General features: G+C 60.0%; 108 protein-coding genes, 1 tRNA gene, 3 pseudogenes and 1 riboswitch (2 of these 113 only partly in view). Of the genes and pseudogenes, 40 read left to right on the top strand and 72 right to left on the bottom strand.

Annotation, left to right across the window (positions count from 1 at the left end; translation table 11 throughout):
- Positions 1-531: the 3' portion of a hydroxyacid dehydrogenase gene (locus tag THALAR_RS08535; RefSeq protein WP_021101124.1), read on the top strand. It extends 384 nt beyond the left edge of the window; 531 of the gene's 915 nt are visible here — the last part of the coding sequence; the start codon falls outside the window, past its left edge; its stop codon occupies positions 529-531.
- Between the two features lie 115 nt (positions 532-646).
- Here THALAR_RS08535 and THALAR_RS08540 read toward each other — a convergent pair whose 3' ends face one another.
- From THALAR_RS08540 to THALAR_RS08550, 3 genes are read right to left on the bottom strand one after another with little or no spacing between them, the layout of a single operon-like run.
- Positions 647-979 (bottom strand): carboxymuconolactone decarboxylase family protein, encoded by a 333-nt coding sequence (locus THALAR_RS08540; RefSeq protein WP_021101125.1) that lies wholly within the window; start codon positions 977-979, stop codon positions 647-649.
- A gap of 5 nt (positions 980-984) precedes the next feature.
- Positions 985-1,743: an amino acid ABC transporter permease gene (locus THALAR_RS08545; protein WP_040818123.1), complete on the bottom strand. Its 759-nt coding sequence runs from the start codon at positions 1,741-1,743 to the stop codon at positions 985-987.
- Positions 1,743-2,483 carry an amino acid ABC transporter ATP-binding protein gene (locus THALAR_RS08550; RefSeq protein ID WP_021101127.1) on the bottom strand — a complete coding sequence of 247 codons (741 nt, stop codon included), beginning with the start codon at positions 2,481-2,483 and terminating at the stop codon, positions 1,743-1,745. Before THALAR_RS08550 ends, THALAR_RS08545 begins: the two co-directional genes overlap by 1 nt.
- A 136-nt stretch (positions 2,484-2,619) precedes the next feature.
- Here THALAR_RS08550 and THALAR_RS08555 point away from each other — a divergent pair, with 136 nt between their 5' ends.
- Positions 2,620-3,390: a transporter substrate-binding domain-containing protein gene (locus THALAR_RS08555; RefSeq protein WP_040818126.1), complete on the top strand. Its 771-nt coding sequence runs from the start codon at positions 2,620-2,622 to the stop codon at positions 3,388-3,390.
- A gap of 70 nt (positions 3,391-3,460) precedes the next feature.
- On the opposite strand, the gene gph is transcribed toward THALAR_RS08555, so the two are convergent.
- The 4 genes from gph to THALAR_RS08575 form a co-directional block, all read right to left on the bottom strand.
- The gene (gene gph / locus THALAR_RS08560; RefSeq protein ID WP_021101129.1) at positions 3,461-4,099 is read right to left on the bottom strand and encodes a phosphoglycolate phosphatase; all 639 of its coding nucleotides are present in this window, start codon (positions 4,097-4,099) and stop codon (positions 3,461-3,463) included.
- 38 nt (positions 4,100-4,137) lie between these two features.
- Positions 4,138-5,532, bottom strand: a complete 1,395-nt coding sequence (locus THALAR_RS08565; RefSeq protein ID WP_021101130.1) for a TRAP transporter large permease — start codon at positions 5,530-5,532, stop codon at positions 4,138-4,140.
- Between the two features lie 4 nt (positions 5,533-5,536).
- A complete protein-coding gene (locus THALAR_RS08570) occupies positions 5,537-6,220 on the bottom strand; it encodes a TRAP transporter small permease (RefSeq protein WP_021101131.1) in 684 nt (227 codons plus the stop codon).
- Positions 6,221-6,307: 87 nt separating this feature from the next.
- A complete protein-coding gene (locus THALAR_RS08575) occupies positions 6,308-7,309 on the bottom strand; it encodes a DctP family TRAP transporter solute-binding subunit (RefSeq protein ID WP_021101132.1) in 1,002 nt (333 codons plus the stop codon).
- Positions 7,310-7,551: 242 nt separating this feature from the next.
- Here THALAR_RS08575 and THALAR_RS08580 point away from each other — a divergent pair, with 242 nt between their 5' ends.
- On the top strand, positions 7,552-9,306 hold the full coding sequence (locus tag THALAR_RS08580; RefSeq protein ID WP_021101133.1) for an ATP-binding protein: 1,755 nt from the start codon (positions 7,552-7,554) through the stop codon (positions 9,304-9,306).
- Positions 9,303-10,535 (top strand): sigma-54-dependent transcriptional regulator, encoded by a 1,233-nt coding sequence (locus tag THALAR_RS08585; protein WP_021101134.1) that lies wholly within the window; start codon positions 9,303-9,305, stop codon positions 10,533-10,535. The genes THALAR_RS08580 and THALAR_RS08585 overlap by 4 nt, the downstream gene beginning before the upstream one ends.
- Here THALAR_RS08585 and THALAR_RS08590 read toward each other — a convergent pair.
- From THALAR_RS08590 to THALAR_RS08610, 5 genes are all read right to left on the bottom strand, one after another.
- The gene (locus THALAR_RS08590; protein ID WP_021101135.1) at positions 10,532-11,077 is read right to left on the bottom strand and encodes an NADPH-dependent FMN reductase; all 546 of its coding nucleotides are present in this window, start codon (positions 11,075-11,077) and stop codon (positions 10,532-10,534) included. The genes THALAR_RS08585 and THALAR_RS08590 overlap by 4 nt on opposite strands.
- A 146-nt stretch (positions 11,078-11,223) precedes the next feature.
- Entirely contained in the window at positions 11,224-11,655 is a 432-nt protein-coding gene (locus THALAR_RS08595; RefSeq protein ID WP_021101136.1) for a universal stress protein, read from the bottom strand.
- Entirely contained in the window at positions 11,652-14,267 is a 2,616-nt protein-coding gene (locus THALAR_RS08600; protein WP_021101137.1) for a TRAP transporter permease, read from the bottom strand. Before THALAR_RS08600 ends, THALAR_RS08595 begins: the two co-directional genes overlap by 4 nt.
- 98 nt (positions 14,268-14,365) lie before the next feature.
- Positions 14,366-15,334, bottom strand: a complete 969-nt coding sequence (locus THALAR_RS08605) for a TAXI family TRAP transporter solute-binding subunit (protein WP_021101138.1) — start codon at positions 15,332-15,334, stop codon at positions 14,366-14,368.
- A 40-nt stretch (positions 15,335-15,374) separates the two neighbouring features.
- Positions 15,375-16,238, bottom strand: coding sequence for a MurR/RpiR family transcriptional regulator (locus THALAR_RS08610; RefSeq protein ID WP_021101139.1), 864 nt, complete (start codon positions 16,236-16,238; stop codon positions 15,375-15,377).
- A 115-nt stretch (positions 16,239-16,353) separates the two neighbouring features.
- On the opposite strand from THALAR_RS08610, the gene THALAR_RS08615 reads away from it, so the two are divergent.
- The gene (locus THALAR_RS08615) at positions 16,354-17,673 is read left to right on the top strand and encodes an aspartate aminotransferase family protein (RefSeq protein ID WP_021101140.1); all 1,320 of its coding nucleotides are present in this window, start codon (positions 16,354-16,356) and stop codon (positions 17,671-17,673) included.
- The gene (locus tag THALAR_RS08620) at positions 17,670-18,434 is read left to right on the top strand and encodes a BKACE family enzyme (RefSeq protein ID WP_021101141.1); all 765 of its coding nucleotides are present in this window, start codon (positions 17,670-17,672) and stop codon (positions 18,432-18,434) included. Before THALAR_RS08615 ends, THALAR_RS08620 begins: the two co-directional genes overlap by 4 nt.
- 6 nt (positions 18,435-18,440) lie before the next feature.
- Here THALAR_RS08620 and THALAR_RS08625 read toward each other — a convergent pair whose 3' ends face one another.
- The 11 genes from THALAR_RS08625 to miaB all read right to left on the bottom strand — a co-directional run bounded on the left by THALAR_RS08625 (position 18,441) and on the right by miaB (position 32,254).
- Complete coding sequence (locus THALAR_RS08625) at positions 18,441-20,681, bottom strand: xanthine dehydrogenase family protein molybdopterin-binding subunit (RefSeq protein ID WP_021101142.1); 2,241 nt, start codon at positions 20,679-20,681, stop codon at positions 18,441-18,443.
- A 4-nt stretch (positions 20,682-20,685) separates the two neighbouring features.
- Positions 20,686-21,141, bottom strand: a complete 456-nt coding sequence (locus THALAR_RS08630) for a (2Fe-2S)-binding protein (RefSeq protein ID WP_021101143.1) — start codon at positions 21,139-21,141, stop codon at positions 20,686-20,688.
- A 130-nt stretch (positions 21,142-21,271) separates the two neighbouring features.
- A complete protein-coding gene (locus tag THALAR_RS08635; protein WP_021101144.1) occupies positions 21,272-23,317 on the bottom strand; it encodes an NADH:flavin oxidoreductase in 2,046 nt (681 codons plus the stop codon).
- 90 nt (positions 23,318-23,407) lie between these two features.
- Positions 23,408-26,254, bottom strand: a complete 2,847-nt coding sequence (gene gcvP, locus THALAR_RS08640; RefSeq protein ID WP_021101145.1) for an aminomethyl-transferring glycine dehydrogenase — start codon at positions 26,252-26,254, stop codon at positions 23,408-23,410.
- A 13-nt stretch (positions 26,255-26,267) separates the two neighbouring features.
- Positions 26,268-26,627, bottom strand: coding sequence for a glycine cleavage system protein GcvH (gene gcvH / locus THALAR_RS08645; protein WP_021101146.1), 360 nt, complete (start codon positions 26,625-26,627; stop codon positions 26,268-26,270).
- A 17-nt stretch (positions 26,628-26,644) separates the two neighbouring features.
- A complete protein-coding gene (gcvT, locus tag THALAR_RS08650; RefSeq protein ID WP_021101147.1) occupies positions 26,645-27,760 on the bottom strand; it encodes a glycine cleavage system aminomethyltransferase GcvT in 1,116 nt (371 codons plus the stop codon).
- A 157-nt stretch (positions 27,761-27,917) separates the two neighbouring features.
- Positions 27,918-28,004, bottom strand: a riboswitch (glycine riboswitch).
- Positions 28,005-28,150: 146 nt separating this feature from the next.
- Complete coding sequence (locus THALAR_RS08655) at positions 28,151-28,462, bottom strand: hypothetical protein (protein ID WP_021101148.1); 312 nt, start codon at positions 28,460-28,462, stop codon at positions 28,151-28,153.
- 134 nt (positions 28,463-28,596) lie between these two features.
- Entirely contained in the window at positions 28,597-29,604 is a 1,008-nt protein-coding gene (locus THALAR_RS08660) for a PhoH family protein (protein ID WP_021101149.1), read from the bottom strand.
- A 146-nt stretch (positions 29,605-29,750) separates the two neighbouring features.
- A complete protein-coding gene (locus THALAR_RS08665; RefSeq protein WP_021101150.1) occupies positions 29,751-30,071 on the bottom strand; it encodes a hypothetical protein in 321 nt (106 codons plus the stop codon).
- 12 nt (positions 30,072-30,083) lie between these two features.
- Positions 30,084-30,581 (bottom strand): OmpA family protein, encoded by a 498-nt coding sequence (locus THALAR_RS08670; RefSeq protein ID WP_245622403.1) that lies wholly within the window; start codon positions 30,579-30,581, stop codon positions 30,084-30,086.
- A 356-nt stretch (positions 30,582-30,937) separates the two neighbouring features.
- A complete protein-coding gene (gene miaB, locus THALAR_RS08675) occupies positions 30,938-32,254 on the bottom strand; it encodes a tRNA (N6-isopentenyl adenosine(37)-C2)-methylthiotransferase MiaB (RefSeq protein WP_021101152.1) in 1,317 nt (438 codons plus the stop codon).
- A gap of 113 nt (positions 32,255-32,367) precedes the next feature.
- Here miaB and THALAR_RS08680 point away from each other — a divergent pair, with 113 nt between their 5' ends.
- Complete coding sequence (locus THALAR_RS08680) at positions 32,368-33,228, top strand: hypothetical protein (RefSeq protein ID WP_021101153.1); 861 nt, start codon at positions 32,368-32,370, stop codon at positions 33,226-33,228.
- Positions 33,229-33,706: 478 nt separating this feature from the next.
- Here THALAR_RS08680 and THALAR_RS08685 read toward each other — a convergent pair whose 3' ends face one another.
- From THALAR_RS08685 to THALAR_RS08705, 5 genes are all read right to left on the bottom strand, one after another.
- Positions 33,707-34,156 (bottom strand): Hsp20 family protein, encoded by a 450-nt coding sequence (locus THALAR_RS08685; RefSeq protein WP_040818131.1) that lies wholly within the window; start codon positions 34,154-34,156, stop codon positions 33,707-33,709.
- A 151-nt stretch (positions 34,157-34,307) separates the two neighbouring features.
- Positions 34,308-35,114 (bottom strand): trypsin-like serine peptidase, encoded by an 807-nt coding sequence (locus THALAR_RS08690; protein WP_021101156.1) that lies wholly within the window; start codon positions 35,112-35,114, stop codon positions 34,308-34,310.
- An 84-nt stretch (positions 35,115-35,198) separates the two neighbouring features.
- Positions 35,199-36,530 (bottom strand): glycolate oxidase subunit GlcF, encoded by a 1,332-nt coding sequence (glcF, locus tag THALAR_RS08695; RefSeq protein WP_021101157.1) that lies wholly within the window; start codon positions 36,528-36,530, stop codon positions 35,199-35,201.
- 3 nt (positions 36,531-36,533) lie between these two features.
- Positions 36,534-37,628, bottom strand: coding sequence for an FAD-binding protein (locus THALAR_RS08700; RefSeq protein WP_040818226.1), 1,095 nt, complete (start codon positions 37,626-37,628; stop codon positions 36,534-36,536).
- A 66-nt stretch (positions 37,629-37,694) separates the two neighbouring features.
- On the bottom strand, positions 37,695-39,128 hold the full coding sequence (locus THALAR_RS08705; RefSeq protein ID WP_021101159.1) for an FAD-linked oxidase C-terminal domain-containing protein: 1,434 nt from the start codon (positions 39,126-39,128) through the stop codon (positions 37,695-37,697).
- A gap of 114 nt (positions 39,129-39,242) precedes the next feature.
- Here THALAR_RS08705 and THALAR_RS08710 point away from each other — a divergent pair, with 114 nt between their 5' ends.
- Together THALAR_RS08710 and THALAR_RS08715 are read left to right on the top strand one after the other, a co-directional pair.
- Entirely contained in the window at positions 39,243-39,944 is a 702-nt protein-coding gene (locus tag THALAR_RS08710; RefSeq protein ID WP_245622395.1) for a DUF599 domain-containing protein, read from the top strand.
- Complete coding sequence (locus THALAR_RS08715) at positions 39,941-40,300, top strand: hypothetical protein (RefSeq protein ID WP_021101161.1); 360 nt, start codon at positions 39,941-39,943, stop codon at positions 40,298-40,300. The genes THALAR_RS08710 and THALAR_RS08715 overlap by 4 nt, the downstream gene beginning before the upstream one ends.
- 6 nt (positions 40,301-40,306) lie before the next feature.
- Here THALAR_RS08715 and THALAR_RS08720 read toward each other — a convergent pair whose 3' ends face one another.
- Genes THALAR_RS08720 through THALAR_RS08735 form a run of 4 tightly spaced genes read right to left on the bottom strand, consistent with a single transcriptional unit; the run spans position 40,307 to position 47,022 of the window.
- Positions 40,307-42,370, bottom strand: coding sequence for a threonine dehydrogenase (locus tag THALAR_RS08720; protein WP_021101162.1), 2,064 nt, complete (start codon positions 42,368-42,370; stop codon positions 40,307-40,309).
- Between the two features lies 1 nt (position 42,371).
- On the bottom strand, positions 42,372-45,149 hold the full coding sequence (locus tag THALAR_RS08725; protein WP_245622396.1) for a DUF4159 domain-containing protein: 2,778 nt from the start codon (positions 45,147-45,149) through the stop codon (positions 42,372-42,374).
- Entirely contained in the window at positions 45,113-46,018 is a 906-nt protein-coding gene (locus tag THALAR_RS08730) for a DUF58 domain-containing protein (RefSeq protein WP_021101164.1), read from the bottom strand. Before THALAR_RS08730 ends, THALAR_RS08725 begins: the two co-directional genes overlap by 37 nt.
- On the bottom strand, positions 46,015-47,022 hold the full coding sequence (locus THALAR_RS08735; protein ID WP_021101165.1) for an AAA family ATPase: 1,008 nt from the start codon (positions 47,020-47,022) through the stop codon (positions 46,015-46,017). Before THALAR_RS08735 ends, THALAR_RS08730 begins: the two co-directional genes overlap by 4 nt.
- Before the next feature lie 66 nt (positions 47,023-47,088).
- On the opposite strand from THALAR_RS08735, the gene THALAR_RS08740 reads away from it, so the two are divergent.
- Positions 47,089-47,676, top strand: a complete 588-nt coding sequence (locus THALAR_RS08740; RefSeq protein WP_021101166.1) for a DUF1285 domain-containing protein — start codon at positions 47,089-47,091, stop codon at positions 47,674-47,676.
- Here THALAR_RS08740 and polA read toward each other — a convergent pair.
- From polA to THALAR_RS08760, 4 genes are all read right to left on the bottom strand, one after another.
- The gene (gene polA / locus THALAR_RS08745; protein ID WP_021101167.1) at positions 47,673-50,459 is read right to left on the bottom strand and encodes a DNA polymerase I; all 2,787 of its coding nucleotides are present in this window, start codon (positions 50,457-50,459) and stop codon (positions 47,673-47,675) included. The genes THALAR_RS08740 and polA overlap by 4 nt on opposite strands.
- On the bottom strand, positions 50,459-50,638 hold the full coding sequence (locus THALAR_RS08750; RefSeq protein ID WP_021101168.1) for a zinc-finger domain-containing protein: 180 nt from the start codon (positions 50,636-50,638) through the stop codon (positions 50,459-50,461). Before THALAR_RS08750 ends, polA begins: the two co-directional genes overlap by 1 nt.
- Before the next feature lie 90 nt (positions 50,639-50,728).
- Positions 50,729-51,100, bottom strand: a complete 372-nt coding sequence (locus THALAR_RS08755; RefSeq protein WP_021101169.1) for a histidine triad nucleotide-binding protein — start codon at positions 51,098-51,100, stop codon at positions 50,729-50,731.
- A 3-nt stretch (positions 51,101-51,103) separates the two neighbouring features.
- A complete protein-coding gene (locus THALAR_RS08760) occupies positions 51,104-52,681 on the bottom strand; it encodes a DUF5928 domain-containing protein (protein WP_021101170.1) in 1,578 nt (525 codons plus the stop codon).
- A 156-nt stretch (positions 52,682-52,837) separates the two neighbouring features.
- Between THALAR_RS08760 and THALAR_RS08765 the strand changes: the two genes are divergently transcribed.
- Positions 52,838-53,656, top strand: coding sequence for a sulfotransferase family protein (locus THALAR_RS08765; protein ID WP_040818134.1), 819 nt, complete (start codon positions 52,838-52,840; stop codon positions 53,654-53,656).
- 304 nt (positions 53,657-53,960) lie between these two features.
- Here THALAR_RS08765 and THALAR_RS08770 read toward each other — a convergent pair whose 3' ends face one another.
- Both THALAR_RS08770 and nth read right to left on the bottom strand, forming a co-directional pair.
- Positions 53,961-54,956: an adenosine kinase gene (locus THALAR_RS08770; protein WP_021101172.1), complete on the bottom strand. Its 996-nt coding sequence runs from the start codon at positions 54,954-54,956 to the stop codon at positions 53,961-53,963.
- Positions 54,949-55,605 carry an endonuclease III gene (gene nth / locus THALAR_RS08775; RefSeq protein ID WP_021101173.1) on the bottom strand — a complete coding sequence of 219 codons (657 nt, stop codon included), beginning with the start codon at positions 55,603-55,605 and terminating at the stop codon, positions 54,949-54,951. The genes THALAR_RS08770 and nth overlap by 8 nt, the downstream gene beginning before the upstream one ends.
- Before the next feature lie 139 nt (positions 55,606-55,744).
- On the opposite strand from nth, the gene THALAR_RS08780 reads away from it, so the two are divergent.
- The 5 genes from THALAR_RS08780 (at position 55,745) to THALAR_RS08800 (ending at position 59,780) form a co-directional block, all read left to right on the top strand.
- Positions 55,745-56,410, top strand: a complete 666-nt coding sequence (locus tag THALAR_RS08780; protein WP_051153696.1) for a Hint domain-containing protein — start codon at positions 55,745-55,747, stop codon at positions 56,408-56,410.
- 59 nt (positions 56,411-56,469) lie between these two features.
- The gene (locus THALAR_RS08785; RefSeq protein WP_407638137.1) at positions 56,470-57,357 is read left to right on the top strand and encodes a methylated-DNA--[protein]-cysteine S-methyltransferase; all 888 of its coding nucleotides are present in this window, start codon (positions 56,470-56,472) and stop codon (positions 57,355-57,357) included.
- A 140-nt stretch (positions 57,358-57,497) separates the two neighbouring features.
- A complete protein-coding gene (locus THALAR_RS08790; protein WP_021101177.1) occupies positions 57,498-58,133 on the top strand; it encodes an OmpA family protein in 636 nt (211 codons plus the stop codon).
- 128 nt (positions 58,134-58,261) lie between these two features.
- Positions 58,262-58,906: an OmpA family protein gene (locus THALAR_RS08795; protein ID WP_021101178.1), complete on the top strand. Its 645-nt coding sequence runs from the start codon at positions 58,262-58,264 to the stop codon at positions 58,904-58,906.
- A gap of 103 nt (positions 58,907-59,009) precedes the next feature.
- Positions 59,010-59,780: a FadR/GntR family transcriptional regulator gene (locus THALAR_RS08800; protein WP_021101179.1), complete on the top strand. Its 771-nt coding sequence runs from the start codon at positions 59,010-59,012 to the stop codon at positions 59,778-59,780.
- Here THALAR_RS08800 and THALAR_RS08805 read toward each other — a convergent pair.
- A complete protein-coding gene (locus THALAR_RS08805) occupies positions 59,770-60,999 on the bottom strand; it encodes a mandelate racemase/muconate lactonizing enzyme family protein (protein WP_021101180.1) in 1,230 nt (409 codons plus the stop codon). The genes THALAR_RS08800 and THALAR_RS08805 overlap by 11 nt on opposite strands.
- On the bottom strand, positions 60,996-62,084 hold the full coding sequence (locus THALAR_RS08810; protein WP_021101181.1) for an alcohol dehydrogenase catalytic domain-containing protein: 1,089 nt from the start codon (positions 62,082-62,084) through the stop codon (positions 60,996-60,998). The genes THALAR_RS08805 and THALAR_RS08810 overlap by 4 nt, the downstream gene beginning before the upstream one ends.
- Positions 62,085-62,216: 132 nt before the next feature.
- Here THALAR_RS08810 and pcaD point away from each other — a divergent pair, with 132 nt between their 5' ends.
- Complete coding sequence (pcaD, locus tag THALAR_RS08815) at positions 62,217-63,002, top strand: 3-oxoadipate enol-lactonase (protein WP_021101182.1); 786 nt, start codon at positions 62,217-62,219, stop codon at positions 63,000-63,002.
- Between the two features lie 39 nt (positions 63,003-63,041).
- Positions 63,042-64,262, top strand: coding sequence for a TCR/Tet family MFS transporter (locus tag THALAR_RS08820; RefSeq protein WP_021101183.1), 1,221 nt, complete (start codon positions 63,042-63,044; stop codon positions 64,260-64,262).
- On the opposite strand, the gene THALAR_RS08825 is transcribed toward THALAR_RS08820, so the two are convergent.
- From THALAR_RS08825 to fabA, 8 genes are all read right to left on the bottom strand, one after another.
- On the bottom strand, positions 64,231-65,421 hold the full coding sequence (locus THALAR_RS08825) for an endonuclease/exonuclease/phosphatase family protein (RefSeq protein WP_021101184.1): 1,191 nt from the start codon (positions 65,419-65,421) through the stop codon (positions 64,231-64,233). The genes THALAR_RS08820 and THALAR_RS08825 overlap by 32 nt on opposite strands.
- On the bottom strand, positions 65,418-66,398 hold the full coding sequence (locus tag THALAR_RS08830; RefSeq protein ID WP_021101185.1) for a threonine ammonia-lyase: 981 nt from the start codon (positions 66,396-66,398) through the stop codon (positions 65,418-65,420). Before THALAR_RS08830 ends, THALAR_RS08825 begins: the two co-directional genes overlap by 4 nt.
- Positions 66,395-67,216 (bottom strand): alpha/beta fold hydrolase, encoded by an 822-nt coding sequence (locus THALAR_RS08835; RefSeq protein ID WP_021101186.1) that lies wholly within the window; start codon positions 67,214-67,216, stop codon positions 66,395-66,397. Before THALAR_RS08835 ends, THALAR_RS08830 begins: the two co-directional genes overlap by 4 nt.
- The gene (locus THALAR_RS08840) at positions 67,213-67,899 is read right to left on the bottom strand and encodes a haloacid dehalogenase type II (protein WP_021101187.1); all 687 of its coding nucleotides are present in this window, start codon (positions 67,897-67,899) and stop codon (positions 67,213-67,215) included. Before THALAR_RS08840 ends, THALAR_RS08835 begins: the two co-directional genes overlap by 4 nt.
- Positions 67,900-67,953: 54 nt before the next feature.
- The gene (locus THALAR_RS08845; RefSeq protein ID WP_021101188.1) at positions 67,954-68,736 is read right to left on the bottom strand and encodes a metalloprotease; all 783 of its coding nucleotides are present in this window, start codon (positions 68,734-68,736) and stop codon (positions 67,954-67,956) included.
- 96 nt (positions 68,737-68,832) lie between these two features.
- Positions 68,833-69,621, bottom strand: coding sequence for an enoyl-ACP reductase FabI (locus THALAR_RS08850; protein ID WP_021101189.1), 789 nt, complete (start codon positions 69,619-69,621; stop codon positions 68,833-68,835).
- Positions 69,622-69,624: 3 nt separating this feature from the next.
- Positions 69,625-70,854, bottom strand: a complete 1,230-nt coding sequence (gene fabB / locus THALAR_RS08855) for a beta-ketoacyl-ACP synthase I (protein ID WP_021101190.1) — start codon at positions 70,852-70,854, stop codon at positions 69,625-69,627.
- A gap of 21 nt (positions 70,855-70,875) precedes the next feature.
- Positions 70,876-71,385 (bottom strand): bifunctional 3-hydroxydecanoyl-ACP dehydratase/trans-2-decenoyl-ACP isomerase, encoded by a 510-nt coding sequence (gene fabA / locus THALAR_RS08860; RefSeq protein WP_021101191.1) that lies wholly within the window; start codon positions 71,383-71,385, stop codon positions 70,876-70,878.
- A 159-nt stretch (positions 71,386-71,544) separates the two neighbouring features.
- On the opposite strand from fabA, the gene irrA reads away from it, so the two are divergent.
- The 4 genes and pseudogenes from irrA to THALAR_RS08880 all read left to right on the top strand — a co-directional run.
- Positions 71,545-71,961, top strand: coding sequence for an iron response transcriptional regulator IrrA (irrA, locus tag THALAR_RS08865; RefSeq protein WP_021101192.1), 417 nt, complete (start codon positions 71,545-71,547; stop codon positions 71,959-71,961).
- A 28-nt stretch (positions 71,962-71,989) separates the two neighbouring features.
- Positions 71,990-72,652, top strand: a complete 663-nt coding sequence (locus THALAR_RS08870) for a DUF1007 family protein (protein WP_245622398.1) — start codon at positions 71,990-71,992, stop codon at positions 72,650-72,652.
- A complete protein-coding gene (locus THALAR_RS08875; RefSeq protein WP_021101194.1) occupies positions 72,637-73,539 on the top strand; it encodes a nickel/cobalt transporter in 903 nt (300 codons plus the stop codon). The genes THALAR_RS08870 and THALAR_RS08875 overlap by 16 nt, the downstream gene beginning before the upstream one ends.
- A gap of 124 nt (positions 73,540-73,663) precedes the next feature.
- Positions 73,664-74,185: pseudogene (locus THALAR_RS08880) on the top strand (SDR family NAD(P)-dependent oxidoreductase); the annotation flags it as partial.
- A 30-nt stretch (positions 74,186-74,215) separates the two neighbouring features.
- Here the strand turns inward: THALAR_RS08880 and THALAR_RS18105 are convergent.
- Positions 74,216-74,920 (bottom strand): annotated as a pseudogene (locus tag THALAR_RS18105) (integrase core domain-containing protein).
- Positions 74,921-74,988: 68 nt separating this feature from the next.
- Here THALAR_RS18105 and THALAR_RS18110 point away from each other — a divergent pair.
- Positions 74,989-75,267 (top strand): annotated as a pseudogene (locus tag THALAR_RS18110) (transposase); the annotation flags it as partial.
- A 374-nt stretch (positions 75,268-75,641) separates the two neighbouring features.
- Here the strand turns inward: THALAR_RS18110 and THALAR_RS08890 are convergent.
- The 4 genes from THALAR_RS08890 to THALAR_RS08900 all read right to left on the bottom strand — a co-directional run bounded on the left by THALAR_RS08890 (position 75,642) and on the right by THALAR_RS08900 (position 81,384).
- Positions 75,642-78,971 carry an error-prone DNA polymerase gene (locus THALAR_RS08890; protein WP_021101199.1) on the bottom strand — a complete coding sequence of 1,110 codons (3,330 nt, stop codon included), beginning with the start codon at positions 78,969-78,971 and terminating at the stop codon, positions 75,642-75,644.
- Positions 78,971-80,515 carry a Y-family DNA polymerase gene (locus THALAR_RS08895; protein ID WP_040818237.1) on the bottom strand — a complete coding sequence of 515 codons (1,545 nt, stop codon included), beginning with the start codon at positions 80,513-80,515 and terminating at the stop codon, positions 78,971-78,973. Before THALAR_RS08895 ends, THALAR_RS08890 begins: the two co-directional genes overlap by 1 nt.
- A complete protein-coding gene (locus THALAR_RS18115; protein WP_083483434.1) occupies positions 80,406-81,131 on the bottom strand; it encodes an ImuA family protein in 726 nt (241 codons plus the stop codon). Before THALAR_RS18115 ends, THALAR_RS08895 begins: the two co-directional genes overlap by 110 nt.
- Positions 81,132-81,307: 176 nt before the next feature.
- Positions 81,308-81,384 (bottom strand) — tRNA-Arg (locus THALAR_RS08900).
- Positions 81,385-81,478: 94 nt separating this feature from the next.
- Here THALAR_RS08900 and THALAR_RS08905 point away from each other — a divergent pair.
- From THALAR_RS08905 to THALAR_RS08925, 5 genes are all read left to right on the top strand, one after another.
- Entirely contained in the window at positions 81,479-82,087 is a 609-nt protein-coding gene (locus tag THALAR_RS08905; RefSeq protein WP_021101202.1) for a TetR/AcrR family transcriptional regulator, read from the top strand.
- A gap of 96 nt (positions 82,088-82,183) precedes the next feature.
- Positions 82,184-82,861 (top strand): PspA/IM30 family protein, encoded by a 678-nt coding sequence (locus tag THALAR_RS08910; protein WP_021101203.1) that lies wholly within the window; start codon positions 82,184-82,186, stop codon positions 82,859-82,861.
- Between the two features lie 39 nt (positions 82,862-82,900).
- Entirely contained in the window at positions 82,901-83,188 is a 288-nt protein-coding gene (locus THALAR_RS08915) for a hypothetical protein (RefSeq protein ID WP_021101204.1), read from the top strand.
- A gap of 105 nt (positions 83,189-83,293) precedes the next feature.
- Positions 83,294-83,932 carry a lysophospholipid acyltransferase family protein gene (locus tag THALAR_RS08920; RefSeq protein ID WP_021101205.1) on the top strand — a complete coding sequence of 213 codons (639 nt, stop codon included), beginning with the start codon at positions 83,294-83,296 and terminating at the stop codon, positions 83,930-83,932.
- On the top strand, positions 83,932-84,891 hold the full coding sequence (locus THALAR_RS08925) for a phosphatidate cytidylyltransferase (protein WP_021101206.1): 960 nt from the start codon (positions 83,932-83,934) through the stop codon (positions 84,889-84,891). The genes THALAR_RS08920 and THALAR_RS08925 overlap by 1 nt, the downstream gene beginning before the upstream one ends.
- Here the strand turns inward: THALAR_RS08925 and THALAR_RS08930 are convergent.
- Entirely contained in the window at positions 84,888-85,199 is a 312-nt protein-coding gene (locus THALAR_RS08930) for an ETC complex I subunit (RefSeq protein ID WP_021101207.1), read from the bottom strand. The genes THALAR_RS08925 and THALAR_RS08930 overlap by 4 nt on opposite strands.
- 130 nt (positions 85,200-85,329) lie before the next feature.
- Between THALAR_RS08930 and uvrB the strand changes: the two genes are divergently transcribed.
- On the top strand, positions 85,330-87,537 hold the full coding sequence (gene uvrB, locus THALAR_RS08935; RefSeq protein ID WP_021101208.1) for an excinuclease ABC subunit UvrB: 2,208 nt from the start codon (positions 85,330-85,332) through the stop codon (positions 87,535-87,537).
- Between the two features lie 11 nt (positions 87,538-87,548).
- Here the strand turns inward: uvrB and THALAR_RS08940 are convergent, their stop codons facing one another.
- Positions 87,549-88,085, bottom strand: coding sequence for a T4SS efffector SepA family protein (locus tag THALAR_RS08940; RefSeq protein ID WP_040818139.1), 537 nt, complete (start codon positions 88,083-88,085; stop codon positions 87,549-87,551).
- Positions 88,086-88,311: 226 nt separating this feature from the next.
- Here THALAR_RS08940 and THALAR_RS08945 point away from each other — a divergent pair, with 226 nt between their 5' ends.
- The gene (locus THALAR_RS08945; protein WP_021101209.1) at positions 88,312-88,650 is read left to right on the top strand and encodes a hypothetical protein; all 339 of its coding nucleotides are present in this window, start codon (positions 88,312-88,314) and stop codon (positions 88,648-88,650) included.
- Between the two features lie 20 nt (positions 88,651-88,670).
- On the opposite strand, the gene THALAR_RS08950 is transcribed toward THALAR_RS08945, so the two are convergent.
- On the bottom strand, positions 88,671-88,988 hold the full coding sequence (locus tag THALAR_RS08950) for an antibiotic biosynthesis monooxygenase family protein (RefSeq protein WP_021101210.1): 318 nt from the start codon (positions 88,986-88,988) through the stop codon (positions 88,671-88,673).
- Between the two features lie 97 nt (positions 88,989-89,085).
- Between THALAR_RS08950 and THALAR_RS08955 the strand changes: the two genes are divergently transcribed.
- Positions 89,086-89,415: a hypothetical protein gene (locus THALAR_RS08955; protein ID WP_021101211.1), complete on the top strand. Its 330-nt coding sequence runs from the start codon at positions 89,086-89,088 to the stop codon at positions 89,413-89,415.
- A gap of 32 nt (positions 89,416-89,447) precedes the next feature.
- Here THALAR_RS08955 and THALAR_RS08960 read toward each other — a convergent pair whose 3' ends face one another.
- From THALAR_RS08960 to THALAR_RS08975, 4 genes are all read right to left on the bottom strand, one after another.
- Complete coding sequence (locus THALAR_RS08960; protein WP_021101212.1) at positions 89,448-89,855, bottom strand: universal stress protein; 408 nt, start codon at positions 89,853-89,855, stop codon at positions 89,448-89,450.
- Positions 89,856-89,973: 118 nt separating this feature from the next.
- Positions 89,974-92,265 (bottom strand): glycosyl hydrolase family 28-related protein, encoded by a 2,292-nt coding sequence (locus tag THALAR_RS08965; RefSeq protein WP_021101213.1) that lies wholly within the window; start codon positions 92,263-92,265, stop codon positions 89,974-89,976.
- Positions 92,266-92,463: 198 nt separating this feature from the next.
- Positions 92,464-92,868 carry a DUF4864 domain-containing protein gene (locus THALAR_RS08970; protein ID WP_021101214.1) on the bottom strand — a complete coding sequence of 135 codons (405 nt, stop codon included), beginning with the start codon at positions 92,866-92,868 and terminating at the stop codon, positions 92,464-92,466.
- Between the two features lie 63 nt (positions 92,869-92,931).
- Positions 92,932-94,509 (bottom strand): lysine--tRNA ligase, encoded by a 1,578-nt coding sequence (locus THALAR_RS08975; RefSeq protein ID WP_021101215.1) that lies wholly within the window; start codon positions 94,507-94,509, stop codon positions 92,932-92,934.
- A gap of 121 nt (positions 94,510-94,630) precedes the next feature.
- Between THALAR_RS08975 and THALAR_RS08980 the strand changes: the two genes are divergently transcribed.
- Positions 94,631-95,053 carry a tellurite resistance TerB family protein gene (locus tag THALAR_RS08980; protein ID WP_021101216.1) on the top strand — a complete coding sequence of 141 codons (423 nt, stop codon included), beginning with the start codon at positions 94,631-94,633 and terminating at the stop codon, positions 95,051-95,053.
- Between the two features lie 110 nt (positions 95,054-95,163).
- Positions 95,164-95,349 carry a PLD nuclease N-terminal domain-containing protein gene (locus tag THALAR_RS08985; protein WP_021101217.1) on the top strand — a complete coding sequence of 62 codons (186 nt, stop codon included), beginning with the start codon at positions 95,164-95,166 and terminating at the stop codon, positions 95,347-95,349.
- 56 nt (positions 95,350-95,405) lie between these two features.
- Here the strand turns inward: THALAR_RS08985 and dacB are convergent, their stop codons facing one another.
- Entirely contained in the window at positions 95,406-96,890 is a 1,485-nt protein-coding gene (dacB, locus tag THALAR_RS08990) for a D-alanyl-D-alanine carboxypeptidase/D-alanyl-D-alanine endopeptidase (protein WP_021101218.1), read from the bottom strand.
- 65 nt (positions 96,891-96,955) lie between these two features.
- On the opposite strand from dacB, the gene THALAR_RS08995 reads away from it, so the two are divergent.
- Entirely contained in the window at positions 96,956-97,813 is an 858-nt protein-coding gene (locus THALAR_RS08995; protein ID WP_021101219.1) for a DMT family transporter, read from the top strand.
- On the opposite strand, the gene THALAR_RS09000 is transcribed toward THALAR_RS08995, so the two are convergent.
- Both THALAR_RS09000 and mgrA read right to left on the bottom strand, forming a co-directional pair.
- Positions 97,785-98,387, bottom strand: coding sequence for a nicotinate-nucleotide adenylyltransferase (locus THALAR_RS09000; protein ID WP_021101220.1), 603 nt, complete (start codon positions 98,385-98,387; stop codon positions 97,785-97,787). The two genes, THALAR_RS08995 and THALAR_RS09000, sit on opposite strands and share 29 nt — an antisense overlap.
- A 4-nt stretch (positions 98,388-98,391) precedes the next feature.
- On the bottom strand, positions 98,392-99,459 hold the full coding sequence (gene mgrA, locus THALAR_RS09005; protein ID WP_055688146.1) for an L-glyceraldehyde 3-phosphate reductase: 1,068 nt from the start codon (positions 99,457-99,459) through the stop codon (positions 98,392-98,394).
- A 120-nt stretch (positions 99,460-99,579) separates the two neighbouring features.
- Here mgrA and ettA point away from each other — a divergent pair, with 120 nt between their 5' ends.
- Together ettA and THALAR_RS18405 are read left to right on the top strand one after the other, a co-directional pair.
- A complete protein-coding gene (gene ettA, locus THALAR_RS09010; protein WP_021101222.1) occupies positions 99,580-101,235 on the top strand; it encodes an energy-dependent translational throttle protein EttA in 1,656 nt (551 codons plus the stop codon).
- Positions 101,232-101,870 (top strand): hypothetical protein, encoded by a 639-nt coding sequence (locus THALAR_RS18405; protein WP_154666783.1) that lies wholly within the window; start codon positions 101,232-101,234, stop codon positions 101,868-101,870. The genes ettA and THALAR_RS18405 overlap by 4 nt, the downstream gene beginning before the upstream one ends.
- Before the next feature lie 146 nt (positions 101,871-102,016).
- On the opposite strand, the gene THALAR_RS09015 is transcribed toward THALAR_RS18405, so the two are convergent.
- Positions 102,017-102,202 carry a hypothetical protein gene (locus THALAR_RS09015; protein WP_021101223.1) on the bottom strand — a complete coding sequence of 62 codons (186 nt, stop codon included), beginning with the start codon at positions 102,200-102,202 and terminating at the stop codon, positions 102,017-102,019.
- A 383-nt stretch (positions 102,203-102,585) separates the two neighbouring features.
- Positions 102,586-102,987, bottom strand: coding sequence for a BrnA antitoxin family protein (locus THALAR_RS09020; protein WP_051153701.1), 402 nt, complete (start codon positions 102,985-102,987; stop codon positions 102,586-102,588).
- A 207-nt stretch (positions 102,988-103,194) separates the two neighbouring features.
- Here THALAR_RS09020 and THALAR_RS09025 point away from each other — a divergent pair, with 207 nt between their 5' ends.
- Together THALAR_RS09025 and THALAR_RS09030 are read left to right on the top strand one after the other, a co-directional pair.
- The gene (locus THALAR_RS09025) at positions 103,195-103,425 is read left to right on the top strand and encodes a YdcH family protein (protein ID WP_021101226.1); all 231 of its coding nucleotides are present in this window, start codon (positions 103,195-103,197) and stop codon (positions 103,423-103,425) included.
- 168 nt (positions 103,426-103,593) lie between these two features.
- The gene (locus THALAR_RS09030; protein WP_021101227.1) at positions 103,594-103,800 is read left to right on the top strand and encodes a cold-shock protein; all 207 of its coding nucleotides are present in this window, start codon (positions 103,594-103,596) and stop codon (positions 103,798-103,800) included.
- Positions 103,801-103,865: 65 nt separating this feature from the next.
- Here THALAR_RS09030 and THALAR_RS09035 read toward each other — a convergent pair whose 3' ends face one another.
- Positions 103,866-104,381, bottom strand: coding sequence for a PhnA domain-containing protein (locus tag THALAR_RS09035; protein ID WP_211264793.1), 516 nt, complete (start codon positions 104,379-104,381; stop codon positions 103,866-103,868).
- A gap of 96 nt (positions 104,382-104,477) precedes the next feature.
- Between THALAR_RS09035 and THALAR_RS09040 the strand changes: the two genes are divergently transcribed.
- Complete coding sequence (locus THALAR_RS09040) at positions 104,478-105,644, top strand: geranylgeranyl reductase family protein (protein ID WP_021101229.1); 1,167 nt, start codon at positions 104,478-104,480, stop codon at positions 105,642-105,644.
- Here the strand turns inward: THALAR_RS09040 and THALAR_RS09045 are convergent.
- On the bottom strand, positions 105,641-105,844 hold the full coding sequence (locus tag THALAR_RS09045; RefSeq protein WP_021101230.1) for a dodecin family protein: 204 nt from the start codon (positions 105,842-105,844) through the stop codon (positions 105,641-105,643). The genes THALAR_RS09040 and THALAR_RS09045 overlap by 4 nt on opposite strands.
- A gap of 95 nt (positions 105,845-105,939) precedes the next feature.
- Between THALAR_RS09045 and THALAR_RS09050 the strand changes: the two genes are divergently transcribed.
- A complete protein-coding gene (locus THALAR_RS09050) occupies positions 105,940-106,515 on the top strand; it encodes a gamma-glutamylcyclotransferase family protein (protein WP_021101231.1) in 576 nt (191 codons plus the stop codon).
- Here THALAR_RS09050 and glpK read toward each other — a convergent pair.
- The 5 genes from glpK to THALAR_RS09075 form a co-directional block, all read right to left on the bottom strand.
- Entirely contained in the window at positions 106,512-107,996 is a 1,485-nt protein-coding gene (glpK, locus tag THALAR_RS09055) for a glycerol kinase GlpK (protein WP_021101232.1), read from the bottom strand. The two genes, THALAR_RS09050 and glpK, sit on opposite strands and share 4 nt — an antisense overlap.
- Positions 107,993-109,564: a glycerol-3-phosphate dehydrogenase gene (glpD, locus tag THALAR_RS09060; protein ID WP_021101233.1), complete on the bottom strand. Its 1,572-nt coding sequence runs from the start codon at positions 109,562-109,564 to the stop codon at positions 107,993-107,995. Before glpD ends, glpK begins: the two co-directional genes overlap by 4 nt.
- Before the next feature lie 72 nt (positions 109,565-109,636).
- The gene (locus THALAR_RS09065) at positions 109,637-110,467 is read right to left on the bottom strand and encodes an NAD-dependent epimerase/dehydratase family protein (protein ID WP_021101234.1); all 831 of its coding nucleotides are present in this window, start codon (positions 110,465-110,467) and stop codon (positions 109,637-109,639) included.
- 31 nt (positions 110,468-110,498) lie between these two features.
- On the bottom strand, positions 110,499-111,902 hold the full coding sequence (locus THALAR_RS09070; RefSeq protein WP_040818145.1) for an L-serine ammonia-lyase: 1,404 nt from the start codon (positions 111,900-111,902) through the stop codon (positions 110,499-110,501).
- A gap of 81 nt (positions 111,903-111,983) precedes the next feature.
- Positions 111,984-112,357, bottom strand: partial view of an ABC transporter permease gene (locus THALAR_RS09075; RefSeq protein ID WP_021101237.1) — the end only. The gene runs 892 nt beyond the window's last position; 374 of the gene's 1,266 nt are visible here — the last part of the coding sequence; its start codon lies off the right edge, out of view; the stop codon is at positions 111,984-111,986.

The raw sequence follows: 112,357 nt of genomic DNA on the forward strand, positions 1-112,357 counted from the left end.
TGGCCCAGAGAAGACATGTGCGGCCGCGAGCTGTCCGGCAAGATCCTGGGGCTTCTCGGCTACGGCTCCGTCGCCCGCGAGACGGCCAAGCGCGCACGGCTGATGGGGACGGAGGTTCTCGCGCACGATCCTTTTGCCAGAAATTTCGACGGGGCAACGCGCGTGGATACGCTGGCCGGACTTTTGGCGACTGCAGATATCGTCAGCCTCCACGTCCCGCTTACCGACGGCACCCGCCACATTATCGACGAAAGCGCATTGGCACGAATGAAACCAACTGCGATCCTCATCAATGCGGCCCGTGGCGGAGTGGTAGACGAGACCGCGCTGACCGCCGCGCTCAAAGCTGGCACGCTCCATGGCGCAGCTCTGGATGTTTTCGAAACAGAACCCATGACCCTTGAAAGCGGCCAAGCCTTCGCGGGCATTACGAACCTGATCCTGACCCCGCATATCGCAGGCGTCACGCAGGAGGCCAATGCCAGAGTCTCCGCGCTTACAGCGGACAACATCCGCAAGGCGCTCGGCTAGTCATTTCTTTTTTCCCGAAATACCTCGGGGTGTGGGGCAGAGCCCCACTTAAATTCGGGGGTGCGGGGGCAGCGCCCCCGACGTGGCGACTGCCGAAGGCAGGCGCAAAACCTCTTCAGGAAAACTCCTCAAACGCCTTTAGTGCCTTGGCCGAATAGGCATAGGACGGCCCGCCGCCCATATAGGTTGCCATCGCCAGCGCCTCGACCAATTCGTCCCGAGTAATGCCCAGACGGATCAGGGATTTCACGTGGAAGCCGATGCAACTGTCGCACCGCGTCGCAATCGCGATGCCGAGCGCCATCAACTCCTTCGTCTTCTCGTCCAGCGCACCGGATTTCTTGGCGAAGGTTCCCATCGTCGTGAAGGCCTTAGCCGTCTCCGGCATCTCCTTGGCCAGCACGCCGATATTCTCAACGGTCTCGTCCATGAATTCAGTCCAGTTCATGTCACTTATCCTCTCTCATCCGATCCCATTTTTCGTTCCAGCCAGCGCACGCCAGCGCTGATCAGCAGCACCAGCACGAGGTATTCCACAATCAAAAGTGTGTAGATTTCCAGCGGCCGGTATTCCGTCACCACCAACTCGTTCGCGCGGCGGGTCAATTCCTGCATGCCGATCACGGAGGCAAAGGCAGACATCTTCACGATGTAGATAAACTGGTTCGCCAAAGGCGGCAGAATACGCCGGATGGCCTGAGGCAGGATCACGTAACGCATGGTTTGTATGTAGCTCAGGCCAATGGTCTTGGCGGCCTCGGTCTGGCCTTTCGCGATGCTCTGGATTCCAGCCCGGTAGATTTCGGCGGTAAAGGCACTATCCGACAAAGCCAGCGTGATGATCGCCCCCCAGAACGGGTCAATCTGGATGTTCAGCCCCATGGACTTGAACACGATGGGCAGGCCGTAAAATACCCAGAACAACATCGGCAGCAGCGGGATGGCGCGGATGAACTCGACATAGACGCGGTTGATCACACGGATGCCCCGCCGCTCCGACAGGCCGGGCAAGGCGACGATCAATCCCAACACCATCGAGATCGACGCGGCGATCAGCGAGAGCAGGATTGTCGCCCCCATGCCATTCACCAGAAACTTGATGTTGGTCCATCCGGCGGGGGTCATGGGATTGACTACATACCATCCCCAAATGTCGGAGGAGCCGCAGCCGGACAGCACCAGCAGCGCCGCTAGGGAGAAAAGGACCCGCATCAGTGTGACAATATCTGTTTGAGGAAGGTCTGTGTGCGCTGCGATTTGGGCGCGGTGAAGAACTCTTCCGGCGTGCCGGTTTCCACTATTTCGCCTTCGTCCATGAACACCATCTGATCGGCCACCTTGCGGGCAAACCCCATCTCGTGGGTGACGACCACCATGGTCATGCCTTCCACCGCCAACTCGACGATCACGTCCAGCACTTCGGAGATCATTTCGGGGTCCAGAGCCGACGTCGGTTCGTCGAACAGCATCACCTTCGGCTCCATACACAGGCTCCGCGCGATGGCGACGCGTTGCTGCTGGCCGCCTGATAGCTGGCCAGGCCGCTTGTGCGCCTGCTCTGGGATGCGGACCCGCTCAAGGTATTTCATAGCCCGCGCCTCGGCGTCCTTGCGCGACAGGCCGCGCGCCTTCATCGGGCCAAGCAATAAGTTTTCCATCACCGTCAGATGCGGGAACAGGTTGAACTGTTGGAAGACCATCCCGACCTCGGACCGGATCGCCTCCAACGCCTTGGCGCTGCCGTCCTGCACCACGCCGCCGATCCTGATCACGCCCTTTTGATGCGTCTCAAGCCGGTTGATGCATCGCACCACGGTGGATTTCCCGGAGCCCGACGGCCCGCAAATCACCACCCGGTCGCCCGGCTTCACGTTTAGATTAATGCCTTTGAGAACCTGAAAGTCGCCAAACCACTTGTCCACATCGATCATCTCGATCGCGTCTTGTGTCACACTTGCGCCCTTCCGGCCTTGCCATCTATTACCTTGAGGTTATGTGGCAAGTGATCGAAACTTCAAGTCACGATCATTCGTGATCTTGCAAACGCAACGACAAGGTCACCTGTCCAACACCGGAGAAACTTCCAAGATGAAACAATTTGCAAACGCCCTCGCGGCGCTGGCTTTCGGCGCGGTCATGAGCACCGCCGCCTTTGCCCAATCCGCCCTGAACGAAATCCTTGACGGTGGCGTGCTTAAAGTCGGCACCACCGGCGACTGGAACCCGATGTCCGTGCGCGACCCCGCCACCAACAGCTACAAGGGCTACGACATCGACATTATGACCGAGCTTGCCAAAGATCTTGGCGTCGAGGTCGAGTTCGTCCCAACCGATTGGAAAACGCTTGTGAATGGCGTGTCGGCTGGCAGCTACCACATGACCGGCTCCGCTTCCATTTCGCCTGCACGCATGAAAGTTGCAGGCTTCTCGGAGAGCTATATCGCGGTCGAAATATTCCCCTTCACCCTGAAGGAAAACGCCGACAAGTTTGACGGCTATGAGAGCATCAACAAGCCCGAAGTGACAGTGGCCACGACCCTTGGCACCACGTTTGAGGGGCTTGCCCGCGAATGGTTCCCGAATGCCACGATCAAGGTCGTCGAGGCGCCTGCACGCGGCTATCAGGAAGTGATCGCGGGCCGCGCCGATGTGTTCATTACCTCCAACATCGAAGGCTCCACGCTGGACGACAAATTCCCCGTCGTGCGTGTCCCCGGAACCGAGCCGCGCGCGCCCTCGCCTATTGCTATGCTGCTGCCGCAAGGCGACCAGATCTGGATCAACTACGTAAACAACTGGATCAAGGTGAAGCAAGCTGGCGGGTTTTTCGAAACCACCGCGGCGAACTGGGGCCTTTAAGTTCTTAGTGACATTCTTTGAAAAGGCCGCCGCACATGCAGCGGCCTTTTTTCATGGCAAAACGCTAGGTTTAAGCGTACCGCGACAGGTCAAGCCCGTGCCATGTGTCGAAACACTCCTCCGGCCGCAAGCCTTCCACCGGCGTTGGTTGGTAACCGCCAGTGAAGTAGGCGAAAGACATCTCCGCCGCGCGGGCGGTGCGGAAATCGGTGACGCTGTCCCCGACATAGAGACATTCCTCGACGGTCAACCCCAACGCGACTGTTGTATGCACTAATGGCAGCGGATCGGGCTTCTTCGCGGGTGTGCTGTCCCCACCGGTTATCACGTCGAAATAACGCGTCAGATCAAGCTGGTCGCACAGGTCGCGGGCCGGGATTTCCGGCTTGTTGGTGCAAAGCGCCATCGGCAAATCCAGCATATCGAGCGTTTCGCGCACCCCGTCGAAAAGCCGCGTCAGCGTGGTCAGGTCCCTGGCATAGGCGCGGTTCATCTGCGCGTAATGCGGGGTCAGGTCGTCCGGTACGCCGCCGGTCGCGCGAAGGCAACGCTCCACCAGTTTCTCGATGCCGTTGCCGACGAAGCCGATCACCTGTTCCAAGGTCACAGGATCGCGGCCCGCATGGGACAGCATCACATTCGCCGCCGCATGAATGTCAGGTGCGGAATGGACGAGCGTCCCGTCGAGGTCGAAAATTACAGCCTTCATCCGACCAAAGCTAAGCCCGTTCAGAGATGTCCGCCAGCCTATTTTACGATGATCTCCGGCCCCATCATCAGAGTCGGCAGCCATGTCGAGATGAACGGCACATAGGTGACGATGATCAGGAACACGAACAGCACGGCCAGGAATGGCAGCGCCGCGCGTACCACGGCCATCATCGGCATCTGCGCCACGCCCGAAGTCACGAATAGGTTGAGGCCCACGGGCGGCGTAATCATCCCGATTTCCATGTTCACCACCATGATAATGCCGAGATGGATCGGGTCGATACCCAGCTCGATCGCGATCGGGAACACCAACGGGGCCACGATGACGATCAGGCCGGACGGCTCCATGAATTGCCCACCGATGAGCAGGATGATGTTGACCATCACAAGGAACATCACCGGCCCCAGCCCCGCCGCCAGCATCGCATCCGCGATGTGTTGCGGGATTTGCTCGTCGGTGAGGACGTGTTTCAGGATCAGCGCGTTGGCGATGATGAACATGAGCATCACCGTCAGCTTGCCTGCATCAAATAACGTCGCAAACGTGTCCCGGTGGAAGAACGCCGTGACCAATGCGATGGGGCGGTCCAGCAGCGTCAGGTTGCGCTGCCCGTCAATGGTCTTGAGCGGCCCCATGTCACGGTAAATGAACGTCGCCACGAAGAACGCATAGACGGACGCGACGGCGGCCGCTTCTGTCGGCGTAAAGATCGCGCCGGTCAGGCCGGGGATGCCGTAGATGCCGACCATGATGATGATGATGAGCATCAAACCCCAGAAGGCGTCTCGGAAGCTCTCGAATATCTCGCCCCAGCCCTGCCATTCACCTTTTGGCAGGTTTTTGATGCGGGCCATGACGTAGATGGTAATCATCAGCATCGTACCGGCCAATATGCCCGGCAGCACGCCTGCCAAGAACATCCGGCCCACCGACACGTCGGTGGCGGAAGCGTAAACCACCATCACGATGGAAGGCGGGATCAGGATGCCCAGCGTGCCTGCGTTACAGATCACACCTGCGGCGAAGTCCTTGGTGTAGCCGACCTTGACCATCGCCGCGATAACGATGGAGCCGATGGCAACCACGGTGGCGGGCGACGAGCCGGAGAGGGCAGCGAAGATCATACAGGCAAGCACGCCTGCAATCGCCAAACCGCCGCGCAAGTGACCAACGCAAGCGATGGAGAACCGGATGATCCGTGCCGCCACACCACCCGTCGACATGAAACTCGACGCGAGGATGAAGAACGGGATGGCCAGCAGGGTGTAGTGGCCCGCCATGGCCTGAAACAAGGACGCTGCAATGGAGGCCAGAGATGTGTCGCTGAACATCAGCAGGAACAGCATGGACGATAGACCAAGAGAGACAGCGATCGGGACACCGATCATCAGCATGCCGACAATCAGCACAAAAAGCAGAACCACATCCATTGACTTAAGTCCCTTGCTTATGTGTCGCGGTGAGGTCCTCTATGGCCTCCTCCGCTTCATGGCTGACAATCATCGTGTGCTGCGTGCCGCGCAGCACCTTGATGAAAGCCTGCACAAAGCGCAGCAGGATAAGCGCGCAGGCGAATGGCAGCATGGTGTAGGGGACGAAATCCGGCAGCTTGGAGTAGCTGTCACCGTCGTTGATCAAGTCCGCCAGAAAATTCAGGAAGAACGGCATGGGCACCTGATCGGTTTCCATGAAAGCACGGCTACGGGTCTCGATGAAGCCTGTCGGGAACCAGCGGCCCGACGTCACATCCAGCCCCGCGAACGGTGCCCAGTAATCGTAGGCCCCTTTCATCAAAAGCACGGCATAGACGACACAGATCAGGGCAGAGACGATCAGCACGCCCTTGCGTGGCCCCTTGGGCAACACGTTGGTCAGCGCGTCGACGCCCAGATGGGTATTCTTCTTGATGCCGTAGCTGATGCCCAGAAGGACCATCCAGGCAAACAGCATCAACACCACCTCAAGGCTCCAGATCAGGGAGGCGTTGAAAACGTAGCGGCGGATCACGTTGACGAATGTCAGGATCACCATGATGCCGAGCATGAGCGCGATCGCGTTTTCCTCAAGCCGGTCGATGAAGCGCCCAACGGCGCTTGGCTCGTCTTCTTGGTGGTGCACGTGACTTCCTCCCCGAAATCAGACGTCTTCTTTTTGCAGGCAGGCGCGACCACAAAGCCGCGCCTGCCCGTTTTTGTTATAGCCCGATTAGTTCTGGGCGTTGATCTCTTGCGCGGCGGCGATGTTCTCAGCACCAACGTCGCCTTCAAACTGCGCCCAGACGGGCTTCATGGCTTCGACCCAAGCAGTCCGCTGCTCAGGGGTCAGTTCCCGCACTGTGCCACCGGCGTCGAGGATGGCCTGCTTGGCCTCTTCGTTTACCTTGGTGGAATCGGCGTTGCGTTCGACAGTGACCTCTTCGAGGATCGTCAGGAACTGTTCGCGCACGTCTGCGTCAAGGCTATCCAGCCAGTCGACGGAAGCCACGACCATGTAGTCGATGATGCCGTGGTTGGTCTCGGTGATGCCGTCCTGCACTTCGAAGAATTTCTGGCCGTAGATGTTGGACCAGGTGTTTTCCTGACCGTCGACAACACCGGTTTGCAGCGCGCCATAGACCTCTGCAAATGCCATTGGTTGCGGCGACGCGTCCAAAGCCTGCATCTGGGCGACCAGCACGTCAGAGGGCTGCACGCGGAATTTCAGTCCGGCGGCGTCGGAGGGCATCAGCAGTGGCTTGTTGGCAGAGATTTGCTTCATGCCGTTATGCCAGAATTGCAGACCTTGAAGACCACGCTTGGCCATAACGCCTTTCATGGCCTCGCCGGCTTCCGAAGTCTGGAAAGCGTCCACCGCGTTGATGTTCTTGAACATAAACGGCAGGTCGAACAGGCGGTATTGCTTGGTGAAGCTCTCGAACAGGGACAGCGACGGTGCACCCAGCTGAACGTCGCCTTGCAGAATGGCCTCAAGGACTTGCTCGTCCTTATAGAGTGTCGAGTTCGGAAACACTTCCATGCAGGCCTTGCCTTGCATCTCGTCATTCACGCGCTGCTCCAGCAGCGAGGCAGCGATGCCTTTTGGGTGTTTATCGGTGTTGGTGACGTGGCTGAACTTGATGACCACTTCGCCGTCGTCGCACGCAGCAGCAGCGACACCCGGGACAAGAGCGACAGCGGCGACGCAAGCCGCCTTAAGAATAGATTTCATGGTTTCCTCCCATTGGAATTTCAATCGGACGGGAAGCCCCGCCGGACGCTGCGAGCATTGCAAGAAGGGTGATAGCCGCGCAAGGGACTCCTTCGTCGAATGTTTTCCTTTTATATATCAAATATATACGCGTTTTTTACACTGCCGATAATCAAGAAATTCTGAAATCTCGCACTTTTTAGCAATGCCGCACCCTGAAAATTGCGGTATTTCGCACTAATCCCGCCACGATTCGAGACCTCATGATCGCCCCCCTGTTCCCCAAAACGCTGCGATATCCGGTGATCGCTTTTCTGGTTCTCAGCCTCGCGCTTGTGACCGCCAGCTATAATTTCAGCTTGAGGTCAGGGCTCGACCGACTTGCCCGCTCCGGCAGCGTTGTCGTGGCTCAGTCCGCCGATCGCCTGATCGCGCAGTTGGAAAGCTACCGCGAGCTGACGGACCTGATGTCACGACACCCGCAAGTCGCTGCACTCATCGAGAACCGCTCGACCGTGCCGCGCACCTCGGAGTTTCTGTTACGCATCGCGCTGACCACCGGAGCGAAGGAAATCCACACCTTGGACGCAGAGGGCAAAGTGCTGGCGTCATCAACGTTCGACGACAACGCGCAGATCATCGGCACGGACTGGTCGCAGCGGGCCGACGTCATGGCTGCCAAGACGCGCCGTATGGGCGTGTTTCACTCTGCGGATGTTTACGGCAGGCGCAGCTATTACTTCGCGCGCAGCGTTTTGGCGGATGACGGGCAACCGCAGGGATACGTGGTCGTCAAAGTAAACATGGACGAGTTGGAGGCGGAGTGGCGCATTGACGAGAATGTGGTGACTTTCTTCGACGACGCGGGGATCGGGTTCGTCTCAAACCGCCTTGCAGTGGCTCTGATGCGCGACGAAACCATTGCGCAAGTTCCGCCAACAGCATTCGACTATCCACTGGCCTTGGTGACGACGTTTCCGGAATACGAAATCCATCACGCCGGCGGGCACGCGCTCTGGCAGTTTCAGGACGCGGCAGAGATGCCAAAGCGTGCTTTGGTGATCTCCCAGGATGTGCCGCTGATTGAGATGACAGCGCGGGCATTCATGGACGCCGAACCGGCGCTCTCTGACGCGCGCCTCTTGGCAGCCTTGACCGCGGCGATGCTATCGCTGTTCGGGTTGGGCGTCGCCATCTTCGTGCAAAGCCGCGCAAGACTGGCTGACCGGTTGCGGCTGGAGGAAGAAGCCAACTCGCAGCTTGAAGCCCGCGTCGCCAAACGCAACGCGCAACTGCAAAAAGCGCAGGACGACCTGATCCACGCGAGCAAGCTAACGGCGTTGGGGCAAATGTCGGCGGGGATCAGCCACGAGTTGAACCAGCCCCTCTCTGCCATCCAGAACTACGCCGAGAATGCGAAGAAGCTGATAGAGCTGGGACGTGATCCCGATGCCCGCGAAAACCTGACGTTAATCTCGGAGCAGACGCAGCGTATGGGGCGCATCATCCACAACCTGCGCGGGTTTGCCCGAAAGGAAACCGAACCGCTTGAGCGCGTGAATGTGGCCGACGTGCTGGAGGCGTCTCTGGGCTTGGCCGCGCAACGGGCTGTGTCAGAAGGTATCGTGTTCAAGGTTGACACGATCACGGACGCATGGGTCGATGCAGGCCACGTCCGGTTGCAGCAGGTAATCGTTAACCTCTTATCAAACGCCATGGACGCGTTGGGCGATAGCGCGGTCAAGGAAATCTCTGTGTCGCTGACCCGGCGACGCGGGCAGGTCCAGCTTGTCATCGCCGACACCGGCCCGGGATTGGCGGACATCGACCGGGCTTTTGAGCCATTCTACACCACCAAGGAAATCGGGGCTTCGAAGGGTATGGGCCTCGGGTTGTCTATTTCCTATGGAATTATAGGCAGCTTTGGCGGCCTGATCAGCGTTGAAAATCTGGAAGGCTCGGGTGCCGCGTTCACGGTCACCCTACCAGCCCTGACCCTACAAGAGGCCGAAGAATGACGCCCAGTTTGCTTTTGATTGAGGACGACGCAGCTTTGCGGCGATCGCTTGCGCAAAGCTTCGAGTTGGCCGACTTCACGGTAATCGCCGCGTCCAGCTACGTCATGGCCAAGCCGCACATCACCCGCGACTTCGAAGGGGTGATCCTGTCCGATATCCGCATGCCGGGCAAAGACGGATTCGATGTGCTTGCCCGGGCGCGAGAGGTCGATCCCGACTTGCCGGTGGTTCTATTGACTGGGCAAGCTGACGTCCCCATGGCGGTGCGTGCCATGGCGGAGGGTGCCTATGATTTCCGCCAAAAACCCTGCCCGCCGGAGCAACTGATAGAGGTCGTAAACCGCGCAATGGAACATCGCGGCCTCGTCCTGCGATCGCGCAACATGGAGCGGCAGTTGCAAGCAGGCGATGCGGCGGCGTCGAACTTTCCGGGCAGTTGCAGGGCGGTGCAGCGACTGCGAGAAGCGCTACGGCAGGCCGCCGGACTGCCTGTTCACATCTACCTGCACGGGCCAGCAGGTGCAGGCAAACGGCTGGCTGCACACACTATCCACGCCTTGTCCACCGACAGGCAACGCTTCATTTCGCTGTCCCTGCGTGACACCAGTGCAGAGGCGCTCAGAGAGTTGGACCTGACGTCCCAACCGACCGACCTTTCGGTCAAATCGCTGGGCGTCGCCACATCCGCGCAGCAGGCCGCCTTGCTGGGATTGATGGAGCGGTTCCCCGAGCTGCGCGTAATCGCTTCATCCCCAGAGCAGCTTCAACATCTGCGCGAAAACGGACTTAGGGACGATCTGTTCTACGCCTTGGACGTTATGCAAATCGCCATACCCACCCTCGCCGACCGGCGCAAGGATCTCGCCGTGATCTTCGAAGCGCTGGTCCGTCAGACCGTGCGCGGCATGAACGGCGATATGCCGGAAATCCCCGAAAGCCTCTATGCCTCTGTGATCGCGCGAGACTGGCCGGACAACCTGCCCGAATTGCGCAACTTCGCGCGCAGCTTCGCGCTTGGCTTAAACGTCCAGAAAGCCGCATCCATCGGGGCGGAACTTACTTTGAACGATCAGATGAGCGCGTTTGAGAAACTGGTGCTGACCGATACTTTGCGTCGCCTGGGCGGCAAGACCGCCGATGTGGCCGATGCTCTCGGCCTGCCACGTAAGACATTGTATGACAAGCTTACCAAGCACGATTTGAAGGCTAAGGACTTCCGGAAGCCCTAACCTGTCTTCAGCCCGCCCAAGGCTTCGGACAATCCGGACACCAGGTCCGGTGCAATCAACTGGCCCTGCTCCTTGTCAAACGTCTCGCCGAAACGGCCCACGGACAAGCTGCCTTTCAGGTCTGCACCAAAGAAGCCTGCCGAAGTCTTGGCTGCGGCCATCACGCTCGCGCCACCACCCTTGCCCGGGGAAGCAGACAGGATGACCATCGGCTTGCCTTGGAACACTTCCTTGTTGATGCGCGACAGCCAGTCGAAGATGTTCTTCCACGCCGCTGTGTAATGCCCGTTATGCTCCGCGTAAGAGATCAGCAGCGCATCGGAATCGCCGATCTTAGCGTAGAACTTTCGGGCCAGATCAGGGACGCCGCCCTCTGCTTCGCGTTCCGGGCTGTAGATGGGCATCTCGTAGTCGTGGATGTCCAGCATCTCGACAGTAGCCTCGGGCAGGATGTCCCGTATAAGAACCTCGCTGGCGTGCGTCACCAGACGCTTGTTGATGGAGTTGCCGCTGTTCGAGGCGGCAAAGGCTAGTACTTTCATGTTTCAGGCTCGTTTGGTTATATCAATTTGAAAGCAATGTGACGCATTGCAAAATTACACGCAACACCGCCTCACGCGCAGGTTCTGTGCAAAAATAAAGCCCGGCGCTGTGGCCGGGCTTTTGAGAGTGCATCTATTGGCCAGTGCTATCGCACGACATAAACCGAACAGGTTGCATGTCGAACAATCCGTGCTGCGTTAGGCCCAAGCAGATAATCAGCGAAATCCGCCTTGCTGGCACCGACCACGATCAGTTCCGGGTCGGATTTCTTGGCCAGCTTCAACACCTGCTCGTAAGCCCGGCCAGTTGACACGATATGGCGCACCTTGGCGTTTTGTGTGTCGTCGAGCGCCCCGGTCACCAGTTCGTTTAGCTGCTTTTTCGCCTCTTCCACCATCTTGTCATGGTGATCCTTGCTGAAAAAGCTACCCACCGAACTCATGCCATAGTCAGGTACAACAGCGATCACATCAAGCTGCGCGCCGTCAAGCGCCGCCATGCGGGCGGCGGTCTGGATGGTTTTGACGTCGTCCTGACCGTTGCTGATGTCAACTGCGCATAGAACCGATTTCGTCATGCGGGAACTCCTTCACGAGAGGTGCGGGCACGGCCGCGTTGCAACAGTGCGACCAGCCCCAAGAGGATCAGGGCCGGAATGAAGACCCACTCTTTCGCCATCTGGTTCGACGGCGCTTTTGCCGTGACGATCTGCACCGGTTCGTCGGCGTAGAAGTCGAAGCTGCTCATCGTGTCAGAGAACGGCGTGCCAAACATCGGCTCATCCATTTTGACGACCCCGTCCTGTTCAAGCAGCATAATGCCAAACTCGTCCAGCCGCTCTTGCTCGGTGCCGTCGCCAGTGATCGGCATAACCAGAGTCGTCTCCTTGCTCTCGCCTGTGTCGAAGTCCGGTCCGGAAACGATGATCCGCAGCTCTTGCCCATCCGAGGCCTCACCAACAGCGGTTGCAAACCCAGCCGGCTCGATGATCTTGAACGGTGGCTGGATGCGGTCCATCACGAAGTCCGGTCGGAACAGCGCGAAGGCGATGAGGATCAACGCGACGCTCTCGTAGATGCGGCTTTTGGTTAAGAACCAGCCCATGGTCCCCGCAGTGAACACAAGGATCGCGATGGAGGCAGTTATGAAGACCAGAATGCCCTGCGCCCATCCGACATCAATCAACAACAAATCGGTGTTGAAGATGAACACGAACGGCAACGCCACGGTGCGCAAGCTGTAGAAAAATGCCACAAAACCGGTCTTGATCGCGTCCCCGCCCGATACAGCAGCGGCGGCAAAGCTGGCAAGGCCCACCGGCGGCGTCACATCGGCCATGATGCCGAAGTAGAACACGAACAGGTGCACCGCGATCAGCGGCACGATCAGGCCCGATTGCGCGCCCAACTCCACCACGACACCCGCCATGAGCGAGGAAACCACGATGTAGTTCGCCGTCGTCGGCAGCCCCATCCCGAGGATCAGGCTAAGCAGCCCCACCATCACCAGCATCAAGATCAGGTTCCCGCCGGACAGGAACTCGACCAGATCGGCCATCACCTGCCCCACACCCGTCAACGTAACGGTGCCGACGATCACGCCAGCGGTTGCGGTCGCAAGACCGATACCGATCATATTGCGGGCACCGTCGATCAATCCCTGGATCAGGTCCAAGACACCCGCTTTGATGGCATTGGCAGTGTCGCTCTCACCACGGAAGATCGCCTTCAGCGGGCGTTGGGTCAGCAGAATGACGAACAGCAACATCGTTGCCCAGAAAGCCGACAGGCCGGGGGACTTTTGCTCGATCATCAGGAAGTAGACCAACACGATGATCGGCAGCAGATAGTAGAGGCCGGATTTGTAGATTTCGCCCACGACGGGCAGTTCCACTTCTTCCGCGTTGGGGTCGTCCGGCTCCAGATCGGGAACACTCGACGCCAACCACAACAGCGCGACATATGTTGCGAAGATCAGCAGCGACATGACCGTGCCGGAGGCGTCCGGCATCGCGGACACGATCCACCCGACCGGATATTGAACCCCGTAGCACAAACCCGCGAACCCGAAGAAAAACAACGCCATGCCGCCGATGGTCTTGCCCATCGACACGACGCGGTTACCAAGGACCGGCATGTTGCTCTTCACCGCTTCGAGGTGAACGATATAGACCAGCGCGATGTAGGAAATCGTCGCGGGCAAGAAGGCGTGGGTGATAACTTCCACGTAGGAAATGCCCACATATTCCACCATCAGGAAGGCCGCAGCCCCCATGACGGGCGGCATGATCTGCCCGTTGACGGAGCTTGCCACTTCCACAGCGCCGGCTTTCTCGGAAGAGAAACCCACACGCTTCATCAACGGGATAGTGAACGTGCCGGTGGTGACCACGTTTGCGATGGACGAGCCGGAGATCAGGCCCGTCGCGGCAGAGCCGACAACCGCAGCCTTCGCAGGCCCACCCTTGAGGTGGCCCAAAGCGCCAAACGCCATTTTGATGAAGTAGTTGCCCGCGCCAGCCTTATCCAGCAGCGCGCCGAACAGCACGAACAGGAAGACAAACTTGGTCGACACGCCAAGCGCGATACCGAACACACCTTCGGATGTGATCCACATGTGGCTCATAGCTTTCTTAAGCGACGCGCCCTTCCAGCGGATCACGTCAGGCACCAAGTCCGACGCGCCGAAGAAGACATATGCGAGGAATATCGTGGCGATGATCGCCATGGCCGGGCCGAGCGCCCGACGCGCACCTTCGAAAAGGATCAGCAGACCAGCGAGCGCGAACCACTTGTCCACGTCGTCGGCCAGACCGCCAGCATCGACGATCTTCTGATAGAAAACGAAGCCATACATCGCGATGAACGCGCCCAGCAAGGCCAGTATCCAATCCGCGATGGGAATGTAGTGGCGCGGGCTCGACTTGAACGCGGGATAGGCCATAAACGCCAGGAATATGGCGAAAGCCAAATGAACCTGCCGCGAATTGTTGATGATGTCGCCGGGCAGGATGTAGTTCGACAAGGGCGACGCCAGAAGGACCTGAAACAGGGACCAGACGACTGCAACGACGGCGAGAAGAAGGCCAACTGCCCCGGCCGGGGATCGTGCGCCGGCGTCGGAGGAGGCCACGAGATCCTGTAGCTCTTCCTCGCTCAAGGCGCGGTTCTGAGATTGATTGTCTGTCATGTGTCCCCCGGTCGGAATGGCCGAATTTTATCGACGCTTTTTGTTCTATTGAGGTCGTGTGGGAGGGGCGTTGCCGCCCGCTCCCGTCAGGTCGATGATTACTCGATCCAACCTTGCTCTTTGTAGTATTTCGCAGCGCCGTCATGCAGCGGAGCGGACAAACCGGCGGTCGCCATTTCTTCCGGCTTCAGGTTCGCGAACGCAGGATGCAGCTTTTTGAAGTCCTCGAAGTTCTCGAAAACCGCGCTGACCACGGCATAGACCGCATCTTCAGATACCGCAGTGGATGTCACGAAGGTTGCGCCGACACCGAACGTATTCACGTCGTTGTCGTTCCCGCGGTACATTCCGCCCGGAACGGTGGCCGTCCGGTAGAACGAGTTGTCCGCGATCAGACTGTCGACCACGTCGCCGTCAACAGCCACCAGCACCGAGTCACAAGCGGTCGTCGCTTCCTGAATGGTGCCCGACGGGTGACCAACGGTGAACACCATCGCGTCAATCTGGTTGTCGCACAGAGCGGCCGACTGTTCTGCAGGCTTCAACTCGGAGGCCAGCGTGAAATCGTCGGTAGTCCAGCCCTTGGCTTCCATCAGCACTTCCATGGTGCCGCGTGCGCCCGACCCGGGGTTGCCGATATTGACGCGCTTGCCTTTCAGATCGTCGAAGTTGCTGATTCCTGAGTCAGCGCGTGCCACGACCGTGAACGGCTCCGGATGGACGGAGAACACTGCGCGCAGATCTTCGAACGGCCCTGCTTCTTCGAATTGCGAGCTGCCGTTATACGCGTGGTACTGCCAGTCGGACTGAGCCACACCAAATTCCAGCTCGCCTTCACGGATGGTGTTGATGTTGTAGACCGAGCCGCCGGTGGATTCGACCGAGCAGCGGATTCCGTGCTCTTTGCGGCCCTTGTTCACCAGACGGCAAATCGCGCCGCCGGTCGGGTAATACACGCCGGTCACACCGCCGGTGCCGATGGTGATGAACTCCTCAGCGAAAGCTGCCGGTGCCATCATGGCCCCTACGGCAAAGCCTGCGACGGAAAGTTTCAGGTTAATGGACATCAATATTCTCCTCTTTTTGATGTTCGTTTCGGCTTGGGGTCTAACGATCCCAAACCTCGTTCAATGTGCGGTTCCGGTCCTCGACCAACGCAATTCTATCCCTTGCTTCGGTTCCCCCGCGACCGGCCAACATGCCGATCATGATCTCAACAAGCACAAGAGTCGACGCATAAGACGAAAAGAAATGCGGACTCTGCGTGGGTACGATGAAACTTGCAGACGCGAAGATCAAGGCGGGGCAGGTGTGGGTGTCGGTAATCACGATGACGAAAGCGCCCGAGGCTGACGCTTCCTTGGCCGCATTAATTGTCAATTTCGCAAAGGGGGGCTTGGTGATGACGACCAGGACATCCTTGTCGGAGATGCCGACCAGCCCGCTTGCCATCGACGCCCCCATCCGGTGCGCCATCGACCAGTTGTCAGCGATGAAACTGGCCATGTAAGTCAGATATTCAGCTATACCTGTTGACCCCAACGCCCCCGCAACCAACACGCGCCGCGCAATGTGCAGGCGGTCCACACACATCTCAATCGTGGGGATGTCCAGATGGGTGCCCATCGCTTCAAGATTGGTTGAGCACGCAAGCAGATGGCTATTGAGAAAACTTTGATCGCCATGATCATGACGCTTTTGCAGATCCTCGACACGGCTTGAAAACGACCCGGCGTGCCGCTCCATGCTACGGCGGAGCACCTCGCGCAGGGCGTCGTAACCGTCATAGCCCAAGGCTGTCGACATCCGCGAAAAGGTGGCCGGAGACAGCTTTGCATCCTTGGATACCGCCCGCAAACTGCGCGTAGCGACATCGACGGGGTTCGCGACCACGAAATCCGCAGCCTCTTTCAACTTAGCGCTGAGGGTCGCGTATCTTCCCGCAAGCTGCTGTTCGAACGAATGCTGCAAAAACCGCCCTCCCAGTCGATCTTCTGACCAACATGTGTTTCATCTGTTTCATATCTAGTCAATAATTGAATCGTGTGTTTCAGTGCTTCGCGTCACCCAGCACAGGATCAATACCGTGTCACACATATTCCCACGCCATACCAAAGCCAGCCTACCCACCGTCGCGCGCGGCGAGGGCGTTTATCTTTACGATCAAAGCGGTAAGGCCTATTTCGACGGCTCCGGCGGCGCTGCTGTTTCGTGTCTTGGGCATGGTGACAAAGAGGTCACCGACGCCATCAAGACCCAGCTCGATTCGGTCGCCTTCGCCCATACCAGCTTTTTCACCTCCGATCCGGCGGAGCGACTGGCCGACAAACTGATCGAACACGCACCAGAGGGTATCGACCGCGTCTACCTCGTCTCCGGCGGATCGGAGGCAATGGAAGCCGCCCTGAAACTTGCACGTCAGTATTTCGTCGAAACCGGCCAGCCCCAGCGGCGGCATGTCATTGCACGACGGCAAAGCTATCACGGGAACACCCTTGGCGCCTTGGCGACGGGCGGCAACGAGTGGCGCCGCGCGCCCTTCGCGCCGATGCTGGTTGAGACCACGCACATCTCACCGTGCTTCGAATATCGCGGCAAGCGCGATGAAGAAACGACCGTCGAATACGGCCTACGCGTCGCGAACGAGCTGGAGACAGAAATCCAGCGGCTTGGCGAGGATAGCGTCATCGCATTTGTCGCGGAGCCTGTCGTGGGGGCCACCGCCGGGGCCGTGCCCGCCGTGGAAGGGTATTTCAAGCGCATACGCGAGATTTGTGACCAATACGGCGTCCTGCTGATCCTTGATGAAGTCATGTGCGGCATGGGCCGAACCGGCACGCTGTTCGCCTCAGAACAGGAAGGCATCACCCCCGACATCGTCGCAATCGCCAAGGGGCTTGGCGCGGGATATCAGCCGATTGGCGCTATGCTATGCTCGGCCAAGATTTACGAGGCTATCGAATCTGGCAGTGGCTTTTTCCAACACGGGCACACCTATGTAGGCCACCCGACCGCCAGCGCGGCCGCGTTGGCGGTGCTGACCAAGCTGACCGATGGCGGCTTGGTGGATCGCTGCGCGGTGATGGGCGACAAGTTGCAAGACGCGTTGCAACAGGCCTTCGGACAACACCCGAATATCGGCGATATTCGCGGGCGCGGGCTGTTCAGGGCGCTGGAGTTCGTCGAGGATCGTGAGACGAAAGCCCCCTTTGCCCCCGACCAGGCGCTCCACAAGACATTGAAGAAAGAGGCGTTTGAGGCTGGCCTGATCTGCTATCCTATGGGTGGCACGATAGACGGCAAACGGGGCGATCATATCCTGCTCGCCCCGCCGTTCATCATGGAAGACGCCCATCTGGACGAAATCGTCACCAAGTTGCAAACAGCGATCGACCGCACATTATGACGCCCCTGCCCCGCCTCATGGTGGCACCGACGGGCGCACGCCGAACCAAGGCGGACCATCCGGCGCTGCCGATCACCCTGCCGGAAATCATCGCTACTGCCAAAGCCTGCCACGCCGCTGGCGCGGACGGGCTACATCTGCATGTGCGGGATGCCGAGGGGCGCCATAGTTTGGATGCGGGCCTGTATAGCGAGGCGTTAGCAGCCCTCGCGGAGATCGTGCCTGAGATGTCGGTGCAGATCACGACCGAGGCGGTCGGCATCTATTCACCGGCGGAGCAACGCGCGGTGGTCGAGACTGTGCAACCAAGCCTCGTCTCGGTTTCCCTGGCAGAGATAACAGGAGACGGCGATCTGGACACCGCGTTAGAATTCTACACCAACTGCCGGACCTCCGGCATCGCTGTGCAGCATATCCTCTACAGCGAGGGCGACCTGCGCCTCATGTCGCAGTTGCTGGACAGCGGGAAACTGCACGCAAGCGACTTGCAACTGATCTTTGTCCTTGGCCGCTACACCAAAGGCCAGACCAGCGCGCCCGAAGACCTTCAGCCGTTCACCGACTGGCTGGCGGCAAGTGACCTTGACGCCGATTGGGCGGTCTGCGCCTTCGGCCCGCGCGAAACAGATTGCCTCGTCGCGGCCCATCGCCAAGGTGGCAAGCTGCGCGTCGGGTTCGAAAACTCACTTTGGAACAGCGACGGCTCGCTGGCGAAAGACAACGCCGAGCGCGTGGCCGAGGTTGTCCGGGCCATCGCCTGAATATGGCTAGACGAAGTCGATATGTTTGTTGAAAGGCATCTCGCGAATGCGCTGCCCCGTCGCCGCGAAAATCGCATTCGCCAAGGCCGGTGCAGCGGGTGGCACGGGCGGCTCCCCGATGCCTTTGACGGCGCTGCCGTTCTCCAGACCCTTCACGAAAATCTCGGGGCACTGAGCAAGCCGCATCCCCTCGTGGGTATAAAAATTCGACTGCTCCGCCATGCCGTCCGAGTAGGTGATCTCGCTGTTCATCGCGTGGCCCAGCCCCCAGATCACGCCACCTTTCATCAGATTGTCAAAGTTGATGGGGTCGATCACACGACCCACATCGGCGGCGACCCATACCTTGTCAATCTTGATGCCACTGTCGGTATTGGTGACCTCCACGACCTCCGCCACGGGCACGCCAAAGGACAAGACAAACGCCACACCACGACCCCGATTTGGTCCGAGGTCACTGCCCCAGCCCGACATCTCGCCCACCGCCTCCAGAACCTTGCGCGAAACATCGTGGTTCATTAGCCGAAGCCGTTCCTCCAAGGGGTCAGCTCCTGCGGCGTGGATCAACTCGTCCAAAGCGCAATCCGAGAAGAACCCGCCGCTTGACGCCCCGACCGCCCGCCAAGATGAGGTCGGCGCAAGCTCCGGCACCGCATAGCCACGCACGCGGAAGTTGGGGATCGCGTAAGGTTGCTCCCAAGCGCCCGCGACGATCTGGCTGTCGGCGCCGGGGACCGATTGACCAAGCCGCCCCATCTGGGAGCGGGACGAGGACACGGTCGCGATCTGCAAGTCATGCGCGACCACCTTGCCGTCTTTCACAGCACCCTTGCTGCGGCTCATACCGATCTGACGGGTGAAGTCCTGCGCGAAATCCTCTTCGCGGCTGAAGGTGATCTTGACCGGCGTCCCGCGCATCTGGTTCGCGGCCTCGACCGTTGCCGTGATGTTCAAGAACTCCAGACGGTGGCCGAAACTGCCGCCGCCATACTGGCTATGGAAGTGGATTTGCGCCGTCTTGTGGCCTGTTATCGCGGCAATTTTATCGACGGCGAAGCGCGGCATTTGGTGCGTCGCCCAGACGTCCACGCGATCATCGGTAACCTTAGCGACAGCGCTCAACGGCTCCAGCGGTTGGTGCGCAACATAAGGCGCGCGGTATTCGAGTTCGAGCGTTTCGGCTCCCTCCATCACTGCGTCCACGTCGCCCTCATTGCGCCACTCGGAATCCAAGCGCTCCTCGGTGAACGAGGCCGCGACCTCCGCCCAATGCCCGTCCTGCTCTGCCGGATAGGGGGCAGCGGCCCAGTCGTATTCAATCGCATCGGCAGCCTGGAACGCAGTCCACGTATTGTCAGCCAGAACCGCCACCCCGTTGGTGATTGGCACTACCTTGCGGACGCCTTTCATGGCCTCCGCCGCGCTGGCGTCATAGCTGTTGAGTGCCGCACCCTTGCGCGGGTTCATGCGCACGGTGCCGTTGACCATCCCGTCCAGATACAGGTCGATGCCGTAGGTCATCGTGCCAGTGGACTTGGCGACCACATCCAGCCGCTGCATGTTACGTCCCACCATCCGCCATGTGCTGGGGTCACGCAGAGGGACGTCGGTGACGGGATCAAGTGTAGCGGCATCCGCCGCCAGTTCAGTGTATTTTAACTCAGTGCCGTCAGGCAATTGCACCGCGCCACCCGCCGTTTTCAGCTGCTCCACCGGAACGCCCGTTCTTTGTGACGCGGCCAGCTTCAGCGTTTCACGCGCCGATGCACCCGCCGCGCGCAGCTTCTCGTAACTGTCAGGCGTGGAGCTTGAACCGCCCGTCACCTGAGCGCCAAGAACCTTGATCGCCGCCCCCATGGCCGAGCGCATTGTCTCTGCCGCGAACCCCTTGTCGGTGGGCATGAACGGCACAGCTTCACTCGCCATAGCGGTGTTGTAATAGGCAGCACTCGGGACGCCGAAACTGGTCTCGAACTGGCCGAATTCAATGTCCAATTCTTCCGCGATCAACGCGGCTTGCATGGACGCGACCCCCTGCCCCGTATCCGCGTGCGGCACGATCAGGGTTACCGCGTCGCTGCTGACTAGGACCCACGGGTTGAACGTGGCCTCGCCCTCCGAAGCCTGTTCGGCCAGCGGGTTGTCATGCGGCTTGTGCACCACATAAGTGCCGAAGGCCACGCCCCCCGCCAGCGCGACGGAGCCCACTAGAAACGACCGGCGTGCGATTGTGCGTGCTTTGCCCATATCGCTAAGCCCCCATCTTCGCGGCGGCACTTTTCACCGCGGCGCGGATGCGGGGATAGGTGCCGCAGCGGCACAGGTTGCCGGACATGGCGTCGTCTATGTCCGCATCACTTGGCGCCGGATTGTCAGCCAGTAGCGACGCCGCCTGCGTCATCTGCCCTGACTGGCAGTAACCACATTGCGCGACCTGAAGCTCGATCCACGCTTCTTGAACGGCATGCAGGGCGTCGGGCGTTCCAAGCCCTTCGATGGTCGTGACCTCGCCCTCCAAATCACCCACGGGTATCTGGCAGGACCGCACCGCCTCGCCATCAACATGCACGGTGCAAGCCCCGCACTGCGCGATGCCGCAACCATATTTGACGCCCGTGATCTGCAACTCGTCGCGGAGTACCCAGAGCAAAGGCATGTCCGGCGGGACATCTACATCATGGGTCTGTCCGTTAACGGTGAGTTTCATGCGGCTCTCCAAAGCGTGGCTGAGCCTTACAAATTGAGACCGGACCCCGTTTTGTCAAGCTGACGCGAAGTTAACTCTGCGGCACGGCGAACCGTCAAACGGTCGCATCAGCCCTGCTGTCCAGATGTCCTCAAACCGCCCGAACCAAGCGCAACGCATCATAGATTGCCGCGTGCGTGTTCCGTGCCGACACGGCATCCCCGATCCGGAACAACTGAAATTTGCCGTCGGGGTTCCGCAAGGTCGTTTGCGGCACGCAGGCGATGAGCGCCTCATGATCCACCGCCCCGCCGTTGGAACTATCAGGTTTCAACGCGTGATACAGATCATCCATCGGCAGCGTGCCGTAATTGACCACCACCTGATCGTAATCCGCCTTGTGGGTGTGATCGCTATAATCCGTGCCGATTGTGGCAGTCAGCTTGTTGCCCGACCGCTCCACCCCCAACAGGCGGCGGGTCACTGTGAAGGTGACCTCCTTGTCTTGCAGCGAGCGCATATACGGCACGAGGTTCATCGCCATGATTTCCGGCGCGAAGACGCGGTCCGGTGTCATGACCTCGACTTTCGATCCGGCATTGGCGGCAACCTCGGCGGCTTGCAGACCGGGATGGTCGCCGCTTTCGTCGTAGATCAGGATATTCTCGGCCGGCTTCACATCGCCGGAAATGATGTCCCACGCCGTGACGACGTGCTCTGCCTCTTTGCCGGTCTCGAACAGTTCGGTATTCGGCATGCCACCTGTCGCGACGATTACCACGTCAGGCTCCAAAGCCAACACGTCCTCAGCCTCGGCCCATGTATTGAAGCGGAAATCAACGCCGCGGGCAGCGCATTGCGCCATGCGCCAGTCGATGATCGAGATCATCTCGCGGCGGCGCGGGCTCTGCGCGGTCAGCCTGATCTGCCCACCGGGATCGGGCTGCGCCTCGAACACCATGACGTCGTGGCCGCGCTCAGCGGCAACCCGTGCGGCCTCCAGACCAGCGGGACCAGCGCCGACGATCACAACCTTGCGCCGCGTTTTCGCGGGCTCGATCTTATGCGGCATCGTCAGCTCGCGCCCGGTGGAGGGGTTGTGGATGCACAGCGCCTCCCCCGCCTGATAGATGCGGTCAAGGCAGTAGGTAGCACCGACGCAGGGGCGAATATCCTCCTCCCGCCCTTCCATTATTTTCTGCACGATATGCGGGTCGGCCATGTGGGCGCGGGTCATGCCGACCATGTCCAGCAGCCCCGACGCGATCGCGTGGCGCGCGGTTGCCACGTCCGGAATACGCGCCGCGTGGAAGGTGGGCATACCGGTCGCCTTGCGCACCTCGCCCGCGAAATCCAGATGCGGGGCGCTCTTCATACCTTGCACGGGGATCACGTCGGTCATCGCCGGATCAGTTTGGATGCGCCCGCGAATGACGTTCAGGAAATCCAACTGGCCGGAGGCGGCCAGCTTCTTGGATATCTCGATCCCCTCCTCCGCCGTGATGCCACCTTTCTGCGCCTCGTCGGCGGTGTAGCGGAAGCCCACGATAAAGTCGTCGCCCACGCGCTTGCGCACGGCGGCCAGCACGTCCATCGGAAACCGCATCCGGTTTTCCAGTGTGTCGGCACCGTATGGCCCCACCAGATCGTTGGTCAGCGGCGACCAGAACTGGTCCAGCAGGTGGCCGTAAACCTGCAACTCGATCCCGTCCATGCCACCTGCCTTCATCCGCTCAGCGGCGTCGGCGAAGTCGGTTATGATCCGCTCGATGTCCCAATCCTCGATCAGTTTCGGGAAGGCCCTGTGCGCGGGCTCGCGGTGTTTGGAGGACGACACAGACGGCAGCCAGTCGCCCTTGTTCCACGTTGTGCGCCGCCCCAGATGCGTAAGCTGGATCATCATCGCGCAGCCGTGTTCATGGCAGCTGTCGGTCAGCTCCTTGATCCAAGGGACCACTTCGTCCTTGTAAACCAACACGTTGTTGAACACTGGCGGGCTGTCCTTGGAGACCGCCGCAGACCCCGCCGTCATCGCCATCGCGACGCCAGCCTTTGCACGTTCCTCGTGATAGGCGCGGTAGCGTTCCTTGGGCATGCCATCTTCGGGATAGGCCGGCTCGTGACTGGTCGTCATGATCCGGTTTTTCAGCGTCAAATGCTTGAGCTGATAGGGCTGCAACAGCGGGTCGGTGGACATGGCGTCATCCTTTGCACAAACAGGCTTTTGCCGACGCTGGCCAAAAACAAACCCGCTGTCAATTTTCACGGTGACAGCGGGTTCTTGTGCTTACTCTGCCGCTTCGGCGTAGTCTTCCATAGGCGGACAGGTGCAAGTCAGGTTACGGTCGCCCCAGACGTTGTCCACGCGGTTGACCGGAGGCCAGTATTTGTCCACGCGGAACGCTCCACGCGGGAAGCAACCGACCTCACGCGTGTAGGGACGATCCCAGTCCTTCACCAAGTCTTCCATGGTGTGGGGCGCGTGCCTGAGAGGACTTTTTTCGATCTCCATTTCGCCCTTCTCGATCGCGGCAATCTCCTCGCGGATAGCGAGCATGGCGTCGCAGAAGCGGTCCAGCTCGGCTTTGGTCTCGGACTCGGTCGGCTCGATCATCAACGTTCCAGCCACTGGCCAACTCATCGTCGGCGCGTGGAAGCCGCAGTCGATCAAACGCTTCGCGATATCGTCCACCGTCACGTGGGCGCTGTCCGCAAAGGGGCGTGTGTCGATGATGCACTCATGCGCAACGCGACCAGTTGGTCCTTTATAGAGCACGTCAAACGCGCCCTCCAACCGTTTGGCGATGTAGTTGGCGTTCAGGATCGCCACACGTGTCGCCTGCGTAAGCCCTTCGCCGCCCATCATCAGGCAGTAGGCCCAAGAGATCGGCAGCAGGGAAGGCGAACCGTAAGCAGCAGCGGAAACAGCGCCACCTTCACCGGTAGCGGGATCAGACGGCAGATGCTTGATCAGGTGTTCTTTCACCCCTATCGGCCCCATTCCTGGCCCGCCGCCACCATGCGGAATGCAGAACGTCTTGTGCAGATTGAGGTGGCTGACATCGCCGCCCAGATCGCCAGGCCGCGACAGCCCGACCATCGCGTTCATGTTGGCCCCGTCGATGTAGACCTGACCGCCATTGTCATGGGTGATCTGGCAAATCTCGATCACGGTTTCCTCGAACACGCCATGCGTGGACGGATAAGTGATCATGCAGCCCGCCAGATTGTCGGCGTGCTTTTCGACCTTGGCGCGGAAATCGTCGAGGTCGATATCGCCGTTTGCCGCTGATTTGACCGGCACGACCTTCCAGCCGACCATCTGGGCCGAGGCCGGGTTGGTGCCATGCGCCGACATCGGGATCAGGCAGATGTTACGATGCTCTTGCCCGTTGGCGCGGTGGTAGCCAGCAATGCTCAACAGGCCCGCCAACTCGCCTTGCGCGCCGGAGTTCGGCTGCATGGAGATCGCGTCATAGCCGGTGATCTCGCACAGCTTGGCGGACAGATCGTCGATCATTTCGCGGTACCCTTCGGCCTGATCGACCGGAACATACGGGTGCAGAAGCGAGAATTCGTCCCACGTCACCGGCATCATTTCCGCGGCCGAATTCAGCTTCATCGTGCACGATCCCAGCGGGATCATGGCGCGGTCCAGAGCGAGGTCACGATCCGCCAGACGGCGCATGTAGCGCATCATTTCCGTCTCGGCGCGGTTCATGTGAAATACGGGGTGGGTCAGGTAATCCGAAGTGCGCAGCAACGCTTCGGGGATGCGGTATTCGGCATCCAGATCGGTGTCACGATCCGCGATCCCGAACGCACGCCAGACGGCGCGGATGGTGTCGGGGCGGGTGCGCTCGTCGATCGTGATCCCCACACGGGTGTCCCCGACGCGGCGCAGGTTGATGCCCTCGTCCACGGCCGACTTCAGCACTGCCTCTTGCAGCGATCCGACATCGACCGTGATCGTGTCAAAGAATGTCTCCGGCTCGATCTTGAAACCTTTTTCCTCCAGCCCGCGCGCCAGACGCACGGTCTTGCGATGGATGCGCTGTGCGATCGCTTTCAGTCCTTCAGGCCCGTGGAACACCGCATAAAACCCCGCCATAACGGCCAGCAGTGCCTGCGCGGTGCATACGTTGGAGGTCGCCTTCTCGCGACGGATATGCTGCTCGCGGGTTTGCAAGGATAGGCGGTAGGCGCGGTTGCCGTGGCTGTCGATAGACACGCCGATGATGCGCCCCGGCATGGCGCGGACATGCACCTGCTTGGTCGCCATATAGGCCGCGTGCGGGCCACCATAGCCGACAGGCACACCAAAGCGCTGCGTGCTGCCGACAGCGATGTCCGCGCCCATAGCGCCGGGTTCCTTGAGCAAGGTCAGCGACAGCGGGTCAGCTGAGACGATACCGATGGCGGATTGCTCATGAAGTTTCGCGATCTCGTCCGTGAAGTCGCGCAGGGTGCCGTAAGTACCGGGGTACTGGAACACCGCCCCGAACACGGCACTTGGGTCCAGATCATCGGGATTGCCGACGATGATCTCAATGCCCAAAGGTTCCGCGCGGGTTTTCATCACGGCGATATTCTGCGGGTGGCAATTCTCGTCGATGAAGAATCCCTTGGCCTTCGACTTCGCAACCCGTTGCGCCATGGTCATGGCTTCGGCGCAGGCGGTGGCCTCATCCAACAGGGAGCCGTTGGCGATTTCCAGCCCCGTCAGGTCGGACACCATCGTCTGGAAGTTCAACAACGCCTCCAGTCGCCCTTGGCTGATTTCCGGCTGATAGGGCGTGTAAGCCGTATACCACGCAGGATTTTCCAGAATGTTGCGCTGGATGGCAGGCGGCGTCACAGTGCCGTGGTAGCCCTGCCCGATCAGAGAGGTCAGCACCTTGTTCTTGCCGGCCACCTGTTTCATGTGGTGCAGCAATTCACGCTCGGATTTGGGCTTGCCGAAGTCCAGAGGAGCCTTCTGTCTGATCTCGGGCGGAAGCGTGTCGTCAATCAGCGCGTCCAAGTCTTTCGCCCCCACGACCTTTAACATCTGCTCCATCTCAGCCGGTGACGGGCCGATATGGCGGCGGTTCGCAAAATCGTAAGGCAGGTAATCGGTGGGGGTGAAAGTCATGATAGCGCTCCGCTCAATCAATCATTGCTTTGTAGGCGTCTTCGTCCATGTAGTCGTCCATCTGGGACGCGTCGGACGGCTTGATCTTGAAAAACCAGCCTTCGCCAGTGGCATCCTCATTCGCGAGGCTCGGGTTGTCAGCCAGCGCGTCGTTGACCGCGACAATCTCCCCGTCCAGCGGGGCCGAAATGTCGGATGCCGCCTTGACGGACTCGATCACGACGACCTCGTCATCTTTGCTAACCTCGGCACCCACTTCGGGCAGTTCGACGAAAACAATGTCGCCCAGCTGTGTCGTTGCGTGTTCGGTGATGCCGACAACGACCACATCGCCTTCGCTGCGCAGCCATTCGTGTTCTTCGGTGTATTTCATGAGGGTTTCTCCGTGGGTTAGCGTTTGAAATTGGCCGGTGTGAACGGCATCTTGGTGACGGTCAGAGGCAGCCTTTTGCCGCGCAACTCGCCGTAGACCTTGGTGCCGACAGCCGCATGTTCGCTTGGAACGTAGCCCATCGCAACAGGTCCTTCGACGGTCGGGCCAAATCCACCCGACGTGATCTGGCCGATCTGTTCGCCGCCTTCAGCCTCTGCGAACAACGGCACACCCTCGCGCATCGGCGCACGGCCTTCGGGAAGCAGGCCGGCGCGTTTACGCGAGGCACCATTCTCAAGCTCCGCAAAAATCGTATCTGCGCCGGGGAAGCCTCCTGCGCGATCGCCGCCGGGACGGCGCACTTTCTGGATGGCCCATATCAGTCCCGCTTGCACGGGAGTCGTATCGGTGTCGACGTCATGGCCGTAAAGGCACAGACCGGCCTCCAAACGCAGCGAGTCCCGTGCGCCCAGCCCGATGGCTTCCACGTCGTCATGATCCAGCAAAACCTGTGCCAAAGCCTCGGCCTCTGCGTTTGGCACCGAAATCTCATACCCGTCTTCGCCAGTGTAGCCGGAGCGCGACACCCAACATTCCGCGCCGTTCAGCGTCAGCGTGGCGACGTCCATAAAGCTCATCTCGGCGGCGGCGGGGTTCAAGGCACTCAGCACCGCCTCGGCAGACGGCCCCTGCAACGCCAGCAAACCGCGATCTGTAACCGGGGTTACACTTACATCGGGTTCCAGATTGGCCTTCATGTGGGCGATGTCGGCATCTTTGCAGGCCGCATTTACCACCACAAAAATGTGGTCGCCGCGATTGGCCAGCATCAGGTCGTCAGTAATGCCGCCCGCGTCATTTGTGAAAAACCCGTAGCGCTGGCGGTTCTCTTCCAGCCCAACAATGTCGACGGGGATCAGGCGCTCCAGCGCCAGCGCCGCGTCGTCGCCGGTCACGATCACCTGCCCCATATGGCTGACGTCGAAGAGGCCCGCTTTGGCCCGCGTATGCAGGTGTTCTTTCATCACGCCCAGCCCGTACTGGACTGGCATCGAATAGCCCGCGAACGGCACCATCTTCGCACCGAGGCGCACATGGAGATCATGGAGTGGTGTCTGCAACAGATCTGACATCTTCCGGCCCTTCTACAATCGAGCCGATGGTTCAGAAGGAACGACATGCGGCATCAAGAAGCGCGTGGCTTGCCACACGCACGATGCCCGCTCTGTCCTTTTGCCTGAGATCGCTATCCCTTCGGCGGGTGATTTAACACCTCTCTCCAGATCCGTGTCAGCAACGTCGGTCCGTTTGGCCTGAGAGTTTCCGGGGCGGTTGCTCCTTCGGCACCAGCCTAGCTGGTTCTCCCGACGTGGCGTCGTCGGACGAAGACCAAACGACCCTGCCCGACGGAAGTAGATGATAGCCGAACCGGCTCAGAGTCAAGAGGAACAGCACAAGACCGACGCCCGGGGCCGAAACAAGGTGCGGGGCATCGAAAGTCAGAAAACTGTTCTAAACTCTCGTCAGCGCCCGATCAGTCGGCCCAGAAACGAACGGGGAGCTTCGATGGCCTGCTCATTAGGCTCCACGTCCGAAGGAGAGGCTTCTTCCTGCGGCGCAACGGCCTCGACCGGCGCTGTATTTTCAACGGGTGCCGCCCGCGGTGCCGGTTCCTCAGCTGCTTGAGCCGGTGATGTGTCGCCGACTGGTTTCGCTTCGGCGTTTTTAGCGCTCTCGGTTTCCTCGGCGAGAAGCTCTTTGATCGTTTTCATCGTAAAAGCGGTTTTCTCACGGGCCGAGGCGCCTTTGAGTGGCTGAAGATTTTTATGATCCATTTCTCTGACCTCCGTATTCCTAGGTTAAATCGCTGGTGATGGCACGAATCCTGCGCCACGTGACGGACAGCCTGCCTGTGGAATATGGCAGTTTTACGGAACCGGAGCGGCAACTTGGTGCCTGCGTCCCTCGCCTAGCTTTTGGCTTCGGCAGCCTCGTAAGCCTCGATAATGCGCGCGACCAATGGGTGACGAACGACATCCTTGGCGGTGAAATAGCTGAAAGACACACCCTTCACGCCCTTGATCAGCGTCTCCGCGTCGCGCAGGCCGGACTGGACGCCGCGTGGCAGATCGACCTGCGAACGATCACCCGTCACCACCATGCGCGAGCCTTGGCCCAGACGGGTCAGAAACATCTTCATCTGCATCGTCGTCGCATTCTGCGCCTCATCCAGCACCACAAAAGCGTTGGACAGCGTCCGGCCCCGCATGAAGGCCAGAGGGGCGATTTCGATGCGTTTCTCCTCGATCAGCTTGGCGGTCTGCTTGCCAGGCAGAAAATCGTTCAATGCGTCGTAGAGCGGTTGCATATAGGGGTCGACCTTGTCCTTCATGTCGCCGGGCAGGAAGCCCAGACGCTCCCCCGCCTCGACAGCCGGGCGCGACAGGATGATCTTGTCCACCTTGCCCGTGATGAATAGCGACACCCCGACAGCTACGGCCAGATAGGTCTTGCCGGTGCCCGCCGGGCCGATTCCGAAAGCCAGCTCGTTTTTGAAAAGCGAGGCCACGTAATCCTTCTGCGCCTGGGTGCGTGGCTCCACGGTTTTCTTGCGGGTCTTGATTTCGACCCCGGCGTTGAACATCTCGATCTGGTCGCCATCGCGGGTGCCGGTGTCGTCAGCTGAGCGGCCCATGCGGATTTCCGCCTCGATATCCGCCATCTCGACGGAGCGACCGCCTTCAAGCCGCACATAAAGCGCCTCCAGCACCTCAGCGGCCTTCTCGGCTGCCTCTCCCATCACCGCAAGTTGGTTGCCGCGGCGCACGATCTGTACGCCAAGCACCTGTTCTATCTGGGCCAGATTGCGGTCGAACTCTCCGCAAAGGTCAATCAGCAATCGGTTATCAGGAAACTCCAACAGGGTTTCAGACGAGACGGCATCCGTGGGGTCCACGGTCAGATCACTGATAGTCAACGAGCTCTCCTGCGTTGGGTCATGGGGTCAGGGTGCATGAGGGGGATGGGGCGTGCAATAGGCGGCTTGCATGTTTCATGGAATTGATACGAAAAAAGGCCGCCCGCAAAGGCAGCCTTTCTCGAACCTGGATATTTGCGGAACACTTAGATCGGATCTCTTACGTCGTCCGATCCACGATAATTCCCTGTCGCATAGCCGGGAGGTGCCGCGCCGGAACATACCGGCTTGCCGTTGCGGTCCAGACGTGCAGACAGGTAGCCCTCGATGCCGTCGTCGATGATCCAGTGGTCGCACCCGCGCGGGTCGACCCAAATACCGGCCTGAAGCTGGCTCAGATCTTTGGTGCCACGGCCGAACAGCCCGCTGCCATAGTCGCGGGTCTTGTCGCCGCCATTATTCTCGCCTGTGCAGGCTGTTAGTGCGCCCAAGGCAGCGACTGCGATGATAGCTTTGATCGGTCTCATGTCATTGTCCTCTTAGCGGATACACTGGATTTCAACACGGCGGTTGGCCGCCATGCCACGCGCGGTGCGGTTGGATGCCTTTGGCACCCGTTCGCCATAACCTCGTGTCGACGAGACCCGAGCCCCTACAGAGCGCGCGACCTGCGCGACCGCATTCGCGCGGCGCTGTGACAGGTTCAGGTTATACGCATCGCTGGCACGGCTGTCTGTGTGGCCCTCGATAATGTAGGCGGTCGCACCGGCCGACTTGAAGAACTGCTGCAAGCGCCGCTTGTTGGCAGCGTTGATGCTGTACTGGTTGGTGGCGAACAACTGGTCCGAGTTCATCACCGCGCAGGTGTTGCCACGGCGGCAGACCGGAATGCCTTGGCGGGTGACATGGGGGGTCATGTAGCCCTCAAAACCATCATCCATGACCCAGTGCTCGCATCCGTCAGGATCGACCCAGATGGTTGGAACATAGCGTTCGGCGCGAATTTTGGTGCGGTGAACGACCTTGCCGTTGGACACTGTTCCTTGGCTGAGGCCATCCTCGGTATAGACCTGTTGTTGCTGCGCCAAAGCGCCCGCGACCGGCAGCGCCAAGGCACACACTAGAACGGCACATCCGCCCAACGCGCTTCGCAGGATTTTTGAGATCTCGAGTTTCACTGCCCTAGTCCTTCGCATGTTGATCTTGAACCCGTAGCATCGGACAATTGACTAACGTCGGATGCGCACATCTATATGTGCCAGAGCCTAGCGAAATTGTGTATAAATCAAAGCACTTTTTACTAGATATAGTCGCCCGACCGGCCGCAGCGCCGCAGGCTTTACGGAATTGTTACCAGAAAATTTGGGGTGAGATCACGTCGGTCGAACGCGATTCAGGTCAACACGCCTTTCAACGAATTCGTGACACTGGCCTCAATACGAACGCGTTGCACTGTACCGATCATATGCTCGGGCGCATCGCAGTGAACCGCATGAAGGTAGTCGGATTTACCGACCAGTTGCCCATCGAGACGACCCTTCTTCTCGAACAGTACACCGACCTCCCGACCGACCATACTGCGCTGCGCCTCGTATTGTTGCTCGCTCAGCAAGGCTTGGAGGCGTTGCAAACGCTCGGAGGCGACATCGTCTGGCACGAGGTCTTTTTCGGCTGCCGGAGTCCCCGGACGAGCCGAATATTTGAACGAATAGGCCTGCCCGTAATTCACCGTGCGGACCAGCTCCAACGTCGCCTCGAAATCTTCTTCGGTCTCACCCGGGAAGCCGACGATGAAGTCGCCAGACAACAGCAGGTCGGGCCGCGCGGCGCGGATGCGGTCGATCAACTCGATGTAGCTGGCGGCGGTGTGTTTGCGGTTCATCGCCTTGAGGATCTTGTCCGACCCGCTTTGCACCGGCAAATGCAAGTAGGGCATCAGCTTGTCGCAGGTGCCATGCGCCTCGATCAGCGCGTCTTCCATGTCGTTGGGATGCGAGGTGGTAAAGCGAACGCGCTTCAGCCCTTCGATGTCGTTCATGGCCCAGATCAGGCGGGCCAGGCCCCATGTGCCATCCTCGCCCTCGCCGTGATAGGCGTTTACGTTCTGACCCAGCAGAGTGATTTCGCGCACGCCGCGCTCCACCAGATTGCGGGCCTCGGCGATCAGGCGTTCGGGCGGGCGGGACACCTCTGCGCCGCGGGTATAGGGCACCACGCAGAAGGCGCAGAACTTGTCGCAGCCCTCCTGAACGGTCAGAAACGCTGACGGGCGGGCCTTGCTGATCCGTTTTGGCAGGTGTTCGAACTTGTCTTCCTCGGGAAAGTCGGTGTCGACCGCCTGCTCGCCCCTGTTCACCTTCTCCATCAGGTCCGGCAGTCTGTGATAGGTCTGGGGGCCGACGACCAGATCGACCATCGGCTGACGGCGCATGATCTCCGCGCCTTCGGCTTGTGCCACGCAGCCCGCCACACCGATTTTCAGGTCTGGCTTTTCCTGCTTCAAAGGCTTCATGCGACCGAGGTCGGAATAGAGCTTCTCCCCTGCCTTCTCACGAATGTGGCAGGTGTTGAGCAGGATCATATCCGCGTCGGCCATCACGTCCGTGGCCTCGTAGCCTTCGGCACCCAAGGCTTCGGCCATGCGCTCGCTGTCATAGACGTTCATCTGGCAGCCATAGGTCTTGATAAAGAGCTTCTTAGCGTCGGACATGATAAACCTGCTGAATAAGGGTTGAGGCGGGGCATACCGCAGCCTGTGCGATCTTGCAATTCGCAGCGCGATGACAGAGTTTGGCCGCGAGCAAAAAGGAAAGAACAGCAGGCATGCGGCACAGCTCCCTCAGTGCGTTTCTGGACGTCGCCCCGACGCAGTTATCCCCGAAAGGCCCGTTCGCGTTGGTGTTTGTCGAAGATGCCGCCGAGGTCGACAGCACGATAGCCCATGTGCGCAAGGCAGGCTTTCGCGAGGTATTGGTGTTTGGCGCCGCCGACCTGTTACCGCGCAAGCATGAGGGGCTGCATGTCGTGGTGACCAACGTGCATGAGGAAGACGCCTTCGCAAAGATCACCAACGCCGTGATCAAGTTGTTTCCCGGGGTGTGGATGCATTATTGTTTCAACGCCGAATACCTGTTTTTCCCTTTCTGCGAGACCCGCAACATACGGGAATTGATCGCCTTCAACGTCGAAGAACGGCGGCACTCGGTCCTGACCTACGTGGTCGATCTGTATTCCAACGATCTTGGCAAGCATGCCAACGCCGTGTCGCTGGAGCAGGCCCATATGGACAAGTCAGGCTACTACGCGCTGGCGCGGTTTACCGAGGATGGCGAGGCGCTGGACCGGCAACTGGATTTCTTCGGTGGCCTGCGTTGGCGCTTCGAAGAACATATCCCCTGGACCCGCCGCCGTATTGACCGCGTAGGGCTGTTTCAAGCCGCCAAAGGGCTTGAGCTGCGCGGCGACCACACTTTTAATGTTCAGGAGTACAACACCTATTCCTGCCCGTGGCACCACAACATCTCGGCCACGGTCTGCTCATTCCGCACAGCCAAGGCATTGGTGTCCAATCCGGGTTCCATGTACGAGATCCCGCATTTCTGGTGGAAGAATTCGGTGAAGTTCGAATGGAACTCCAACCAGTTGCTGGAGCTTGGTTTGATGGAGCCGGGGCAGTGGTTTTAGGTAAACGCTTGATGGTTGCCTCCACATGTCTCGCACTCACCGCCTGCAACGATGACATAAGCTACCCGGACTGTAACGGGGCGAGGTGATAGTCATGCGATTTCACCGTCTCGTCGTGGAACCTAGGCTCAGCCTACTACTGGATATACGGCTCTAACCCTCGGGCATATTACTTCTTTGACGGATCAGAGATCGGGCGCGAATACGTTTCTATCCCTCGGGCAAAGGCCGATATCTGTGCCGCGTTCGACCGTCACGATGTGCTGACATGGAACACTTGTGACGATGCCTTGGAGTTCAACTGCGCGTTTAGCGACATGGCCAAGGAAACCTACAACCGCTACTCATCAGAGACTGCGCGAAAAGACGACAGATACCCGCCGTTGGCCGGCGGCCCAACCCGCTATTCGTGCGATCTGTAGATAGAAAACGGCCCCCACGGGGGACCATGGGGGCCGTTTCCGTCAGGCGAGAGGTGTTAGGCCTCGATCGCCTTTGGCTCAGATGTTTTGGTGATCTGGATTTGACGCGGTTTCAGCGCCTCTGGCACCTCGCGGACCAGTTCGATATGCAGCATCCCATCGGCATGGTTTGCCTCCGTCACACGGACGTGGTCGGCCAGATGGAAGCGCTTTTCGAACGCGCGGGTGGCGATACCACGGTGCAGATAGGTCTTTTCTTCACCCTCATCCGCTTTCCTGGCCGAGACGATCAGCGCGTTCTCGCGTTGCTCGACAGTCAGATCGGCCTCGGAGAAGCCTGCGACTGCAACCGAGATACGGTAGGAGTCGTCGCCGGTTTTCTCGATATTGTAGGGCGGATAGGTGGAATTCGTGACCTCTGCAGACATCACGCGGTCCATCAGATCTGCGACACGGTCAAACCCGACTGTGGCGCGGTGAAGGGGGGCGAAATCATAAGCTCGCATGGTTTTCATCCTTTTCAAAAGCAATGTTAACGGTAGCGGGCCTTCCAAATGGACAGGCCCTGTTTCGCATTTGCCAAACCCCATTCGGGCGTCTGGTATCATTGATCTGGGAAAGGTTTTGCAGGGTTTCAAGACCCCTCGGTCACGGTGTTCACGGTTTTATGAACAACGCGCCTGAGGGCTGGATGCCCGATTGCAACGCCACCCGGGACGCGCCGGTGTCAACGCGGCGGAAGACGCCGTCATTGCGATCCATCTGGTCGAGTAGCACTGACAGGCGCTGGTCCAAGCCCACACCAAGAGCCACCTTTTGGGACCGCCATTCAGCCTTGGCGGACACGACGGACAGGATGACAGGAGCGCCGTTTTGCATAGCAAAGATCGGCGCGCCGGAGGAGCCGAAATCCACGTCGCACGATGTCACGTAAACGCCGGGATCACGGGCTAGAACACTGCAGGTTTCCTGAATGGACGGCGCGTCGGCGCGATCCTTTGCGTAGGAGACGACTTGCACCTGCTGACCGCGATCCACCTGCGTAGCCGTATCGAATGGCAAAATCGACGGGTGCTTGATCGGCTGATCCAACTGGATCAACGCCAGATCGGACGCCACCTTATCGACATTGCCACGCCCCTTGAAAACATAGTCGGGGTGGATCACCGACCGCTTCGCCTTGCGGTAGGCAGAGGCACGGCCGTTTTGCCAACCGGCCAGAAACTCGATCTCGGTATCGGCAGTGCGTTTTCCACTATTGTCGTAGAAGCAATGCGCGGCCGTCAGCACGAGGTCAGGCGCGATCAGCGTGCCGGTGCAAAATCCCGAGCGCCCCAGATTGATCCGTCCAACGCCCTGCCACGCCTTGTTGGCGTCAAGCGAGGTCAGCGGCTTCAATGCGCTCTCCGCCTGTACGGAGGTCGCGAGCAAAAGCGTCGTGATAAGTGTTGCCAGAATTCGCATCAATCGCCCCCGATATGCTCGCTTTAATCTTAAGTATAGAACAGTTGGGGCAAGAATACGGCGAGGGTTGGTTCTTTTTGGCCCCTATCTCAGTACCGGTATATCCATCGGACGAAGGCCACCATTGTCCGCCGCCAGCATGGCAGGCGGTTTCGGCCCGCCTGTGGCCCAGTCGAGCAGTTCCACCGTATGGACAATCGGCACATCGGTGCCGGAGCCTATCTGCATCATGCACCCGATATTGCCTGCCGCAATGACGTCCGGCTCCTTGGCCTCCAGCGTTTGCACCTTGCGATCCTTCAACTGCTTGGAAATCTCCGGCTGCATCAGGTTATACGTCCCTGCCGAGCCGCAGCACAAATGCGAGTCTTTCGGCTCCAATACGGTGAAGCCCGCGCGTTTGAGCAGGTCCTTGGGGTAGGTCTTGATCTGCTGGCCGTGCTGCAAGGAGCAAGCCGCGTGATAGGCGACCCTCAACTGTTGGTCGCCACCTTTGGGCAGGTCCAGTTTCATCAGCACCTCGGACACATCCATGGCGATCGTGGATACGGCAGCGGCCTCTTCGGCCAGCGGCTCGTTGCGGAACATATGGCCGTAGTCCTTCACCGTGGTGCCGCAGCCGGAGGTGTTGATGACGATAGCGTCCAGTCCCTTGCGCTTCATCTCCGCGTCCCACGCCCGGATGTTCTTGGCGGCAGTGGCGTGGCTTTCTTGGGTTTTGCCCATGTGATGGGTCAACGCCCCGCAGCAGCCCGCACCTTCAGCCACGACAACCTCGCAGCCCAGACGGGTGAGCAGGCGGATGGTCGCATCGTTGATGTCGGTGTTCAGCGCCTTCTGTGCGCAGCCGGTCATGAGAGCCACGCGCATTTTCCTCTCGGTCTGCGACGCGAAGGTCTGCGGGTCGTCATTGCGCGACACCGGCGGGATGGTTTTCGGGGCCATCTCCACCATAGCCCTCAGACGCGCGTCAGGCATGAACCGGGCAAAGGGGCGACCGATCTTGGCCCCAAGCAGCGCCAGACGAAAGCGGTTCGGGTAGGGCAAAATACGCGCCAGAATCCAACGCAACGCCCGGTCGGTCAGGGGGCGGTCGTAGTGCTGCTCGATATACTCGCGGGCGTGGTCGACAAGGTGCATGTAGTGCACGCCCGACGGGCAGGTCGTCATACAGGCAAGGCAGGACAGACAGCGGTCGATATGCTTGACCGTCTTGGCATCCGGCTTGCGGTCATTCTCCAGCATGTCCTTGATCAGGTAGATGCGGCCTCTGGGGCTGTCCAGCTCGTCGCCAAGGAGCTGATACGTAGGGCAGGTCGCGGTGCAAAACCCGCAATGCACGCAGGTGCGCAGGACCTGTTCCGAGCGGGCGGTGGCGGGGTCTTTGAGCTGCTCTGGGGTGAAGTTGGTTTGCATGGCTTACCCCATCAGTCCGGTGTTCAGAATGCCGCGCGGGTCAAACTTTTCGCGCAGGCCTTGGGAGATCGCCGCCAGCGGCGCGGACTCCGGATGGAAAGTCGCAGCATTGCCACGCAAACAGGTCGCATGACCTGCAATGCCGTTCATCGCCGCGCGAATGTCTGCGCCCCGAGGCGCAACAACCCAAATCAGCCCGCCGCCCCAATCGAGCGACAGTCTTGCGCCGTCGGGCAAGTGCTTGATCACGCCGGCCGCGTCGCTTGGCTTCACCGAAACCCGCCAGATGTCCCCCTCCACACCCGCGAAATGTGTCACGTCACGGGCGGCGACCCAGTGCTCTTTGGAGGCGTTGCCTAGCACCTCCTCCATATCGCCGAAACCGTCCAGCAGCGCACGCAGTTGCGCCATGCGATATTTCACAGAGGCCTCGAACCCCTCCAAGCGAAGCGTGGTTTTGCCTGTCTCGGGAAAATGGGCTGCGGCAGAAATTTCGAACGGCGAGCCAAGCGCCTTCGACATTGCTTCCACCGCGCGGGTCACATCCAAGCCGTGCAACACCAGCGTCGCGGTGGCCTCAATCCCCGGCAGCACCTTGAAGCCCACCTCGGTCAGCACACCCAACGTGCCGTAGGAGCCAGCGAGCAGTTTCACCAGATCATAGCCGGTGACATTCTTCATCACCCTGCCGCCGTTCTTGATCACGCCCCCCTGCCCGTCCACGTAGCGCACGCCGATCAGGCTGTCGCGACACGCCCCCGCCTGAATACGGCGCGGACCGGAGGCGTTGGTCGCCACGACCCCGCCTATTGTCGGCTCACCAGAGGTGCCGAGCAGCGCGCGATGGTCCATCGGCTCGAACGGCAAACGCTGGTTTTCCTTGGCAAGCGCCGCTTCGATCACGGCAACTGGCGTTCCTGCCTTCGCCACCAAGGTCAAAGCGCCAGGCTCGTAAAGCTCGATACCGGACAGACCCGCCGTTGAAAGCACCTCGCCTTCCGCATGTCCAATTGGCCTTGTGCCGCCGCCTTGAATACGCAACGTATCTTTCGCGCCTTCGACCGCTTCGGCCAGTGCTGCTTCACTGTCGGGTGTCATCATGTCGGATCAACTTCTTCAAAAGCGTTTCATCTTGGCAAAAATATTCCCCCCGGAGGGCTGGTTTCAGCCTGCGCGTCGGGTCTCGGTCACGCTCAGCGGGAAAACCTTGGCAGGGTTGAGCAGCCATTTCGGGTCGAACACATCCTTGACCTTCATCTGCGCCTCCATGTCTTCCGGCTTGAACTGGTCGAACATCAGGTCACGCTTTTCGATGCCAACGCCATGCTCGCCGGTCAGGCAACCGCCAACCTCGACGCACAGGCGGAGGATGTCGGCACCCATCGCCTCGCACAGCTCCAGATCACCCTCCTTGTTGGCGTCAAACAGGATCAGAGGGTGCATGTTGCCATCACCTGCATGGAACACGTTGCCAACGTCCAAACCGTATTGCCTGGAAAACTCGCCTATGCGTTTCAGCACATAGGGCAGCTCCGACACCGGGATCGTGCCATCCAGACACATGTAATCGTTGATCTGTCCCATCGCTCCAAAGGCGGATTTGCGGCCCAGCCATATCTTGGCACTTTCCTCGGCGGACGTACTTTCGCGCAATTCCACAGGGTTGTGCCTGCCGGCGATGTCCAGAATTTTGCGCAGTTGCTCGTCAATCTCTTCGGCGGAGCCTTCGACCTCCACGATCAAAAGTGCCTCGCAATCGGGGTAGCCTGCACCTGCGAACGCCTCGGTCGCGCGGATCACAGGGCGGTCCATGAATTCAATCGCGACGGGCAAAACACCTGCTTTGATAATGTCCGCCACGCAGGCACCGGCCACCTCGTTATCGTCGAACGCCATCAGCACTGGCCGCGCTCCTTCGGGCTTGCGCAGGATGCGCAGCGTCGCTTCGGTCACCACGCCAAGTTGCCCCTCGGAGCCACAGATCACGCCCAACAGATCGTAGCCTGCTGCGTCCAGATATGCGCCACCAATCTCAACCACTGTGCCGTCCATCTGCACCATGGTCACGCCCAACAGGTTGTTCGTGGTCACGCCGTATTTCAGGCAATGCGCACCGCCCGAGTTCATCGCGATGTTTCCTGCGATGGCACAAGCCAGCTGCGACGACGGGTCGGGTGCGTAGAAAAAATCATTCTCCTCTACCGCGCCGGTCACACTGAGGTTGGTGCGGCCGCTTTGGACGCGGATGTAGCGGTCGTCGTAGTTGGTCTCCAATACATCGTTCAGCTTCGCGACACCAAGGATCACACAATCCGCAGTCGGCAAAGCGCCCCCCGCGAGTGATGTGCCAGAGCCGCGCGGAACCACGGGGACGCGTTCCTCGTGGCAGATTTTCAGCACGGCGGCGACCTCTTCCGTCGACGCGGGCAGCACCGCGCAAAGTGGTGGGCATTTATAAGCGGTCAGGGCGTCGCATTCATATGCGCGGGTTTCGGCTTCGTCATGGATCACGGCATCACGCGGCAGGACCGCTTGCAAACGCTCCACCAGCCTGGCCTTTTTAGCCATAATCTTTACATCAGGGGCGGGCATCTCCATGGCGTGTCCTCCTGAACCGCGTCAATTGGTAAAAACATATTACCAGTTTGGCCATCTGGCAAGTCTCTTGAATCGCAGCTAGGTTGCAGCATGACTTTGCTTGACCACCTCTCCATGCTCACACTCCTGGACGCCGCCGCCTTCGGACTTCTGGTGTTCTGCTGGCTTGTCGTAAGCTGGTGGATAGAGCATCCCGGCGCGAGCCACCCGTCCGTGACTGTCATCATGATCAAATTTAGGCACGAATGGATGCGCCAGTTCGTGACCCGCGAACCGCGTGTATTTGACGCCGCGATTCTCGGCAACCTGCGGCAGGCGACAACCTTTTTCGCGTCGGGCTGCATGATCGCGATTGGCGGCATGCTGGCAATGATTGGCAACACCGAGCAGTTGCAAATGGTCGCCTCAGACCTGACCGTGGACGAAGTTCCGAACATCGTCTGGCAGCTAAAACTACTGGCGGTGGTCATGTTTCTGACCAACGGCTTTCTTAAATTCGTCTGGTCCAACCGCCTGTTCGGCTACTGCGCCGTGGTGATGGCTGCCGTCCCCAACGACGTGGAGGCCCCGTCCGCCTATGCGCGGGCCGCGCAAGCCGCCGAAATCAATGTGCGGGCGGCATGGAATTTCAACCGAGGGTTGCGCGCAGTATATTACGCATTGGGCACACTTGCGTGGCTGCTTGGACCGGTCCCCTTGATTTTAGCGACGTTGACCGTCACTTTCATCATCTGGCAGCGTGAATTCATGTCGCTGTCGCGCACCATTTTGAAATCAGGCCCGCCCATGCCGGCCGCCGAGGAAGACAGACTATGAAAACGATACTGGCCACTGCCGCCGCCTTCGTCCTCTGGGCGCTTCCCACGCTGGCGGATCAGGCGAAGATCGAGCGTGTTACCGCCCGCCAGAACGGCAGCGGCTGGACCTTTGATGTCACCATCAGACATGCCGACACCGGCTGGGACCATTATGCCGACGGCTGGTCCGTAAATGCGCCGGACGGGACGGAGCTGGGCTTTCGCAAGCTGGCCCACCCGCACGAAACCGAGCAGCCATTTACACGGTCGCTATCCGGCGTGGTTATCCCCGACGGGGTGAACGAGGTCATAATCCGCGCCCGCGACAGCGTGCACGGTTGGTCGGACCACACCTATTCCATCAAACTAAGGTAAGCTCTCCTAACGGCGGCCTTCGCGTAACCACGCGCCTACGCTCAACACCATTGCCAGCAGCAGGAACAGCCACGGCGACACCAGCGGGATCACGGTGACGTTGGTGGTCACATACGCATTGCGCGGGGTCAGGCCGATCCAGCCGCGACCGGCGGCGTTGCGACCCTCGCCCACCATGCGCAGGTTGGGGATGCCGTCTTCAAGGCTCATAATCCCGCCGCGGGTTGCGTCGACCAAACCCTCCAGCTTGGCACCTGACGCGATGGTCTCGATGAATTCGCGCGGCGCGGCAGGGCCAAGGGCTATAACGCTCTCCTGATCGCCTTCCTTGAGGCGGTAGAGCCCCTGCTCCTGCCCCTCAACCGTCGCCGTAAACCGGCCGGGCGAGGTTTCCTCCAACGGAACCGTGGTGACAGTGCCGTCAGGCGCGGTAATCTCGACCTCGCCCACCTCCAGCGCCAGAGTGCGGCGGGTGATCGTCATTGTCTGACCTTCCGCAACAGCGGTCAGCGCCTCTTCCTCAAGGTCGGGCTCCTTCATCATCCAATGCGCAAGCCGGCGCAGCAGTTCAAGCTGCGGCCCGCCGCCCTCGAACCCTCGATGCCAGAGCCATGCGTGGTCTGACGCCATCAACGCAATGCGCCCTTCGCCCACACGGTCGAGCGTCAGCAGCGGTCGCTCCTCGATGCCAGTCATGACGGTCTGGCCTTGCAGAGGCGAAACCTCGATCTGGCGCATCCAGCGGCCCCAGCCGGGGATGCCGTCGACGGTGGGGTTGGGGGCGAATTTCTCAAGCCCTTCGGTGACGGGGTGCCGCGCGCCCAGCTCGGAGATCAGCGGTGTGAAGCCTTGATCCAGCACCCGCGCGGTTGGCTCGGCTGGCATGATGCCCCCCAAGGGCGAGCGGTAGATGCTGTCGGCAGAGGCGAAGTCGGGGCCTGCGGCGACCAGTACCGCACCGCCCTTTTCGACATATTGACGGATGCTGTCGAAATAGAGCGCGGGTAGGATTCCGCGGCGCTTGTAGCGATCGAAGATGATCAGGTCAAATTCATCGACCTTCTCAAGGAATAATTCGCGCGTCGGGAAGGCGATCAGGGACAGTTCCGATACCGGCACGCCGTCCTGTTTTTCCGGCGGGCGCAGGATGGTGAAGTGGACGAGGTCCACCGCTGCGTCGGATTTCAACAGGTTGCGCCAAGTGCGCTCTCCCGCATGCGGCTCGCCGGAGACCAGCAACACCCTCAAACGGTCACGCACGCCGTTGATTTGCACAACCGCGGAGTTGTTCCGATCAGTCAGCTCGGTCTCGTCGGCGGCGACGTTGAATTGCAGCACGTTTATTCCACCATGAGGCAGCGTCAGAGGCAGTTGCAAATCCTCGCCGGTGGGAACTTGAAAGGTCTGAGCCTCCTCTCCGTCAATGGCAATAGACAGGCTGGCACGCGCAGGGATGTCACGCGGCACCGCGCCTTGATCCTCAATGCGTAAGGTCAGCGTGATTTCCTCGTCCAGAATGGCGAAGGCAGGAGCGTTTTTGACGATGAGGCGACGGTCCCAATCGGTGTCGCGGCCTGTGAGCAGCGTATGTAGCGGGGCCTCCAGCACGGGCGCGCGTTGGGCATCGTGCAACTGGCCATCGGTGACAAGGATCGTGCCAGCGATGCGCGATTTCGGCTCCTCGGACAGAGTGTCGCTCAGGGCGGTCATCAGCTCGGTGCCCGCGTCGCCCTGCCCGTCCGGCACGTTGACCGTGCGCAACTCCATCCCGCGCGATGTGATATCAGTGGTGAGCGCGTCCACCGCCTGCGCGGTCTGGCTTTCGCGGTCGGACAGGCGCTGCGAGGCACTTTCATCGACGACCATCACCACGATGTCGGACAGCGGATCGCGCTCCTCGTCCTGCAAGGACGGGTTTGCCAAGGCCACCAGCAGCACCGCCATTGCAGGCGCGCGAAGCCACCAGCCGCCCAAGCCGCGCCAGATGGCGAGGATGGCGAAAACTGCCGTGATCGCGGCAGCGACGTAGAGCGCGGGCCATGGCAGGAGGGGGTCGAAGATCACATCCATCTCAGTTCCCCAGCCTTTCCAACAGGGCCGGAACATGGACCTGATCAGATTTGTAGTTGCCGGTCAGCACATGCATCACCACGTTGACGCCAAAACGGATGGCAAGCTCGCGCTGACGCTCCCCTGCGAAGCCACGGCCCACCGGATAGCGAGGATTGCCGCGAGCATCCCGCGCCCACGCGGCGGCCCAATCGTTGCCGCCGATCAACACGGGCGTCACGCCGTCGTTGAGGTCACGGAACGGTAAGCCTTCGGCGGTCTCCGCATCAGCGGGGGCGGCCTCGACCCAAATATCGCGGGAGGTAAAGCGACCGGGGAAGTCCTGCAACAGATAGAACGTGCGGGTCAGGACGTGGTCCTGCGGGATCGGCTCTAGTGCGGGAATGTCCAAAGGAGCCGCCAACGCCTGCAACTTGCGTCCTTGCGGAGTAGATGTTCCGAAGCCGCCAATATTGCCGTCGCGGGTGTCGAACAGGATCATCCCGCCGGTGCGCAGGTAGCGGTTCAGCTTGGCATAGGCGTCAGAGGACGGGGTCGGCTGGCTTTCGGTGATGGGCCAATAGAGCAACGGATAGAATGCAAGCTCGTCCGTTTCCAAATCGACGGCGATGGGGTCCGCGGGCTCGACCGAGGTGCGGCGGAAGAGGCTGAGGGACAGGCCTTTGAGCCCCTCGTCAGAGAGACGGTCCAGCGCGCTATCGCCGGTTTTGACATAGGCCAGAACGACCTCCGACGTGGCTTCCAGCGCACGGGCATCGTCTTGGGCGCGGGATTGTTGTGGCAGGGCCGAGACCGCGATCAGCACCAGCGCAGCGGTGGCGGACCCACGCAGTTTTCCGGACAGCGCCAGCGACGCGATAATATCGACCAGCAGCAAGGCCAAGGCCAGCGACAGGAGCGCGCCCATCAGCGGGGTTTCCTGTGCAACGACGATGCCCTCGATCTTGGTGCCAGCGGGCCATGAGGATGGGGCCAGCGTCGCGTCGGCAGGCAGCACATTCAACGCGATGCGGCGATCCTCGCCTGCATAAAGACCGGGCGGCAATTCGGGACCGATGGGGTCTTCGGCAATAGTTTCCCCTGCGACACCTGCCAGATTGCCCGCGTCGCGGACCACGCCGAACGCGTCCAGCGTTTCTTCGGGAACCCAAGTCGTGCCTGCCAAGTCCTCGGCGGCGATTTCAGCGGGGCGAGTGGAAATCGCGAGGCGCTCCAGCATCTGCACGAACAGGCCGGACAACGGCAGGGTGGACCATTCGGCGTTGGCGGTGACGTGAAACAGAATGATCTGCCCATCGCCCAGCGGCTTTCGGGTGACTAGCGGCGTGCCGTCGGTCAGCGACGCGATAGTGCGTTCGGCCAAGTCGGGATCAGGTTGCGCCATGACTTGGGAATTGACCTGCACGTCTTCCGGGATCGTCAGACCGAAAAACGGGCTGTCACGGGTGAAGGTGCGCAGGGCTTTCGGCTCACCCCATGACATGGCCCCGCCAACACTACGGCCACCGGCACGCAGGCGCACCGGCATCAGCGGATCGGTGGCATCTATGTCTGCGGCAGCCGTGCGGGGGCCTGCGAACCGGACCAGCATGCCGCCCTCGTCGATCCAGTCCAGAAGATCGTCCCGCTCGGCAGGGGAAAACGTGGCGATATCGGCCAGCACCAGCACGTCGGGACTGGCGAGAAGCATGTCCTGCAACGCGCCCTCGATCAGATCGGCGGTCGGCACCAGCGCCTTGTTGAGATAGTAAAGCGGCGACAGGAGGTCCTGCGCCTCCTGGTCGTTGCGGCCTGAGAGCAACCCCACTTCGCGGCGCTTCAGGGCGTCATCTGTTAGTGTAACAGCGCCTGCGGAGCGGGTGCCTTGCACCTCGAACCGGTTGACCCGATTGCGCAGCTCCGTGGGCAGATCAAGCAGGATTTCCGCTTGGTCTGCGCCGATAGCGAAGGAGGCGGTGGCAGTGGCCAGTTCCTGCTCCGTCCCGTTCGGGTCGGGGCCGATGGCGGATATGGTGATGTCGCGGGCAGCGCCAGACGGGCTGCGAAGGGCTGTGACCGAGATGCGCCCGTCTTTGAATACGGCAGGCGTCAGGGCGTAGACGGGGCGAGGGGTTTCGATGACGGTCACGTCGCCTTTGTCGTTGAGCGTTGCCAGCAGATCGGCGCGGCTATCGCGGGCGAGGCCATCCGAGAACCAGATCGTCTCGAACGCCGTGTCGCCCAGACGGGTTTGCCAATCGGCGAGCGTGTCTTCGTCCGGCTCCCACGCGCGGGGCTGCACGCCTGCGAGCGTCGCGGCGACGGTGTCAGCAGATTGGAAAGTCAGCTCGCCCACGGGCGGCTCGGACAGCACGGCGATCGCGGCGGGACGGCCTTCGCGGGCGGCTTCGGCCAGCAGTTCCTCGACCCGCGCGGTGCGGGCGGGCCAGTCGCGGGCGCTGGCCCATGAGCCGTCCATAGCGATCAACAGCGGGCCGGAGCCTGCGCGGTCCTCTTCGGGGTTCAGGACGGGACCGGCAAAGCCGATGATGAAGGCCGCGACGGCCAGCATACGGAGTAACAGCAGCCACCACGGCGTGGTGTCGGTTTGGGTCTCGTCATCGTTCAGACCCAGCAGCAGCGCGATGCCCGGAAAGCGGCGCTTTATCGGTGCAGGTGGCACGGCGCGCAGCAGCCACCACAGGATCGGCAGGATCGCGAGGGCCGCCAGCAAGATAGGTGTTGTGAAGGCGAGATTGGCGATCATGATGCCCCCCGCTCCAGCGATTGATAAAGCCATAGCAGCGCCTTGGCCGCCGGATCATTTGTGTGGTGGCACATGTAGCGCCAGCCGGTTTTGCGGGCCAGATCCTGCAATTGCGCTTTGCGCGCGGCGAGCCGTTCCAGATAGGCGTCGCGCAGGGAGTTGGCTTTCAGGGTCTCGAATTTGATCGCACCCGACATGCTCTCGAACACGGTGCGCCCGTCATAGGGGAAAGCTTCCTCGTCGGGGTCGAGTACTTGCAGCAACGCGCCGCGCACGCCGCGGTCCGTGGCCGAAGTAAGGGCTTCCGCCACCTTGGACGGGTCGCCCAGAAAATCGGAAATGAACACCGCGCGGGAGCCTGCGGGCAGGATGCGGGCATTGGGCGTGCCGTAGTCAGCCTCGCCTTGCGCGTTCATCAAGTGGCCCGCGATACGGGTCAGTTGTGCTTCCCCCCTGCGCGGCGGGGTGCCGCGATCAGCAAGGCCGAAACGCTCGCCGCCCTTGTTCAGTAGAACGCAGAGCGCCATGGCAATAACGCGGGCGCGATGGCCTTTGGTGGGGCGATCCTTGCCGCCTGTGAACGACATCGACATGGCGTCATCCACCCACAGCATCACAGATTGCGCGGCCTGCCATTCCTTTTGGCGCACGAAAGTCGCGTCGGAGCGGCCGGAACGTCGCCAGTCGATATCGCGCACCCCGTCGCCGTGCTGCGAGGGGCGGTATTGCCAGAACTCGTCCCCCATGCCCGCGCGTTTGCGGCCATGCTCCCCCAGCAGAACCGTCGACGCCAAATGATCCGCCTGCGCCAGAAGCGCGGGAAACGCGCTGGCGTGTGCCTCGGCGCGATGCCTGAGGCTGGCGGGTGTGGTCGCCGGATCGTTGGGCGAAAGCTGGCTCACGCGGCGGCTTTCCGTTGACCTGTTTGGGTGGCGACATCCGCGATGACGTCGGACAGAACGCGGCCTTCGGCGCGGGCGGCGAAGCTGAGGGCCATGCGGTGCGACAGGACAGGATCGGCCAGCGCCAGCACGTCGTCAGACGATGGCGCAAGGCGGCCTTGCAGCAAAGCGCGGGCGCGAACGGTTAGCATTAACGCTTGCGCAGCACGCGGACCGGGCCCCCATGAGACGGTGTCGCGGACAAGGTCAGTGGCTTCGGCCTCGTCAGGGCGGCAGGCGCGGACGAGGTCGAGGATGTGTTCGACCACGGCGTCACCCACGGGCATACGGCGCACAAGGGTTTGCGCGGCGATTAGCTCCTCGCCCGTGAACACGGCGGTCGATTTGGCGGACACTGTGCCGGTCGTGGCCAGCAGGATATCGCGCTCGGTATCACGGTCGGGATAGTCGACGTTGATCTGCAAAAGGAACCGGTCAAGCTGGGCTTCAGGCAGCGGATAGGTGCCTTCTTGCTCCAGCGGGTTCTGGGTTGCCAAAACATGGAATGGCGCAGGCAGCGCGTGGTCGGTGCCAGCCACGGTGACGGAGCGTTCCTGCATCGCCTGCAACAGTGCGGACTGGGTACGCGGCGAGGCGCGGTTGATCTCGTCGGCCATCAGCAGTTGCGCAAAGATCGGGCCTTCGATGTAGCGAAAAGCGCGGGTGCCGTCATCGGCGGTTTCCAGCACCTCGGAGCCGATGATGTCGGCAGGCATCAGGTCCGGCGTGAACTGCACGCGGTTGGAGCTGAGACCCATCACGGTCGATAGAGTGTCAACCAGCAGCGTTTTACCCAAGCCCGGCAGCCCCATCAGCAACGCATGTCCTCCGGACAGCATCGCGACCAGAGACAGATCGACGACGTCCTGCTGGCCGATGATCTGCTGGCCAATGCTGGACCGTGCGGCACTCAGCTTGTCGCCTAGGGTTTCGATATCTTTTACCAGATCTTGCGTGTCGGCCATGTGACAACTCCCTCGGGGCGGCTATACTCTATGCAGGTATAAAGGCAGATATGGCGGGATAATAGAATGGCAAAAGGAACCGATGCACGAAAGGTTGAGGTCCCCTCGGCGGAAAACATCGCAGCCGCCGCGCAAGAGGCCGCCAAAGGCGGATTGCCGCCGGTCGATAAGTGGAATCCGCCCTTTTGCGGCGATCTGGATATGCGCATCGCGCGGGACGGGACGTGGTTCTATCTGGGTACGCCTATCGGGCGGGCCGGATTGGTAAAGCTGTTCTCGTCGATTATCCGCAAGGACGGGGACGACTATTTTCTTGTGACTCCTGTCGAAAAGGTCGGGATCACCGTGGAGGATGCGCCCTTCGTGGCGCTTGATTTTGATGCTGTCGGTGAGGGCGAGGATCAGAAACTGAGGTTCGAGACCCACGTTGGCGACCGCTTTACTGCGGGACCGGAACACCCCATCCGCGTGACTTATGACGATGATGGAGAGCCGTCGCCCTATGTGCTGGTGCGCCGCAATCTGGAGGCGCTAATTGATCGCAAGAGTTTTTACCGACTGGTGGATTTAGGCGTTCATCGTGATGGCTGGTTCGGCGTATGGTCAGACGGCGAGTTTTTCCCGATTATCCGCTCCGAAGCGCTGGAAGCTTAGTGCGCTTCCGCCCAATTGGCTCCCTGCCCTGCCTCGACCACGAGTGGGACATCGAATTTCACCGCCGGGTCGGAGGCGTTTTCCATGACTTCGCGCACCACTTCGATGGTTTGCTCTACCGCGTCTTCCGGCACCTCGAAGATCAGTTCGTCATGCACCTGTAGCAGCATTTTGCACGGCAGGTCGCGGATAGCATCCGGCATACGGATCATCGCGCGGCGGATGACGTCGGCGGCGGTGCCTTGGATCGGCGCGTTGATCGCCGCGCGTTTGGCAAAGCCCGCGCCGGGGCCTTTGGCGTTGATCTCCGGCGTGTTGATCTTGCGGCCGAACAGCGTCTGCACGTAGCCGTGGTCTTTGGCAAACTGGATGGTCTCGTCCATATAGGTGCGGATGCCGGGGAACCGCTCGAAGTAGCGGTCGATGAAGCCCTGCGCCTCGGCGCGGGGGATGCGCAGGTTGCGTGCGAGGCCGAAACCGGAGATGCCGTAAATCACCCCGAAGTTGATCGCCTTGGCTTTGCGGCGCACGTCGGGGGTCATTTCATCAAGCGGCACGTCAAACATCTCAGACGCGGTCATGGCGTGGATGTCTTGGCCGTCTTTGAAGGCCCGCTTCAGCGCGTCGATGCCCGCGACATGGGCGAGGATGCGCAATTCGATCTGGGAATAGTCGAGCGACACAAGCACGTTGCCCTGCTCGGCTACGAAGGCCTCGCGGATGCGGCGGCCTTCCTCAGATCGGACTGGGATGTTTTGCAAGTTCGGCTCTGACGATGACAGACGGCCCGTGTTGGCCCCGACGATGGAGTAGCTGGTATGCACCCGCCCCGTGTCGGCGTTGATATGGGTTTGCAGCGCATCCGTGTAGGTCGATTTCAGCTTGCTGAGTTGCCGCCAGTCCAGAACCTTGCCCGGCAGCTCATGCTCGGTCGCGAGGTCTTCAAGAACATCGACGCCGGTGGAATAGGCTCCTGTCTTACCCGTCTTGCCTCCCGGAAGTTCCAGCTTGTCGAACAGGATCTCACCAAGCTGCTTGGGTGAGCCGACGTTGAAGTCCTGCCCCGCGAGCTCGTGAATCTCCGCCTCAAGCCCCGCCATCTTCTGGGCGAAGGCGTTGGACATGCGGGACAGCGTGTCACGGTCCACCTTGATGCCGTGGCGCTCCATCTGGGCCAGCACCGGAACCAAGGGGCGTTCAAGCGTCTCGTAAACCGTTGTGACACCTTTCTGATGCAACTGCGGCTTTAGAAGCTGCCACAGGCGCAAGGTAATGTCGGCATCTTCGGCAGCGTATGGCGTGGCCTCGTCAATAGGAACGCGATCAAACGTGATCTGGCTTTTGCCCGTTCCCAGCAGTGACTTGATCGGGATCGGGCTGTGCCCAAGATAGCGCTCCGACAGGGCGTCCATACCGTGATTATGCAAGCCGGCATGCTGTGCGTAGCTGATAAGCATGGTGTCGTCGAACGGCGCCAACTCCACGCCGTAGCGGTGGAAAATCTTGGCGTCGTATTTCATGTTCTGACCGATTTTGAGGATGCTGTCATCCTCCAACATCGGCTTGAGTAGGTCGAGCGCCTCTTGCAGCGGCATCTGCCCCTCGGCAACCGCGTCGGTGCCGAACAGGTCGTCGCTTCCCTCCTTGTGCGCCAGCGGGATGTAGCAGGCGTGGCCCGCGTTGACACAAAGCGAAATGCCGACAAGATCGGCAATCATTTCGTTCAGGCCAGTGGTCTCGGTGTCCACCGCAACATGGCCGTGCTCGTAGATCAGGTCGATCCATTTTTGCAAGGCGGCCGCGTCGCGAACCGTCTCGTAAGTCGCGTCCTTGATCTCGGGCATTTCCGGTGCGTCAGCGGCAGGTGGCGGGGTGTCTTCGATGACCGGAGCTTCCGCGCCCAGCTTCTCGGCGATGCGTTTGGACAGCGTGCGGAATTCCATTTCAACAAGGAACGCCAGCAGTTTTTCGGGGTCTGGCTCGCGGACCTCCAGATCGTCGATCGAGAACGTCAGCGGCGTGTTTTCATCCAACTGCACCAAGCGCTTGGACAGCTCGATCTGGGCGCGGTGCTCGATCAGGGTTTCGCGGCGCTTGGGTTGCTTGATTTCCTCGGCACGGTCGAGCAGTTCTTCCAGAGAGCCGTATTCGTTGATCAGCAGCGCGGCAGTCTTGATGCCGATACCGGGCGCGCCGGGCACGTTGTCGACGGAATCCCCCGCAAGCGCCTGCACATCGACTACGCGGTCGGGGCCGACGCCAAACTTCTCCTCGACGCCTTCGACGTCGATCACCTTGTTCTTCATGGCGTCGAGCATCTCGACACCGCCACCGACCAACTGCATCAGGTCCTTGTCGCTGGAAATGATGGTGCAGCGCCCGCCCAATTCTCGCGCCTGAACGGCCAGCGTCGCGATGATGTCGTCGGCCTCGTAGCCCTCCATCTCTTCGCAGGCGATGTTGAACGCAATGGTCGCCTCGCGGGTCAGCGGGATCTGCGGGCGCAGATCTTCGGGCATAGCCTCGCGGTTGGCCTTGTATTGGTCGTACATCTCGTTGCGAAACGTGTGTGATCCCTTGTCAAAGATCACCGCCACATGTGTCGGCGCGTCGGAGCCGTTGTTGCCGTCCACGTAGCGCTGCAACATATTGCAAAAGCCGGACACCGCCCCGATGGGCAACCCGTCGGATTTGCGGGTCAGGGGTGGTAGGGCATGATAAGCGCGGAAGATGAAGGCGGAGCCGTCGATCAGGTGAAGATGGCAGCCTTTGCCAAAGGCCACTAGACCTTACCCTCGAAGTCCCGGTGAATGATCTTCTTGTCGCAATAGGGGCATTCCACAAACCCCTTGTCGGCGGGGATTTGCAGCCAGACCCGCGGGTGACCCAAGGCCCCCTCGCCGCCGTCGCATGCGATGCGCATGGTGTCCACAATTTCAACTTCCGGGGCTGCGGTGGCCATGGTGAATCGTCCCATTCCAAGAAAAATCAGTGGCCGCGATCATAGCGCCCTCACCCGCCCCCACAAGGGCCGACTGACGCGGCAATTGGATCAGGTGGCCGGCGACAGCATACGACCCAACGGACGACCGCCAATGATATGAATGTGGAGGTGTGGCACTTCCTGAACGCCATGCTCGCCGGTATTCGCAATCGCACGGAATCCTTTCTCGCTGACCCCTTCAAGGCGGCACACCTCGCCGATGGCGCGCATGAAGCCTATCAACTCAGCGTCCGACGCCTCTTGGGTAAAATGGTCCATGGAGACATAAGGCCCCTTCGGGATTACTAGCACATGGCTTGGAGCGGCTGGCGAGATATCGCGAAACGCCAAGGCATGATCGCTCTCGTAGACTGTGTCATTGGGAATCTCACCGCGCAGGATTTTGGCAAAAATGTTCTGGTCGTCGTAGGTATAGGCCATAGCTCAATCCTCAAACAGGTAGTCGATATTCAGTATCTCACGGGCCTTATCCTCGGTCACGTCGAGAAACGCCATGAGAGGCGCTATATTTTCGTCGCGCGGCACGTTCTGCGATATCTTGAAATAGTTCGGGAAGTCGGCGTCCTTGATCTGGTCGCTCTCGAACAGGAAATTCTGCCGCACGGTCGGCAAAAGCCGGTCGATTGTGTCTTGTGGTGTCATTTCGCCCGCCAAACCGACGCGCTTGGCGTGACCAAGCAGGTATTCGTCCTCGAAGCGGCACTCGATCTCCAGCAGTCGCGTGGTCGAGTTGTCAGCGAACAGGTCCGACAGCAGATCAAGGTTGGAGGGATCAAGGCAGATCACCATCCGGTTCTGCTCGTAGTGATCGTAAAGCAGCCGCATCAGCGCCCGCCGGTGACGGGTCCGCTTGTCGAGGGTGGTCTGGATACCCCCCAGATCGGGGAGCACGTTGTCTTCCTCATCAAACAGATATTCCGCCCCCTTGAGTTGTGTATGATCCAGAATACGCCCCAGCAGCCGCTTGGCGACGTGCCATTTCTTACAGGCAATTACCATCAACTCCCGTTCGCGCCCGAGCGAGCTTTCACGCTCCCAAAAGCGCGGCGCGAAACGGCGACCGATGCGGCCCCGGCCTGTCAGGAACTTGAACAGCGTCAGGCCTTCGTTTGATGTTTGGAAATCCATCCGTTCCGAAGCATAAAGATCGCCGAGCCGCTCCTTCAACTCCAACGCGTCAGGCGAAACCTTTCTGGCAAACAGAAAATCCTGACTGAGCAGCAGGTCGTAGTGGTCGTTGTAGAATGTCACGGGCATCCCGTAATCGGTAAACATTAGGAAGGTTAATGTGCGGGTCTTGATCTCGGCGCTCGGCACCAGATGGCGCACCAGGGTTTGAAAGAACGTCTCGTCCGGAATCCACGTGGTCTTGAAAAAGCGCATCACGTCGGGTCGGTCACGGGTGAAATCGAGCACCCATTCCACGGTGCGCCTGCGCAAGCACCACCATTGGGAGCCGATCATCATTTGCAGATCGGCGGGAATGTCGCGTTTGAAACCCAGCTTCTTCTGCAACTCGTAGGAGGCGTAAAACAGCCGCTTTCGGGATCGTTCGTTGAACCAGTGGCGATAGATGAGGCGGTCCGCCTTCATCCCTGTCTTGATCCAGTCGGACGCGAAGAAATCGAAGCTCTCGATATAGTCTACGTCATCAGCGTCAAGGAACTCATGGGCGTAGGTAGCTGATTTGATCGCCATGCAATCGCCCGACAACATGTAGAAATGCGTGGCCCGCGGGAAGGCGCCTACCGCGGCACGCATGGCGTGCAGTGTTGCCTGCACCAGCGACCATTCCCCCCACCCGCACTTGATCCGCTTTTTGGCGAATGCCACGTTCGGGTTGTCGTCCAGCGCGTCGCGTATCTGCTGGTAGGCGATGGGGTCAGCGCTGGCGTCGAAGTGGATCGCCATGCAGTCGCCAGCCGCCGTCAGACGCTCCGCCTGGTCGATAATCGCAGCGGGGTCTTTATGACACAGCAGAATGAAGGCGATTTTTGCCATCTGGATATTGACCCCGGCCCCGACTTAAAACTCTTTTAGGTTTACCTGCATAAACTTAGCAACTGTTGCATAGACGGTCTGTGATTGTATTTGTAGGCTCAATTGTGGCTATAGCGTAAACAATAGGCCGCTTGGTTCAAGAACGAGGACGAAAGTATGGGGTTTCCAGGAACCTGGATGACAGAAAGTGAGAGCATGGTGTACCGCGTGGTACCCAAATGCGCCTGCTCGTCCATCGGCCAGATCATGTACTATTCCGACCACGGTGAGTTCTTCGACGGCGACATTCACGACGCCACTGGCAAGATGCACAAATGGGCGATCGAGAAGAGCCAGCCTAAGATCGAAAAAAACGTCACATCCCACAAGAGCTACGCGTTCACCTGCGTGCGCAATCCGTATGGGCGCATCCTGTCGTCTTTCTTCGACAAAATCTGCGGCATCCAGCGTAACGGCAAACGCTACCGTGGGAATTTGGTGCCGTTGCTCGTGCAGAAATACGGCATCGAGGTTGGAGACCCGGATACGGGTTTCGAGTTCGACCAAATCCAGTCATTCAGACGCTTTCTGCTGTTTGCCCGCGACACCATTCGCTGGCGCAGGCCTATGGACCCGGATATTCACTGGTCGGCCATGTCAGGCCACATCTCGACCTTCATCGTCAATGGCGGGCGCTACGACAACATCTTCTTCACCGAGAAGTTCAATGACGGGATGCAGTCGGTGATGGATGCTGTCGAAACCAAACATAAAGTGGACGTGGCGAAGATCCCCAAGTTTAACGAAAGCGAAGGGCACGGGCCCAAACGCGCGCACCCGATAGAAGACTATTTCGACGATCTGTCGATGCACTTGGTCTATGAAATCTACAAACGCGACTTCAACCTGTTCAAGTATGACGTCGACAACCCCGGCAACAAGATGCCCGTGGGCGAGATCGACCTTGACGAAGTTCACGCGAAGCTGGGTGATTAGAGGCATTGCGCCCGCTCGCGCGGTCGCCAGAGCGGGGGGCCAGCCCCCCGCACCCCCCGGAATATTTTCAAAGCAATGAAAATGAGCCCGTTAACGGTTGGGAAATCACTCTTTGTCACGTTGTTATCGCGGTACAGGCAGGAATGCCGATGGCCGTAAGCGATGAAGTCGCTCTGACCTGTAGCCCGTCAAATCCGGCCGGCGCGGGTCAGGGCGCATCGCATGGCTTCATTGCTTCCCAAATATTCTCCCCGAAGGGTCGGGCCACCGCTTAGTGCAACGAGCCTGATAAACGTGCCGTTTTCTATAACAGACCTTGCTGCTTGAAGAGCTCGCCCAAATCCGTTTCCGGCCGTGCGCCAATATGGGAAATAACCTCCGAGGCAGCCACACAGCCCATGCGACCGCAGGTTTCCAAATCATATCCGTTGGTGAGTGCCCAAAGGAACGCGCCCGCGAACAGATCGCCCGCCCCCGTAGCATCTACAATTTGAACCGGCATCGCAGGCGCATGCAAGCGCTGCCCATTAGACATCACATATGCGCCATTCTCGCTGTCAGTACAGGCAACGATTTCCAGCTCGTCCGCGGCCGTCATCATTGCCGCCTCAAAATCGTCGGTCTCGTACATCGACAGTATCTCCGCACGGTTACAGAAGAGCAGGTCCACGTGATCTTTGATCAAAGTGCGGAACGCGTCGCGGTGGCGGCCGACGCAAAACGGGTCCGACAAGGTTAGCGACACCCGCCCCCCCGCGCCGGTGCAAGCGGCAATGGCCTTGTCAAACGCTGCGACGGAGTCTGGCCCGTCAAAACGATATCCCTCCAGATATATCCACTCGGCCTGCGCCATTTGCGTCTCGTCGATGTCTTCGGGGCCGAGAAATTCGGTCACGCCCAGATAGGTATTCATCGACCGCTCCCCGTCCGGCGTCACCAGAACGATGCAGCGTCCCGTTTCCGCCTCGTGAGTAGCCGGAGCCAACGGTGTCTCATAGACCGCGCCTTGTGCCCGCAGGTCATGCGCAAAAATCGCTCCCAGCTGGTCGTCTTTCACCTTCCCCACATAGGCCGTCGAGCCGCCCAAATGCGCGATACCTGCAATGGTATTGGCGGCTGAGCCACCGGAAATTTCTCTTGCCGGCCCGATAAGGTCGTACAGCTCAACACCGCGTTGCCGGTCTGTCAGTTGCATAATGCCCTTGCCGATGCCGTTCTCGGACAAAAAAGCGTCACTGGCGGAGGTCAGTACATCGACCATGGCGTTGCCGATGCCGACAACCTGAAAAGTCTTACTCATAGTTCTTGTCCTCAAAAATGCACAGATCGCGGATAATGCAGTTGGCGCATACCGGCTTGCGGGCCTTGCAGACATAGCGCCCGTGCAAGATCAGCCAGTGATGCGCGTGGTGTTGAAATTCGACGGGAATGTTGTCCTCGATGGCGCGTTCGACCACATCCACGTTCTTACCCGGACAGATACCGGTGCGGTTACCAACACGAAAGATATGCGTGTCGACCGCCTGCGCGGGGTAGTGCCACCACATGTTCAAAACGACATTGGCCGTCTTGCGACCCACGCCAGGCAGCGACACAAGCGCGGCCCGCGACGACGGCACCTGCCCGTCATAATCGTCCGCAAGGATTTGGCTGAGCTTCATCACGTTCTTGGCCTTGTTGCGATACAGGCCAATGGTTTTGATATGCTCGATCAGACCGTCTTCGCCAAGCGCCAGCATCTTTTCGGGCGTGTCCGCGATCTTGAACAGCTTTTCGGTCGCTTTGTTCACACCCACATCAGTCGCCTGCGCCGACAGCGCAACCGCAACCACCAGAGTATAGGCGTTGACGTGGTTTAACTCTCCCTTGGGTTCGGGATCAGAGGCGGCGAAGCGCGTGAAAATCTCGTGGATCGTATGATAGTCGAGTTGCTTGGCAGGTTTGGTCATATGCGCGGTATGCCCCGTAGCTTGCGGACGGGCAAGAGCGGCGAGGTTGTTTCAAGTTTTACCCATGCGGCGGAAGTCGATTCAGCGCAGGTTCACCATTTGACGCAAATTTGGCGCGGCAGTGACAAGGAAGCGCTGGATGGCAACCAATAAGATAAACAAACTGACCGAACCGCATGGCAGCCCACAAGTAGGGCAGAAATTGCCCTTATCAGGGTTTGGCAACGGGACTCTGATCACCACCGATCGTGGAGATATCCCGGTCGAATGGCTGCGCCCGGGTGACCGCGTTCTTACCTTTGCTCATGGGTTCCAGCCCGTTCTCTGGATCGGGCGTGGCTGTTTGCGCCCCGATTTGCAGGATGTCGCTGCTGTCGATCTGACGCATAACGCATCGTCTGGCTTGCCAAAAACTGTCGTCGCAGCTCGGCATCGCGTCTTACAGATCGGCTGGCGGGTAGAGCTATTGTTCGGGCTCGACACCATGCTTGCGCAAGCGTGCGATCTTGAGGTGCTGGGTGGGGATACGATCACCTGCGCGGACTGCTCGCTGGTACTGCTGGAGCGACACGAACTAATTTGCGCAAACGGGTTCTGGCTTGAAAGCTTACAGCTGACGCGGAGCGCCATGGATTGCCTGGACACCACAGCGCTAACGGACGTGGAGACCCTTAGCCTGGACCTGCAAGCGCATTCCAGACCGCTGATGGCTTGCATGCACCCTCGGGAAGCTCGTCAATTTGGTCAGGGGGCAACCGATACAGCCGCATTCACCGCACAACCTGACACCGAACAAGCCGGATAGTGCGTATAATGCGCAAAAAACGGGTCGATACAGAGCGACATGGTGCCTAGATTGAAGGCATGGAACAAATGCCGAAGCATATCACACAAAACGCTGGTCCTGCCGAAGAGCAAGGCAGCTACCACTACGGGCTTGTAAAGCGGGCGATCGAAGCAATTGACCGCCACACTGACGGCCCATTGTCCTTAAATCAGCTTGCAGGCGAAATGCAGATGAGCCCCGCACATTTCCAAAGAGTGTTCAGCAAGTGGGCAGGCGTATCACCCGGACGCCTGCAACAGTATTTGCGGCTTGGTCATGCGAAGGCCTTGCTCGACGAGCGGTTCACCATGCTGGAAACTTCCGACGCGGTTGGCCTGTCTGGAAGTGGGCGGTTGCATGACCTGTTCGTAAAATGGGAAGCCATGAGCCCCGGCGAATTCGCCCGAAAGGGCGAAGGTTTGAAGATGTATTGGGGCTGGTTTGAAAGCCCCTTTGGACCGGCGCTGGTCATGGGAACCGAAAAGGGTATTTGCGGCATAGGCTTTTCGGCAGAAACCGGTTCACATGCCGCCATGGCGGACCTGGTCGGGCGGTGGCCCAACGCAACCTTTGTTGAAGATCCCTTGTTTCTGAAGCCTTGGGTGCTCGGGGCATTCGGCGCAGATGCCGCCGGAACGGAACAAGCGCCGCTGTATCTGATCGGCGCTCCCTTCCAGATCAAGGTCTGGGAGGCGCTGCTGGCTGTCCCCACCGGTTATGTCACCACCTACTCGCAAATTGCGGACAAGGTCGGACACAAGAAAGCCGCGCGTGCGGTCGGCACAGCGGTCGGCCGCAACCCCATCAGTTGGCTGATCCCCTGCCACCGCGCATTGAGAAAATCAGGCGGGCTTGGCGGATATCACTGGGGGCTACCCGTCAAGCGGGCGATGCTGGCATACGAGGCCGCGAAAACAAGGCTATAGTCCGGCAAATGTTTCAGTGACGTGACGTGAGCGGCAGGAACCTGCCGCCGCTAATGGACCGGGACTTGAAACTAATTACCCAATTCCGACGTTATGCAGGAGAAGAGCCGCATCTGCGCGGTCTAAAGAGGACTGTAAACATGAAACCTATTCTGCTCGCCCTGCCCGCCGCCGCGATGATCCTTGCCGGTTGCGACGCATCGACCCCGAACCAACGTACCAAGAGCGGCGCCCTGATCGGCGCGGCTATCGGTGGTGCCCTTGGCGCAAACTCCACCTCCGACAACAAGCTGGAACGCGGGATCATCGGTGCTGCGATCGGTGGTGCCGTAGGTGGTGCGGTTGGCAATGAGTTGGACAAGCAGGCCGACGCGCTGCGCCGCGACATCGGCAATGACAACGTTGGCGTGGTAAACACCGGCTCCGAGTTGCGGGTCACAATGCCGCAAGACCTGTTGTTCGCGACGGATAGCACGCGTCTGCGTCCGGATCTGCAAGCTGACCTGCGGGCGGTCGCGCGAAATCTGAACGACTACCCCAATAGCCAGGTTATTGTGGTCGGCCACACCGACAGCACCGGTGACGCCGCGTATAACCAGAACCTGTCGGAGCGCCGCGCCGAGGCCGTGTCCTTCGTTCTGCGCAACGCCGGTGTATCGGGTTCGCGCCTCAGCACCATCGGCAAAGGTGAGAGCCAACCGGTGGCGTCGAACAACACCAACTCGGGCCGTGCTCAGAACCGTCGGGTTGAAATCATCATTCGCCCTTACAGCTAGGATATCAGGGGCCGGCGGCAGTTTTTCGCCGGCCCTCGCTTCCCTCTTAACACAAGCGCGGAATTCGCTTAATATCTGCCCATAACCCACGCCGCAAAGGCGGGACACATATTACCGAGGCAGGTATCATGACGAACAAATCTATCGCGGTCCTTGCGGCTGCCACCCTCGCGGTCAGCGCATGCACGACCGACAGCATTTCCACCGCAAACAAGTCACAAACCGGCGCCATGATTGGCGGCGCATTGGGCGGCATCATCGGCGCCTCCAGCGACGACGACAAGCTGCTCAAGGGCATCGTCGGCGCTGGCATCGGTGCGGCCGCTGGTGGCGTCATAGGCCATCAGCTGGACAAACAGGCCGAAGACCTACGCCGCGACATCCCGAACGAAAACATCGACATCGTGAACACCGGCGACGAATTGCGGGTCACCATGCCGCAAGACCTGCTATTCGCCGTGGACAGTTCGGACCTGCGCTATGATCTGCAAAACGACTTGCGCGCTTTGGCTGGAAACTTGCAGGATTACCCCGACACGACGGTGAATATTGTCGGCCACACCGACGACACCGGTTCGGACAGCTACAACTACGAGTTATCAGAGCGCCGCGCACAGGCTGTCGCCTTCACGCTGGAGGATGCAGGCGTCAGGCCTTCACGCATCCGCTCCTACGGGCAGGGCGAGACGCGTCCGGTGGCGTCGAATGTGACCGAAGAAGGACGTGCCCAGAACCGTCGCGTGGACATCGTTATCCGGCCCAACGCAGCTTAAATCCTCATGGAAACTACGGAAACCGGCCCCCTTAGAGGTGCCGGTTTTTTGTTGTTCAGCATTATCATTGGTCATATATTTTGACCAATTAGTGAGGTGAAAGATGCCGTTCCACAAGATCGAAGCCGAGAAGCTCTCCAGCGCTGTGGTGCGCCAGATCGAGTTGCTGATACTGCGCGGCATCCTGAAACCCGGAGAGCGCCTGCCGTCGGAGCGTGAGTTGGCAGAGAAAATGGGCGTGTCGCGCCCATCCCTGCGCGAGGCGGTTGCGGATTTGCAGGACCGCGGGCTACTTGCCACCAAAGCTGGCGCGGGCATCTACGTCGCGGAGGTCGTGGGGGCTGCCTTTTCTGACGCCTTGGTGCAACTATTCTCCGACCACGACGAAGCGGTTTTCGACTACATCTCGTTCCGACGCGATCTGGAGGGGCTAGCCGCCGCCCGAGCCGCGCGGCTCGGCTCTGACACCGATCTGGAACTTGTGGATACGATTTTTCGCAAGATGGAGTTGGCGCATACCAAACGCAATCCGGCGGAAGAAGCGCAACTGGATGCGGAATTTCACCTCGCCATTATCGAGGCCAGCCACAACGTCATCATGCTGCATATGATGCGGGCAATGTTCCAGATGCTGCGCGAAGGCGTGTTCTACAACCGCCAGATGATGTTCAAGCAACGCACCACACGCGACACATTGCTGGAGCAGCACCGCGCGATCAACGCGGCCCTATTGGCGCGGGACGAGGACGGCGCAAGGGCCGCCGTAGAGGCGCATTTGACCTATGTGGAGGACAGCCTGTCGGACAGCCGGAAGGCTGCGCACAATGAGGCTGTCGCCAAACAGCGGCTCGACTATGAGACGTCTAAGCCTTGAGCGGCGCTCCACCTGCGAACGCATTGCCGTTTTGGTAATCGCACGGCTCTTCTTGCATTTGCAGGTGTAGCCCCGTTCCAGTGAACGGGTGCGCCCGCGCCAAGTCTTCGTTCAGGGTAATTCCCAGACCGGGCGCTTCAGGCGGCGTGATAAAGCCATTTTCCACCTTGATCGCGCCGCTAATCAGGTCGTCGTGGAAGGGTGTTTCAATGGTTTCGCACATCAGCAGGTTCGGAATTGAAGCCGCCAAATGGATGTTCGCCGCCCACTCCACGGGGCCTGCGTATAGATGTGGAGCCATTTCGGCGTTGAAAACCTCGGCCAGTCCGGCAAGCTTCTTCATCTCCCAGATGCCGCCCGCGCGCCCCAAGGCCGGTTGCAGGATTTTCACCCCGCCCGTGCGCAGCAAGATTGCAAATTCTGCCTTCGTCGTCAGCCGCTCACCCGCCGCAATGGGGATGCGCACGGCCTTCGCGACCTCGGTGAACTCCAATGGATTGTCCGGTGGTATCGGTTCTTCGAACCACAGGGGAGTGTACGGCTCGATCGCGTGGCCCAAGCGGATCGCGCCCGACGTGTTGAACTGGCCGTGGGTGCCGAACAGGAGGTCGGCGCGGTCACCAACGGCCTCCCTGATCGCCTTGCAAAACGCGACGGACATAGAGATGTCGAACATTGCGGGCTGGTGGCCTGAATGGATCGTGTAAGGGCCTGCCGGGTCGAATTTGACGGCGGTGTAGCCTCTGTCAACGGCATCCAAAGCCGCCTCCGCCGCCATGTCGGGCGAGGTCCAGAATTCGGTCAGGTCATGATGCGGCAAGGGATAGAGATAGGTATAGGCCCGAATTTTCAGGTTCATCTTGCCGCCGAGCATTGCCCAAACGGGCCGGTCGCGGGCTTTGCCCAGAATGTCCCAGCACGCCATTTCCAAACCCGAAAACGCGCCCATGACTGTCGGATCAGGCCTTTGAGTGAACCCCGAAGAATAGACACGGCGGAACATCAACTCCACATTTTCAGGGTTTTCGCCTTCCATGTGCCGTGCAAAAACGTCCTCGATCACCGCGCGCATCGCATCGGGGCCCACGGCAGAGGCGTAAACTTCGCCTACGCCTTCAATCCCGCAGGCGGTCGTCAGCTTGACGAATATCCAATACTGCCCGCCCCATCCAGGAGCAGGCGGGGACGTCACGATGATTTGCAGGTTTTGAAGTCTCATTTGAACACGATCACATTGCGCCGCGCAGCCCCTGAACGGGTGTCGGCAATCGCCTCGTTGATCTGGTCAAGGTGCCAGCGGCCCGACACCAGTTCGTCCAGCTTCAGACGACCTTGGCTATAGAGGTCGACCAGCCACGGTATGTCGCGCTTCAGAACGACGTCACCCATTTTTGTCCCCTTCATGCCTTGCGCCAGTGCGCCGAAAATCACCGGCTCGTAGGTGGCAGTCGCACCGGAATGAGGCATGCCGACCAGATACATATTCCCGCCAGCGGCAAGGAAACGCGGGGCGGTCTCGAAAGCGGGGATTGCACCGACAGTGACCATAACTGCGTCCGCCATGCGACCATTGGTGATCTCGGCCACTTGCTTCCATGGCTTCGGATCGGATGCCAAAACCCCGTCCGTCGCCCCGAATTCCTTGGCCGCGTCCAACTTCTCCGGCACCATGTCCACCGCGATAATGCGGGCGGCGCCAGAAATCGCGGCACCCTGAATGGCGTTGAGCCCCACGCCCCCCGCCCCGATCACAACAACGTTCTGGCCGGGCCGTACTTTGGCCGTGTTGACGACCGCGCCGACGCCTGTGACCACCCCGCAGGACAGCAAAGAGGCCGCGTCCATTGGCATGTCATCGGGGATGCGGGCGATCTGGCTTTGATCTACAACCGCGCGTTCCGCGAAAGCACCACACGCCAAACCGTGCTCCAGCGCGCTGCCATCGGGCATCGACAAAGGCCCTGCCATGCGGTCATAGGGTGTGGCGCATTGCGTCGGCACGCCTGATGCGCAAGGGGTGCAGGTCGCGCAGGAGCGGATCAGGGTCACCAGAACCGCGTCACCGATTTGCAACCCGCTGACGCCCTCACCCAAGGCAGAGACCCGCCCCGCGGCCTCATGGCCATAAACCGCAGGAAGGTCACCACCCCAGCCGCCATCCATGAAGGAGATGTCCGAAAAGCAAATCGCACAGGCTTCAAGCTCCACCTCGACTTCGCCTGCCTGAGGCGCGCGAAGCTCTACGTCTTCGATGGTCAGGGGGGCGCCGAATTCGTGGCACACGGCGGCTTTGATTTTCGTCATGTCTTGGCCTTTGTCATCGGTTATGACCGAACAGTCCCCGCCGAGACGCGCTTTCGCAAGTGCATTTTGCGAATTAGATGTCGCACGAATAGGTTTTCGTTAATACGAAAGGCCAAAAGAGGGGGCAGCGACTTGAAACTGGACCTAGGACATATCGCGCTGAACGTCGTCGAAGATGGCGACCCTGCCGGCGCACCGGTGGTGTTTTCCAACTCGCTGGGAACCACGCTGGAGGTCTGGGACAAGGTGATCCCTCTGCTGCCGCAAAACCTGCGACTGATCCGTTACGACATGCGCGGGCATGGGGCCTCCGACGTGCCGGACGCACCCTATTCCATGGGGGCGTTAATCCGCGACGCGGAGGCGTTGCTCGACCATCTCAAAGTGCGGGATTGCGTGTTTGTCGGACTGTCCATCGGCGGGATGATTGCGCAGGGGCTGGCGACGAAACGGCTGGACCAGATACGCGCCATGGTGTTGTCCAACAGCGCCGCGAAATTAGGCAATGCCGATATGTGGCATAAGCGTATGCGGGCCATTCAGGCGGACGGGCTGGAGGCAATGGCCGACGAGGTTATGGCGAGATGGTTCTCGCCCGCATTTCGCAAAACGCCGGAGCTCACCCTCTGGCGAAAGATGCTGACCGACACGCCCGAGCAGGGCTATTTGGGCGCTTGCGCAGCAATTGCAGGGACGGATTTCTACACGACCACCGCCGCACTAACGCTTCCAACCTTGGCGATTGCAGGAAGCGAAGACAGAGCGGCCCCGCCGGACCTCGTGCGCGAAACGGCTGGGATTATCAAAGGCAGCCGGTTCGAGTTGATCCGTGGCGCGGGCCACTTACCGTGTGTCGACAAGCCCGAGGAGTTTTCGGCGTTACTATCGCAGTTCTTGCGCGACATTGGCCATACGTAACGCTTGCCTCATCTGATTGCGGTCTGCATGTAATCCGCTATGACGCGGAACCTGCCGATCACCTTCATCCTGATCACAGTGCTGATCGACGCCATGGGCATCGGGTTGATCCTGCCGGTGATGCCGCAACTCATTCAGGATGTCGGGCAAACCGACATCTCGGGTGCGGCAGTTTGGGGCGGCATCCTGTCAGCGGCATTCGCGTTCATGCAGTTTATGTGCTCCCCCACGGTCGGCTCCCTCTCCGACCGCTTCGGGCGGCGTCCTGTGCTGTTGACCTCAAACGCCGCGATGGCTTTGGACTATGTGCTGATGGCCTTGGCAGGCACGATTTGGCTGCTCCTGATCGGGCGCATTATCGGCGGTGTCACGGCCGCGACCCATGCAACGGCAAACGCCTTCATGGCTGACGTTTCCCCGCGTGAAAAGAAGTCACAGAATTTCGGGCTGATCGGCGCCGCGTTCGGCGTCGGTTTTGTTCTTGGCCCCGTCATCGGCGGACTGCTGGCAGAGCTTGGGCCACGCGCGCCCTTCTGGGCTGCGGCACTGCTCGCGGGCGGGAATTTCGTGCTAGGCTACTTCGTGCTGCCGGAAACGGTGACGCCAGAGCGACGCCGTCCGTTCAAATGGAGCCGCGCCAATCCGGTCGGGGGCTTGCAAGCCATCACTGCCCTGCCCGGCCTTGGGGCGCTGCTGTTGGTCTATTTCTTCTACCAGATCGCCAATATGGTATATCCCGCGATCTGGGCCTATTACACCGCCGCCAGCTTCGGCTGGTCGCCCGGTGTCATTGGCGCGTCGCTGGCGATCTACGGTATCTCGATGGCAGTCACGCAAGCCGTGCTGATCCGCTGGGTGATCGCCAAGCTGGGTGAGGCGAAAACCGTGTATTGGGGCTTGCTTTACAACGCAGGCACCTTGGCGATGATGGCCTTTGTCTCGGACGGGCGGGTGTTGCTGTTCCTGACACCCCTTGCCGCTTTTGGCGCAGTCGTTGGCCCCGCCTTGCAGGCGGTCATGTCGGGGCGTGCCGCAGATAACCAACAGGGCGAATTGCTAGGGGTTATGTCCTCGATCAACGCGCTTGGGATGATCTTCGCGCCGTTGGTGTTCACCCGCGTGTTTTCCTACTTCACGGGCGACGACGCTCTGTTCTTCCTGCCCGGTGCCGCGTTCCTGCTGGCGATGGGTTTGATGCTGGTCTCGTGGGCCATCGTTGCCCGCGCCTCTACCCGTCCCATAGGCGCAGATGCGCCATGATTTGCCCGTGATCAGAGGCTAGTTTGTTATACGGTGCCTCGTCGTGGGAGCCATCGGTGAGGTGATCGTTGAAGACCGAGAAATAGGACATCTCCCCGATTTGCCCCTGCCCGCCGGTGAAATGGCGCGATAGCAGGATTTGGTCGATGCTCTCGAAAACCCCACCGAAAGCCGAGGTGTAGACCATATCGCGCAGCGATTTGCGCACGAACAGCTTTTCGCAGCTTTCCAGGCGCACGGCTTCGATCTTGGCCTGAATGATCTCGTTTTCTTCGTCGGTATAGCGGTCGTTGGCCCGCTTCGCGTCATGCCGCCTGATCCATGCGTAGTTTTTGAACGGGCGTTCACCGGCGATAATCTCGGAGCTGACGGCGTTGTCGCTATCGTTGAGATCGCCCAAGACGATCACCGGATTGCCGCTGTTGATTTCCTCGACGACGAGTTGGCGCAGCACCCAAGCCTCCGCCATCCGGCGCGTCGCGGCACGCAAGGAGCCGAGCGCCCGGCCAACGGGGTCGTAGTTGACCAAGTCCGCCTCTGGAGGCGGCCCGCCGCCTTCGGGACGCATGAATTCGCCAAGTTTGGATTTCAGATGGCAGTTGAACACGGTGATAACCTGATTGCCCACCGGAATGCGGGCTTTCAGAATCGGGCGCGAGAGGCGATCCAGACGGAAAGAGCCGCCACTGCCCTCCCCCATCATGGCGAAGGGGATCACCAGATCGGGGTCAACCTCCTGGATCACCTCGGGTTTCCCGACAAACCCGTAGCGCGACAAAATCGCGAGGCCGGGGCGGCGTTCGCCCGGCTCCCCGTCGTTAAGATTGGGCGCGAAGGCCAGATGCGCCTGCGCGTAATCCGTATAGGCCAGCTTGCGAAAAATCGCCTTGCGGGCATAGCGCTTGGAGCGATCCGGCACCGCGTCCTCGTTTGATGCGGTGCCGCGCCGGTCGGCTTCGGCAATCACCTGTTGCAGCGGGGCTTTGTCGAAGATTTCCTGAAAACCTACGATATCGGCGTTCAGCGTGAACACCTGATCGGCCAACCAGTCTTCCTTCCATGCATGTTCTTCCGGTGTGTATTTCTCAAAGCGGTAATATTCCTGATCCGGCCCGATCAGGTTTTTGACGTTGAAGCTCGCAATGGTGAAATCGGTCATGCGTCTTGTCCGTACTTGGTCAGGGCCATCTGGAACACCTCCGCATCCACGTTGCCGCCAGAGGCCACAACGATCACGTCATCACCGTCGATCTGGTCGCCATGATACAGCGCGGCGGCCAATGCGACCGCGCCGCCGGGCTCCAGGACGACTTTCAGGCGGGAGAAGGCCACCGCCATGGCGCGCAGGCAGTTCTCTTCCGGCACCACAAGGCCCGGGCCACAAAGGCGCTTGAGGATCGGAAAGGTCACATTCCCCGGCTGCGGCGTGATGATCGCGTCGCAAAGCGAGCCGGAGGTGCGGGCGTTGCGCTTGATCTCGCCTGCGGCCAGCGAGCGGGTGACGTCGTCAAAATGCTCCGGTTCCACCGGTCGCACCCGCAGGCTCGGGGCTTTGGCTTCCAGCGCCAAGGCGATGCCAGACGTCAGACCGCCACCGCCACAGCACACCAGAACGTCATTCGCATCTGCGCCAAGTTCCGCCGCTTGTTCTGCAATTTCCAATCCGACCGTGCCTTGACCCGCGATCACCAAAGGCTCGTCAAACGGTTTGATGAGGGTCAGCCCACGTTCCGAGGACAGGCGGTCGCCTATTTCGTCACGGTCCTCGGTGTCGCGGTCATACAAAACAACCTCCGCGCCCAAAGCCCGCGTGTTGTCGATCTTCATCGCAGGCGCGTCGGCGGGCATGATAATAACCGCGCTGGTGCCATACTCCCGCGCCGCCAAAGCCACGCCCTGCGCGTGATTGCCGGAGGAAAACGCGATAACGCCTGCTTTCAGGGCGTCCTGTTCAAGCGCGGAGACAGCCGACCACGCCCCGCGAAACTTGAAGGAGCCGGTGTGCTGCAAGGCCTCGGTCTTCACGAAAACCCGCCGCCCCGCGATTTTGTCGATAAAGGGCGAGGTCAGCAAAGGCGTGCGCCGCGCGTGGCCTTCGATGCGCTTGGCCGCTGCTTCGATCATGTCGATGTTCATCGCATTTCCTCCAGCCATGCCTTGATCGTCAGCAGGGATTCCGGCTCGTCAAGGAAAGGAACATGGCCGCGCCCTTGCACCTCGACGGAGAGCATATCCGGTCTGCGCCGTTCCATCTCAGCAGCGGTTTCCCGGGTGAGCAGGTCCGAGTTTGCTCCACGCAGCAACGCCAATGGCAAGCCGTCCAATGCGTCGAAGAACGGCCAGAGGTCGGGGTTCAGGTTTTGCGAGCCCTCCAGCACGGCCTCGCGCAGCTTCGGGTCGTAGTTGATATCCAAACCGTCCGGCTTCTCGATGTAGTGTTTCTCGGCCTCCTCGCGCCAACGGGACTCCGGCACGCCCTCAAACCCCACCATTAGCCTCGCGCGTTGTATTGTGGCCTCGTCCATCGTGTTGAATGTCGGGCGGCGGCCCAGATATGCTTTGATCGCGTCCAGACCAACCTCGGAAATGTCTGGCCCGATGTCGTTCAGGCAAACTCCAAGCAGGCGCTCCTTCACCGCCGCAGCAAGCCCCATGGCGATGATCCCGCCGCGAGACGTCCCCAGGATCGCAGCCTTCTCAATACCCAAATGGTCCAGCAACGCCAAAGCGTCCTGCCCTTCTTGCGGCAGCGTGTAAGTGGACGGATCGGCCCAGTCCGACTGCCCGCGCCCGCGATAATCCATAAGGATCAGGCGCACATCATCAAGGTGCGGCGCGACATAGTCGAAGTCACTGCTGTTGCGGGTCAGGCCCGCAAGGCAAAGGACAGGCAGGCCCTCGCCCTCGTCGGTGTAGTGCAAGTAGATGCCGTCTGCGGTAGTAAATTTGCTCATAGCGAAGCTGCCAGTTCTGGAATGGGCGTCAGGTCACTGAGGATGTGCGCCGGTTGCCATGGCAGACGATCCAATGGCTCGCCCGCGCGGTTGACCCATGCGGTGGTGAAGCCGTAGCCCGTCGCGCAGGCGGCATCCCAACCGTTTGAGGATACGAAAAGCACCTCGTCTTTGGCGCAGCCGAAGCGCTTGCCGACCAAGTCGTAGACCGACGCGTGGGGCTTGAAAACGCCAACGCTTTGCACCGATAAAACGTCATCCAGATTTTCGGCGATGCCCGCCGAGCTGACCGCCCCGTCCAGCATATCGGGCGAGCCGTTGGACAAGATCGCCGTGTTCAAGCCCGCCGCTTTCAGATGCGCCAGCATAAACGGGACCTCCTTGTAAGCGCGCAATTCCCAGTAGAGCGCCAGAAGGCGTTCGCGCAACTCCGGGTCGTCCAGACCGTTCGCCTCCATCGCCCAGTCGAGCCCGTTTTGCGTCACATCCCAGAAATCGGCGTGGTCGCCGGTGACCGCCCGGAGCCACGTATATTGCAACTGCTTGAGACGCCAATCACTTGCCAGCTTCTGCCAACAGGCCGCGAGGTTGTCACGGCCCGGTTCCTCGGCAGCCAGCCGCGCAGCAGCGGATACGTCGAACAGCGTTCCATAGGCGTCGAAAATGCATGTAGTGATTGGCATGGGATCCTCCGGCTTTGGACGCAGACTGGCACAGCCAACGCGAGAGGAAAACGTCTAAAGGTAGCGGGCCAACATGGTGAAGCCGCCCCAGAAATGTGCGCCTGCGGTGAACAGATACGCAGCCAACGCAAGTACGCCCTGGCCTTTCGTCATGCGCTTTCGCTGCACCCAGGCGCCCGACCACGAGAATAGCGATTGCGCGCCCATGATAGCGAAGAACAACAGTGCCAAGGACTGCATCGCTACCGCCAGTGCGGCGAATGCGGCACTCATCGCCATGGTGATGAAGTTGGTCGCGCCAGGCACGAAGGTATCCGTCAGGATGCGCAGGCAGCGCCCGCCATCCAGCGGCCAGAACGGCAGCAGGTTGAAGAAGTTAAGCGCACCGGTGACGATCGCAAAGACCCAAAGGAACTCCGCCGCTTGCGGTGAATAGGGCGCGACCACATCGGATAGCGCGTAGGCCAGCGCCATTGGGGCCAGACAAATCCCCGGCCCCATCAAGGTGATAAAGAAATCATGCGCCTGGGTTTCGGGCTCGGTGTCGGAGATCGCCACGCCACCCATTAACGGGATCAACCGGAACCGCGCATCGTGATGGCCCGCGATACGGAAGGCTGCCACATGGCCGAATTCATGGATCATGACCGAGAAGACAATGGCCACGCCATAGAGCGGCCCGAAGTACCAAGCGGCTGCCACGAAGGCCAACGCGCCAAGCCCCAGGCCTTGGACGTCCATGCCAACCACCGTCAACCCGCGATCGGACACTAGTCCGCCGCGCAGGGTGTAAAGCATCAAAAAGCACAGAATACAGGCCGCCAGCAGTGTCATCATGGCCAATCCTCATTACATTTCAAACTGGGTTAAACAGGCGCATCATGGCCAAAAAAGGACTACGAGCGGGCGCTAATCTGGCTCAATACACAGGTGTTACAGGTTTTCCGGCTGCGGCATCCCCAGCACGTGGTAGCCGCCATCGACACGGATAATCTCGCCGGTGGTGCAACTTCCATGGTCGCTCGCCAGATAGACGGCGGTGCCGCCCACGGCCTCCAGCGTCGCGTTGGCGCGCATGGGGGCGTTCGCCTCGGTCTGGCGGAAGGTCTTGCGCGCACCGCCGATGGCAGCACCCGCCAGCGTTTTCATCGGGCCGGGGGAGATTGCGTTGACGCGGATGCCGTCCGGGCCAAGGTCATTGGCCAGATAGCGCACGGTCGATTCAAGCGCCGCCTTGGCCACACCCATGACGTTGTAGAACGGCGTCACACGGTTGGAGCCTTGATAGGTCAGCGTCAGCAACGTGCCGCCGTCCTTCATCAACGGGGCCGCACGGCGGGCGACGTCGATCAGGGAGTAGCAACTGATCACCAGCGAGTTTTTGAAGTTCTCGCGGGACGTATTGATGAACCGGCCCGCCAACTCGTTCTTGTCCGAAAACGCGATGGCGTGGACCACGAAATCAAGACTGCCCCACTTGTCCTCCAGCGTTTTGAAACACGCGTCGAGCGAGTCGTCGTCGGTCACGTCCACATCCACCAAGATGTCAGACCCCACGGAAGCAGCCAGTGGCTCCACCCGTTTGCCGAACGCGTCGCCTTGGTAGGAAAACGCCAGTTCCGCGCCCTGATCAGCCATTGCCTTGGCAATGCCCCACGCGATGGACCGCTCGTTGGCGACCCCCATGATCAGGCCGCGCTTGCCGTCCATCAATCCTGCCATTTCTTATTCCTTGAACTTTGAAAGCAACATGGACCCGTTGGTCCCGCCGAACCCGAAGGAGTTCGTCATTACCGTGTCCAGACCTGCGTTTTCCACCAGCTTGGTGGCAATTTCTTCCGGCTTGAGGGCCGGATCCAGCGTCTCGACATTGATCGAGGGGACGATGAAATCGTCCTTCAGCATCAACAAGCAGTAGACGGCTTCCTGCGCACCGGTTGCCCCTTGCGAGTGGCCGGTCATCGACTTGGTGGAGCTGATCGGTGGGGTGCTGCCCTCGCCAAATACGCGGCGCACGGCTTCGACCTCGCCCACGTCGCCCACGGGCGTGGAGGTGCCATGCGCGTTGATGTAGCTGACCTTGCGGCCCTCGGGGATCGAGTCCAGCGCCAGACGCATCGCCCGCTCGCCGCCTTCACCGGACGGGGCCACCATATCGGCGCCGTCGGATGTCGCGCCAAAACCGGTAACCTCGGCGTAAATTTTTGCCCCGCGCGCTTGCGCGTGTTCAAGGCTTTCCAACACCACGATGCCGCCGCCACCCGCGATGACGAAGCCGTCACGGTCCGCGTCAAACGCGCGGGAGGCTTTCGTAGGCGTGTCATTATACTTCGAGGACATCGCGCCCATCGCGTCGAACAGGCAGGACAGGGTCCAGTCCAACTCCTCGCCGCCGCCTGCGAACATGACGTCCTGCTTGCCCATCACGATCTGCTCTGACGCGGCTCCGATGCAGTGCAGCGAGGTCGAGCAGGCGGAGGTGATCGAGTAGTTGATGCCCTTGATCTGGAACGCGGTCGCCAAGTTGGCAGAGATCGTCGAGCCCATACATTTCGGCACGGCAAACGGCCCGATCCGCTTGGTTGCGCCAGTTTTCAGCACCGACTGGTGCGCTGCAAACATGGCCGACGTAGACGGCCCGCCGGAGCCTGCGATCAAGCCAGTGCGCGGGTTGATGACGTCACTTTCCTCAAGCCCCGCATCCGCTATCGCCTGCTCCATCGCGATATGTGCGTAAGCCGCTCCCGGCCCCATAAAGCGCAGGCGGCGCTTGTCGACATGATCGGTCACGTCAATTTTCAAAGTACCTGCGATCTGGCTGCGAAACCCGTGCTCCGCCATTTCCGGCGAGGCGACGATGCCGGAGGTGCCTGATTTCAAAGCTGCGGTGACTTCCTCGGCGCTATTGCCGATGGGGGATACAATCCCCAGACCTGTAACGACGACGCGACGCATGGGCGTGCTCCTCTTTGGACTTCAGCTCTCGGAAAGAGCGACTTTCATATCTTTGACTTCGTAGATGACTTCGCCGTCCGCTTCCACGATGCCGTCCGCTACGCCCATGGTCAGGCGGCGGGTCTGGATCGCCTTGGTGAAGTCGATCTTGTAGGTCAGCATCTTGCGGTCTGGCCGCACCATGCCTTTCAGCTTCACTTCACCCACGCCCAGCGCGTAGCCGCGCCCCTGCCAGCCGCGCCAGCCCAGGTTGAAGCCGGTCAGTTGCCACAAGCCGTCGAGGCCAAGGCAGCCGGGCATGATCGGGTTGCCGGGGAAGTGGCATTCGAAGAACCACAGGTCGGGCGTGATGTCGAATTCGGCAATCACATGGCCTTTGCCATGTGCGCCACCATCGCCGGAGATGTCAGTGATCCGGTCCATCATCAGCATGGGCGGCTCCGGCAACTGCGCGTTACCCGGGCCGAACAACTCGCCGCGCGCGCATTTCAGAAGTGCGTCCCTGTCAAAGCTCGTTGGGTAATCGCTCATTACACCTGCCCCATATCTCGTATTGTTTCCTTATGTTACACCTAGCATCGGCACTTAATTGCGTGCAAGGGCCGCCATCTGACCAACTGCGACTGATTTTCATTTGAAACATGGGGGTGCGGCGCCCTATATGTAAAGCAAGCAAAGGGAATATGGCTCATGACATCGGTAGAAACACAGCGCGGAACACAATGGCTGGCAGGGGCCGGATTGCGCCCGACCCGTCAGCGTGTCGCCTTGGCCGAGTTGCTGGTCGGCGACGGGAAGGACCGTCACATCACCGCCGAAAGCCTTCATGCCGCCGCAAAAAACCACTCCGAAGGCGTGTCTTTGGCGACGGTTTACAACACCCTCAAAGCGTTTTCCGACGCTGGCCTGATCCGCGAGATCATGGTCGACGGCACCAAAAGCTACTTCGACACGCGCGTGGATGATCACCCGCATTTCTTCTGGGAAGATGACGGCCATCTGACCGACGCCCCGAAAGAGCAGTTGGAAATCGCAGCCCTGCCGGACGCGCCCGAAGGCACCGAAATTGCCAAGGTTGACGTCGTCATCCGCTTGCGCCGGACCTGACCACACGGCACTTGGGGAGCTTGTTCGAATGACATTCCCACGATTTGGCCTTGTCGCTATGCTGCTGGCATCCGTTACGGTGCCCGCTAACGCTCATCCACATATCTTCGTTGATACGGGGCTTGAGATCATCTTCGACAATCAAGGCAAGCTGACCCATGTCAAGGTGACATGGAAATATGACGACCTCTATTCACTGTTTTTGGCGGAGGACTACAAGCTGGACCCCGACCATGACGGTGAGCTTACCGATCTGGAGCGCGACCATCTCACCGGCTTCGATGCCGACTGGGTGGAAGGCTACGCCGGCGATCTGGAGGTTGTGCTGGGTGGCAAGGTGCTGACCCTGTCCGGACCGCTGGAGCCGACGGCAGATATGGTGGACGGACGGATCATCTCGACACATCTGCGCGAGGTCTCGGGCACGCCTGCGATCGAAGGGGACACTGTCTCGCTGAAAGCTTTCGATCCGTCCCACTACACAGCTTATGACATGACGCTTCCGGTCAAAGTCAGCGGTCGCAGCGATTGCACATTCCAGCGCGTCGAGCCGGATATCGACGGGCAACTTGCCCAGATGCAGGCACTGCTTCTGACCTTGGACGCGGATGCCGACCTTGAAGAGAACGACATTCCCTTAATTGGCGGAGAGTTCGCCACCGACATCCGCGTAACATGCCCCGCCTTGTAGTTATTCCTGTCACCACCGCCGTGATCGCCCTGATCTGGCTGTGGAGCAGTGGCGGCTTTGACAGCGTCGCCGCATGGGCTGCGGGGGAGCAACGCGACTTCCAAAACCAGATTGCCCGCAGTTTGCGAGCGCTGCGACGCGGCGATTCCGGGGCATTGGCGCTGCTGATGACACTGTGTTTCGCTTACGGCTTCTTCCACGCGGTCGGCCCCGGCCATGGCAAGGTGCTGATCGGCGGCTACGGGCTGGGCCGTCAGGTACCATGGTTGCGGCTATCTGTGATCTCGTTGATCTCAAGCCTTGGTCAGGCGCTCACCGCTATCGGCTTGGTCTATGCCGGTGTGCTGATATTCAGCTTTAGCCGAGGTCAACTGATTGGCGCGGCAGAGGACTATATGGCCCCTGTAAGCTACGCCGCCATCGGGGCGATTGGCATGTGGTTGTCAGTGCGGGCGTTGCGAAAGTTCGCGAAACTTCACCACACCAAGCATGACGACCACACGCACCATGATCATGGCACCTGTTCGGAATGCGGGCACAAACACGGGCCGAGCATCTCTGACGTGCAGCAAGCGACCTCCCTCCGTGACGCTTTGATACTGATTGCAGGCATCGCAGTACGCCCCTGCACAGGTGCGCTTTTCGTGCTGGTTATCACTTGGCAAATGGGCATCGCGATGGCCGGCATTGCCGGAGCTTTTGCAATGGCGTTGGGCACCGCAATCGTGACCATTAGCGTCGGGATTGCGGCGGTGACGATGCGGTCAGGCATGTTGGCATCTTTCTCGTCATCCAGATTTGCCACGCACTTTGTCCCCTTGATCGAACTTGCTGCTGGACTACTGGTATTTACGATTGCTGCTGGGTTGCTGCTCCGCGCATTGTGAGGGCCGCGCGTGGACCCCCAAAAAGTGCAACAGACATTCTCTTGGTTTAGGCTTACTTTGATCCCGAAGCTCTGCCACACGCATTATACCAATGATTTTGCGAACCAGAGCATTTGGAGTGAACATGAACCGAACCTTACTTTTGACCGGGGCAAGCCGGGGCATCGGTCACGCAACCGTCAAGGTTTTCCAAGCAGCGGGATGGCGTGTTTTGACGGTGTCTCGCTCTGCCTTCGATACGCGCTGCCCTTGGCACGCGGGCGCCGAGGATCATATTCAGGGCGATCTCGCAGACCCCCTTACCCGTGACGAGATGATCGCGCAAATACGGGACCGCTTGGGCGGCGAAGGCCTTCATGCCATCGTCAACAATGCCGGAATATCCCCGAAAGGCACGGGCGGTGAGCGCATGGGCGTGGCGAACAGCGACGAACAGCTCTGGCAGCAGGTGATGGCGGTCAACCTCATCGGGCCTGCGGCGCTCATGCGTGATCTGTTGCCGGAGCTTGAGCGGGGGCAAGGAACAATTGTCAATGTCGGCTCCATCGCGGGATCGCGGGTGCATCCGTTCGCAGGTGTAGCCTATGCTTGTTCGAAAGCCGCACTGGCTGCCCTTACCCGCGAAGCGGCGACGGAACTTGGACCGAGAGTGACCTGCCCCCCGAGGCTCTCTCATTCATAAGGGGAGTTTGCGGATTTGGGTTTCATATTCTTCGTCGTCAGTTTGGGCAAGCGCGTCGGGCGCGGAGCCCTCAAATTGCTCAAGCGCTCGACGCACGTTAGCAGGTGTTTCATTTCCAAAAGATGAATGCGGCCTGACGTTTTTGCAATCGGATCGCCAGATCGCCAGTTTCCTTCGCGCGTCGTCCAAGCTGTCGAACAACTCCGCATTCAGCAGCTCATCCCGTAGGCTTCCGTTGAATGACTCGATGAAGGCATTCTGTTGCGGCTTGCCAGGATTGATGTAGTGCCAGTCAACGTCGTTGTCGTTTGCCCACTTCAGAATGCCCGGCTTGTGAACTCTGTCCCATTATCGCTGACACAGATTTTCACGGCAACAATCATCATTCACGGTCAGAATGCGGAACTTGCGAGATGCGCCGAACGTGTCGGACAGGAAGTCCAACAACCAACGCTCGCCTGGCCGCAACGCCACCGGCATTGGTGTCCGGCAGAAGACGCTTCAGCTTGGCGTTCTCAGCCTCCAGCGACTTCAAGCGGTAGGCATCAGACAGTTCATACCGCCGTATTTGGCTTTGAACTTGTAGAACGTGCCTTGGCTCAGGCCATGCCTTCGGCAAACCTCGACTGTCGGCATCCCGGCTTCCTGTTCTTTGATCATCCCAATGATCTGCGCTTCCGTGAAACGGCTCTTTCGCATCTCGTTGCTCCTTCGAAACGTTGAGCAAACTCTACATTAGAACGCGGGAGGTTTCGGGGGGCAGGTTACTGGGGCTGACCCCTCTGAATTTGTCGAGTGGCGGAAAGGAACGATTTGGACGGATCACAAAAATGGGCGATCGATACATTCGGCGTCTTTTGGTGACTGGGATGACAGCCCGATTGCGACAAATGAAAGTGAACCCTGCCCGTGTCGATCCATGGGCAATCGGCCTTCTTGATCGCAAACCTGCTCGATTGGCGACCGTCGCAATTGCAAAAAAGACCGCTCGGATTATGTGGGCGGTGCTGACCAGGAACGAATGCTACCGGCCTCACACAGTCTAAGTGAAGGAAAAGGAACACCCGAAACAGCAAGACCCATGAAATGATGGCGCACAGTCAGCCCGCCAACCAAGACAACCTGTCGAATGTCCAGGACCTAGCATTTTTCGATAAGCCGTTTTGGACTTGGTCGCGGAAACCATCAGGGCCAGCGGCAACGAGTGCCGCGCAAATAGGCCGGACACACGTCTGCTTTTGACCAGTGCGAAATCAGTTCAAAAATGTCTTGCTATGCAGGAGCTATCCACACAAGACATTCGCTGCGTTTGCGGGGTTCCTTAACCATGGAAGCGCATAGTGTGGGATAAAGGAGCTTTCGCTGCAAACCTCCCAATACCTACTTTCAGCAACATGATCGTACCGATCATATTAAGTGATTAGTGAAAATCCCGCGACTTTGGAATGACCCTTACATTGCGCGGGTGCCCTCTGATCCCGACCTGTCCAGGAATAGGATGCGTAGGATGGTCGCCGCGTGTCGTGATAGCGGCCAGTGCCGTATCGGATAGCCCTGCGAGCCTGTCACTGCGATCTTGTAGATCATCTGCGACCACATGGATCACGTGGCCATCGGTTTGTACGCGGCCCTTCACTACCAGTAGCCGAGCAGACATGATCGTTGGGCGGTAGGTTTTGAACATATTTGGCCAGATCACGAGGTTTGCCACGCCCGTCTCATCCTCAAGAGTGATAAAGCACACCCCCTTGGCACTGCCCGGTTTTTGGCGGACGAGAACCAACCCGGCGAGAGATACCTTTTGACCATGCCGCATGGATGTAAGCTCTGACGCTGAACGATAGCTCTGCGCGCGCAGGCTGGCTCGAAAGAACGCCATTGGATGCGCTTTGAGCGAGAGGCGCAGGGTTTGGTAATCTGCCACCACATGCTCGGCCTTGGGCATTTTGGGCAGGTCAACTTTGGGCTCGGTACCTTCTTGTGCGGCATCCGCATGAGCGAAGATCGGTAGTCTAGGCGCGTCTTTGATTGCCTGCGATTGCCAGAGCGCCTGCCGTCGGTCTATGCCCATGCTGCGCATTGTATCGGCCGCCGATAGGCAGCGGACAGCTTTGGCATCCAAAACCGCGCGCTCTTTGAGGTCCGCGAGGTCGACAAACGGGGCATCGCGACGGGCCATGATCCGCTCTACGGCACTGTCCTGCAGCCCATCGACCAAGCGCATCCCCAACCGCAAGGCGAAGCCATCACCACAAGGCTCCAATGTGCAATCCCAGTCAGAGTAATTCACATCGACCGGGCGCACCTCAACCCCGTGATCGCGGGCATCGCGCACGATTTGTGCAGGCGCGTAAAACCCCATTGGTTGGGAATTGAGCAAGGCACACGCAAACGCCGCCGGGTAATGGCATTTCATCCAGCTTGAGACATAAACCAGCTTGGCAAAACTAGCCGCATGGCTTTCAGGAAAGCCGTATTCGCCAAACCCTTTGATCTGGTCGAAACAGCGTTGCGCAAAGACCGGATCATAGCCCCGCGCGATCATATTGCCGACCATTTTGGACTGCAGCGTCTCGATTGTGCCACGAGACCGGAAGGTCGCCATGGCACGACGCAATTCGTTTGATTCCGCCGGCGAAAACTTCGCCGCATCCAGTGCAATCTTCATTGCCTGTTCCTGAAAGATCGGAACGCCAAGTGTGCGGCTGAGGATGTTCTCAAGCTCATCTTGTGGATGCTCCGGGCCGGGAGTTGGATAATCCACGACTTCTAGCCCTTGCCTGCGACGCAGATAGGGATGGACCATATCGCCCTGAATGGGACCGGGGCGGACAATCGCGACCTCGATCACCAGATCATAGAACCGGCGGGGTCGCAGTTTGGGCAGCATCGCCATCTGCGCGCGGCTTTCGACCTGAAACACGCCAAGACTGTCGCCACGACATAGCATATCATAGGTGGGGCGTTGATCGTCGGGCAGATCATCCTCGACAGGAACCGTCGCCAATTCCAGCCTTTGGTCATAGTGGGCATCAAGCAGATCAAAGCATTTGGCGATACAAGTCAGCATCCCGAGCGCCAAGATGTCGACCTTGAAGATACCAAGCGCGTCGATGTCATCCTTGTCCCATTCGATAAAGCTGCGGTCGGGCATGGCGCCGTTACCGATGGGGACCATTTCGGTCAGTGGGCGTTCGGTCAGTATAAATCCGCCAACATGCTGCGACAAATGGCGGGGCATTCCAATCATTTGTTTGGCCAGTTTCAAAACCATGCGCAGATAGGGGTCAGACAGGTCCAACCCCGCCTCCTTTGCGCGCTCATCGTCCATCTGGCCTTCAAAGCTGCCCCAGATAGTGCCTGCGAGCTTGCCCGTTACGTCTTCAGACAGCCCCATCGCCTTGCCGACTTCACGAATAGCGGAGCGGGGGCGGTAGTGGATCACGGTGGCACAAAGCCCTGCACGGTGGCGGCCGTATTTGCCATACATATACTGGATGACCTCTTCGCGGCGTTCATGTTCAAAATCCACGTCGATATCGGGGGGCTCGTCGCGTTCTTCGCTGAAAAAGCGTTCGAATAGGACGTTATGTTCGTTTGGGTCCACGGATGTGATGCCAAGGCAAAAGCAGACGGCGGAATTGGCCGCTGACCCGCGCCCTTGGCAGAGGATTGGAGGGTCGGCTTTTTCGCGGGCAAAAAGCACAATGTCATGGATGGTCAGGAAATACCGTGCGATCTTTTTGCTCGCAATCAGAGCGAATTCCTTGCCGATAATCTGCACCACATGATCGGGCACACCGTCTGGGTACCGCTCTGCCGCTCCCGCCCAAGTGAGGCGTTCCAGCTCCTGCATGGGTGTGGAGCCGTCTGGCACGATCTCATGGGGGTATTCATAGGCCAGGTCGGTCAGCTTGAAGGTGATCTGATCTGCCAAGGCCCGCGTGACTGCAATGGCATGGGGCCAATCGGCAAATAGACGGCACATCTCGGCAGGAGGTTTGAGGTGCCGCTCGGCATTTGCCTCTAGCAGAAAACCTGCCTTCGGCACGACAACGCCTTCGCGGATTGCCACCATGACATCCTGCAAAGGACGGCGATTAGGCGCGTGGTAGAGCACATCATTGGTCGCAAAGATCGACAGGCCATATTGATGCGCCAGACTATCAAGCCGGTTGATCCGCGCCCGGTCATCCCCGCGATATAGGAACGCCGCCCCAATATAACGCATGTCCGGCAACGCCTTGACCAAGCGCGGCAGACCAGCCGCAAATACGTCCAGATTATCGGGAGGCATCACGATCAGATGCAAACCTTTCGCATGGGCGGCCAGCATATCCAATGTCAGATGCGTTTCTCCCTTCTCCTGCCAAGCCCCATCTGCCGTTTGCATCTTGCCCTGTGACAGCAACGTAGACAGCCGGGCATAGGCATTGCAATCCTGCGGATAGGCCAGCAATTCGGTGCCGCAGAGCAGAACCAGCCGCGCTCCTATCAAGGGGCTAACGCAAGCCTTTTCGGCCTCGGTGTGAACACGCACGACCCCAGCCAAGGTATTGCGGTCCGCAATGCCGATCTTGTCATAGCCAAGCACATTGGCAGTTGATGTCAGGTCAACCGCATCGGACGCGGCACGGAGAAAGGAAAAGCAACTGGCCAGGCCAAACTCGACATATGGGCTGGGCGGATGCCAGACAAAGCCGTCATCCTCGCCTAGTGTGCGACGCTTATGTCCCTCCTGCATAGGCATCAGGCAAAGAACCCGTGCAGAAACCAGCGCGGGTCACCTCCACGCCCATCATGCAGCAGCCCTTCGCGGTAGATCCAGAACCGGCGGCCATCCTCGACCTCGACCTTGTAGTAATCCCGCAACCGTGTGCCGGGCTTATCGCGCCACCATTCGGGTGCAATCCGCTCTGGTCCGGCTTGCCTTACCGTCCGATACACAACACGCCGCCACCGGAACTGCGAAGGCGGTCCTTCGGGAACGGCGTAGATCACGTGGATTTCCTCGGCGGGTTTGAGGATGCGGATGGGACGTTCGCGGATCGCAACATCGGCTGCCGAAGGCGCACTTGTGAGAGCCGGGACACGCCCCTCGACCCGTTCGGGTTTATGCGTCTCGGTCCAAGTGGACCATGTCACCTTATCCTGCCCCAGCCGCGCGGTCAGCCGGTCAAGCAATCCTGCCACATCGGCTTTGGTATCGCGGGTACCATCCAGTCGATCTTGTGTGAGTGAAAGAGGCTCAACACGTAAAGCTTCAAGTGTCAGCAGGTCAAAGCCAAAACCAGGGTCGATCTTGTCGATTTCACCGTCGAACAAGCGCAGAATATGCGCAGGATCACGGCTTGCCTTGGCAAAATTGACCCCCACAGATCTGCATTCACTATCAATCCGATAAATTGTCAGATGCAGTTGGCGTGCGCCTTGCTCTGCCTTTGCCAGTTGCGTGCAAAGATCATCCACCAGGCTGTTCAGGTGCGGGGTCGGGTCAAGGACAGGTTCTGGAAGACGCGCCCGCGCGATAAAATGCATATGATCCGGTGGCGCGTTTAACGGACTGGGAACATGACCCGTCGCCCGGTCCAGCAGGATCAGCGGATTGCGCTCTGCCGGTAAATGCCCGAACCGCCGCATCAGGGTAATACGGGGCATCTCTGCCAGCGCCCCGATGGTTCGCAGGCCAAGTCGTGTCAGAAGGCGTGTCGTGTCTGCATCAAGACGCAAGGCCTGCACGGGTAGTGCCGATAGTTGGGCTTCGACGTTCTGGGGATCGCATATCGTGTATTGCGGAGCATATCGCGCCAATGCCTGCGCGGCCCCTTGGGTCGGGGCAAGTGCAACCTTGGCCGTCAGCCCCTGCATGGCGAAGCGTTGAACGATATCGCGCAATATCCTAGCCTCCCCACCAAAGAGATGGGCCGAGCCTGTAATGTCCAGCACCAGCCCATCGGCACCATCCTGCGCGGTCCAGGGGCACCAGCGCCGGGACCAATGCACCAGCCGATCCATCAAAATCTGATCGCCCTTCAGGTCAGCAACTTCAACATGCAGGTCAGGGTGAACTGCTTGTGCATCGACTACACGATCACCGGGTTTAACGCCCCGGATTTGGGCGGTAGCGTTTACACACTGTACCACCGGGCCGTGAGTTCCGTCACATGACAGAATAACTGGAACATCATCCTTTGGTGGAGTGCGGTACTGGCTTATCACTCTTCTCCATCGCTCCATCGTTAGAGCAGGAAGCCAAATGGAGACGATCTGCTGTGTGGCTCGCGTCCGGGTCATACCACGCCACCCACCGCCCTGGCGCACGTCCACGGGTTCGAAACAGGTCCACATCCCATTGTCCAGGACCCGGCGCGCGCGCGTCGTGTGGGTGTGGTTTTGATGGCAGGGACGTGATGCGCCAGCGTTCGCGTGCCGCGCTCAACACGCCAGGATCGCCGCTGCGTAACAAAAACACCGGCACGCCAGAGCCATCGGCCCGCAGCGCAAGCCGCTTGGTCGCGATAAAATCCAAGGCAGAAGGCGCGCCATGTATTTCGCCTATGACGGCGGATAAGCTTGGACAGGCCGCGCCTTCCTCCATTGCCCAAAGCACATCGCGGGGGTGGCTCACTCGAACCTGTAGGATCGGCTGACGGATGCCAAAGCCGGCAAGACCCGGCGCATACACATGACCATTGTCGCGGCGCGATGCATGATCCTGCACCCAAAGGATTGGATTTGTTGTGTGAGAGAGCTTTGCCGACAAAAACGCGGTCGCAGAAGGATCGGCAGGCGTTTGGGTCAGTAGATCCGTCAAAGACGGCAAGGCAGATGCATCCCGCTTGCTTTGCGACAATAATGGCCTGCGCCGTGGCAGTTGGATCACCTGCCCATATGTAGAATCGTTTTCCATGCACAAAGCATAATGTTCACTTTTTGTTCCGGCTTGCAATTGTTAGTCATCAAGTAATAGCTCTTAACCATACAGCGAACTCAGTTTAAAATTGGCACACACCAGGTCAGTATGAGGTGTGCATGGAAAAACGCCATTTCGTGCATCCTTATCCCTGCTTTACACTTTGATTTTAATGGCGATCCCTCGAGGACTCGAACCCCGAACCTGCTGATTAGAAGTCAGCTGCTCTATCCAGTTGAGCTAAGGGACCGCTGCGCGCTTTTTGCGAAAGCCTGCGACTAAAGGCAAGGGCTTTGCTTCTTTATCACGCTCCGCTAAAGATGAACGTAGTTCAAGGGGGCCGGATGACTGGTAAAGTTCAGAAGAAGCGGGATGACCTACGGGTTCGGCTCATTGATCTTGCCGAAGAGCGGATCAAGACCGGCGGCATTTCGGCGGTTCGGGCGCGTGACCTTGCAAAGGAAGCGGGCTGTGCGGTCGGCGCGATCTATAACGTCTTCGGCGACATGAACGATCTGATCATGGCCGTTAACGCACGCACGTTCAAACGTGTCGGCGCGCAGGTCTCCGCTGCGGTCGAGGCCGAGCCGCCCGGGCATCCGGTAAAAACCATGATCGCCATGTCGCACGCCTATCTGCACTTCGCTCGCGACAACACCCCCGCGTGGCGAACGCTTTTCGACTTGGAAGTCTCTACTGAAGAAGCGGTCCCTGCGTGGTATCTTGAAGAACTGCAAAAAGTGTTCTCGTTGATCGCCGACCCGCTCACGCGAATCTTCCCTGATATGCCGGCTGCGGACGTTGCCTTGATGACACGCGGGCTGTTCTCTGCGGTGCATGGAATCGTGCTTTTGGGGCTGGAAAAGCGCATTTCGGCAGTTCCAGTCGATCAACTTGAACACATGATTACCCTTGTTTTCAGCCACTTGACCTCCACGCCCTCAGAAAAGTGAACATTGTTCAAAATAATTCTTGAACGGCGTTCAGAATCGAGTATCTTGAATTCATGAACGGTGTTCAAAAAACACCTCCATGTAGGAGAGACCAAGATGTTTTTGACTTTGAAGACCCTGATGACCGGCGCAAACGCCCGAGCCGAAGAGAAGGTCCGCGACGTCTATGCCATCGAATTAATTGAACAAAAAATCCGTGAGGCAAGCAACAGCCTCACCGCTGCAAAAGCAACGCTCGCCAGCCTGATCCAGCGCCAACGTGGTGAGCAGCGCCAGGTCCGGTCGATCGAAGCTCGCGTTTCCGACCTGACTGGACGAGCAACCAAAGCTCTGGATGACGACAACGAAACCATGGCGTCCGAGGCAGCCAACGCCATTGCCCAGCTCGAAAACGAGTTGGAGGTGCGCAGACAAACCCTCGCCCGGCTGGACCAACGCATCATGCGCTTGCGTCAAAGCATCGAGACCGGCCACCGCCGCATTATCGACCTGAAGCAAGGGGCCATCACCGCCAAGGCCGTGCGCTACGAGCAGTCGATACAAGCCAAGCTGAACACAACCCTGCAAGGGCAATCCAGTGTGGCAGAAGCCGAGGAGCTGATCGCCAACGTGTTGAAAAAGGACGACCCGTTCGAACAGGCAGAAATCCTCGCCGACATCGACCGCGACCTCAGCCACGAGGCGCTTGCAGACCGCATGTCGGACGCCGGATACGGCGACGCCACGCGGGCCACAGGGGCAGATGTCCTAAAGCGCCTAAAGTCCAAAAAATAACCCAATTCCAATCAGAAATCCAAGACAAGGAATGATCCAATGAACAATGCTTTCAAATCCGACAACGCCCTTATCATGTTGGTGAACCTCGCCGGTGTTTTCATCGCCTACGGCATGCTCGCCCTGTCCCTTTACATGTCCCCCGACGTGCCCCTGGCGACCAAGGGTTACTGGGGCATCGGCATCCTGATGCTGTCACTCAGCTTGGTGAACTTCGTGAAATACCGCTTCGACGAACGTATCAGCGAAGACCGCATCCAGCAGATCGAACGCGCACGGAACGAAAAGCTTCTTGAGGACTATGTAACCGTCGACAAAGCGGCCTAAACTGTCCTCATGATCGCCGCGCCCTCCTCCCCGAGGGCGCGGTTTTTCTTGATTAAAGCGCCCAAACCTTGTCCCTTGGACGTGCTAGACAAAAAGAGAGCCACAATGCGCCGCTTTGCCGCTTCAGTCGTTGGAAAACTGCTAATTTTCTTTGCGCAATTCATCACCGCCGCGCGGGCCGAGTGGCGCGGGATCGAGCCGGTCCGGCGTCAGCGCATCTACTACGCCAACCACACATCCAACGCGGACCTACCCCTGATCTGGACGGTATTGCCTGCCGCTCTGCGCCGCGACACCCGAGCCGTCGCAGCGGCAGATTACTGGCTGAAAAACAAACTCCGCGCCTTTGTTGGGCGCGACGTGTTCCGCGCGGTTCTCATTGACCGACGCCCCGAGCACCGGACTGACGACCCTATCGCCAAGATCGTCGAGGCGCTGGATGAAGGTTCCTCCATCATCATTTTCCCCGAAGGCGGCCGGAACCGCTCCGAAGATCCCCTGATGCCGTTCAAGGCGGGGCTCTATAACATCGCAACGCAGCGGCCTGAAATCGATCTGGTCCCCTGCTGGATCGACAACATCTCCCACATCATGCCATCGGGCGAGGTCATCCCCGTGCCACTGGCCTGCACGGTCGTCTTCGGCTCAGCTATCCACGTCGAGGACGGCGAGCCCAAGGATAAATTTCTCACGCGCGCATCCGACGCGCTCCTTCAACTGATCCCCCAGCGGGGGCACGCGTGATGGAAATGACCCAAACCAATTCCGACCTGCTTCTTCTTTTCGCGGCCTGCTGCGGTCTCCTCATCCTCGCGACATTGGTGGGCGAGGTGCTACGCGCGCGCCTGCCGAAAACCCACGACGAGCTGGCAGTGGAAACCTACCTGACACGGCTGCATAGCTGGTGGGGCATGGTCTTCCTGTTTTCCATCGCCCTGCTTCTGGGTCCCGTGGGCATCATTGTCCTGTTCGCCTTCTGCTCCCTTGCCGCCTTGCGCGAATTCCTGACGCTGACCACCAAGACCAACGCGGATCACTGGTCCCTCATCGCCAGCTTCTACGTCATCCTGCCGCTGCAATACGTGCTGATCTGGTGGGGAGAGGTCGGATTGTTCTCCACCCTGATCCCGGTCTACGCCTTCCTGCTGCTCCCTATTCTAAGCGTTCTCAGGGGCGGCAAAGGCTCAAACAAAAACTTCCTCGCCCGCATCTCGGAAACCCAATGGGGCCTTATGATCTGCGTGTTCTGCGCCAGCTACATCCCCGCGCTGGTGACGCTCGATATTCCCGGTTACGGCAGTCGCACACCCCTCCTGATCGCCTATCTGGTCTTCGTGATCCAGATGGGCGACTTGATGGAGTATTTCGCGGGCCGCCGGATCGGCAAGACCAAGGTTGCACCCGCCGTATCTCCCAAAACCCGCGAAGGAATACTTTGCGGGGCGGCGCTGGCAGCGGGCTTGGGCTTTCTTCTGACATGGATGACGCCGTTCTCGCCGCTCGCCTCGATAGCGATGGCTTTGATGGCCTATCTCGTCGGCGTGGGAGGGTCCCTGGTTCTCGCGGCGATCAAGTCCGATCGCGGCATCGAGAACTGGGGTCACCTGATCCCCGGCCAAGGCGGCTTCGTGGATCAGCTTGATTCAGTTGTATTCGCCGCGCCAATCTTCTTTCACGTGACGCGGTTCTACTACGGGGCCTAATGCGTCCAGACGCCCCGGCGGTTCGTCGCGAAGTTCTCGCCATATCCACCCGGACGGATCACCGGCTTGCGGCGCTTGGGGTCGGTCACAACCGCGTCGATGCCGTTGTCCTTGGCGTAATCCAGCGCCGCTTCCTTGCTGTCGAAGGTCAGCTTGACCTGCGCCTGCGTGTCCGCCGATGAGGTCCAGCCCATCAACGGGTCCACGTCGCGGCCCGTCTCGTTCACGAACTCCAGCACCCAGTTTCGAGTCTTGGCGGTGCCTGACTGCATCGCGGTTCTGGCTGGCTGGTAAATACGTGCGCGCATGATCGTGTCTCCGGAAAACTTCGCCTATATATCGCGGTCCTGACACCCTATGGCAAGAGCGCAATATGGCACGGGTTGAAGCGGAACAAAAAAGGATCATCTTAGGGGCAACCTCAAGGAATCACGCGACATGCACAACAACTCCCCGGAATCGATGCCTCAGCAGCTTCCGATCCTGTCCAATCCGGCCCCGGACGTCAAAAGCCGTGACAAGCTGGAAGGCGGCATCAAGTTCCGGCTGGAGACCGAGTTCGAGCCCGCAGGCGACCAGCCCACCGCCATCAAGGAGCTGACCGAAGGTATCAATTCCGGCGAGCGCGATCAGGTGCTGCTGGGCGCCACCGGCACCGGCAAAACTTTCACCATGGCCAAGCTTATCGAGGAAACCCAGCGCCCCGCCATCATCCTCGCCCCGAACAAGACGCTGGCGGCGCAGCTTTACGGCGAGTTCAAAGGCTTCTTCCCCGACAACGCCGTCGAGTACTTCGTCAGCTATTACGACTACTATCAGCCCGAGGCCTATGTCGCCCGCTCCGACACGTTCATCGAGAAGGAGTCCCAGATCAACGAGCAAATCGACCGGATGCGCCACTCCGCCACCCGCGCGCTGCTGGAACGTGACGACGTCATCATCGTCGCCTCGGTGTCCTGCATCTACGGCATCGGCTCGGTGGAAACCTATGGCGCCATGACCCAAGACCTTCACGCGGGTCAGGAATATGACCAACGCAAGGTCATGGCCGACCTGATCGCACAGGCCTACAAGCGTAACGATCAAGCCTTCCAGCGCGGCACCTTCCGCGTGCGCGGTGACTCGTTGGAAATCTGGCCTGCCCACCTAGACGACCGCGCATGGCGCTTGTCCTTCTTCGGGGAGGAGCTTGAAAGCATCGTCGAATTCGACCCCCTCACCGGTAAGAAAACCGACGATTTCGACCGCGTCCGCATTTACGCGAACTCGCACTACGTGACCCCGCGCCCGACAATGCAGCAGGCCATCAAGGGCATCAAAAACGAACTGGCCCAACGGCTTCCGCAACTTGTGAACGAGGGCAAACTCCTCGAAGCACAACGCCTTGAACAGCGCACCAATTTTGACCTCGAAATGCTGGAAGCCACGGGCGTGTGCAACGGCATCGAGAACTATTCCCGCTACCTCACAGGCCGCGCGCCGGGGGAGCCGCCCCCCACCCTGTTCGAATTCATCCCCGACAACGCCATCGTGTTCGCAGACGAATCCCACGTCTCCGTCCCGCAAATCGGCGGCATGTATCGGGGCGACTACCGGCGCAAGTTCACGCTGGCCGAGCACGGCTTCCGCCTGCCCTCCTGCATGGACAACCGCCCGCTGAAGTTCGAGGAATGGGACGCCATGCGCCCGCAATCCGTCTTCGTCTCCGCCACCCCCGCCGCGTGGGAGATCGAGCAATCCGGCGGCGTCTTCGTCGAACAGGTCATTCGCCCCACCGGCCTTCTGGACCCGATGATCGAAATCCGCCCGGTCGAGACGCAAGTCGATGATGTGATGGACGAAATCCGGCGCGTCACCGCCAAGGGCATGCGCACGCTGGTCACTACCCTGACCAAACGCATGGCCGAGGATCTGACCGAATACCTGCATGAAAACGGCATCAAGGTCCGCTACATGCACTCCGATATCGACACGATCGAGCGGATCGAAATTCTGCGCGACCTGCGCCTCGGCGCCTTCGACGTCCTCATCGGCATCAACCTGCTGCGGGAGGGGTTGGATATCCCCGAATGCGGCCTCGTCGCCATTCTGGACGCGGATAAGGAGGGCTTCCTGCGCTCTGAAACCTCCCTCATCCAGACCATCGGCCGCGCCGCCCGCAATGCCGACGGCCGCGTCATCATGTATGCCGACCGCATCACCGGCAGCATGGAGCGCGCCATGGGCGAAACCGACCGCCGCCGCGCCAAACAGATCGCCTATAACGAAAAGCACGGCATCACCCCCGAGACGGTCAAAAAGAACGTCGAGGACGTGCTGGCCGGCCTCTACAAAGGCGACGTCGACATGAACCGCGTCACCGCCACCATCGACGCGCCGCTGGCGGGTGCCAACTTGCAGGCGGTTTTGGATGGCCTGCGCACCGACATGCGCAAGGCCGCCGAGAACCTGGAGTTCGAAGAGGCCGCGCGTTTACGTGACGAGGTAAAGCGGCTGGAGACCGTCGATCTGGTCATCTCCGACGACCCTCTGGCGCGACAGTATGCGGTGGAGAAGGCCGTGGCCGATGGTCAGAAAATGAGTGGGCGGTCGACGGCTGGCAGGCCGGGGCAGCGAGGTGGTGTGAAGCGGCGGGGGCGGAAGTAGTTAATTGAGAGCTAGCTAATTTCATAAGAAAGCGCCGCAACTTGACCCGGAGCAAATGCGCCATCCTTCTGCCGCCAAACAAAATCGACGCGAGCATCCTCATTTAGAAATCTTGCAGCATTTCCAATGACTTTCGCTGCATGTTTCGCCGAAACACCTTGATATGATAACTTGAGATCTGGCAAATACTTGTACCCCTCATCATCTTTGAAGCCGTCGGTGATATTTAAATCAAGGATTTTGGCCAAGCGTTCCACTGACTTTTCTTGTTTGTGTGTCAACTTGACGCTCAAATTAACCATCGAGTCCCAGTTTTGCTTTTCTGGTTGATGAAGACCAATCATCCCAGAAATGAATTTGACGTGCACAAGCGGGGGCGGTGAATCGAATCCATATACCTGTACGTTTTTTGGCTTTTCACCACCTATTGTTTGGCTTTCATGCATGTCCAATAAACCGCTAACAACGGATGCGGGTGTATCCACTAGTGGCACTGCGATGGCTTGTAGCCTTAAAAAATCGGCGTCTGAAATCTCAATATTGGGCATCACTTCAACTTTCTATAATTTCGATATTTATATCTATAACTCCTATTTCTTCTAAATCAAGCAAATTTACACCCCACACCGTCATTTCATAGCCATGGCTCGACACTCACCTCTCGCGCACCGCCCCCACCTCCCTCACACATTCCTCACGCGCCTTAATCCGGCAAACCAGCTACACTCCCCGACATATCAACAAGTCCTTTTGTCAGCCCAAGGGGGTGCCCCGATGCTCAATATTGCTCTTGGATACGGATTTTGCCTGCTCACCGCGGTGATCGTCATTACCGGTGACTACCTGCTGAAAGTCGCCGCGGACGGTGACATGGCCCTCAACTCGCGCCACGTGATTGCAGGCGGGACGCTCTACGCCACCTCCGCCCTTATGTGGTATTTCGCCATGCGGTATCTGACCTTGGCGCAGGCGGGCGTGGTGTTCTCCATGCTCACCCTGCTGGCGCTGTGCGCCATCGGCTACGTTGCCTTCGGGGAGCGGTTCCACTTGCGCGAATATGCCGGAGTCGGTTGCGCCTTGGCAGCAATGGTCCTACTGGTGCGCGTCACCTGAGAAGGCACAGCACCGCGCCGTCAAAACCCCTCCACCACGTCATACATCACCGGCTCGAAGCTCTTGCACAACCCGCTGATTACCCGGTTGCGCTTGCGCATCTCGTCGGTGCGCAGCATCGCCTGAAAATCCTCGCGCCGCTTCCATTGGGAGTAGTTCGCAATCCGCGTCTGCGCGTCGTTCACATGCAGCGCGGCAGAGATAAAGCCGTCCTGCTTCGAGATGAACTCCGCATAGGCCGCCGTCAGCTCGTCCAGCAAGTCCTGACACGTCCCCGGCGTCATCTCGAATGTGGTGATAACAGTCTGGCATTGCGTCTGTTTTGAAATCTTGGTCATTGAATGGCCCTCCTCGCATCAAGTCTAGCACATCGAATTTGAGATGGGAGCGGCGCATTTAACCAAGCGGCAACCCGAATCCCTACAACATCCGCGTATGACAGACCTACACGAAGACCCGTTGGCCCTGCGCCATGGCCCGCTGATCGCCCAGATATGGGAACAGATTACCGAGGCCCGCAACGCAGCACGACAGCCCCTGACACAGGCGCGCGCCGCCTTCTGGCTGCGCCGCATCCGCCACCTCCGGCGGCAGGTTCTCACCGCGCACAAGCTGGAAATGACCCGCCACGATGCCTCGACGCCCGCAGTCGACGGCTGGTTCCAGCCTGTGACATCCACCCTTGATCGGGCAGAGGCATATTTCGCCGCCCAGATCGCGCCCCAACCCACAGCCCAAACGAAAAGCGCCGCCGCAGTCAGATGACCGCGACGGCGCAAATTCTCACGGACTGACGCCTATCGCACCACATGCACCGAGCATTGCGCATACCGCACGACGCGGGCCGCAGTCCCGCCAAGGAAGTAGTCCTGCACCCCCGGCTTGTGCGAAGACACGATGATGCAGTCACTGTCGTGAGTCTCCGCCCATTCCAGAATGGTACGGGCAGAATGCCCCGTGACTACCATCGCTTCGCCGCCGGGAACCATATCCGCAATCTGGCTCAGCCGCGCCTTCACGTCCTCCCGGCTCTTCTCGATAAAGTCGCCGGAGACGTAGCGCGTCGCATAGCTCGGCAACTCCTCGATCACGTGCAGGATCGTCACGCGCGCATCGTCATTCGAAATGGCCTTCGCCACTTCCAAAGCGGCCTCCGGCGTGTGGTCTGGATCGAAGACGACGGGAACAAGAATTCTGGAATACATGTAAAGCTCTCCTTCATTTGGTGCGACGATACACGTTCGTCCAAGCTCCGCGCCTTGATCCACGTCAAGCACTGGTAAGGGCCGACCATTCGCATACCGGTCGGCCCATTGCACTAGTTTAGTAAGGGTTGTCCACACGTGCGGTCACGTTGATCCGCCCCCTCACCGCCGTTTCCCAGATGATGTCCACCGAGCCACCACCGGCGCCCTCCTCCGGGTCCGTGTAATGCGCCACGAACTGCTTGACGTTGTTGGCGTTGCGCAATGCGCCCACCGGCGTCACATCGGTGACGTTTCGCGCCCGCCCGCCAAACGGCAACCAGTCCGAGAAATCGCAACTCCATGTCTCAACAGGGGTGTTCTCGCTGAACGACAACATGACCGGGCTTTGGGTCCACTGGTCAATCGCGTGATAGGTGTTGTTCGACCAGTTGATGTTGCGGAAACGCCCGGTGTCCAGCGATGCGATGCTGTCATCCATCTTGTCCACGCGCCCGATATTGCCATTCGTCACCTTGAAGGTGTTGCCCGACACATTCAGCCCGTTGATGAAATGCCCGGTGCCGTAGGGCTTCACCACAATAAAGCGGAAATAGGACGCCGCCCCGATGGCAGTGAAAATGTTGCCGACGATGGACAATGCCCCGAAGCTCAACTCGCTGGAAAAGTCGGGCAAAGCGTCATGCTCGTTGTTCCACTCGATATAGTTGTTGTCGCAATAATTGCCGTTGATCACGATCTTGGATGACGGCTTGGTCAGCACCAGCCCCGCAACCCGCGGCGCGCCGTTCAAATCATCCCCGTGGAACCAGTGGTTGCCCAGGATCATATGGCCAGAGCCATGGATCACCGCAAATGCCCCCATCTTTATGCAACGATTGTCGCGGATTTTCGCGTCATTGGCGTTGATGTTGAACCCGATGGAGGTGCGCTGCGTCGCAGGCAGCGGCTGCTCGCTGGAGATGAACTGACACTTGTCGATCATCATCCCCTGACACGCCAGCCCGATGGACGTCACGGCGCGGTCCTTGGGCTTGTTGAAATAGCAGTCCCGGAAATGCCAGATCAGGCCTTGCGGCGGCAGCATCACACAGCTCGCCACCCCGTCAGCCTTCAGGTCGATATCCGCGATATTGAACTGCGTGACTTTGTCGAAGCCGCTGAAATCCAGCATGTAGCGAAAGCGCGTGAAACCATAGGTCTGCGTGCCCACCGCGTCGTAGAGCTGCTGGCTCAGGGTCAGCGTCTGCGCGCCTACGTTCTTGTCGGTCACATAGACCTCGCGGCCGACGCCGTTGCCCGTCACGAGGCTGCCCACCTCGATATTGGCAACATTGTTCACGTTGCTCAACCGATAGGGCTGCGACGTTGAATAGGTGCCGCTGGAGCTTGCCTGCCCCGTGGTCCACGCCGGATCACTGATCGCGTCAAGCTGGCCATTGCGGATCACACGACGCGACGTGAAAGACGACACGTCCGGAACCGCCGCCCGCATATCAACAGGCCCCCGCAACCCGATGGAGCGGCCACACAAATCAAGGCTGTCATGGCTCGATTGCTTCATAAGCGCCTGAAACGCCTTGCGGAACGCCAGCTCCTCGTCCCCGAACGCCGCCGCGTAGTGGTCGAAATCGAAATTCTGCGACAGCGCCAGATACTTGTCGTCCGGCATCGTGACCGTGCCTTGAAAACGCACGCGGTTCTCGAATGTGACGCTGTCCGCCAAGTGAAATACGCCGTCGGAAACCAGCACCTCACGTCCGTTTGCCGCCGCATCAGCCGCCTCGAACGCGGCGGTGTTGTCAGTGCTGCCGTCACCCACAGCGCCGAAATCCTTGACGTCCACCCAGTCCATCATGCTGCGCAAAAATGCGCCCGTGACGTCCTCGATCTGCACGTCGTCGATGCGAACGACACCGCCATTCGACCCCGTCAGGTCGATGCCGAAATGCCCGTAAAGCGCGTCGCGCCCCCAGCTCAGATCCACGCCGTTGCGTGCGCCGCCGCCCACGATCGCGGTCACCTCGACCACATCACCATAGCTGGTCAACGTGGTGGACGGCCCCTGCGTTTGCACACCCGAAACGGCGCTGCCACCCGCGCCACCGGCAAACGCGGCCACCCGAACCACCGGCAGATTGCCCGAGATTGCCTTGATCCGCACCTTGATCTGCAAATAGCAGCCCGGCAGCAACGGCGTCTCGCCCATGTAGCGCAGACGCTGCGTGTTTTCGGTTTTCAAAATCTCCAGACAGCCGCCGAAATCCTGATCCGCAGGCACGAAAGCGGCAGTCGCAAAGCCGTCATAAGTCGCGGTGCCCGGTGTGCCGTCGCCGCGCGACCACACATCCAGACCGTTCGCAAATGGGGGCGGCGTCAACACCAGCCCGTCGGTAATCGCCTTGTTCATAGGTAGCCCTTTTCAACATGTGCGGAGCGGGCGTGTCAGGCGACAAGGCGGCACCCGGCACAAGCCAAGCGCCCCCTTAGCTAAGGGGAGAGAAAGTTCGCTCGGAATGGGAAATGCCGGACACGCCGTCCTGACGGGCGGTGTCTAGCGCAAGCTCGTTAATGCAGGCTTAAATAGCACCGTTCGCAGGCTGCGCGCTCACGCCCCGACAGGCGGCGCCGCAAGGTATTGCACGCCGTCGATCAGCCAGCCGCCTTCGGTCTGCAACATGTTGTATTCCAACACATGCGGCGCGCCGTTGGCATCCATGAACAGCACTTTCTGGAACACCAGCGGTCCTTGCCTGCGCAACTCCAGAAATCTCACCTCGGAGGGCGACCACACCATCGGGTAGCCCTTCTGGACCATCATCCCGAAGCGTTCCGGCGTGCCAAACAGGCGTTTGATATTGGGCGAGGCATAGGAAAACGCGGTCGGCGCATCTTCCGCCAGAAAAGCGTCCACCTGGCTCCGGATCGTGTTCTCAATGCCCGCGATCCGCTCCTCGGCCACAGCCGATTGCGCCACGAACACCGCCACTATCGTCACCAACAAAAACCGCATACCGACCTCCCTTGAATACACCAAGGGTAGTCGCAACGCGGTTTTCGTCAAATCACGGAATGGTCAGCCGACCAATTTGCCCGCCAGCGCATCGTCGATCAGCGCGATGGTTTCGTCCACGCCATAAAGCGCGATGAACCCGCCAAAACGCGGCCCCTGAGACGCACCCAACAGCACTTCATAGAGTGCCTTGAACCAGTCCCGCAGCGGGTCGAACCGCTCGCGCCCGCAGGCAAACACCACCGATTGCAACGCCTCGGCGTCCAGCCCGCCATCCCATGCGGCCAGTTGCCCGCGCAAGTCCAGCAGCGCCTCGCGCTCCAGATCCGTCGGCAGGCGGAACACTTTGGCCGGCTTCACAAAGTCGTTGTAGTAGCGCACCGCATAGCCCGCCGCCTGATCCAGATCGCCATGTGTCTCGGGCGACGCATCCGGCGCATAGCGCTGGATAAAGCCCCAAAGCTGGTCCTTTTCTTCTGCATTCGCCACAGACGCCAGATTCAGCAACATCGAGAAGGGAACGACCATTTTGCTCACAGGCACATCCGCGCCGTGAATATGGAACACAGGGTTATTCGCCCGTGCCACCGCGTCCTGATCCACATAGGCCCGCAACTGCTGGTGGTATTCGTCCATCGCCTTCGGGATCACGTCGAAATGCATTCGTTTCGCCGTCTTGGGCTTCTGATACATAAAATAGGACAGCGATTCCGACGACGCGTATGTCAGCCATTCGTCAATCGACACGCCATTGCCCGACGACTTCGAAATCTTGTGCCCGTCCGCATCAAGAAACAGCTCGTACGTGAAATGCTCCGGCTTGCGCCCGCCCAGAATTTCGCAAATGCGGTCATAAATCGGCGTGTTTGTCGAATGGTCCTTGCCATACATCTCGAAATCCACGTCCAGCGCGGCCCAGCGGGCGCCAAAGTCCGGCTTCCATTGCAGCTTCACGTTGCCGCCCGTGACCGGCAGCGTCCATTCGCGGCCATCCTCGTCGTCAAAGGTGATCTCGCCTTTTTCAGCATCCACCTTCTTCATCGGCACATACAAAACCCGCCCCGTTTCCGGATGGATCGGCAGGAAAATCGAGTAGGTCTCCCGACGCTCCTCGCGCAGGGATTTCAGCATCACCTTCATGATGTCGTCATACTTCTCGCAGGCGCGTAGCAGCACCTCGTCGAACTGGCCCGACGCATAGAATTCCGTGGCCGAGATGAACTCGTATTCAAACCCGAACGTATCCAGAAACCGGCGCAGCATGGCGTTGTTGTGGTGCCCAAAGCTCTCATACTCGCCGAACGGGTCCGGCACTTTCGTCAGCGGCATCTGCAAATACTGCGTCAGTTGCTCGGGATTCGGCACATTCCCCGGCACCTTGCGCATCCCGTCGACATCGTCCGAGAAACAGATCAACCGCGTCGGGATGTCCGAGATCACCTCGAACGCACGGCGGATCATCGTGGTCCGCGCAACCTCGCCAAACGTGCCGATATGCGGCAGGCCGGACGGCCCGTAGCCCGTCTCGAACAGCACGTAGCCCTTCTCCGGTGCGCCCTTTTCGTACCGTTTGAGCAACGTCCGCGCCTCCACGAAGGGCCAGGCTTTCGAGGTCATTCCAGCGTCACGCATATCCGTCATCGGAGCACATCCAGTTCTATCGCGCGGCACACCATATGCCGCAGCAGTGTCGCTACCTATTGTGTGCTACCGTTCAGGTCAATATTCTGCACTGCAACAATAGACTTGGCCGGAGGCCGCGATGACCCACGACACAGCAAACCTGTCCCCGCAAGACGCGCTCGTCGCGATCATGATCTCCGTCTCCATGTCGGACGACAACGTCCGCACGTCAGAACTGGTGGCAATCCAGCAGGCCGTGAACTACCTGCCGATCTTCGCCGACTACGACGTGAGCCGGATCAAGGTGGTCTCGCGCATCACCGCCGATTTGTTCGAGGAGGAGGAAGGTCTCGACGCGCTTTTCGGCATCGTCCGTGCCGCCCTGCCCGAACATCTGTATGAGACCGCCTACGCGCTCGCCTGCGACGTGGCCGCCGCTGACGGGGCCTTGTATCAGCCGGAACTCCGCCTGCTGGAGGAAATCCGCTACGAGCTGAAAATCGACCGCCTGCACGCCGCCGCAATCGAGCGCGGGGCCCGCGCACGGCATCTGGCCGAATAACGCATATACACCCGCCGCACCGCCTTCTTGCCGCTTGTCAGAAACTTCCTCAGGAACCCGATCACCGTTTTGTGCGTTGAGAGGCCAGACAGCAGTAAAGGAGTTACTCAATGGAATATGGCGTCATCGGCCTCATCATCCTCGCGCTCGACATCTACGCGATCGTGAAAATTCTCGACAGCGGGGCGTCCGGCCTTGCAAAAATCCTGTGGATTTTGCTCGTGGCACTGCTGCCCGTGCTTGGCCTCATCATCTGGTTCTTCGCAGGGCCACGCGGCGGCTCTGTCCACACCTAGACATCCACCCCGTCAAAACCGACCCGCAGGCGGCTCTCTATCAGGGGCCGCCTGTCCTATGCGTCATACAGGGTCGCCCAGCGGTTTATCAGCTGCGATTGCAGCTTCTTGGCGCGCCCGTTCCATGACCTCGACCCCCTTGGCCGCTCACGCTCGGACTTCTTGAGCGCCTGCCTGCGCGGCACATCAGCCGCAAAAATCGCAAACGCCAAATCGCGCCCGTCGAGCGTGCGGATATAGCCCGCCAACGCGCTGACGAAATTCAACGTGCCGGTCTTGGCCATCACCGTCACGGGGCTTTTCTGAACCACCTTGTTGTCCTCATCGCGCACCGCAAACGGTTTCAGAATGGACCGCAAACGCCCCTCCGCGCCCGCGCCCACAAGCGCTTTGACCATCTCGCGGGCGCCGATCTGCGACATGCCGCCAAGCCCCGAATGGTCGACAAACCGCGCCTTGTTGATCGCATATGTCTCCGCCAGCCATTCGTTCATCGCCTGCGCCGATTCCGTCAGGCTTGGCGCCCCACTGGCGTGCAGGCCCAGAACCTCCGCCGTCAGGTTGGTCGAATATTTCAGCATGTCCCGAGCAATCACCTCAAGGCTGGCGCTCTCATGCTCGACCAAAACCGTCCCGCGAGGCTCCTCCGTAGCCACCACCGGAAACGGCAGTTTGATCCCGTGCGACCGCGCCACAGTTTGCAGAACGTCGCCCGCGTAAATCTCGGGGCGGCGCACCGGCAGCCAGCGTCCGCCGCCATTGCCCAGCGCCTTGCGCGCCACCGTCCAGTTGTCGCGCCCGTTCCGGCCCGAATACTCGAAAATGGGCAGTGCCCGCGCTGCGATGGATGTCGTGGCAAACCCGACCCCCGGCCGGATTTTCTCGGACCGCGCGTCCATGCTGACCGCATAGTCGTCGCCGCTGCGCTTCCATTCGAAATAGACGCGGTTGAAATTCAGGTTCAGCCCCGCCACCGCAGGGTTGTAGCCCACATGCTCTGGCTGGCCATCGTCGATCCGGTCGATCAGCGACATGCCCCCATATACCCGCAGCTTGCCCTTCACCGACACAACGCCCGCAGCCTTCAGGCTCGCCGCCATGTCGAACAAGTCGTCGGTGCTCAGCGTCGGGTCCCCGCCGCCTTTCAGCACCAGATCGCCCGCCAGAACGCCGTTCTGGATCGGGCCTGTCGCAATCAGTTGCGTCTTGAACCGCTTCTCCGCGCCAAGCCGGTCGAAGGCAAACAGCGTCGTCACCGCCTTCGCCACGCTCGCCGGAGGCAGCGGCAAAAGCGGGTTCATCACCTCCAGCACCTCGCCCGTCCGTGCATCGGCAACGGCAAAGCCGATCTTGCCGCCAAGCTTGGCCGCCGACACCAGCGCCTCCGCGCTTTTGACGGCGCGTTTTTGCGCGTCCGCAGGCTTCGGCAGAGGCAACAACGACACGACAGGCGCGTTCGCCAGCGCGGCATCAGCCACGCCGAACATCAGGAAGCCCAGAACGGCGCGGCGGCCAAATCTTGTCGAAAGGGGTTTGGTCATGGCAAAAGTATTCGCCCAAGCAGTTGGCAGTGGCAAGCCCAGTTGCGCCCTGCTACGCATCCGTGATGGAGCGTTCAATTCTCGTAGCCGTCGCCATGATGTCCCTTGGCATGTTGCTGATCCCCTTGGGCGACACGGCGGGAAAGCTCATGACATCGGCCGGGGTCGCCCCGTTCTTCGTGGCATGGACACGATACCTGATCGGCCTGCTGATCCTGCTGCCCTTCGCCCTGAGCCGTGACGCGCTCCGCCTTCTGTCGAACTGGCGCATCTGGCTGCGCAGCGCCATTCAGGTCGTCACCATCACCACCATCCTCACCGCCCTCCGGACCGAGCCCATCGCAAACGTCTTCGCAGCCTTCTTCCTCGGCCCCATCGTCAGCTACGCGCTCTCCGTCACGCTCCTGAAGGAGCACCCCAGCGCCATGCGGGTGGTCCTGCTGGTCATAGGCTTGGGCGGCGTCCTGCTCGTCGTCAAACCCGGCTTCGGCATGACCCCCGGTCTCGCTTGGGCGGCGTTTTCGGGCTGTTGCTACGGCATGTTCCTGACCGCGTCCCGCTGGGTGTCACCCTTGGGCAAGCCGGTCCATCTGCTCATCACGCAGTTGTTTATCGGGACGCTGTTGTTGACCCCCTTGGGCGCCCTCAACATGCCGCCCATAACGCCCGCGATAGGCGGCCTCGTAATCTGGTCCGCCGTGGCGTCAATGCTGGGAAACCTGCTTCTGATCTTCGCATATGCCCGCTCGGGCGCGTCCGTTCTGGCCCCCTTCGTCTACGTCCAGTTGGTCGGCGCAACCGCATACGGATGGCTGGTCTTCGGAAACCTGCCCGACGGGCTGTCCGCGCTTGGCCTCGTGGTCATTTTCACATCCGGCTTCGCAACCCTGTTTCTCAGGAAAGCCAGCCGCCCGATGCTCTGATCGCGCTCGATGACGCGTCGCTGAGCGGCAAATTGATGTAACACCAGCGCGGCGCATCCCCTCGGGCCAGCAGTTGCGACGCGGTCCCCGGCAGCCGCGCATCCTCGTAGCGCCGCGCCGCAACGGACCGCCGCGCCGAAATCCGGTTTCCCGGTCGCGCCAGCACGCCCACCGGCACGCTCTCCATGATCCAGTCCCAGTCCTGCCAGCGATGAAACCCGGCCAGATTGTCCGCCCCCATCAGCCAGACGAACTGCACACCTTGGTAGCGCGGGATCAGTTTTTGCAGCGTCTGTGCCGTGTAGCGTGTCCCCAACCGCGCCTCCAGATCGGTCACCTCGACGCGCGGATGCACCATAACATCACGCGCACGCTTCATACGGACGTCCAGCGGCGCAGGGCCTCGCGCTTTCAACGGATTGCCCGGCGACACCAGCCACCAGACGCGGTCCAGCCCGAACCGCTTGAGCGCCTCCCGCGTGATATGCGCATGCCCCGCATGGGCCGGATCAAACGAGCCACCCAGAAGCCCGACAGCCTGCCCCGCCTGCGCGACAGGCCAACCCGCCCGCATGTGGTCAGTCGGTCTCAGAGGACTTGGCCCAAAGGTTGATATCCTCCTCGGACGCGATGCGGTCGATCTCGGCCAACTCGTCGTCGGTGAACTCCAGATTCGCCACCGCGCCCGCGCAGTCCTCGATCTGGCTCACCTTCGACGCACCGATCAGCGCCGTCGTCACCCGCCCGCCGCGCAAAACCCACGCCAGCGCCATTTGCGCCAAGGTCTGCCCCCGCGCCTCCGCCATGTCATTGAGCGCCCGAACGCTCGCCAAAGACCGCTCGTTAATCATGCCATCCAGCAACGATTTGCCCTGCGTGGCGCGGCTCCCTTCGGGAATGCCGCCCAGATACTTCTTGGTCAGAATCCCCTGCGCCAGCGGCGTAAACGCAATCGAGCCGATGCCCAGATCGTCCAGCGTATCCAGCAGCCCGTCATGCTCCACCCAACGGTTGAGCATGTTGTAGGACGGCTGGTGGATCAGGCAGGGGGTGCCAAGTTCTTTCAGGATGGCAACCGCCTCTTTCGTCCGCTGCGAGTTATAGGACGAAATCCCCGCATAAAGCGCCCGCCCGGACCGCACGATATAGTCCAAAGCGCCCATGGTTTCCTCCAAAGGCGTGTCGGGATCAAAGCGGTGCGAGTAGAAAATATCGACATAATCCAGCCCCATCCGCTTCAGCGACTGGTCACAAGACGCCACCAGATACTTCCGGCTGCCCCACTCGCCATAAGGCCCCGGCCACATGTCATAGCCCGCCTTGCTGGAGATCATCAGCTCATCCCGATACCCCGCAAAATCGGTCTTCAATATCTCGCCAAACGCCGTCTCCGCACTGCCGGGAGGCGGGCCGTAATTGTTCGCCAAATCGAAATGCGTGATCCCGTGATCAAACGCCGTCCGGCACAGGTCACGCTTCAACTCATGCGGGGTGTCGCCCCCGAAGTTGTGCCACAGCCCAAGGCTGATGGCGGGCAGTTTCACACCGGATTTGCCGCAGCGGCGGTACACCATACGGTCATAGCGATCGTCGGCGGGACGATACGTAACGGGGCGGGGCTTTGGGGGGCGGCTGGGTTTTGTCATGCCGCGCAATCTGCGCCGTATCCGCTCCGCCGTCAAATCAAAGCGTCACGATTGCCCTTGGCCGCAAGCCCGACTAAACACAGGCCCAAAGCAAACCCATTCTAGTCCGGAGCTCATCCAATGGCAGCCAATCAATTCGTCTACTTCATGGACGGCGTCTCCAAGCAGTATCCCGGCGGCAAGAAGGTGTTCGAGAACATCCGCCTGAACTTCCTCCCCGGCGTGAAAATCGGCGTCGTCGGCGTCAACGGCTCGGGCAAGTCGTCGCTGATGCGCATCATGGCCGGTCAGGACAAGGACTTCACCGGCGAGGCATGGGCCGCCGAGGGCGCGCATGTGGGCTACCTGCCGCAGGAACCCAGCCTGGACGAAAGCCTCGACGTACGCGGCAACGTGATGCTGGGTGTGAAGGCCAAGAAGGACATCCTCGACCGCTATAACGAGCTGGCGATGAACTACTCCGACGAAACCGCCGAGGAGATGGCCAAGCTGCAAGACGAGATCGACGCGCAGAACCTGTGGGACCTAGACGCCCAGATCGACGTCGCGATGGAGGCCCTCCGCTGCCCCCCCGACGACGCAAAGGTCGACACCCTGTCCGGCGGCGAAAAACGCCGCGTTGCCCTGTGCAAGCTGCTGCTCGAAGCCCCCGACATGCTGCTCCTCGACGAGCCGACCAACCACCTTGACGCCGAAACCATCGCGTGGCTGCAAAAGCACCTGATCGAATACAAGGGCACTATCCTGATCGTCACCCACGACCGCTATTTCCTCGACGACATCACCGGCTGGATCTTGGAGCTCGACCGCGGCCGCGGCATTCCCTACGAAGGCAATTATTCCAGCTGGCTGGAGCAAAAGGCCAAACGGCTGGAGCGCGAGGCCAAAGAGGACAAATCCAAGCAAAAGACGCTGGAGAAGGAACTCGAATGGATTCGCGCCGGGGCCAAGGCCCGTCAGGCCAAATCCAAGGCCCGCATCAACGCCTATAACGAGATGGCCAACCAGTCAGAGCGCGAAAAGCTCGGCCGCGCCCAGATCATCATCCCCAACGGTCCCCGTTTGGGCAACAAGGTGATCGAGGTCGAAAACCTCACCAAAGCCTATGGCGACAAGCTGTTGGTCGAGGACCTCTCCTTTTCCCTGCCCGCAGGCGGCATAGTCGGGGTGATCGGCCCCAACGGCGCGGGTAAATCCACGCTGTTCCGTATGCTCACAGGGCAGGAACAGCCCGATTCCGGCACCGTCACTTACGGCGACACGGTGCAGCTGTCCTATGTGGACCAGTCCCGCGACGCGCTTTTGCCCGACGCGACCGTGTGGGAAGAAATCTCCGACGGTGGCGAAATCATCCAGCTGGGCGACGCCCAGATGAACTCCCGCGCCTACTGCTCCGCCTTCAACTTCAAGGGCGGCGACCAGCAGAAAAAGGTGGGGCTGCTGTCAGGTGGTGAGCGCAACCGTGTGCACATGGCGAAACTCCTCAAATCCGGCGGCAACGTGTTGCTGCTCGATGAACCTACCAACGATCTAGACGTGGAAACGTTAAGGGCGCTTGAAGACGCCATCGAAGATTTCGCCGGTTGCGCCGTCGTCATCTCCCACGACCGCTTCTTCCTCGACCGCCTCTGCACCCACATCCTCGCCTTCGAGGGCGAGGCCCATGTGGAATGGTTCGAGGGCAACTTCGAGGCCTACGAAGAAGACAAAATCCGCCGTCTGGGACCGGACGCGGTGGAGCCGAAGCGGGTGAAGTATAAGAAGTTTACGAGGTGAAACCGGGCTTAAGCGGACCAACAGTCCCATACGTCTCAGGTGGATTGCTCACTAGTTGGCAACCATGGCGCTTTGCAGGAGCCTCAGCCAATCTGCTTGCATCAAGTGACTTCGACGCCGACACGCCTTTCTGGCCCGTTTACTTTTCGGCCACCTTAAATTTCTTTGTCTCGATTGAAGAGACGCTCACAAATGGAGACAAACAAAAATTCACGGAACAAAATCATGTTTTCAAAGGATTTTTGTCACATGTGTCCCAACTTAAAACTGCTAGCAAAGCCGGTGCGGGACTCCATGTTTATACCGACTTTATTCTAAGAGAGAGACATCCACTTCATCACCGATCGTCAACTTTGACAAAACCAATGAAGATTTCTAGGCAACCCTTTTTGTGGAATGGTGATTTGGAAGAAATCTCATTTGGAACATCACTTAACTTCGCACCCGAAGGGGAAAGCCCTCTTAGATTGTTTGGATTGGCGTTTGCGTGGTTTGAAGAAGTGTTGAGAGTCATGGATCAAGCAGTTTACGCTAGGATTCGAGAAAACCCTTTTGAAAATCGAGACCTATGGAAGGCGCTCGACATCGAAAGCTATAATAGAATTGAGACGTCAGACTTAGATTACCATTATTGATAAGCGTAAGCTGGTTCCCAACCACCCTCCCCCCACAAACCAAAAACGCCCGAAGGCAATCCCCCGGGCGTTTTCTGGATGCCGGTCAAAAACAAGACCGGAAGCAGGGCGCAAATCCGTGTAGCGAGTAGCGCCCTTGGTGTGGCTTATGCGACGGCGAACAGGTTGTGCACCTTGTTTTGCGCGCGGCGGGACGTGAACATGATCCGGTCTGCATTATCATCGGCACGCGGGAAAAGCGTGACGCGGTCGGACCCCGATTTGCGAATTTGAATGGCACGCAAAGCGACAAGGCGGTTGCGGCGGGCTTTTTCGACGAGAGATACGGTCATGGCAGTCTCCTAAAAATCAATGGCCGGGGCGGCGGCGGGTAGATGTAAAACAATAAGGCGAATTACGGCCATTTTTCGCAAGTAAGTTTCTCCATACCATTGATAATAAACATATAATTTTCACAATTTGCGCACATTGAACGCATAATTTTGACATGTTTGAACGGGTTTTCGGCCCTTTACGGCAGCACAGTGGCGACCTTTGGAAAATTCTGCCGACCAAAGCCTTAATAAATTATGAATTGTGGTCGCCACATTTCCGAATTTTTACCCAGAACCCGTCTTCACCCGCTGCCTTTCAGCCCGATTCCGCAACCAGAGCCCTCTGGCGACATACCCCGCCATACCCGTAGGGCGGGTTTCAACCCGCCAGCCGCGCCCGCTCAGAACTCCCCCTCCCGCGGCCCTTCCTCGATATCGTCCGGCACCGGATCGTTATATTTGTCCATCGACAGCTGAACATACGCGTGGAAGTCCGCCTCCAGTTTCAGGAACTCCGCGATCCTCGCCTGTGCATAGGTTGCCAGTATCCGGTTGATCCGCGCCTGATAGCCGTTGCCCCACGCGCGGTAGAACTTCGCCACGCTGCGGTCGACGCGCAGGGTGATCTTCACCTTCGGCTCCTCCACGTCGATGTCATGCTCCAGCCGGTGCCAGGCCTGCGGGATGACCTCGCGGACGCCTTCAGCCAGCTCATCGTCCAGACGCGCCAGCTGCATGTAATGGGCCAGCCTCTCCTTTGCGATACGCTGGGTCTTGGAGCGGGAACTGGCGGGATACGACATGGACGGTCCTTTGGCTTTGCGATTGACCCGACCTACCGCACCAGCCGTTAACGCCCCGCGAACCCTGCGTGCGCCGCTGCCCGACACAAAGCCGACGCATGGCTGACGGTTTGCCGACGCCGATTTTCGCCCCGTTTTGACCCACGTCAAAGCAAACCGCCGCGGCTGATGCACAGTGGATCCAACCACTCAGAACAGGAGGCCCGAATGCCCAACACCCCCCACCAGCTCGCCGAGGAATTCCCCGACAAGATCGACAGGATGCACGACCTGAAAGAAAGCAACGCCCACTTCCGCAAACTGTTCGACGAGTACCACGAGGTGAACCGCGCCGTGCACCGCGCCGAGACCAATGTGGAACCCACCGACGACGCCCACGAGACCGCCCTGCGCAAGCAGCGCATGACCCTGAAGGACCAGATCGCGGCGATGCTATAGGGCGGAAAACGCTTTACTTGTGGGTCGAACCCTGTCAGACGCTGCTTTGCAACGTTTGCCTCTTTCGACCCACTGTCTTCCCTAATACGGCCGCCAGTCTATCGTTACAGACCAATCGAGCCGAGCTGCCGCATAGTGCGGGCAGCACCAATACTAAGGAATGACACGATGGCTAATGGCACCGTGAAATGGTTCAACTCTACTAAAGGCTTCGGCTTTATCGCACCGGAAGGTGGCTCCAAGGACGTGTTCGTGCACATCTCCGCACTGGAACGCTCCGGCCTGTCCACACTGGACGACAACCAAGCCGTGACGTTCGACGTCGAAGCTGGCCGTGACGGTCGCGAAAGCGCAGTCAACATCGCTCTGGCCTAAGCCTCAGCGACACTGAATTCGAAGGGCGTGCAGGGGAAACCTTGCGCGCCCTTTTTCTTGGGTACTTACTTCTTCTTGACGAACTCTGTCAGGATCACGATCCGTTGGCCTTCCACACGTCCCTCGATATGGCCCGCATTATCCGTCACCAGCGAAATGCCGCGCACCGCCGTGCCGCGTTTGGCCGTGAAGCCAGCGCCCTTCACCGGCAAGTCCTTGATCAAAACAACCGAGTCACCCGCCGCCAGCAACGCCCCGTTGGCGTCGCGATGCTCCAGCGGCACGTCAGCAGCCCAAGCCGCCAAACCGTCATCCAGAAAGACCATATCGAGCGTCTCGGCCGCCCAAGGCGCATCCAGCGCACGCAGCTTGCGCACCGCCAGCACCTGCGCCGCAGGCACCTCGGACCAGACGGCCCTTTGCAGGCAACGCCAGTGCCCCTCAACCGCGTCGCCGGACGCACAGATGTCGCAGAGCGCAACCAGATCGTCTCGCGGGGTGACGGCAACCGCGTCCACAGCCTCGGCCCCGCATAGCTCACAGGCCCCGCCGCATCGCGTCATCACAGCATTAGGTATCATCATCGGCCCTTTCCATTTGCAGCCCGCCATACCCCCATTCCGGCCCCAAGACCATCACGCATTGGCACCGCTGCGTGGATCACCTAAAAGCGCCTCATGTCGGAATATGATGTCGTCATAGTGGGCTCCGGCCCCGCAGGCTCCGCCGCTGCAATCACCGCCGCCAAGGCGGGGTTGGCCGTGGCCGTCGTCGACAAGGCCACCTTCCCCCGCGACAAGCTTTGCGGCGGGCTGTTCACCGGCCGCAGCGAGAAAGCCATGCAGGCGATTTTCGGGCTGGAGGTGACGGAGGACATGTTCGTGACCTCCAACCACATGCGTTTCCTGTCCAAAGGCCGCGTGCTGGCCGACATACGCAACGCGCCGCCCGTCCACCTGACCATGCGCCGCGAGTTCGACGCGATGCTGCATTCCGAGGCCCTGAAAGCAGGCGCGACCCCGTATCTGGGCCAGCCCATCACCGCGCTGACCGATGACACGCTAACCTTGCGCGACGGCATCAAGCTGCGTTTCAAAGCCCTCATCGGTGCGGATGGCGTCAACTCCTTCGTGGCCCGTACCCTGTTCGGACGTCCCTTCGATCCGGAGAAAATCGGCTTCGGGCTGGAAATCGAAACCCCCTTGCCACCGACACGCGACAACGCGGTCGAGGTCGATTTCGACGCCGCAAGCTGGGGCTATGGCTGGGCCTTTCCCAAGCGCAAGACCGTGACCGTGGGCGTCGGTGGGATCAACAGCCGCAACGAAGACATGAAGGCCAACATGGCGGCCTATATCGCCCAAACCGGCAGCGACGAAAGCCTGCGCTACAAAGGTCAGTATCTGCCCTTCGGCGACTACAAGAAAACGCCGGGCCGCGACCACATCCTGCTGGCAGGCGATGCCGCCGGATTGGTCGATCCGATCACGGGCGAGGGCATCGCGCTGGCAATGGAAAGCGGGCAGCACGCGGCGAATGCCGTTATCGAGGCGCTCGCGCAAGGCAAACCTCAAACGGCACTCTCCCGCTACATGAAACTGGTGAAACCCATTCAGCGCTCTCTCGATCAGGCCAAGATGTGGCGCCTGATCATGTTCCCGAAAGCAACCGAAGGCTATTTCCGCAAAGCCTTCGAGCGCGGCAGTTCCCTACAAATGAAATATCTCGAACTCCTCGCCGGAGAGGCGGAATACGCCGACCTGCGCGGGGCGCTGTTGCGGCGTATTCCAAAGCTTGGCTGGCGGTTGCTGAAGCACCGCCTTGGCTTCAAGGGGCCAGCTTAGTCTTCCAGAACGAAGGTGACTTTCAGGATCACGCGGTATTCGTCGATCTTGCCGTCCTTCACCGTGCATTTCATGTCCTGAACCCAGGCGTTCTGGACATTCTTCAACGTCTTGGCCGCCCGTTCGACACCCTTCTGGGTCGCATCTTCAAAGCTCTTCTTCGAGGACGCAATGAGTTCTGTTACGCGTGCAACTGACATTCTAAGTCTCCTTGTTGATTGGGAACCTCTACGCTACTCCTTTCACGCCAGAACTCAACTTGTGTCGGCGGGGAAAAGCCAATTACATCGCACCCATGAAAAAACAGTACTTCTTCGGCTACGGCTCTTTGGTAAACACGACGACCCACACTTACGGCTCCACACACGTGGCGACGTTGGAAGGCTGGCGCAGGGTCTGGACCCATACCGCGCTGCGCGACATCGCCTATCTCAGCGTGGCACCCGCAAGCGGCAGCAGGATCGACGGGTTGATCGCAGGGGTCCCGGATTCCGACTGGGCCGCGCTCGATATCCGCGAAACCGGCTATTCGCGCAGCTTGCTGCAATCCACGGCGCTGACCCACGCAGCGGGCGAGGTGGACGTCCAGATGTACCAAACCCACATTGAGCGCGACGCACCGTCGCCGGTCGCCCAGCCGATACTGCTCAGCTATCTGGACGTAGTGGTCCAAGGTTTCCACACCCAATTCGGCAAGGACGGCGTTGAACGCTTTTTCCAGACCACCGACGGCTGGGAGGCGCCCATCCTCAACGACCGCCTACAGCCGCGCTATCCGCGCAGCCGGACGCTCAGCGACCGCGAGACCGCGCTGGTGGATGCCCATCTCGAAAACCTCAAGACAAGCATCATCGAGCCAGAGCAGGACTAAACCGACATCGTCGCCTTCACCGCCTTCTTCCAGCCCGCGTATTTGCGGTCGCGGGTTTCGTCGTCCATGTCCGGCTCGAACCGGCGGTCCAGCGCCCAGCTTTCCGCAAACCCGTCCATATCGGGATAAATCCCCGCCCGCGACCCCGCCAGCCACGCCGCGCCCAAGGCCGTTGTTTCCAGCACCTCCGGCCGGTCCACCTGCGCGCCGATAATGTCACTAAGGAACTGCATCGCCCAGTCGCTCGCCGTCATGCCGCCATCGACGCGAAGCACATCCTCGCCATCGGCCTCCCAGTCCGCCTTCATCGCCTCCAGCAAGTCGCGCGTCTGGTAGCCGACGCTTTCCAGCGCGGCGCGGGCGAATTCCTCCGGCCCGGTGCCGCGAGTCAGCCCGAAAATAGCCCCGCGGCAATCGGCGTCCCAATAGGGCGCACCCAGTCCGGTGAAGGCGGGCACAAGAATGACGTCCTGCCCGTCATCCGCCTTCTCTGCCAAAGGCTGCGTTTCCTTGGCTTCGCGGATAATCTTGATCCCGTCGCGCAGCCATTGCACCACCGCCCCCGCAATAAAGATCGAGCCTTCCAGCGCATAAGTCGGTTTGCCGTCGAACTGGTAGGCAATCGTCGTCAGCAGCCGGTTCTGCGACGCAACCGGCGTGTCGCCCGTGTTCAACAGCGCAAAGCAACCCGTGCCATAGGTCGACTTCATCATGCCCGGCTTGAAGCATGCCTGCCCCACCGTCGCCGCCTGCTGGTCGCCCGCGACACCCAGAACGGGCAGCGCCTTGCCGAACAGGTCCGCGCGGCACGTGCCGAAATCCGCCGCGCAATCCTTGACCTCCGGCAGCATCTGCATCGGGATGCCCAGCATCTCGCAAATCGTCGTGCTCCACCGCCCTTTGCGAATGTCATAAAGCAGCGTCCGCGCGGCGTTGGTGGCGTCGGTCACATGCGAGGCGCCGCCGGTCAACTTCCAGATCAGGAAGCTGTCCACGGTGCCGAACAGCAACTCGCCCGCCTCCGCCCGCTCCCGCACGCCGTCGACGTTTTCCAGTATCCAGCGCAGCTTCGTGCCGGAAAAATACGGGTCCAGCAGCAGCCCCGTCCGCTCGGTGAACATCTCCTCATGCCCCGCGTCCCGCAACTCGCGGCAATAGTCCGAGGTCCGGCGGTCCTGCCAGACAATCGCGTTATGCACCGGCTTGCCGGTGGCCTTGTCCCACACAACCGTCGTCTCGCGCTGGTTGGTGATGCCGATGGCGGCAATGTCGTCGGCGCTGATCCTCGCCCGCTCGATCACGGAGCGGCAGGTGCCTGCGGTCGTGGACCAAAGATCGTCGGGGTCGTGCTCGACCCAGCCCGAATGAGGGAAATGTTGCGGAAATTCCTCCTGATCCGAGGCCACGATCTTCATGTCCTTGTCGAAGATAATCGCCCTGCTGGACGTGGTCCCCTGATCAATGGCCAGTATATATGTCATGTCTTCTCCCGTTCGGCCTGCATCCAGTCATCAAGCAGCTTGATCTCGTCCGCGCTCATCCGCAACCCCAGCTTCGAGCGCCGCCAGACCACATCGTCGGCCCGCCGCGCATACTCCCGCCCCATCATCCAGCGCACCTCGCGCGCGGTCAGGTTCGCCCCGAAATGCTTGCCCATATCCGATACGGCACCCGCATCGCCCAGCATCACCCGCGCGTCGGTGCCGTAAGCCCGCACCAGCCGCCGCGCCCAGACATCGTCGAGATACGGGTAGTCTACGATCAGCCCGTCAATCAAGTCCTGCACCTGATCCACCGCAAAATCGCCCCCAGGCAACGCCACGCCCGCCGTCCAGTTGCCCGGCACCCCGTCAAAGAACGGCGCGATCTTGGCCAAGGCGTTCTCCGCTAGCCGGCGATAGGTGGTGATCTTGCCGCCAAACACATTGAGCAGCGGCGGCCCGTCGTCATAGACGCTCAGCACATAATCCCGCGTCGCAGCGGTCGCGGATTTGGCGCCGTCGTCATAAAGCGGCCGCACGCCGGAATAGGTCCACACCACGTCATCCACCGTAATGTCATGCTTGAAATAGCCGTTGGCGAACGCGATCAGGTAGTCGCGTTCCTCGTCCGTGCAAACCGGCTCTTGCGACGGGTCCGGATGCTCCGCGTCGGTCGTGCCGATCAGGGTAAAATCCGTCTCGTAGGGAATGGCGAAAATGATCCGCCCGTCTTCCCCTTGGAAGAAATACGCCTTGTCATGCTTAAACAGCCGCTTGGTCACGATATGGCTGCCCCGCACCAGCCGGACGCCTTCGCTCGAATTGGTGTGGGTGACGTGCCGGATCACGTCCTCCACCCACGGCCCGCCCGCGTTCACCAGCATCCGCGCGCGCCGCTGCGACAGCTCGCCAGTTTCACTGTTTTCAAGGTCCACGACCCAGTGCTCGTCCTCCCGACGGGCCGACACCACCTTGGTGCGCACCATAATCTCCGCCCCCCGCGCCTCCGCGTCGCGGGCGTTCAGCACCACCAGCCGCGCGTCCTCGATCCAGCAGTCGGAATACTCGTAGGCCAGCTCGAACCGGTCCTCGATCCCCTGCCCCACAACATCAGTCGTCAAATCCACCTTGCTCGTGCCGGGCAAAATCTTCCGCCCGCCAAGGTTGTCATACATGAACAACCCCAGCCGGATCAGCCATGCCGGACGCCGACCCTTAAGCCACGGCATGAACACAGACAGCAGCTTGGAGGTCGGCGTTTCGCCCTCGAACCGCATATCCTTGTGGTAGGGCAGCACGAACCGCATCGGCCAGCTGATATGCGGCATTGCCCGTAGCAGGGTTTCGCGCTCGATCAGGGCCTTGCGGACAAGGCCGATCTCGAAATACTCCAGATAGCGCAGCCCGCCATGAAACAACTTGGTGGACGCGCTGGACGTCGCCCAGGCAAGGTCGTTCATCTCGGCCAGAGACACCGACAGCCCACGACCCGCCGCATCCCGCGCGATGCCCGCACCGTTGATGCCGCCGCCGATAATGAACAGATCGACGATGTCTTCTTCCGCCATATCAGCGACTCCTCCCGTGCCGTTGTCCACAGAACATAAGCTAATTCCGCCTCGTGAACAGGGCGGAGCGCGTCAGTCGTCGTCTGGAATGCCCATCAACGCCATCGGGCTGACGCCCAGCGTGGCCGACGCGAATGGCCCCCCGTGGCAGGTCATCCCCGGATCGCTCAAATCCGCAGGCGGCGTGTCTGCCAGTATCTCCGCCGCATAATCCTCCGCATTGTCCTTCGGGCGGTAGCCCAGATGCGACGCGGACGAGTTATCGACGGGCGAGCGGTCATTCTTCGACACGCCATAGATCACCGTGAACCCCACCACCGGCGTATCAATCGCCCGAGTCACGACCTGCACCAGATCGTCAGGGCTTAGCCATGACCCCAACGCCCGCGCATTGCCGGGCCGCGAGGTGGCGGACAGGATGCGGATATGGACCGACTCCAGCCCCTCCTTCTCCCAGAACATCCGCCCCAGATCCTCGGTAAAGCACTTGGCCAGCCCATAGTAAGTGTCAGGCCGGTGCGGCATGTCGGGCGTGATCGCCACGGTCTTCGGATACATCCCCATGGCATGAATGGACGACGCATAGACCACCCGGCGCACGCCATGCTCTTTCGCGGATTGCCAGATATTGTAGGAGCCGACGAAGTTCGGACCCCAGATTTCCTCGAACGGCACCTCGTCCACCAGCGCACCGAAATGCACCACCATATCCGCACCTTCCAGCAGCGGGCGGATATCGTCCATCTTCGCCAGATCGGCCTGCACGAAGGTCTCGTTCGCGGCCAGATCGCCTACGCTTTCGGCAATGTCGGTGGATAACAGTTCGTCGCACATCGCGGCCAGCGGCCCACGCAGGATTTTGCCAAGGTTTCCGGCAGCGCCGGTCAACACGATCTTCTTCATGGTGATATCTCCCAAATCAATCGGGACGACCTCAACACTCCGGAATGTTGACCGCAAGCCCCCCTTGCGAGGTTTCCTTGTATTTCGTGCTCATATCAATGCCGGTCTGGCGCATCGCTTCGATGCAATTGTCCAGCGGCATGAAATGCGTCCCGTCCCCGCGCAGGGCCAGCGAGGCGGCGGATACCGCCTTGATCGCGCCCAGCCCGTTGCGTTCGATGCACGGAACCTGAACCAGCCCCGCGACCGGATCGCAGGTCATGCCCAGATGATGCTCCAGCGCGATCTCCGCCGCGTTCTCCACCTGCTCGTTGGTGCCGCCCAAAGCCGCACACAGCCCCGCCGCCGCCATGGAGGACGCCGAGCCAACCTCCCCCTGGCACCCCACCTCGGCACCCGAGATGGAGGCGTTGTGCTTGATCAGCCCGCCCACCGCTGCCGCCGTCAGCAGGAAGTTGCGCTGCCCCTCTTCCGTCGCACCAATGCAATGCTCGCGGTAATAGCGCAGCACGGACGGCAGCACACCCGCCGCCCCGTTGGTGGGCGAGGTCACGACCTTGCCCCCCGCCGCGTTCTCCTCGTTCACGGCCATGGCGTAGACGCTCATCCAGTCGTTGATCGTATGCGGCTGGCTGCGGTTCATCCCCTGCTCCGCCAGCAGCTGGTCATGGATACGCTTGGCGCGGCGCTTCACGTTCAGCCCGCCCGGCAAGATCCCGTCCATCCGCAGCCCGCGGTCAACACAATCAAACATCGCGTCGCGGATCACCGTCAGGTTCCGGTCCAACTCCGCACGCGACATCGTCGCCAATTCGTTGGCCTCCTTCATCTGCGCAATGGTTTTGCCGTGGGCCGCGCCCATCTCCAACATCTCAACCGCCGAGCCGAACGGATACGGAAACCCCGCCTGTTCCTTCTGCACATGCAGGTCCGGCTCTTCATTCGCCAGTTCTGCCTCGGTCATCACGAAGCCGCCGCCGACCGAATAGTAGGTCTCCTGCATATACAGGTTGCCCGCCGTGTCCCACGCTTTCAGGATCATGCCGTTGGCATGTCCCGGCAGCGTCAGGTCGTAATCGAAAACTACGTCTTTCGCCGGATCAAGCGCCAGTTCAGGCAGCCCCTCGGGCCGCACGACCTTCTCTACCGCCAAGGTCTCGATCAACCCGTCCACCGCATCAGGGTCCATCGTCGCGGGCAGATATCCCATCAGCCCCAGCATCACCGCGCGGTCGGTCGCGTGGCCCTTGCCGGTAAACGCCAGCGAGCCATGCAGCGACGCCGACACGCCCGCCAACTCTCCCGCGCCGGGTTCTTTTTCACGCCCGCCCCGCAGGTCGTCCAGAAAGCGCCCCGCAGCCGTCATCGGCCCCATGGTGTGGGACGAGGACGGGCCGATGCCCACTTTGAATATGTCGAAGATACTTAGAAACATACGCGCATATACGGCCCAAACGAAAACCGCCGCCTATCGAAACAAGACAGGCGGCGGTGAATTCACGACATGGGTGAAATTTTAGCTGCGACCCTTCCAAGGCACCAGCAGACGCTCCGCCCAGCGCATCAGCACGTCGATAGAGAACCCGATCACGCCGATCAGGATAATCCCCATCAACACGATGTCCGTGTTCTGGAACTTCGACGCCACCATGATCATCATGCCCGCGCCCTTCTCCGCGGCCACAAGTTCGGCGGCCACAACGGTGCCCCAACATACGCCCATCGCCACCCGCGCGCCGGTGAATATCTCCGGCAGCGAATTCGGGATGATGACGTGCCGCATGATCTGCCACTTGGACGCGCCCAGCGAATAGGCGGCATGCACCTTGGTGATGTTGACCCCCGACACGCCGGACCGCGCGGCAATCGCCATGATCCACAGCGCCGCAA

This window comes from Litoreibacter arenae DSM 19593, assembly GCF_000442275.2.
In the GTDB taxonomy this organism is placed as follows: domain Bacteria; phylum Pseudomonadota; class Alphaproteobacteria; order Rhodobacterales; family Rhodobacteraceae; genus Litoreibacter; species Litoreibacter arenae.

What these genes read in the sequence shown, in the direction of transcription:
- THALAR_RS08985 (WP_021101217.1), top strand. Translation starts at nt 95,164, where the DNA reads ATGGAATATGGCGTCATCGGCCTCATCATCCTCGCGCTCGACATCTAC.
- THALAR_RS08825 (WP_021101184.1), bottom strand. Translation starts at nt 65,421, where the DNA reads ATGACCGATTTCACCATTGCGAGCTTCAACGTCAAAAACCTGATCGGG.
- THALAR_RS08920 (WP_021101205.1), top strand. Translation starts at nt 83,294, where the DNA reads ATGCGCCGCTTTGCCGCTTCAGTCGTTGGAAAACTGCTAATTTTCTTT.
- THALAR_RS09065 (WP_021101234.1), bottom strand. Translation starts at nt 110,467, where the DNA reads ATGAAGAAGATCGTGTTGACCGGCGCTGCCGGAAACCTTGGCAAAATC.
- THALAR_RS08830 (WP_021101185.1), bottom strand. Translation starts at nt 66,398, where the DNA reads ATGAACATCGACATGATCGAAGCAGCGGCCAAGCGCATCGAAGGCCAC.
- THALAR_RS08980 (WP_021101216.1), top strand. Translation starts at nt 94,631, where the DNA reads ATGACCCACGACACAGCAAACCTGTCCCCGCAAGACGCGCTCGTCGCG.
- THALAR_RS08540 (WP_021101125.1), bottom strand. Translation starts at nt 979, where the DNA reads ATGAACTGGACTGAATTCATGGACGAGACCGTTGAGAATATCGGCGTG.
- THALAR_RS08590 (WP_021101135.1), bottom strand. Translation starts at nt 11,077, where the DNA reads ATGAAAGTACTAGCCTTTGCCGCCTCGAACAGCGGCAACTCCATCAAC.
- gph (WP_021101129.1), bottom strand. Translation starts at nt 4,099, where the DNA reads ATGAAGGCTGTAATTTTCGACCTCGACGGGACGCTCGTCCATTCCGCA.
- THALAR_RS08895 (WP_040818237.1), bottom strand. Translation starts at nt 80,515, where the DNA reads ATGACCCGGACGCGAGCCACACAGCAGATCGTCTCCATTTGGCTTCCT.
- THALAR_RS08635 (WP_021101144.1), bottom strand. Translation starts at nt 23,317, where the DNA reads ATGTCCACCGACCCGCTGTTGCAGCCCTATCAGCTCAAGCATTTGACG.
- THALAR_RS09045 (WP_021101230.1), bottom strand. Translation starts at nt 105,844, where the DNA reads ATGTCAGTTGCACGCGTAACAGAACTCATTGCGTCCTCGAAGAAGAGC.
- gcvT (WP_021101147.1), bottom strand. Translation starts at nt 27,760, where the DNA reads ATGTCAGATCTGTTGCAGACACCACTCCATGATCTCCATGTGCGCCTC.
- THALAR_RS08835 (WP_021101186.1), bottom strand. Translation starts at nt 67,216, where the DNA reads ATGAGCAAATTTACTACCGCAGACGGCATCTACTTGCACTACACCGAC.
- uvrB (WP_021101208.1), top strand. Translation starts at nt 85,330, where the DNA reads ATGCACAACAACTCCCCGGAATCGATGCCTCAGCAGCTTCCGATCCTG.
- THALAR_RS08545 (WP_040818123.1), bottom strand. Translation starts at nt 1,743, where the DNA reads ATGCGGGTCCTTTTCTCCCTAGCGGCGCTGCTGGTGCTGTCCGGCTGC.
- THALAR_RS08890 (WP_021101199.1), bottom strand. Translation starts at nt 78,971, where the DNA reads ATGCCTATGCAGGAGGGACATAAGCGTCGCACACTAGGCGAGGATGAC.
- THALAR_RS08580 (WP_021101133.1), top strand. Translation starts at nt 7,552, where the DNA reads ATGATCGCCCCCCTGTTCCCCAAAACGCTGCGATATCCGGTGATCGCT.
- nth (WP_021101173.1), bottom strand. Translation starts at nt 55,605, where the DNA reads ATGACCAAACCTGCCAAGCAACTCGACTATCATACGATCCACGAGATT.
- THALAR_RS08910 (WP_021101203.1), top strand. Translation starts at nt 82,184, where the DNA reads ATGTTTTTGACTTTGAAGACCCTGATGACCGGCGCAAACGCCCGAGCC.
- THALAR_RS09020 (WP_051153701.1), bottom strand. Translation starts at nt 102,987, where the DNA reads ATGTCGTATCCCGCCAGTTCCCGCTCCAAGACCCAGCGTATCGCAAAG.
- THALAR_RS08720 (WP_021101162.1), bottom strand. Translation starts at nt 42,370, where the DNA reads ATGGATGTGATCTTCGACCCCCTCCTGCCATGGCCCGCGCTCTACGTC.
- THALAR_RS08870 (WP_245622398.1), top strand. Translation starts at nt 71,990, where the DNA reads ATGACATTCCCACGATTTGGCCTTGTCGCTATGCTGCTGGCATCCGTT.
- THALAR_RS08795 (WP_021101178.1), top strand. Translation starts at nt 58,262, where the DNA reads ATGACGAACAAATCTATCGCGGTCCTTGCGGCTGCCACCCTCGCGGTC.
- THALAR_RS09000 (WP_021101220.1), bottom strand. Translation starts at nt 98,387, where the DNA reads ATGCGGGCGGGTTGGCCTGTCGCGCAGGCGGGGCAGGCTGTCGGGCTT.
- THALAR_RS08905 (WP_021101202.1), top strand. Translation starts at nt 81,479, where the DNA reads ATGACTGGTAAAGTTCAGAAGAAGCGGGATGACCTACGGGTTCGGCTC.
- THALAR_RS08845 (WP_021101188.1), bottom strand. Translation starts at nt 68,736, where the DNA reads ATGATGACACTGCTGGCGGCCTGTATTCTGTGCTTTTTGATGCTTTAC.
- THALAR_RS08965 (WP_021101213.1), bottom strand. Translation starts at nt 92,265, where the DNA reads ATGAACAAGGCGATTACCGACGGGCTGGTGTTGACGCCGCCCCCATTT.
- THALAR_RS08940 (WP_040818139.1), bottom strand. Translation starts at nt 88,085, where the DNA reads ATGCCCAATATTGAGATTTCAGACGCCGATTTTTTAAGGCTACAAGCC.
- THALAR_RS08710 (WP_245622395.1), top strand. Translation starts at nt 39,243, where the DNA reads ATGCTCACACTCCTGGACGCCGCCGCCTTCGGACTTCTGGTGTTCTGC.
- THALAR_RS08805 (WP_021101180.1), bottom strand. Translation starts at nt 60,999, where the DNA reads ATGAGACTTCAAAACCTGCAAATCATCGTGACGTCCCCGCCTGCTCCT.
- THALAR_RS09070 (WP_040818145.1), bottom strand. Translation starts at nt 111,902, where the DNA reads ATGTTTCTAAGTATCTTCGACATATTCAAAGTGGGCATCGGCCCGTCC.
- THALAR_RS08790 (WP_021101177.1), top strand. Translation starts at nt 57,498, where the DNA reads ATGAAACCTATTCTGCTCGCCCTGCCCGCCGCCGCGATGATCCTTGCC.
- irrA (WP_021101192.1), top strand. Translation starts at nt 71,545, where the DNA reads ATGACATCGGTAGAAACACAGCGCGGAACACAATGGCTGGCAGGGGCC.
- THALAR_RS08700 (WP_040818226.1), bottom strand. Translation starts at nt 37,628, where the DNA reads ATGACACCCGACAGTGAAGCAGCACTGGCCGAAGCGGTCGAAGGCGCG.
- THALAR_RS08750 (WP_021101168.1), bottom strand. Translation starts at nt 50,638, where the DNA reads ATGGCCACCGCAGCCCCGGAAGTTGAAATTGTGGACACCATGCGCATC.
- THALAR_RS09050 (WP_021101231.1), top strand. Translation starts at nt 105,940, where the DNA reads ATGAAAAAACAGTACTTCTTCGGCTACGGCTCTTTGGTAAACACGACG.
- miaB (WP_021101152.1), bottom strand. Translation starts at nt 32,254, where the DNA reads ATGTCCGACGCTAAGAAGCTCTTTATCAAGACCTATGGCTGCCAGATG.
- THALAR_RS08970 (WP_021101214.1), bottom strand. Translation starts at nt 92,868, where the DNA reads ATGCGGTTTTTGTTGGTGACGATAGTGGCGGTGTTCGTGGCGCAATCG.
- mgrA (WP_055688146.1), bottom strand. Translation starts at nt 99,459, where the DNA reads ATGACAAAACCCAGCCGCCCCCCAAAGCCCCGCCCCGTTACGTATCGT.
- THALAR_RS08575 (WP_021101132.1), bottom strand. Translation starts at nt 7,309, where the DNA reads ATGAAATCTATTCTTAAGGCGGCTTGCGTCGCCGCTGTCGCTCTTGTC.
- fabB (WP_021101190.1), bottom strand. Translation starts at nt 70,854, where the DNA reads ATGCGTCGCGTCGTCGTTACAGGTCTGGGGATTGTATCCCCCATCGGC.
- THALAR_RS08705 (WP_021101159.1), bottom strand. Translation starts at nt 39,128, where the DNA reads ATGGAGATGCCCGCCCCTGATGTAAAGATTATGGCTAAAAAGGCCAGG.
- THALAR_RS08810 (WP_021101181.1), bottom strand. Translation starts at nt 62,084, where the DNA reads ATGACGAAAATCAAAGCCGCCGTGTGCCACGAATTCGGCGCCCCCCTG.
- THALAR_RS08715 (WP_021101161.1), top strand. Translation starts at nt 39,941, where the DNA reads ATGAAAACGATACTGGCCACTGCCGCCGCCTTCGTCCTCTGGGCGCTT.
- THALAR_RS08740 (WP_021101166.1), top strand. Translation starts at nt 47,089, where the DNA reads ATGGCAAAAGGAACCGATGCACGAAAGGTTGAGGTCCCCTCGGCGGAA.
- THALAR_RS08915 (WP_021101204.1), top strand. Translation starts at nt 82,901, where the DNA reads ATGAACAATGCTTTCAAATCCGACAACGCCCTTATCATGTTGGTGAAC.
- THALAR_RS08840 (WP_021101187.1), bottom strand. Translation starts at nt 67,899, where the DNA reads ATGCCAATCACTACATGCATTTTCGACGCCTATGGAACGCTGTTCGAC.
- THALAR_RS08785 (WP_407638137.1), top strand. Translation starts at nt 56,470, where the DNA reads ATGGAACAAATGCCGAAGCATATCACACAAAACGCTGGTCCTGCCGAA.
- THALAR_RS08875 (WP_021101194.1), top strand. Translation starts at nt 72,637, where the DNA reads ATGCCCCGCCTTGTAGTTATTCCTGTCACCACCGCCGTGATCGCCCTG.
- THALAR_RS08770 (WP_021101172.1), bottom strand. Translation starts at nt 54,956, where the DNA reads ATGAGTAAGACTTTTCAGGTTGTCGGCATCGGCAACGCCATGGTCGAT.
- glpK (WP_021101232.1), bottom strand. Translation starts at nt 107,996, where the DNA reads ATGACATATATACTGGCCATTGATCAGGGGACCACGTCCAGCAGGGCG.
- ettA (WP_021101222.1), top strand. Translation starts at nt 99,580, where the DNA reads ATGGCAGCCAATCAATTCGTCTACTTCATGGACGGCGTCTCCAAGCAG.
- THALAR_RS08620 (WP_021101141.1), top strand. Translation starts at nt 17,670, where the DNA reads ATGACGCCCCTGCCCCGCCTCATGGTGGCACCGACGGGCGCACGCCGA.
- THALAR_RS08585 (WP_021101134.1), top strand. Translation starts at nt 9,303, where the DNA reads ATGACGCCCAGTTTGCTTTTGATTGAGGACGACGCAGCTTTGCGGCGA.
- THALAR_RS08565 (WP_021101130.1), bottom strand. Translation starts at nt 5,532, where the DNA reads ATGGATGTGGTTCTGCTTTTTGTGCTGATTGTCGGCATGCTGATGATC.
- THALAR_RS08780 (WP_051153696.1), top strand. Translation starts at nt 55,745, where the DNA reads ATGGCAACCAATAAGATAAACAAACTGACCGAACCGCATGGCAGCCCA.
- glpD (WP_021101233.1), bottom strand. Translation starts at nt 109,564, where the DNA reads ATGGCGGAAGAAGACATCGTCGATCTGTTCATTATCGGCGGCGGCATC.
- THALAR_RS08685 (WP_040818131.1), bottom strand. Translation starts at nt 34,156, where the DNA reads ATGCGAGCTTATGATTTCGCCCCCCTTCACCGCGCCACAGTCGGGTTT.
- THALAR_RS09025 (WP_021101226.1), top strand. Translation starts at nt 103,195, where the DNA reads ATGCCCAACACCCCCCACCAGCTCGCCGAGGAATTCCCCGACAAGATC.
- THALAR_RS08930 (WP_021101207.1), bottom strand. Translation starts at nt 85,199, where the DNA reads ATGCGCGCACGTATTTACCAGCCAGCCAGAACCGCGATGCAGTCAGGC.
- THALAR_RS08680 (WP_021101153.1), top strand. Translation starts at nt 32,368, where the DNA reads ATGCGGCACAGCTCCCTCAGTGCGTTTCTGGACGTCGCCCCGACGCAG.
- THALAR_RS08995 (WP_021101219.1), top strand. Translation starts at nt 96,956, where the DNA reads ATGGAGCGTTCAATTCTCGTAGCCGTCGCCATGATGTCCCTTGGCATG.
- THALAR_RS08960 (WP_021101212.1), bottom strand. Translation starts at nt 89,855, where the DNA reads ATGTATTCCAGAATTCTTGTTCCCGTCGTCTTCGATCCAGACCACACG.
- THALAR_RS08555 (WP_040818126.1), top strand. Translation starts at nt 2,620, where the DNA reads ATGAAACAATTTGCAAACGCCCTCGCGGCGCTGGCTTTCGGCGCGGTC.
- THALAR_RS08595 (WP_021101136.1), bottom strand. Translation starts at nt 11,655, where the DNA reads ATGACGAAATCGGTTCTATGCGCAGTTGACATCAGCAACGGTCAGGAC.
- THALAR_RS08975 (WP_021101215.1), bottom strand. Translation starts at nt 94,509, where the DNA reads ATGACGGATATGCGTGACGCTGGAATGACCTCGAAAGCCTGGCCCTTC.
- THALAR_RS08725 (WP_245622396.1), bottom strand. Translation starts at nt 45,149, where the DNA reads ATGGCTTTATCAATCGCTGGAGCGGGGGGCATCATGATCGCCAATCTC.
- THALAR_RS08760 (WP_021101170.1), bottom strand. Translation starts at nt 52,681, where the DNA reads ATGGCAAAAATCGCCTTCATTCTGCTGTGTCATAAAGACCCCGCTGCG.
- THALAR_RS08945 (WP_021101209.1), top strand. Translation starts at nt 88,312, where the DNA reads ATGCTCAATATTGCTCTTGGATACGGATTTTGCCTGCTCACCGCGGTG.
- fabA (WP_021101191.1), bottom strand. Translation starts at nt 71,385, where the DNA reads ATGAGCGATTACCCAACGAGCTTTGACAGGGACGCACTTCTGAAATGC.
- THALAR_RS08655 (WP_021101148.1), bottom strand. Translation starts at nt 28,462, where the DNA reads ATGGATCATAAAAATCTTCAGCCACTCAAAGGCGCCTCGGCCCGTGAG.
- THALAR_RS08630 (WP_021101143.1), bottom strand. Translation starts at nt 21,141, where the DNA reads ATGAAACTCACCGTTAACGGACAGACCCATGATGTAGATGTCCCGCCG.
- dacB (WP_021101218.1), bottom strand. Translation starts at nt 96,890, where the DNA reads ATGACCAAACCCCTTTCGACAAGATTTGGCCGCCGCGCCGTTCTGGGC.
- THALAR_RS08625 (WP_021101142.1), bottom strand. Translation starts at nt 20,681, where the DNA reads ATGGGCAAAGCACGCACAATCGCACGCCGGTCGTTTCTAGTGGGCTCC.
- THALAR_RS09030 (WP_021101227.1), top strand. Translation starts at nt 103,594, where the DNA reads ATGGCTAATGGCACCGTGAAATGGTTCAACTCTACTAAAGGCTTCGGC.
- THALAR_RS08950 (WP_021101210.1), bottom strand. Translation starts at nt 88,988, where the DNA reads ATGACCAAGATTTCAAAACAGACGCAATGCCAGACTGTTATCACCACA.
- gcvH (WP_021101146.1), bottom strand. Translation starts at nt 26,627, where the DNA reads ATGAAATACACCGAAGAACACGAATGGCTGCGCAGCGAAGGCGATGTG.
- THALAR_RS08605 (WP_021101138.1), bottom strand. Translation starts at nt 15,334, where the DNA reads ATGTCCATTAACCTGAAACTTTCCGTCGCAGGCTTTGCCGTAGGGGCC.
- THALAR_RS08800 (WP_021101179.1), top strand. Translation starts at nt 59,010, where the DNA reads ATGCCGTTCCACAAGATCGAAGCCGAGAAGCTCTCCAGCGCTGTGGTG.
- THALAR_RS08955 (WP_021101211.1), top strand. Translation starts at nt 89,086, where the DNA reads ATGACAGACCTACACGAAGACCCGTTGGCCCTGCGCCATGGCCCGCTG.
- THALAR_RS08665 (WP_021101150.1), bottom strand. Translation starts at nt 30,071, where the DNA reads ATGAGACCGATCAAAGCTATCATCGCAGTCGCTGCCTTGGGCGCACTA.
- THALAR_RS08755 (WP_021101169.1), bottom strand. Translation starts at nt 51,100, where the DNA reads ATGGCCTATACCTACGACGACCAGAACATTTTTGCCAAAATCCTGCGC.
- THALAR_RS08600 (WP_021101137.1), bottom strand. Translation starts at nt 14,267, where the DNA reads ATGACAGACAATCAATCTCAGAACCGCGCCTTGAGCGAGGAAGAGCTA.
- THALAR_RS09015 (WP_021101223.1), bottom strand. Translation starts at nt 102,202, where the DNA reads ATGACCGTATCTCTCGTCGAAAAAGCCCGCCGCAACCGCCTTGTCGCT.
- THALAR_RS18115 (WP_083483434.1), bottom strand. Translation starts at nt 81,131, where the DNA reads ATGGAAAACGATTCTACATATGGGCAGGTGATCCAACTGCCACGGCGC.
- gcvP (WP_021101145.1), bottom strand. Translation starts at nt 26,254, where the DNA reads ATGACTTTCACCCCCACCGATTACCTGCCTTACGATTTTGCGAACCGC.
- THALAR_RS08925 (WP_021101206.1), top strand. Translation starts at nt 83,932, where the DNA reads ATGGAAATGACCCAAACCAATTCCGACCTGCTTCTTCTTTTCGCGGCC.
- THALAR_RS08820 (WP_021101183.1), top strand. Translation starts at nt 63,042, where the DNA reads ATGACGCGGAACCTGCCGATCACCTTCATCCTGATCACAGTGCTGATC.
- THALAR_RS09035 (WP_211264793.1), bottom strand. Translation starts at nt 104,381, where the DNA reads ATGATACCTAATGCTGTGATGACGCGATGCGGCGGGGCCTGTGAGCTA.
- THALAR_RS09040 (WP_021101229.1), top strand. Translation starts at nt 104,478, where the DNA reads ATGTCGGAATATGATGTCGTCATAGTGGGCTCCGGCCCCGCAGGCTCC.
- glcF (WP_021101157.1), bottom strand. Translation starts at nt 36,530, where the DNA reads ATGCAAACCAACTTCACCCCAGAGCAGCTCAAAGACCCCGCCACCGCC.
- THALAR_RS08850 (WP_021101189.1), bottom strand. Translation starts at nt 69,621, where the DNA reads ATGGCAGGATTGATGGACGGCAAGCGCGGCCTGATCATGGGGGTCGCC.
- THALAR_RS08765 (WP_040818134.1), top strand. Translation starts at nt 52,838, where the DNA reads ATGGGGTTTCCAGGAACCTGGATGACAGAAAGTGAGAGCATGGTGTAC.
- THALAR_RS08735 (WP_021101165.1), bottom strand. Translation starts at nt 47,022, where the DNA reads ATGGCCGACACGCAAGATCTGGTAAAAGATATCGAAACCCTAGGCGAC.
- THALAR_RS08690 (WP_021101156.1), bottom strand. Translation starts at nt 35,114, where the DNA reads ATGCGAATTCTGGCAACACTTATCACGACGCTTTTGCTCGCGACCTCC.